Origin of the sequence: Streptomyces sp. NPDC101181 (assembly GCF_044767975.1) — a bacterium.
In the GTDB taxonomy this organism is placed as follows: Bacteria; Actinomycetota; Actinomycetes; order Streptomycetales; family Streptomycetaceae; genus Streptomyces.
This window is the reverse complement of sequence record NZ_JBIWOX010000009.1, coordinates 169,747-285,089: the sequence shown is the minus strand read 5'-3', so window position 1 is coordinate 285,089 and position 115,343 is coordinate 169,747. Positions and strand designations below refer to the sequence as shown.

Genomic DNA, 115,343 nt, shown 5'->3' with positions numbered 1-115,343 from the left:
GGTGCTCGCCGGGTACCTGTTCGCCGATCCCGGCTTCAGCGTCATCGGGGCCGATGTACCTCAGGCAGCCCCGCAGTGGGGGCTGTTCGAGACCGCCCCCGCCGCGGCACGGAACAAGGCCCTGGCCTGGCAGCGGCACGTACGGGAGGTCGACTGCGGCCTTCCCGGCGGGCCCAGCAGTGCTGGAGCGGTGCGGGAGCAGTACGACCCAGAGCGGCACACGCTGGCCGAGCGAGAGCAGGCCAAGGCCGAGGAGCTGACCGCGCTCGGGTTCGGCCGGGTGTCGCGCACCACGGTGCAGCGCATGCGGCTCGCTTATCGCAAGCAGGGCCTGTGGGGACTCCTGGACCACCGCACCACCCGCTCCTCCAGCCCTACCGGGCGGTCCGACGAACGGGTCGTCGCCGCCGTCCGTGAAGCGCTGCGCCGCCGGCGCGGGCGCTCCAAAGGCACCATCAACGGCCTGTTCCCGCTCATCAACCAGATCCTTCAGGAACAGCACGGCCCTGGTACGGTGCCCATGCCGTCCCGGGCCACGCTCTACCGGCTCGTCACCTCCCTCGCCCGCCCCGGCGAACTGCCCAGCGGTCCGGTCCGCCAGGTGCCCGCGAGTGTCGAGGGGCGGGCCTTCACCCCCGCCATGGCGCTACGGCCGGGCGAGCAGGTCCAGATCGACACCACCCGCCTCGATGTCCTCGCCCTCTTCGACGACGGGCGCCTGGCCCGGCCCGAGCTGACCATCGCCGTCGACGTCGCCACCCGCGCCATCCTGGCCGCCGTGCTGTGCCCCAGCGCGACCAAAGCCGTCGACGCGGCCCTGCTGCTCGCGGAGATGGCGGTCCCGCACCCGGCCAGACCGACCTGGCCGGACATCCTGCGCATGAACCACGCCCGCGCACTCCCCCACCAGCGGCTGGCCACGCTGGACGAGCGTCTGGCAGGTGCGGCGGCCCGGCCGGTCGTCCTGCCCGAGACGATCGTCGTCGACCGCGGGAAAGTCTTCGTCTCCGCCGCGTTCACCGCCGCCTGCGAGAGCCTCGGCATCAGCGTCCAGCCCGCCCCGCCCCGCGCCCCCACCGCGAAGGGCATCGTCGAGCGGACCTTCGGCTCCATCAACGCCCTGTTCTGCCAGCACCTGCCCGGCTACACCGGATCCGACGTCACCCGCCGCGGCCCCGACACCGAGAAGGACGCCTGCTACAGCGTCGCCCAGATGCAGGACCTGCTCGATGAGTGGCTGGTGCACTACCACCACCGGCCCCACGAAGGGCTGCGCCACCCGATGATGCCCAGGAAGGCACTCACCCCGAACCAGATGTGGGCCGCACTCGTCGCCGTCACCGGACACATCCCCGTCCCGCTGACCGGGCGCGACTACCTCGAACTGCTCCCCGTGCGCTGGCAGGCCATCACCCCCGGCGGCATCACCATCCACCACCGCACCTACGACGCCGACCTCCTCGCCCCGCACCGCGGCCAGGCATCCCCCGTCGCCGGACGCGGCGGGAAATGGGAAATCCACTACACCCCCCACGACGTGCGCCAGATCTGGGTCCGCCTCCCCGACGGCGAACTCACCGAAATCCCGTGGATCCACCGCGACCACGTCCACCGGCCCTTCGACGAACGCACCTGGCAGCACATCCGCACCCAGGCCGTTGACGGCAACCACAGTGACACCCAGCAGCACGAAGCCGCCCTCGCCGACGCCCTCGACCAGCTCATGCGCCGCGTGACCAGCGGCCACGCCACCACAACGGAACGGGCACTCCTGGCCCGCACCGCCCACCGCCCACTCCCCCCAGCCCGCGACGTGGACCACGACACCGAAGCCCCCGCCGGCAGCCCAGCGCAGCAAAGCGACGAAGGCAACGACGACAGCATCGACGACCTCGACAACCTGCCCGACGACGACAGCCCCGCCCCGGCCACCGGATTCGGGCTCTACAACGCGCACGAGGAAGCCGCCACATGGTGAACCCCAGCCAGACAAGCGCGAGCAGCACACAAGGCGGTCCCGGCGGCAGTGGCGGAGCCGAGCTGTCGTGGACGCTGACCACCTGGCAGGGCTGGCACCGCTTCGCCACCACCGCCCCCGTCGCCCCTCCCCGGCCCGGCGACCCGCCCCGCAGCACCGAGGAACGCCTGGCCTACCACTCCAGCTTCGTCACCATCCGCACCCCCGCCATCCACACCCTGGCCACCCAGGTCCGCACCCTGATGATCCTCGGCCGCCACCAGCAGACCACCGCACGGCCCTCACTGATCGTCACCGGACCCGCCGCCGCGGGGAAGACGACCGCGCTCCTGAACGTCGGGCGTACCTGCCACCTCGCCCACACCCGCAAAAACCCGCCGCCACCGGGATCAGCGCACGCCGCGGTACCCGTCGCGTATGTTCTGGTCCCGCCCGGCGCCACCGCGAAAACCCTCATCACCGAATTCGCCCGCTACCTCGGCATCCCCGTCACCACCCGCATGACCCAGACCCAGATCACCGAAGCCGTCTGCCACACCTACACCCAGGCCGGCGTCCAGCTCGTGATGATCGACGAGATCCACCGCCTCAACCCCCGCACCACCACCGGCGCCCAAACCGCCGACCTCATCAAAGACCTCACCGAACGCCTGCCCGCGACATTCGTCTACGCCGGCATCAACGTCACCGACACCCCCCTCTTCACCGGCGTCAGAGGCGCCCAACTCGCCGGACGCGCCACCCTCATCGACTGCGGCCCCCTCCCCGCCCGCTACGGCACACGCCACCCATTCCGCGACGTCATCACCGACATCGAAAACCACCTCGACCTCCAACAGCACAAACCCGGCACCCTCCCCCGCCACACCCAATACCTCCACCAGCGCACCGCAGGCCGCATCGGATCCCTCACAAGGCTCATCCGCCAAGCCGCCATCACCGCCATCCACGACGGCACCGAACGCATCACCAAACGATCACTCGACGCGGTACAGCTCGACCACCTCGCCGAAACCCACCACCGCCCCCGCCGAAGCCGATAGACCCACCCACCAGACAGCCGAAACAGCCCTGACCAGCACGAAAACCAACCGGGCCTTTACACGCCAGAACTACCCACACAACACCCAGCCGCCCTCAGCGCAGAACACATAACCCCAGCTCAGAAACGCCGACCCAGCTACCAAGACCACCAATTCCACCTCTCAACGAACCCACAACACCCCAGACCAGCCGCCTCACCGAACACCAACAAACCCCCCACCCAGCGTTACCAGCCCGGGACCCGCGGCGGGGCGGGGCGGGCAGCCGCAACCGGCCAGGTGTGCCACGCGGCCGACCGGAGTTCCTCAGCGCCGGTCGATGGCGACTTCACGGTTCGCGAGTTCCACCAGCACAGGATCACGTCGGCCCATCAGGATCTCCGCGTTCATCTGCGGAGACTTGTTCAGCCGCCGCAGCGACGGGATGTCCAGCAAGGGGCCAAGCTCAGTAAAGGAATGCAGGTGTCCAAGGAGCAGTTCGGACAGCTCGGGCAGCCCGGTCAGCGTACTGATGTCCGTCAGGTCGTCGAAGTTCTCCAGCCGCAGGTGCTGGAGCCCTCCGAGACCGGCGAGAGGCGAAAGGTCCCTCCAGTGCAGCCGCGAGAGGGAGAGCTCACGCAGGGAAGGGAGGGCGGAGAAGGTCATGAGCCGGGGCATGTCCCGTACGCTCAGGACCCGAAGGCCACCGCACTCCTCCAGGATGTGGAGCGTTTCCAGGGCCGTCGCTCCGTGCAGCGAGAGCCCGGTGAGCGGTGAGCGGGCCAAAGTGCCGTCCGTGAGCCCTTGGACTGGGCACTGCTTCCCATGCTGCTGGCGATCGCCCTGCCCAAGGGGTGGGGGCGGTGCGCTCCGCGCGCCGGGACTACCTCTCCCGGCTGAACTGGGTCGACCACCGCAGGGCGATCGCCTCCCTGCTGGCCTACCTCACCCGGCCGCACGCCGCAGGTGAGCTCCGAGTGCACGCCGCCGGTACGAAGCTGCTGTCCAGCTACGAGGAGATGTCGAGGCAGACGGAGGCCGAGCAGCGTCGCCTGGCCCGAGCGCAGGCGTCCACGGACCTGGTCGCGGGCGCGTTCGCCGGGGTGGCGTCGCTGGCCTGCTACGGGGTGCTGTGGTGGCTGCTGGCGACCGGCGGTCTGCCGCTCGCCGTCGGCGGGACCGCAGTGATCGCCATCCGCACGTCGACGGCGCGGCTCACGTCGCTGGTGCAGCAGGTCAACCGGCTGTACGAGGAACTGCTGTTCCTCACCGACACCGAGGACGCGATCAAGGTGGCGGGCGAGAACGCGATCCCACTCACCGGTGCTCCGCTGCCCGCCCCGGTGCGGGAGGTGCGCACGCATGCGGTCTCCTTCACCTACCCAGGAGCCGACGGCCCCTCGCTGAAGGGGGTGAGCGTGCGCGTGCCGCGGGGGAAGGTGACGGCGTTGGTGGGGGCGAACGGGTCGGGGAAAACCACCCTGACGAAGGTGCTGGCCGGACTGCTGCTCCCCGCCGAGGGGGACGTGTGGTGGGTGGGCGAGGCGGGCGAGCAGGTCGAGCTGCGTGAGGCGGACCGCACCCGGGTCTTCGCCGAAGTGGGGGTGCTGGCGCAGGATTTTCCGCGCTGGGAGATGACGGCGGCCGCGAACGTGGCCATCGGCGTCGGCGACCGCCCCCGGGACATGGACCATGTCCGCGCAGCCGCCGGTGAGGCGGACGTGCTCGACCTGGTCGAGGGTCTGCCGCACGGCTGGGACTCGATCGTCTTCAAGGGCTACGAGCGCGGTGTCCAGCTCTCGGGAGGCCAGTGGCAGAAGCTGGGGACCGCGCGGACCAGGTACCGGCAGGCGCCATTCCTGCTGGTCGACGAGCCGACCAGTGCCCTCGATCCGCATGCGGAGATCGCCGCGTTCGCTGGGTTGTGGTCCCTGGCCGAGGAGGGGCACGCCGTCGTGCTCGTCACGCACCGGCTCGCCGCGACCATGCACGCCGACCACATCTACGTCCTCGACCGGGGACGTGTCGTCGAGGACGGCACCCACGAGGACCTGATGGCCATCACGGACGGCCTGTACCAGGGGATGTTCGCCGCCCAGGCCGCGCAGTACGGGATCACGCCGGCCCCCGGCGGCGTTCCCGGCCCCCGCGGCGCCCCGCCGACCGACCACGAGGCGTCGAGCTGAACCCCCGCGCGATCTCTCCCCTCTCCCCTGCCTGCCCACCGCCCGTGCCCCACGACATCGAAGGTGAGACGATGCCCATGTCACCCACCTCCACCGCGATCCGCAAGACCGTCGAGGCGTACCTCGACCGGCACCCCGGCGAGTGTGACGCCCTGGCCGGACTCCTTGCCGCGCTGGACCGGCCCGTCGACGCGGCGGCCCGGACGACGCTACCCGGGCACATCACGTGCAGCGCCGTAGTCATCGACCGGCAGGGCCGAATCCTGCACCTCCGGCACCCGGCGACCGGCGACTTCGTACGCCCGCCTAGCGTCCGGATCGCGGCCAGGGACCGCACCCTGCTTGCTGCGGCGCTGCGCGCGACGGTGGAGGAGGCCGGGATCGCACCGGGCGCCCTGTGCCTGACCCGGCAACTGCTCGGCTCCCCCATCGATATCGACGTCGACGACGAGCCCGCCGCCCCGTCCACCGGGGAACCAGCCCGCCGCCACTACGACCTCCGCTACGCCTTCTACCTCGCCGACGAGGAGCCGATGTCGATCGCGCCGCACGCCCACGAGGCGTCCAGCGGCCGGTGGCTCCCGCAGGCGGACGTCGCTTCGCCGGCACTGCGCGCGAAGCTCCGCGCGGCGCGGCTCGACGGCCGGCCCGAGCCGGTGAACGCCTCCGCGTTGATCCACGACGGATCCGGCCGGTACTTGCTCCATCTGCGCGACCACAAGCCCGGCCTCATCTGGGCGCCGGGGGAATTCGCCCTTCTCGGCGGCGGCCGCACACACGACGACCGGAGCCTTGAGGACACCCTGAAGCGGGAGCTGTCCGAGGAGGTGCCCGACCTCCTGCTCGAGGACGTGACGCCCTACGCCGTGGAGGCCGCCAGCAGCATCGACGGCCTTAGCGTCCCCGTCCAGGTCTTCGCCGGCCGGTGGCGCGGCACCGACCGGCTCCGGCTGCTCGAGGGCGTGCTGCTGCGCTGGTTCACCCCCAGGGACCTGGACCGGCTACGCCTGGACGCCGCCACCCGGGATCTGATCCACCGGCACGCGGCCGACAACCCCCCGGGCGACGCACCTGACGCGGTTCCTGCCGTGTGGGACGGCGGCAACAAGGCGGTCTTGAACGGCATCGGCGTACACCTCCACCTCGAAGACGCTGAGGGGCGGGTGCTTCTCGGGTTGCGTCACCCCGACTCGAAGTACGCCGGTGACACGTGGCACTACCCCGCCGGTCGGTGCGAGCGAGAACCTGCCCTCTCCTGCCTGGTCCGGGAGGTGATGGAGGAGACGGGTCTGGTCATCGAACCCGCGGACGCGGAACTCGCGCACGTCGCCCACGTCGTCGACGCCGCAGGCGTGCTGCCGTTGATGCAGCTGGTCTTCAAGGCCTCCCGGTGGGAGGGGGTACCGGAGGTCCTCGAGCCCGACAAGTGCCTGACCTGGAAGTGGTGGCCGCAACACGATTTGCCCGAGCGGCTCGTCCCCTACACCAGGACCGCCATCGCCGCGATCTCCGAAGGCCGCCACTACTCCCAACTGGGCTGGTGAACACGTGAACACACACCGCAGTAAGGTCGCCCCGACACCACACCGAGTCCACGCCCGCAGTGCCGGACTATCCGGAGGAGGAGGTGGGCTGTGACGCCCCGCGATGAGACCTCCCGTGCCGACGGCACCGCGCTGTGGCGTCACCGGGACTTCCGCCGGTATCTGACCGCGCAGGCCGCGAACGTGACCGGCAACTCCCTCTCCCTGATGGCGCTACCGGTGCTGGTCGTGCTCCACCTGGACGCGACCACCGCCGAGGTCGCCTGGCTGGCGTTCCTCGGACAGCTCCCGACCGCGCTGCTCGCCCTGCACGCCGGTGCGCTCGCCGACCGGCACTCCAAGCGCCGCCAGATGATCACCGGTGACCTCGTGAGCGCGACGGCACTCGCCACGGTGCCGGTCTCGGCCGCCCAACCCTGACGCAGCTCATGATCGTCGCGGTAATGCAGGGGGCGGCGGGCGTGCTCCATGACGCGGTGGCCATCAGCCTGCTGCCCAGCCTCGTCGAGGGGGCCTTGATCCAGCGGAGCAACAGCCGAACCGGCGCCCTGTTCTCGGTCGCCTCAACCGTCGGAAGCCACCTCGGCGCCGCGCTGACCGCGCTGCTGGGGCCCGCCCGGGCCCTGCTCGACGACGTCGCCTCCTACCTGGTCAGCGCCGTGTGCACCTTCCGTATCCAGACCGCCGAACCCGCCCCCGAACGGCCGGAGAGCCGCCGACTGCGCGAGGAGATCGTCGAGGGCCTGCGGTTCGTGCGCGGCGATGACCGGCTGTGGACCCTGACCTTGGTCAACGCGACGACTTCGTTCGCCCTCAGCCTCCTCAACGCCCTCTGGGCGCTGTACCTGCTGCGGTCCCTGGCGATGAGCGCGACCGTCTTCGGGGTGGTGCTGGGCCTCGGCACGCTGGGCGCGGCCGCCGGAGCACTCATCGCACCGGCACTGGCCAGCCGGTACGGGCCGGGGCCGATGATGCTGACCGCGCTCGCGATCACCCCGCTGACCCAGCTCCCACTGCTGCTCGCCTTCCCCGGCCCTGCCTGAGAGATCAGCATCGGAGCGGCGCTCTTCGTGCAGCTCGCCTGCGCCGGTGCGGCGGGCACCACCCAGCGGTCCATCCGCCAGATTGTCACCACGACCACCTCGACCGGGATGCAGGCGGTGAGCACCTGGCTGACATCCGGCGCCCGCCCCGTGGCCCCGCTCCTCGCTGGCGGCCTGGGCACGTGGATCGGCGTCCGGCCCGCCCTGACCGCCGGAACCCTCCTGCTGCTCGTCCCCGCTCGTCGTCCTCGCCCGCTCCCCCCCTCCGCGCTCTGCGGCAGATGCCGGAACTCCCCGCCGCTCAGCCGTCGCCGCCCGCAGCCCGAAACGCCCCTCCCGTCATGCCCTCTCCGGCGCGCACGGACTGCGTGCGGCACGACAGCCTCCTCGGAGGCGATGCAACGTGAACGAGGTACCGAACTCGGCGGCGATGCCCGCCGCTCCCCACCCGCCCCCTGGAGCGCACCGTGCTGAGCGAACCCACTGCGCCCGCCGCACCCCTCCTTCCGGCGCAGCCCGGCGACACCTTCGAGGCCGCGGTGGTCCGGGCGGCCATGGTCGCCCGGCTCGAGGAAAGCGGAGGGCTCGGCCCGGGACCCGTGCGCGAGGCCCTGCTGACGCTGCCGCGCCAACTCCTGATGCCCCAGGCGTACGCGCGGCGCAGCGCCCCCGACGAGACGCCGCCGCGCTGGGATCTGCTGGACTTCTCCCGCCCGGCCGACCTGGCCGAGCTGCTGGAGCGCCTGCACTGCGTGGGCAGCGTCGCGATCCAGCACGACGGCGAGCCGATCCTCGGCCGCGTTCCCGGGCCACGCCGCAGGGGCGCGATCACCGCCATGTCGAGCACGATGAGCGTGACCGTCGGCCTGCTGCAGCAGCTGGACCTGCGGCCCGGCCAGCGGGTGCTGGACGTGGGGACCGGCCCCGGGGTGACTGCGGCGGCCTGCTTCATGTGCGGCGGCGAAGGCGTCGTCACCCTCGACATCGACCGGCACGTCACCGCGGCCGCCCACGAGCGGCTGTCCGACCTTGGCTACCGGCCGGCCACGGTGACCGGGGACGGCACCACCGGCTGGGCGGACGCGGGCCCGTTGACCGGATCTTCGTCTCCCTCAACGTCCGCCACGTGCCGCAGGCCCGCATCACCGAACTGGAACAGCAGAACCTCGGCCTACGCCTGCAACTCAAGGAGAAGGACGACGGACTGTCCGCCGCACGGGCCGCGACCCGCGAGCTGACCAAGACCATCAACCGGGGCTGTTCTTGAATGATCTTGATCAGGGAGTTCGGGAGAGGGGGCAGGTCCTTGCCCGAGAAGTGCTCATTTCACGTGGCGCGGCGGTCGTCGATTTCCACGGAAAGGTGTGGCCATGGCTCAGTGAGCCGTGCCAGGTCGTCGGCGGTGGTGCTGCTTGCCATCAATGACCTGTCGGGCATGAAGTGGACGGTGGTTCCGGTCGTGTGGTCGTCGGCGATCGGTTGCAGCTCCGTGGTGGGCACGCCGTGTTCGTACCGCTGGGTCCAGGATCCGTTGCGGCGGCGGTTGGTGTGGACGAGCCACGTGCTGAGTGCGGCGACGACGGACATGCCCCGACGAGGGTGCGTGTCGGGCAGGGATGGTGCATCGGGGTGATCGAAGAATCGGAGGTCCTTCGTCGCCATGACCGGCTTCTTCACGATGCGCCCGTGCTCGTCGAGGCGCGTGTCGGTGCCCCGGCCGTTGTCTGCGATGGCCACGGAGCCGTCGGGGTAAAGGGTGATGCGGCAATGCCCGCCGTTGCCGCATTCGGCCTCGTCGGCCGCATAGGCGACGACTTCGAAGATCAGGTGCAGGATGCCGCTGGCGGCGAAGGCAGCCGGGTCCTGGCGGATGTGCTCGAGATGGTCGAGGTCGACGGTGCTTGCCCAGTCGTGCGTGGTGTTGCGCCAGGCCGCCCTTGGGGTGCTCATTCAGGAAGTATGAAGGGCGCTCCCAGAGGCCGCGAAACCACCGATCAGCCCTGGCCAACCCTCGAGACGTCCCCGAAACCTGCAAGGTCCCGCAGATGGACTCGATCGGGCGGGAGCTCGTGACCCAAAACTGAGACAACTCAAGATCAGTCCTCAATCAGGCACCTGGGGGAATCTGATGACCAGCCGCTACCGCAGCATCGTCGATGTCTACGTGCTTCTACGCAGAGCCGACGGACGCATCTTGCTCATGGAACGCGTTCGATCCGCGAGGCCGCTGAGGAAGTCGGCGTCGAGCTCAGCGAAGCCGCTCTCGACTTCGTGCACGTCGTCCACCACCGCAACGGCAACGAAGAAGCACGCATCGGCTTTTCTTCCTCTCAGACAACTGGTGGGGCCAGCCGCTCAACCGTGAGCCGCACAAGTGCGCACAGCTTCTGTGGGCCGACCCGACGATCCACCCGCGAACACCGTGCCTTACACGGCCGCCGCTAAAGCGCGGATCACCAAGCAGCAGCCGTTCTCCCTCGACGGTTGAGGGCTCCGATCCCTTCCACCACACCTGTTGCAGAAAGAGATCGGCAGATGGACCGACTTGAACTGGGGAAACAGCTCTCGTCGGCGAGCGAACAGGCAGATCAACCCCAGAGAATCTGGGTCAACCCCAAGGACCTGCCGGACGACACCGTGCCGTACACGCGGCTTGTCATCGAAGCGATCCTCGCGGGCCGCCCCTACTCCGGTATGGGGTGGGCACGATGATCCACACGCCCACGAGTCCCCTCACCGAGACGGGGCCGGACCGGGTGCCCGGAGCGCCGGGCCCAGCCGCGGCGCGGGAGGCGATGGTCGCTCGCCTGGAGGCAGCCGGGCAGCTGCAACCTGGTCCCCTTTGCGCGGCGCTGCTGGCCGCGCGCCGCGAGGTCCTGCTTCCGCAGGCCTATGTCCGGCGCAGCACCCCGGGGGTGGAACCGCCGCAGTGGGACTTGCTGGACTGGGCATCCACGGGGGACCGGGTCGCCCGCACATGGACACCCCCGGGCATCCTCGGGCATCTGGGCACGACCTCGTTCGAGAACGCAGGCCTGTTCCCCGACACCGTCCGGCACGACGTCTTCGAGCGGACGGGCCGAAGAGGATGGACCGCTGCTGGAGCAGGCGGAGTTCCAAGGTGATGCTCGCCCGGCGCCCGGGAGGCGCCCGGTGAGCGGAGGCAAGCGTCATGCCGAAGCGGTGGATGTCCACCTAGTCCCGCGGCGGAATACCGGTGAGGGCCCCGAGGTCCTGCTGTCGCGGCGGGCCGGGAACGTGTACGCGGCAGGACTCTGGCCGACGGCCTGGCCGCCCCGCTAGCCCCGTGCCGCTGCCGGCGGCGAACCCCCATGAAGCACGATCCCGGAAGAGCAGGAGCAGAGCGATGGTCGCGGTACCGAAGAAGCAGGCGTGGCAGGACCACTACGCCGACGGAAAAGGGTTTCGGCAGGTGGGCGAGGTCGAGTGCACTCTGCTGGCCGCGCATACACCCGTGCCCGACGGCGAGGGTCGGGCGCTCGACATTGGCTGCGGGACGGGCGAGTTGGCGGTCACGCTGGCCAGCATGGGCTACACCGTTGACGCCGTCGACTACGCCGAATCAGCCCTGCCGCGGGCGCGGGCCGAGCACGCCGAGGTGAAGGGGGTGCGGTGGTGGTGTCGCGACGTCGAACGGGAAGCGCTTCCCGAAGCCGCCCCTGACGGAGAACCCGGGTTCGACCTGATCACGCTCCGGCTGTGCATCGCGTTCATCTCCAACAGGACGGCCCTACTACGCACGCTCGGCGCCGAGTTGCGTCCGGGCGGCGCGATCGTCGTCATCACCCCGCTCACGGAGACCACCCCTGCCGAGCGGCAGAACGTCGCCCTGGACGAGGACGAGATCGAGCTACTGTCGGAGGGGTTCGATTCAGTGGCGCGATTCGACGCCGAGGGCCTGGCGGTGCTCGTGCTGCGGGGGACCGCCGATGAGGTGTCCGTAGTCGAGCGGGGACGGCCGGTCTCGCAGGCGGTTTTCGGCGCCTCGGCCGTCGTCACCGACGGGGAAGGGCGGGTGCTGCTGGACGCCGCCTACGTCATGCCGCGGCTGACCGGCCCCGATGACGCGACCACACTGCGCCCCTGGGACCCCAGCTCCGCGCCGGGCAGCCGGACTGCCCCGGGACCGTGACCACCATGACCGAAGGCGTGGTCCTCGTCCGCCGAGACGTCTTCGACGCCATCGGCCAGTTGGGGGCCCATGTTCCTGTACCACGAGGGCCTCGACCTGGCCGGGCGGTGCTGAGCCGCGGGCTGGAGCGGCTGGTACGCGGCGTCAATCCGCATGCACCACCCGCTCACCCAACCCGCCCGTCACGCCCTATACTACCGGCTCGCCGCCCGCAACCGGATCTGGATCGCCTACCGCGGCCTCCCCGCCCCGCTCCTCCCCCTCTACCTGAGCGCCTGGACCACGATCACCCTCGCCCGGGCCGTACGCGGCGGCAAGCTGGGCCGGACGCTGCGCGGCATGCGCGAAGGATGGACGACCCGGCGCACGCAGCGGCGGGATCCGATGAGCTGGCGCACCGTCTACCGACTCACCGCCGCCGGGCGGCCGCCGACCATCTGACCCCATTCCCCGGTCCCCACGTTCAGGAAGGCTCCTTCGCCATGAACCAGCCGTCGCTGCCCTCTCTGATGGGGGTGTTCGCCCATCCCGACGATGAAAGCCTGCTGGCAGGCGGTGTACTCGCGCAGCACCACGCCGCCGGCGCCCGCACCTGCGTCGTCACCGCGACCTGGACACCGACAACCCACCGCGCCCCCGAACTCGCCGACGCCCTCGCCGTCCTCGGCGGCGGGAGCCCGCGGCTGCTCGGCTACGCCGATGCCCGCAACCCCGCCTCCGCCCCCGACGGAACCGTCCGCCTCGTCGACGCACCCCTCGACGAAGCAGTTGGCCGCCTGGTGGCCCATATCCGCGAGTTCCGGCCCGACATCGTCGTCGGCCACGACGCCCTGGGCCAGCTCACCGGACACCCCGATCACCGGCGCGCCCACCAGATCACCCTCCTCGCCGTCGAGGCCGCCGCCCTGCCACACCTGTATCCCGACGCCGGGAACCCCTGGCAGCCCGCCGCGCTGTACGCGGCCACGCACCCGGAATCCGGTGTGGGCCCGCTCGGCCCGCTTCTGCAGAGCGTCGGGAAATCGCTCCTCGCGGTGCCGGACGCGTACGCGACCACGACCGTCGACGTCTCCCCATGGGCCGCGGTGAAGATGCGGGCGATCCTCGCCCACCGCAGTGAGGTCGCGCGCGAGCGGCCCCTGCCCGGCCTCCTGGCCCGCCTGCCCGAACCGGAGCGCGACGAGATCATCGGCACCGAGCACTTCACCCGGCTCACCCCCGGCCCCGCGCCGGGTGACCCGCACAGAGTCGTCGCCTGACCGGCACCCATCCCGCACACTCCCGCCCGATCGGAGACGAGATGACCACCACGCCCTCCCCCGACGCACCGCCCGGCACGTCGATGACCGACGAGGAGTACGGGGCCTTTCGCGCCTAGGCCGCCCTGTGGGCCGGAACCTCGGCGCTGATCACCGACGACCGCGGCCGGGTCCTGGTCCAGCACGTCGACTACCGCCCTACCTGCCTCCTGCCCGGCGGCCGCGTCGACGCGAACGAGTCCCCGGCCAGCGGCGCCGCCCGCGAGGTGCGCGAGGAACTCGGCGTCACCACGACCGTCGACCGCGGGCTCGCCGTGGACTGGGCCAGCGCCGACAGCCTCAAGAAGCCCGCCGGCCTGCGCTTCCCCGGCGAGATCCTGCACGTCTACGACGGCGGCACATGGAACGCCCAGCGGATCGCCGCCATCCAGCCGCCCGACCGCGAGATCGACTCGATCGAGTTCGTCGAACCCGCCCGGCTGCCCGACCTGATGTCCCCCGGCGACGCCCGCCGGGCCCTGTCCGCCCTGCGCGCCCGCATCAACTCCGCCGACCCCGCGCTGCTGGAGAACGGCCTCCCGATATCCCCCACCGTCCTGGACCGGGCCGGCGCCCTTCGCATCGCCCGCGCCCAACACCACCTGCCCTTTACGCCGGCCCCGCCCCGAAGCAGCTCCCGGTGGTCCAGGCGTGGGGCTGGCTCCTGAGACCCGACGGCCGCACCCTGGTGCTCCTGGAGCCGGACACCGGCGCGGCCTCCCTGCCCGGCGGCACCCCCGAACTCACCGACTGCGGCGACCCACTCGGCACACTGCGCAGGGAGGCGCTCGAGGAGGCTGCGACCGAGTTCGGCGAACCGCTGTTCCTCGGCCACCTGACTGATCCCGATAAGCCGTCCGCCCGCCTCCCGTCGACCCGGCTACCGGACGCACCCACCAGCGGATCCTGGCCACCCCGGAGCAGGCCATGGAGCTCTTCGACTGGGGATCCCCGGCCGCCGACCAGCTGACCGCCGTCCACCGCGCCCGCGCACGGCTCGGGCTCCCCCGTGCCGTGCGGCAGCCCCTCACCGAACTGCCGGACGCCACCGATCTCACCACCGTGTAGCCCGCCCCTGCCCATCCCCCGAAACGAGGACTCGCATGAGCGACACGTCACCCGCTCTCGGCACCCCGCCCGTGCCCGATGTGCCCCTGCCGTCCACACGAGCCGCATCGGACGCCCCCGCACCGGTTCGCACGGAGCACTGCCAGTGCGGCCGGACTTCCTACCAGGTCACCGGCATCCCGGATGATCCACATCTGTGCTCCTGCGCCCACTGCAACGCGGATCTCCGGCGGGCCCGCGGTGCTGTGGGTCGGCTTCCCTCCTGGACTTCCCGATCTGGACCGGGCCCAGCGGCGAGCCGAAGCGGTACGCCACCTTCCCGACCCTGCGCCGCGGCTTCTGCCCCGACTGAGGCACGCACCTGGTGTCCGTCGCCGACGGCTCCGGCACGGTCATGGTGACCGGGTTCAGCCTCACTGACCAGAGCGGCATCGAGCCGCTCGGGCACTCCTTCCGTGAGGACGCCGTGCCCTGGATGCACCTCACCCTCGCGCCCGGTCCGATCGTCCTGATGTCCGACTCTCGCGTCGCGGCCATCCCCGTCGCCGAGTGCTGCGAGCCGCTCATCGACGTACGCGGGATTTTGCTGGTCGACGACCGCAGGGCCGACACGACCGGCTCGTACGCCCATCTGCGCCGCGGCGTCTTCGACCGGCTCGTCCACGCCCAGTCGCTCCTGCCCGACGGGCTGCGCCTGCTCTTCGTCGAGGGCTACCGCCCGCCCGACCTGCAACGGCGCTACTTCGGGGAGTACACCGGCGAGCTCCGCGACGCCAACCCGGCCTGGTCCGACGAGCAGGTCCACCAGGCCGCCAGCCGGTTCGTTTCCCCGCCGGAGATCGCCCCGCACAGCGCCGGCGCCGCCGTCGACCTCACCCTCGTGGACGCCGACGGCACCGGGCTCGACATGGGCACCCGCGTCGACGCCAGCCCCGAGGAGAGCAAAGGGGCCTGCTACACGGCCGCCGCCTCGATCAGCCCCCAGGCCCGCGCGAACCGGGCGCTGCTCGCCGATGCCCTGTCCGCCGCCGGGCTGATCAATTACGGCACGGAGCGGTGGCACTGGAGCTACGGCGACCGGTATTTAGGCCCTGATGACCAACCAGCCGACGGCCCTGTACGGACCCCGCGACCTTCGCTGAACGGGCCGCCCCTACTGGCGGGGCCGCGGCGTCCGACGGTAGCCGCTCCGCGCCGGAGGCCCCGGGCCAGTCACGGTGAGGTGCTGACGAGGAGCTTGGTCAGGCCCGATTGACCTGATGATCGCGTCCAGCGACGTAGGAGGGGCACGGCAGGTATCCAGCCCCCTGGTTGAGCGCCAGGGCAGCGGTGTTGCGCCGCCCCGTCTCCAGCATGACCCGCGTTGCCCCGCTGTCAGCGGCGTGCCGTTCAAGGTGTTCGAGGAGGGACCGGCCGACTCCGTGGCCGCGGACATCACCACCGACGTACGTTCGTTTGATCTCCGCGGTGTGCTCGTCGAGGCGGCGTACGCCCCCGCACCCGACCGCCTCGCTGCCGATGTGGGCGATGAGGAACAGGCCGTCGCGCGGGTTGAAGTCCGTCTCGGGAGTGGTGTCGGGGTCGTCCGCGAAGCCGTACAACGTGAGCTGTTCGGAGCGCAGGGCCCGGGTGAGGCGGCGGGCTTCCGGGTGGTCGTAGGGCACGGTGGTCAGGGAGGGCGAAGGGCGTATCACCGCCAGGGCATCGGGGGCGGTGGGTACGGAGGTCAGGAAGGCGATAACGCCCTGTCGACGGCGGTGAGCGCGCGGGCACCGTCCGGTGTGCGCATACGGGCACCGGTCGCCGGAACCACCTTGCACCGGCCGAAGTTTTCTCGGAACGACGGCGCCTAGCGGGCGCGGCTCGACGCTCCTGGCAAGGCTCCTTCACTTCAGTTCGCTCACGGCCGACAACGACAAGGGCACCCAGTCGTGCAGACCATTGTCCGGACACACGGGTCTGAAATAGACCCATGCGTCGGCGTGCTGGCGGCTCGGGGCAAACAGGTTCGTCCCGAGCCAGCCTGTTCCCGAGTCTGCGCGGCCTGCTCGGCCGCTGCTCTGCAGCTCGCGTCTGACGTCCCGAGCATTGCTCCGCGCCAGAACGGGGCCGAGCGTTCCTCAGCGGGGCTCGTACGCTCTCGGCAGACGCATGCCGCGGTCGGCCATGACGTCGCGCACACGGTTCGGGTAGTCGGTGATGATGCCGTCAATGCCCATGTCCATGAGTGCCTCGATAGTGGCCGGGTCGTTGCACGTCCATGGGACGACCTTCAGGCCTCGCGCGTGGGCCTTGGTGATCATGGCTTTGTCGGGGTAGAAGCGGAAGCCCGGGTCGCCAATCTTGCCGTTCTGCGGGAACCCGTAGTTGGGCGACAGTGTCTCGACGCCCTTGATGGAAGCGGCCGCAGTCACGAAATCGCCGCCGAAATCGTCGATGTCGATGCCGCCGAGCCACGGGGAAGCGCCCGGCTTGCCCACCTGGAGGAAGTCGTAGTTGGTCAGGGCCACCAGAGGCCAGCGGGGAGCGAGCCGGTGCATCGCCTTCAATGAGCCCCAATCGAACGACTGGATCGTCACCTGCTTCGCGATCCCGGAGCGCTTGATCTCCTCGAACACGCGGCGGACGAACAGTTGACGCGGTGCTGTCTCCTCAGGCGCACCTGCCTCGACCTTGGTCTCCACGTTGAGGGTGACCTTGTGGGCCTTGTAACGCTTCACGAGGTGCAGGACGTCCTTGAGCTCGACCATCCGGAAGCCCTTGACGACCTCTTGGTCGGGGTGGCCGGGGAGCTGCTGGAAACCGCAGTCCATGGTCTTCACCTGCCGCAGTGTGAGGTCCTTGATGAACTTGCCGACATAGGGGTACATCGTGTCGCCCGGCGTGACCGGTGCGGTGTCGCGGCACTTTTGCGCGCTCACCTTGCGGTCGTGGGTGACGACGACCTTGGAGTCCTTGGTTATCTGGGTGTCCAGTTCCAGGGTGCTGACTCCGAGGCGCAGCGCCTTGCTGAAGCCTTCCAGGGATTCCTCCGTCGTCATGCCGAGGCCGCCTCGGTGCGCCTGGAGATCGAAGTGCTTCTTGTAGTGCGATGTCTTCTCGGGGCCGCCGGGCGTCACCGCGTGGGCGGAGACCGGTACGACGAGCAACGCCAACAGCGCCAGGCTCGGCAGGACACGACGCATGAACATCAACAGCCTCTATTCAGTAGTTTGTTAATTGCGTCTGGAATTTAGGCGAGGGGATAAAGACGGCATATATCTGTCTTCTGGCGTAAACGTGAACAGTGGCCTGCCAGCTGTGGCCGGTCGGCGGCAGCCGCCCTGGGCTCATTGTCGACCGTGGCAGTTGGAGCGACGGCCGTACGGCTCGGGTTACTCATTTTGTCTCTGGTTGAGCTGGTTGCCTTTCGCGGGCTGGTGGAGCCTGAGCGTGCGTAGCGGGAGGGTACTTCCGCTGGAGGAACTGAACACGGCATCTGGCTGACGCCCATGTGTCCTCAGGCGCTATGCCGTGGGGGCCCGTCTGGGTGGTCGTTGATCCATGACAGGCCATCGAGGTCGAGCTGGTGACGGCTGCGGGTGACTGCGACGTAGGCGAGCCAGGCTTCGGCTTCGTCGATTGGGTCGGGGAGGGGCCCCCGCTGTCGTCTTTCTGGTCGGTATCGCGTGGTGGGGTGAAGTTCACGGCGATTTTGACGCTGGCCCATTCACGGCCTTTGGCATTGTGGGCGGTCGAGGCAGTGACGTGGGCCGTGCTCTGCTGGTGGAGGCGGTGGACGGCGTTGACGGCTGGGGACCGTGGTCCGCGTGCGGGGGGAGAACGCGTCCGCATCCCGCCTGCCCGCAACGCTCACGTCCACCTGAATCAGCGGCTGGAGACGTTACTGTCGGCTCAGCAGGTCTGCGACGTCGGTTCACCTGGAGCGGCGGTTTCTCCGGAATCTGGGGTGGTGGCGGCCCGCTGGAGTGCATGGCGCAGGTGTCACAGCGTCACGGCCGGAAGGAGCCCGCCAGGGCGGCCCGCAGCCCACAAGTGGGATACCTCGCGCGCCAGTTCGGCCCAGGCATCCCAGGGTGTGGTGCCGTGGAGGGTTGCTGCGACGTCGTCCGAAAGGCTGGTCGGCTCGGCCAACATGGGGTCTTCCGGCACCTGCCCTCCCAGGGGGTCACGGCGCGGCTGAGTTCGACGATGAGGGCGCCGCGAGCGGCGGCCAGCTGGGCTGACGGGTCCCCGATGATCACAGCAGCATCCTCTCGCATGCCCACAACGCGGAAGGCGCGTTCCCCTGAAGACGCTCGTGGGCGGATCGCCGAGGCGGTGAACCCGGCACCCCCTGGGGCCTCGGGGCGGCAGGTCGGGGTGCGGCGTCGCGGACGGCCCGGCACGCATTGCGCGCCCTAAGAGCTGTCCCGTCATCCCTGGTGGATCAGCGTGCGGCGTCAGATGCGGTGCATCGCAAGGCGGAGGGACGTCCGAATACTGGATGTATTCCGGCGTTCCGACAACGCGGCGCGGTGCCGTAGCTGTCGTCGTGCGCCCGCCAGGGATGACGGGACAGCCCTTAGGCTGCGTCACCGCACCGAAGCCCAAATGGTCACGCCCACGCGTACGGCTCCGGCGCCTACGCCGGCGCTGCAACGCGCCAGCGCGGACGACCAGCCAGAAACAGCGGATCGGGTCGGCGCAGGGCATTTTGGGTGGGATCGCGGACCTTGCCGTAGCGCGCGGCTCGCCCACCAGGTTGGTGATGGCGGTCGCTCCGTGATCAGCACCGGAGAGTTCTGGGCAACACCGAACCTGCGCAAGCTCTCGCCGACACTCAAGACTCAAAACTCCCGGGTCGCGACGAGGCCTACTTTCAAAACGAGCCAAGCTGCGCCGGAAGGAGCGCCATTTCCCACCGCTTGCCCCTCCAAATGCGACCTGCGCCAAACCCGTAGCGTCCAGCCGTGGGCGGTGGCCACTGCCGGACCAGGCAGTCCTGGGACTGCGTACTCTCCCGACCAGGAAGTCCCCATGCCCGCCGTACAGATCTTGCACCCGAACCCCGACGCAGCAGCGCGTGGAGCATAGAAAGCTTCGGACAGGAAGCCGTGCCAGTCACGGGCGCCACCCAGCGTGCTGGTCCTCAGGTAATCGTGCCGAGTTGGCTCACCGCCGCGCTGGCTGCCGTGAGCATGTCCTCGACGGGCGGTGGGGACATTCGTCTGGAGCATTACTTGCCGTGCTGCCTGATGGACGAGCATGGGCAGTCCTCCGATCACCCGTCGTCCGGCCGTTGCCGCCGCAAGCGCGAGGGGAGCCAGGGGCGGAAGAGCACGTCCATCAGGGCGCCGGTGGCAGGTTTCCGGAGGGGTGCGAGATTGTCGGCGGCACCGGGCGGCATTACGGAGAGGACCAGTTCGGCACCCAGGTGGGCCGGTGCTTCCGTCCAGAGCGGATGCGGATCTTGATCCCGATGCGTTCGGCCGCTGGCCCAAGGAATTGGCGGGCTCGGCCTGCGTTGCGGGCGATGATCGTTATTCGGTCGCGCCGAGTTCGTGGGCGGCGGCGACTGCGGTGCGGGCGGTCGCCACGGCGCCGAGCACGGTGACACCGGAGGCCGTGGTCACGCCCGCGTCGGACAGTGGCTGCGTCATCCCGTACAGGACCGCGTGGAGTCCAGGATCTCGATCGTGCGAGATGTTCTCCGTGTTCCCATACAAATGCCAGCCCAGCGTTAGCGGTATTGAGTGGGGCCACGGTCGTGAGCGGAGGGTGGAGCCAACGCCTCACCCTCCGCCGCACCCGCGTCAGACCATGCTGTTCCCGCTGGCCGTCTCCTCAGCCGGAGTGAGGTTCTGCACGACATCCCAGTGCTCGACGATGCGCCCGTTCTCCAGGCGGAAGATGTCGACGATCACCGTGGGGCCCGGCCCCCAGCCGTGGACGAGGCTATGAGTGAAGACGAGGTCGCCTTGGCCGGCGACGCGCTGCGGCTCCCAGGAGAATCCCTGCAGTCCGGGCACCGCAGCTCGCAGCGTGTCGAGGCCGTCGGGCATCTGCGGACTGTGCTGCACGTACGGCTCGGCCCAGTAGCGGTCGAGAGCAGTGAGATCCTTCTCGACGAAGAGCTCACGCATCGCGGTGGTTACGGTCTCGATGTTGCGCTGAACCTGGTCGCTGTCAGTCATGATCATGCCTCCTTGATGGTTCCCACGAAGTTGTAGAGGGCGCCGTCGACAGTGACGTTGGAGTAGACCGTGGCGTTGGCGAAGTCCTCCACATGCGTCACTGTGGCGCCGCTGGCCTCGGTCCAGGAGTTCAGGTAGAGACCCTCACGGAGCTCCCGCAGGTCGAGTTTGACCGTCTCGGCGTGACCGTCGGGAGCGAGCCCGGCGCCCTCCTCGACCACGAAACTGCCCTGCGACGGCGAGTCGAAGGTGAATCTCACCTTCAGCTGCCCCAGTTCGAACTTGTAGGTCTTTCCGACCAGTGGGTGGGTCATGGCGCTTCCTTCGCTTGGATGCCAAGGCTCCGGCCGCGACGACCAGGGCACCGAGCACTCTGACGTGCAACGACGACGCCCCCGCACCGCACATCTGTTGATACATCAACAATAGAATGACGGAGTTGATGTGTCAACTTAAATCGGTGGGGCGGCCATGGCGATGGGAGACGCCAGCGGAGGCCTTACTACTGCGGGGCCGATGCGACGGAGGACGTGCTCACGATGGATGTCTCGCAGATCGAGTTCGGTATCGACAGCTTCGGGGACCTGCCCCGCGACGACCGGGGCGAGACGGTCTCCCACGCCCAGGCGATCCCCGCCGCGGTACCCGAAGCGGTGCTCGCAGACCAGGTCGGCATCGCCGTAGTGGACCTGGCGAGCATCACCTGTCTGACTTGGCCATCTCCAGCCCCGAAACGGTGCTCGCGGGCATCGCGACAGTCACGAAGCGCATCCGGCTCGCCTCGGGCGTGACGGTGCTGTCCTCAGATGACCCGGTGCGGGTGTTCCAGAGGTTCGCCACGGTCGACGCGCTCTCCGGGGGTCGCGCCGAGGTGATCCTCGGACGCGGATCGTTCACCGAGTCGTTCCCCCTCTTCGGGTGCGACCTCAAGGATTACGAGGTGCTGTTCGAGGAGAAGATCGGCCTCTTTCATCAGCTGCTCGACGAGAAGCCGGTCACCTGGGTCGGACCCATCCGCGCGCCCCTCCGGAGCGCCGATGTGTACCCGAAGACCGACTCCGGTCGCCTCAGCACCTGGGTGGGTGTCGGAGGCACCCCGAAGTCTGGGTTCCTTACCACTCGGTACGGGTTTCGGCTCACGCTCGCCATCATGGGCGGCGCTCCTGACCGCTTTACCCCCTACGTGGACCTCTACCGAAAGGCGAGCCGCCAGTCCGGGACGACCGCTCAGCCGGTGGGCCTGCACTCACCCGGGCTCGTCGCCGCCACCGACGAGGAAGCCAGGGAGCTCTTCTATCCCGGATACAAGTCGACCCGCGACCGGATCGGGATGCTACGCGGTTGGCCCGCCCTCCGTAGGGAGGAGTTCAAGGCCGAGGTGGAGCGGGGATCGCCGTACGTGCGGCTCGGTCGACACGGTGGCGGCCAAGATCGCTCACGCGGTCCGGCGCTCGACGCGGGCCGGTTCGACATGATCTACTCCGCGGCCGACACAGCCTCCGCCTCGGCGCGGCTCCGCTCGGTCGAGATCTTCGGAACCCAGGTCATTCCCTGGGTCCGTGAACTCCTGGCCGAACAGCCTGCGGCCGCGGCGGGAGAGACACGATGACCACCATCGCGATTCTGAGCGCTGGGAAGGTCGGAACCGTGCTGGCGCGACTGGCGGTCGCCGCCGGTTATCGGGTTCTCATCGCCGAGTCGGGTGACCCGGCGAAAATCGCGCTGACTGTCAAGGTGCTCACTCCCGGAGCGACCGCCGTCCGGTCGGCTCCGACTGCGGCTTCCGCCGACGTGGTGATCCTCGCCCTTCCGCTCGGCAGGCACGCATCGCTCCCCGGGTCGCAGTAGCGGAGAAAGCTGGTCATCGACGCCATGAACCACTAGTGGGAGGTCGATGATCCTGGTGACGCCATCCTCCCGCCCGAGACCGCTTCGAGCGTGTTCGTCCGTCTTCGTCGACAGGCACCGCGGGGCAATTATGGATTTTTGTGATACTCGCTACAGAGGGTGAGTCGTGAAAGCGACAATCACGGCAGTACACCCAGACGTTCCAGGCGATGATCGGCATGAAGCGCATCAGCCTCGTGGAGCCGCCGCCCGCGATCTCGTTACGCTTCAACCATGAACGCGACACCCCACTGGCTCACGCCGGAGCAGCAGGCTGCCTGGGACGGCTTCATCAGGATGCAGGAAAAGCTCATCGGGCGCCTTTCCCGCAACGTCCAGGCCGACTCCCGCATGTCCGCGTCGGACTTCATCGTGCTGGCCAAACTCACCGAAGCCGGTGGGCGGATGCGCTTTGGGGACCTCACCAAGTTGGTCGAGTGGGAGAAGAGCCGCATGTCACACCAGGTCGGTCGGATGGCAAAGCGCGGGCTGGTGGCGAAGGAGGAATGCCTCGATGACGGGCGCGGGGCCTTCATCGTCGCCACCGCGGAGGGCTACCGGGCGATCGAGGACGCCGCGCCCCTTCACGTCGAGCACGTCCGCCGGCTGTTCATGGACGCCCTCAGCCAGGACGAACTCGCGTCGATCACCCGGATCTCGAACCGAGTCCTCGCGCACTTGGAGAAGCAGAACGACTGAGCGAAGGCACAGGGGCGCGGGGTTCCAGCGGTCCGCGCAGTGGCCTGCCGCGAGACCTCTCACAGCCAGCCTCTATCCCGCGCGATGTGCACGGCTGCATGCCTGTTCTCGGCTCCGAATTTGGTGGCCGCCGACGAGAGGTAGTTCCGTACGGTGCCCTGCGACAGTCCGGCCCGCTCGGCGATCACGGAGACGGGTGCACCGTCGCCCGCCAGTCGCAGCACCTCGGTCACCCGGGTGACCAGCGGGGAGTCGTCGGCAGCGATGGCATCGGCCGCCAGCCCGGGGTCCACGTAACGGTTCCCAGCCTGTACGGGACGGATAATCTCGGCCGTGCGCTGGGCGCTGACCGTCTTTGGCACGAACCCGCGGACCACAGCGGACAGCGCCCGCTTGAGATGTCCGGGCGGACAGCGGCTCGTCACGATCAGCGTGACGCACCCCGGCAACCGCCCGCAGCGAGGCGGCCACGCTCACTCCGTCCGCACCGGGCAACTGCAGGTCGAGCACCGCAACATCAGGGTGGTGGGCGAGGGCCATGGCCAGCGCCTTGGAGCCGGTGGCGGCCTCGGCGACGACCGTCAGGTCGTCTTCCAGGGACAGCAGGGCGGCCATCGCGCCGCGGATGAGACGCTCGTCATCGGCGAGAAGTATCCGCAGCGTCGGCGCCCTCTCGGCCCGTTCCCCGAGGGTCTTCCCACCGTCGTCGCTTACACGATCGCCTTTCCCGGTACGGTCGGCTCCGCCGGCTCGAGTGCGTTCGGATCACCGGGCTCCTTCTCAATACCATCCTCGGCGGACAACCGAACGCTGAGGCCGGCGAGGACCCTCAGGTCGTCCTCGAGACCCAACTGGGCTGCCATCGTCGCGATGCCCGCATACCTGAGGGCATCGGCAGGGCGTTGTTGCGAACTCTCATCAGCAGACGCATCGTGCCCCGTTCCGCTTTCGCTGGTCATACCGTCACCTTCTGCAAGGGCACCTCTGCCGTCATCCGGAACGTACTCCGCTCGCCGAACTCCGTGCGCAACGTGCCGTCCAGGGCTTCCAAACGCTCTCTCAGACCCACAAGTCCCGAACCTCCCTCGCTCGGCGGTCCCCAACGGCGCCGTCGTTCGCGATGGTCAGCACCCCTCTCCCCCCGAGCGTCGCGGAGACCTTCAGCGTGATCGCGCACCACTGGGCGTCACCGTGCCCGCAGGACTTTTGTCGTGGCCTCGCGCACCTCGCTCTGCGCGTGCTGCGCGAGCCGCTGAGCCTCCACCATCTGGTCGACCGCCTCCGGTCGGCCGCGCCGCGCCATCTGGACGGCCAACTCGCTCTTGAGCGCTATCACAGCGAGGTTCCTCCTCCAGAGAAGCCGGTCGGACATCGAGCCGACGCAGCTCCAAGCGGGCCTCCTCGGCCCACGCCAGCAATCGGGTCGTCGTCCGCTGCGGCTTACCCGTCTGTAGCCGGACCACGCCGCCCACGGTGCGGACCGACTCGCCGGTGTCGTGCAGCCCCTCGGCGTCGAGACCGGTCGTCGGTTCGTCGGAGAAGAGAACCTCGGGGTTGCCCAGGAGGGCGAGGTCCAGTCGGCGCTTCTCGCCGCCGGACAGCGCCTTGACCCGCACCTTCGCCCGGTGGGAAAGCCCGACCAAGTCCAGCGCCTGGCCCGTGGGCCTGGCGCCCGAGGTGGCACCCGCCCACATCCGCACCGTCTCGGCGACTGTTAGGTCCGAGAGAAAGCCGCCCTCCTGCAGCATCACCCCGATCCGCGGACACACGGCAGCGCGCTCGGTGAACGGGCTCCGTCCCAGTACCCGGATCGAGCCACCGGCCGGCCGGGCCAGCCCTCCGAGGAGCTCGACCGTCGAGGTCTTGCCTGCCCCGTTCGTCCCGAGGAGGGCGAACAACTCAGTGCGGGCAGCCATAAAGAAGATGCTGCGCTTCGCCTCATAGCCGCCGTCATAGACCCGCCGGTTTTCCTTGCTTCGATGACGTCCTGATTCGTGAATACAGTGTCACTCGCAATTCGATCCCACAGCAGTGTGATTTGTCATTGCTTCACGATGACAAATGTCATATTTCACAGAGCATGAGGTACGGGCGCTGTCCGCGCGGGAAAGCGAGTTCACCATCCGGTACGGGATACAATGCTGCGCACAACCTGTTTAGCCGACAGCAGTCCATTTTTCAGGCCGGTGCGGTGGATCCCCCAGCCATGCAAATCACCTGGAGGCCCAGCGCGGTATGGCGGCTCCGCCCCCATCGCAAGGGATCGCCCTCCAGGGCGGATCGGCCTCATTTCCGAGTACGGCGGCGGCTTCGTAGGTCACGTCAAGGAATTCGGCTACCGCTCGGTCGGGTTCAGGCGCGGATCGAACGGTCTCGCGGGGCAGGAGGACTGCCAAAACTGTGGGCTGAAATAGGCGCCTCCGGGTCCGACCTGATAATCGGCGAATCCATCCGGGGCCGGGCACGTCTAGGCGTGAAATGCGCCCTGCTCTCCCCCACCTGGCCAGAGCCCGCAGCTCGACAGCTCTCGGAGGTAGTCCCCGACCGTGACCGAATCCCCGCAGCTGGGAGCGCCACCGGGGTGCGGTGAACCCTCCCGTCCGGAGAAGCGGGTGCAGGCGAGGCCCATCCCCCCTCACGAGAAGATGTCGTATTCCGCACCTGCGGCGTGAATCGACGACATCGCGACGCGGAGATCGGCGATGATCAGCTCCAGGAAGGGGAGCTCCCTCTCTGGATTCACATCAGCATCACAATGTGACAAATTAAGTAGATGTTCGAACCTCGCAAGTCCGCGTGCGACAGCGGCAGGGGCAGCCCTCCCGCGCGAAGATCGTGACCCCGGGGCGACACCGTCCGCTCCGTGAGTCCGGCACCGGTCGTGGGTGTGAGACCGCAGAGTCCAGCAGTCGCGCGCGAAGAAGCCCTGAAGCGGCCGACTCAGGCGGGTGAACCTCATCCTGTGCCAGTCCGCGCTGGCGAACAGCGCGAGACCTGCGAAGAACCGGCCCCACGCACAGCGGCGCCTGCACATTTCGCGCCCCGGCGTCCGGCGGTCGGCGCTGCGGAAAGAAACCTGCTGAGGTATTCGAGGATCCCCCTGCGTCCTCGCGGCGACGGAAAACTCAATACCGATCCGGCGATCTCCGGCCGGAAGAAGGTCTACGCATCGGCAAGTGGCCTGGAGTGACGACAGTCGGAGGAAGGGGTGACCCGCCGCCGGGCGTGTGCGGCCCTCGTCCGGGGCGACAGGCTGTCGCCCGACAGCGGACATCCTGCTCAGGGCATCAGGATCGCGGCGGGTTTCGGCGGGGCGCGAGTGTCGCGTTGGGCAGCTCCGGGGCGGGGAGTCGCTCCCCGGCGTAGCCCTGGACGGTGCCGAAGCGATCGGAGCCCTCCGCCCACTCCTCGCGTGCTCGCGCGATGTCGTCGTGGTTCCGGCCGACGAAGTTCCACCACATGACGATCTCCTCCTCGAACGGCGGTCCGCCCAGCAGGACGACGCGCGCCCGAGTCAACGAGACGTTGCGGAGCTTGAGGGTGGCGATGCCGGGCCGCAGATAACCGAGTTCGCCCGGGTGCAGCACCGTCCCCTCGAACTCGATGTCCCCGTCGTCCACGAGAAGCCCGTGCTCGAAGGCGAGGTCGACGTCGAGCGTGAGGCACGACCCGGCATCGAGGAGCAGCTCGGCACCGAGCAACGGGGTGAGGGTGGCGACCGTCGAGACGGAGTTCACCAGGGATCCGAGGAACACCCTGATCGCGGCGCCGTCCCTCCGGACCGTCGGCGGCACGTACCGCACGAAGTCCCTGGCGGCATCCCGGTGCTCGTCCGGCAGGGCCACCCAGAGCTGCACACCATGCAGGATGGTCGTGCGCGCGGTGGACACCTCGGAATGGCAGATGCCGTGCCCACTCGTCATCAGGTTCAGTTCGCCGGGGCGTACGTAGGCGTGGCTGCCGAGGCTGTCCCTGTGTTCCACCTCTCCCTCGAACAGCCAGGTGACCGTCTGCAGCCCTGTATGCGGGTGGGGCGGGAGGTCCATCCCACCGCGCAGAGTGACGTCATCGGGTCCGTAGTGGTCGACGAAGCACCAGGCACCGACGAAGCTGCGGGCGCGCTGGGGAAGCGTACGACGCACGCGCATGGCCCGCGGACCGCCGAGCGGAACGTCGCGTGGTGTGAGGACCTCGACCTCGTGACGAGCAGGCTCGTGCCCCTCCGGACCGCTCCCGCAGCGCCGGACGGCGGAATCGTGCTCGACATTACTCATGGTTTACCTTTCAGCTACATTAGTTTAATATTGAATCAGATGCGAAACCCTAGGAGCCCGCAGTGACCATCACGACGACGCCCCGTGAGCGCGTATTCATCGACAAGGTGGACCCAGAGGTCTTCCGCGCCCTCTCACGGACAGCTCAACTGGCCGGTGCCGCCGCCCAGCGCGCCGGTCTGACCAAGATGCTGGTGGAGCTGGTGAACGTTCGCATCTCCCAGATCAACGGGTGCGCGTTCTGTCTGCGCGTCCACACGCGCGCGGCGCTCGAGGCCGGGGAGACAGCGCAGCGGCTCGGGCTCCTGCCGGCCTGGCGCGAGACGGACGTATTCACTCCCGCCGAGCGTGCCGCACTGACGCTCGCGGAGATCACGACCGACCTTCCGGAGTCCACCCGAAGCTCTGCGGCGGTCGTCGCGCGCAAAGAACTCACCGAAGAGCAGGTCTCGGCGGTCCTCTGGGTGTCGATCAGCATCAACGCCTTCAACCGAGTGTCGATCATGAGCGGACATCCGGTGCGGGAGGCCTGAGCCTGACCGGCGTGGGCAGCTGCTGGGAGGTCCAGATCGACTTGCCGGTCTCGGTGTAGCGGGTCCCCCATCGCTGCGAGAGCTTGGATACCAGTTGCAGCCCCCTGCCCCCTTCATCGGTCTCAGCCGCGGAGCGGATCCGGGGCATGGTCAAGCTGCCGTCGGACACCTCGCAGATCAGTTCCTCGCCCCACAGCAACCGCAGTCTGACCGGCCCTGTCGCGTAGCGGACGACGTTTCCCACCAGCTCACTGACCAGGAGTTCCGTGGTCATCGTCAGCTCGTCGAGCTGCCAGGCCCTCAGTTGCCGACGGACGAGCCGCCGGGCCTGGCCAGCAGCCTGCGGATCCTCCGGCAACGGCCAGGAGGCGACATGGTCGGCGGCGAGAGCGTGCACGCGCGCCAGGAGGAGCGCGCTGTCGTCCGCGCGAGACTGATCCGAGGGCGTGAGTCCCGTGATGAGGCGCGCACCCAACTCATCCAGATCCGTGGATTCGGCGCCTTGCAACAGATCCCTCAGGTCAGCCATGCCGTGGTTGATGGGGCGCGCCGCCGACTCGACGAGGCCGTCTGTGTAGAAGACGAGCAGACTCTCGGCCGGGAGGGTCAGCTCGGTCGTCTCGAAGGGAGGATCCGCGGCGCCGAGCGGGGGATCCGCGTCGAGGTCGATGAAGTGCACCGAGCCGCCGGGGCGGACGACGGCCGGTGGCGGGTGCCCGGCACTGACGATCGAGCAGCGCCCGTCGGTGGAGTCGTAGAGTGCGTACAGGCAGGTGGCGTAGGAGTCGTTGCCGAGTTCGTCCATGGCGCCGTTGAGGTGGCTCATGATCTCGTCGGGCGGGAGTTCGAGGTCGGCGAGGGTTCGTACGGCGGTGCGCAGGCGCCCCATGGTCGCGGCTTCGGTGAGTCCGTGCCCCATCACGTCGCCGATGACGAAGGCGACCCGGCCGGCGGACAGCGGGATGACGTCGTACCAGTCACCGCCCACTTCCATACCCCGCCCTGCGGGCAGGTAGCGCGCGGCGGTGGTGCACTCCGGCAGCTGTGGCAGGTCCTGCGGGAGGAGGCTCCGTTGCAGCTCATGGGACCGGGTGCTCTCCGCCTCGTAGAGACGCGCCCTCTCCAGGGCGTGCGCGAGAAGGGCGCTCACCGCCGTGAGCAGGGTGCTTTCCTCGCTACTCGGTGGTGCGTCCCACCGCTCGTAGCCGAGGACGCAGACGCCGAAGGTGTGACCGGTTGCGGTCAGCGGCAGGTGGATGAGGGCCTGCGCCCTGCCCGCCGTTGCCAGGGGGGCGAGCTCTGGATACCGGCTGCTGTACTCCTCCATCGAGCGCACGATGACCGGCTCACCGCTGACGAGGGCTTCGTGGACGGGGTCCCTGTCCAGGAGCGGACGCCCGTCGAACTTGGTGAGCAGGTCCTCGCACACTCCCCTCGATCCGAGCGTGCGGACCCGGCCGTCCTCGACGACATGTACCAGCAGGAAGAGACTGCTGCCCGCGGCGGCGGGAAGGACGTTATGGGCAAGCGCGTCGACCACGTGCTGGCAGGTGTAGGCCTTCGCCAGCGCGGTGGTCAGCTCGGTGATTCTGGACGCGCGCTCCTCGGCCCGGAGGCCCTCCTCTTCGACCTCGCCCCTCTCCGGCCCCGAGGGGCAGGCCGGATTCTCTCCGCCCCACCCGTCGTCCGGCGGCATGGCGGCGATGCGCTCCGCGACCCAGGCGGAGACGGCGCCGAGGAAATCCCAGTCCTCGGGAGAGGGGCGCCGGCCCGTTGTCACGACGGTCAGGGCGCCGACCGCCCGGTTTTCGTCCAGGACGGGAACGGACGCCAGCCCCGAGCCCGGCGGCTCCCTCGTTCCCCCGATCGGTCCGCTCGTGCGACCGGCTCCAGGCCGATGCCGCCATACGCGGCCGCCTTTCCGTACGGCCTGCGCCGGCACCTGTTCTCCCCCGTCGCCGAGTGTCTCCCAGGCCCGGCCGTCAACGGTGTTCAGTCCCACGGTGACCACCGGTCGCAAGGTGGACGACGACGAGCGAAGGTGCACCGCAGCGCCGAGGCCGCCCAACTCCGCCACCGCGTGCATCAGAGCGAGCCGAATGATGTCGCTCTCCGAAGCGCTCCGTTCGACCTGTTCCAGCAGGGCCAGCCGGGCTCTCATGCGACGTGTATGCATATCAACCTCTACCCGCACCCCTCCGGAGATTCACTCCCGCAACCATAAAGTAGACGCATCAACTTTGTTCGTGACGGCCATCACTCAACCGTTCACCCGTGTCGTAGAATGGACCAATCGGTCAGTTGAAGTCGACAGGGCAGGCGGGTGGAACGATGACGGAGGGGCGACAGACGCGCAACGCGGAGCGCACGAGACGTGCGGTACTCGACGCGGCGACGCAACTGGTCCTGGAGAAAGGCGCCGCCGTCACGCTCGCCGAGGTCGCCACCGCCGCCGGGGTATCGAAGAGCGGCCTGATCCACCACTTCGGCAGCAGGGACCGGCTGATCGCCGCCCTCGTGGTCGATGCGCACGAGCGCTTCCGGGAGGTGGTTCTCGGCCATATCGACCTCTCCGAGAACCACCCGGGCAAGATGCTGCGCGCGTATGTGCGGGCGCTGTGCGCGGGCAGCGCCGAAGCGACGGCCGAGCGCGACTTCACGTCGGCGCCGATGTGGAGCGGCCTGTACACGATCCCCGCGGTCGCTCCGGTCATGGAGGAGAACGCCGCCTGGTGGAACACTCAGCTCGCCCTCGACGGGCTGAGCGCGGATCGCATCCTCATCGTGCGACGAGCCGCGGAGGGCATCGCCCTGGCCGCCGTCTATGGGGAGCAAGACGAGGAGGGCATCGCGACAGCCCGCGACCTCCTGCTCGAACTTGCCAGCGAGGGCACTTTCCGTACCGCGATCTGAGCTTGACATTTATGGTCCGGCGTCGAACGCGACTCGAACTTGATCGGCCTTTTCGCAGTTCAGTGGACACGTAGGCGGTCTCCGTCTAATCCTGTGCTCCGTCACAGAGGCATTGGATCAGCGCGAAGGCCGTGGTCTTGAGTCTGGTACGTCAGGGCGTCCTACGGGATGCGTTCGCGGAAGTGTCACACTCCCGGTCGGATTTGTACGCCTGTCTGACCGCGCGGGGCGACGCGTTGTTCGAGTTGTGCGACGCGCTGCTGTGCACGGACGGGCCGGTGCGGACACCGGTCGATCTCGCGCTCGCGCCCGAACACCGCCGCGGGCACGGAGCTCTGTACGCCGGGCTCAACCAGGGGCGGATCGATGTCGCCCGGCTGCGTCGAGCCTTGGCCGGGATGCCGCTGCCGAGGGCGGCAGATGACCGGCTCGTGCTGGCGGTGGATGTCTCACCGTGGCTGCGGCCGGATGACAACACGAGTGCTGACCGGGCTTTTTGCCACACGTTCGGCCGTGGCGAGGGCAAGCATCAGATGGTGCCCGGCTGGCCGTACTCGGTGGTGGCCGCGCTGGAGACCGGCCGCACGTCCTGGACGGCGGTGCTGGACGCGGTCCGCCTGGAGCCCGGCACCGACGTCGCCGCAGTCACCACGCTCCAGATCCGCGAGGTCGTCGAGCGGCTCGTCGCCGCCGGCCAGTGGAAGCCGGGCGACCCGAAGAGTCCTGGTCGTGCTGGACGCCGGATACGACGCCCCGCGCATCGCCCACCTGCTGAACGGTCTGCCCGTCGAAATCCTCGGCCGGCTCCGCTCCGATCGCGTCATGCGCCGGCCAACGCCGCCGCGGGTCTACGACCCCAAAGGCGGCCGACTGCCCAAGCACGGCGGCGAGTTCGTCTTCGGAAACTCCAGCACCTGGGGCACCGAACAGGCCGTGACGACCACGGACACCCGGCTCTATGGGGAGGTGACCGCGCAGGCGTGGGACCGACTGCACCCGCGGCTCACCCGCCGGGCCGCCCGGCTCAACCACGACGGCCCTCTGCCCATCATCAAGGGCACCGTCATCGGGCTGATCGTGGAGAAGCTGCCCAGCGGCGGGGTCAACAAGCCGGTCTGGCTGTGGTGGTCGGGCACCGGCGCCACCTCGGACGACGTGAACCGCTACCGGTAGTCCTTCCTCCGCCGCTTCGACATCGAGCACACGTTTCGCCTGTTCAAGCAGACGCTCGGATGGAACAAGCCCCGTCTTCGCAACTCCGAGGCGGCCGACCGGTGGACCTGGCTGGTGATCGCCGCCTACGCCCAGCTCCGGCTCGTCCGTCCACTGGCCATGGAGCTGCGGCGACCCAGGGAGAAGCCGACGGAGCCGAGCAGACTGACGACCGCCCGCGTCCGCAGAGGGTTCAGAAACCTGCACGCGAAGACTGGGTCTCCAGCCGATGCACCGAAACCGTCCCGGCCCGGGCCAGGCGGGCCACCGGGCTCGAAGAATCGCCGCCCAGCCACCCGTCACGACGTGGGCAGAGTCCTTGCCACCGGCGAAGCGTTCAGCCGACCCACCCACCACAAAGTCGGCACGAAACCCTGGCGTGTCACGCCTGTTCCAAGCTGACCGGCGATTGTCACTGCCCAATGAACACGCGGTCAAGCAGGATGGGCAACATGGACGCGAGCGGAAGCCAGCCCCTCGAAGACCTCGTGCAGTGGAACGGTGAGCTCGCTGGACTCATCAGAAATGCCCGGCACGGCGCACCGGGATCGGCTGTCACGTTCCGTCGTGGCCACGCCGTTGCTGCCCCGGAAAGGGTCACCACTGGGCTCGCCAGCCCCGACCAGCTCATCGACTGGGCACAGGCCGTGCACTTTGAGGACCAGGTGCACGTTGATGAAGGACACCAGGACCTGCTGACCCAGTTCCTCGTCGAAATCTCGACCCCCGAGCTGTTCGAACCCGTCACCTATGAAGTCTGCCAGCGATGGCTACGCATCCTCCAGACATCGATGGCCTCCGATGCCGAAGCAGCCGAACGTTAAACGACAAGCTGACACTCGAACCGCTACGCCACGCTCGACTCCGGAACGACTGAGGCGGCTCCCGCATCTGCGCGGGGGCCGCCCTCTGTCATGCCTGGGCACCGTCGCAACCCCATCCACGGCAACCGAGAGGTTACACCGCAGAGCAGTACGCGAAGGTTTGCTTTACAGACCATTTGGTCCGTACGCTTGGGGAGCAACATCCGCTTTCGTACCAGGGATCACCATGAACTCCGCCCCTCCCAAGGCCACGGCGAGAAGCTGGGTCGGTCTCGCCGTGCTCGTTCTGCCGCTGCTGCTCATCACCATCGACGGCACCGTCCTGATCATGGCGCTGCCGGAGATCTCCACCGAGATGAGCCCCTCGGGTACCGAGCAGCTGTGGATGATCGACACCTACTCACTCGTGCTCGCCGGACTGCTCGTAGCGATGAGTTCGATCGGCGAACGGTTCGGCCGGCGGCGCAATCTGCTGGCCGGAGCCTTCCTCTTCGCTGTCGCGTCCGTGATCGGGGCCCTGGCCACCGAGCCGTGGATGCTCATCGCCGCCCGCGCCCTGCTCGGTGTGGGGGGAGCGATCATGATGCCCTCTACCCTGTCCCTCGCCCGCAACATGTTCCTGGACCGCCAGGAACGCCGTTACGCGATGGCGGTGTGGGCTGCGATGGCTTCCGTCGGTGCCGCCGCCGGGCCGATCGTCGGCGGCTGGATCATCGAGACGTTCAACTGGCAGGCCGCGTTCCTGATGAACATCCCGGTCATGCTGCTCCTGCTCGTGCTTGGTCCCCTCCTGCTGCCCGAGAGCAAAAACCCCGATCTGGACAGGATCGACCTCCCCAGCGTCGCGCTCTCCCTCGTCGGACTCGTCGGTGTGGCGTTCAGCATCAAGACGCTCACCGGAGGCAAGGACCCCCTCATCGGGCTGCTGGCGGCCGCCGTCGGAGTGCTCGCGATCGCCCTGTTCGTCCGAAGGCAGCTGCGACTCACCACCCCGCTGATGGAGGTCCGGCTCTTCAAGGTGCCGTACTTCCGCGGCGCTGTGGTGACTGACCTCCTGGCCATTCTCGCGATGGCCGGAGCGCTGCTCGCGCTCACCCAGCACCTACAGCTGGTGCTCGGTCTCAGCCCGCTGCAGACCGCCCTCTGGCTGATGCCTCAGGCGGTACTCGCCGCCGCCGCCGCGTTTGTCGCGGCCGCTCTGGTCAAGCGTTTTCTCCCTGCTTACGTCATCACCGGTGGGCTTCTGATCACTGCGGCCGGGTTCGGGCTGACCTTCCTGCTGTCACCGACCTCGCCCCCCGTGCAGATCGCCGCCACGCTTGCCCTGGTCTCGCTGGGCGCCGGTATGGCGCTGGCCCTGAGCAACGACATCATCATGAGTTCCGTCAAGCCGGAGCGCGCGGGGCAGGCGGCCGCGATCTCCGAGACCGCCTACGAGCTCGGGGCGACGCTGGGCACGGCGACGCTGGGTGGGCTGCTCGTCTCCTGGTACTCAAGGTCGGTCGAGTCCGGCATCGACGGTGTCGCTCTCGATCCGGGCCTCGCCGAGCGGGCCTCGTCCACGATCGCAGAGGCCCTGCTCGTGGCAGCGGAAGTCGGCGGCGGCACCGGGGCAGCCATCGCGGCCGCCGCCAGGGACGCGTTCAGCCAGGCGGTCACCGTCACCGGTGCGGCCGGTGCCGGGGTGATGGTCATGGTCGCCGTGTGGGCCCTGTCGACGCTCCGCGGTGCGGCCGCCAACCTGGACCTCGCCGAGGACCACGAGCACGAGCTGCGGTGACGCAGCGGACACCCTCCGCCGGGGTCCGCCCTCGGCCCGCAGCGGACGCCTCCGTCGCGGTCCGGGTTCGCCCCGGGCGGAGGCGTCCTCGGTGCCGCTCAGGTGCGCGGGGAGTCGTCCTTGTGCGCCCGCGCCCACTGGTCGAGGGTCTGCGGGGCGGCTCACCGCCAGGGCGGCCGGGACCTCGTCCGGGGAGTAGGCACCCTCGATGGGAACCCGCAGCTCTCCGGCCTCGATTAGAGCGAGGATGCCCCTCAGCGCCTCGGGTTCCCCGTCCCGGGCGTGGTCGTGTGGATCCGGAACTCGGTGTCTACGTCCCCGAACGCGACGAGGGAGAGCACCCCGGGCCGGACCGGGCCGCCGGCCAGAGCGATTGGTGCCCGAGTCATCGGCACTGCCGGCCAGGGTGGCGGCGACCTCCAACGGAACCGAAAGCGAGCCTGGCGACCAGGGCCGCGGGGTCGGCGAGCGCCGACTGCGCGTAGGCGGAGGTGAGGGAGGCTCCGAGCACCTGGTCACCGACCCGGAAGCCGGTCATCCCCCGCACTGGCCTGATCGACCACGCAGATCACGCCCGCCACGTCGGAGCCGAGGCCGGACGGCAGGTCGAGAGGCATCATCTGGCGCGTGAAACCGTTGAGGATCTTCCAGTCGATCGGGTTGACACCGGCGGCCCGTACCGCGAGCCGAACCTGCTCCGGTCCTGCCGTGGGCGGCGGCACATCGACGACTCCTACTGGGTGAACTGAACTTCAAGAGACACCGCCTCGCATCCGGTGGTCGCATGCGAGGCGGCGGGCTGGGCCCGTCATCGACCACAGGGCCCCGCGTGATCGCAGTAGGGCAGGCTCCGACTCTGCGCGCATCCGCACAGAACCGCGCGGGTTTCCTCGCTCGGGCCCTGCTCCGTGTCCACGCGCAACTCGCCACGCAGCGTCAGCTGCCCGGTGGGACCGCGGGTGATCGTGGTAGGCCGGTCGGGGTCCTCACGCCGGCCGTCCTCGAACGCGTACTTCAGCGCACCGGAAGGGCAGCGCCGCACCACCTCGGCCAGATCGTCCGCCGACGCCTGGTCCGGCCGGATCCACGGGCGCTTCTCCGGGTCGAACACCTCGGGCAGACCCCGGACGCACTCGGCGGCATGGAGGCATCGCCCGGCCTCGAACGTCACCGTGATGGTTTCCGTGTGGTACGCCTTCCGGCGGGATTCGCCGCTCATGTCGGCCTCCGTCACTGCCGTGTTCGGCTGCTCAGTCGCTGACTTTGCTGCGGGACTGATACAGCAGGTCCTGGTAGTCGGGGTGCCGCGCGATCCAGCCCGCGAAGAACGGACAGGTGGCCAGGACCCGCAGTTTCGCCGCACGCGCCTCGTCCAGCGCGGTCCGGGCCAGCGCGGACCCGACGCCCCGGCCCTCGTACGCGGGCCCGACCTCGGTGTGCACGAACGCGATGAGCTCCGGGGTACGGATGTACTGAGCGATGCCCGCGTTTTCGGACTCCCCGTCGACCCGCGCCTCGTAGCGCTTCGCCTCGGGCGCGTCGCTCACTTCGATCGCCATGTCTTCTCCTCGAGAACCTGCTCCGTGCGGCACGACGAGTTCCCGCCAGCCTCACCTTCACCCTATCCCCACACGGTTGATGCATCAACTGAAGAGGAAGCGGCGCAGAGGCCCGTAAGGCCGGCGGGGACGATGCGCAGCCGCCGGGAGATGTCGGCCACTGCCTGCGGATCGGCGCGTCCGAGGCGGTCGAGAACAAGTTCCCGCGCAGCCCGCAGTCGCGCCGGGGCCGCCTGGCGCACCGCGTCGAATCCTTCGCCGGTGAACGCGGCGAGCATGTAGCGACCTTTGGCCGGATCCGGGGTCCGTACCACCCGGCCTCGGCGCTCGAAGCGCTTGACGACGCCGGACAGCCGGGAGAGACCCGTTGGCGAGGAAGGCGAGCTCGCCCATCCGCGGTTTCCGCTGCGGAGCCTCGGACATGCGGCTGAGCGCGAGGACTCGAACAGCGTCAGGCCGCGCTCCGACCGGAGCGGCGACTCCAGCCTGCCGGGAAGCAGGAGCAGCAGGGAGCCCAGCTCCACCGTCGCCCCCTCCCCCGCCCGCCCAGCCATCGGAGACCCTCCTACTCCGACCCGAATCCTCATCTCCCACTCCCCCCCTGCGACCAACTGTCTTCGGCCGTCACCCCCGGTGACGGGGAGAAGCAGGTCGATCTGCTCGGACACAGCCAGGCCGTGCGGGTCGGCGACCGGGTGGAGATCCGCGTCAGCGCGATCGTCGCGACGGCCGACTGACGGCGGTCCGCCCGCCGGGATCGCCCACCCCTCCGCGGGTCACCGCCAGGTCATCCAGAGGTCTTCCGGATGGCGCCCTTGGGACATGTCGCACCTGCGCCACGGGATTCGCATGACACCACCCGGGGCGTCTGCCCATTCTGGCCACCGCATGCATCGACATCGATGGCACGGAAGGGCAATGCACTGATGAGACGGTTGCGCCTGTGGGCGGCCATATCTACGGGTCTCGCGCTGACCGTCGGCGCCGTGGCGCCGCTGCCGGCGACAGCCGACGCTCCCGGCGGGGGCGCCGACGCACGTCCGCCAGTCAATGAGACGGCGACGGTCAGGTTGATCACGGGTGACCGGGTCACCCTCGCCCGGGGCCCGGACGGACGCCAGCAGGCGTCCGTCACACCGGGCCCCGGAAGGAAGGGGCTGCTCTTCCGAACGCTGGAACAGGACGGTCACGTGAGCGTCCTGCCGTCGGACGCCGAGGCGCTGGTGGCGTCCGGGCGCCTGGACCGCGATCTGTTCGACGTGACGGCGCTCGTCGCGCAGCGGTACGACACAGCGCACACGGACGCGCTGCCCGTGATCGTGGAGGACGCGAAAGGGCGGGATGCCGACTCCGCGAAGCGGTTGACGGCACTGGCCCAGGAGCCGTCCCCGCGCAGGCTCGACAGCATCGACGCCAGCGCTCTGCGGGTCGGCAACGAGGATCTCGGCCGGTTCTGGAAGGCGATGGTCTCCGACGGCGGCCAGCGGAGGAAGGCCGTCGAGACGCCGCGGGTGTGGCTGGATGGCCGGGTCGGCGTGTCCCTCGACCGCAGCACGGCGCAGATCGGCGCCCAGAAGGTGTGGTCGGCGGGCTACCGCGGTGACGGGGTCAAGGTGGCCGTCCTGGACACCGGCGTCGACCGGAGCCATCCCGATCTCGCGGACCGGGTGGCGGTGGCCGAGGACTTCTCCGGCAGCTCGGGCACGGGTGACGTGTTCGGGCACGGCACCCACGTGGCGTCCATCGTCGGCGGCAGTGGCGCCGCTTCCGGCGGCTCCCGCCGCGGTGTGGCGCCCGGCGCGCAGCTCTTGGTCGGCAAGGTGCTCGGGGACGACGGCTATGGCAGCGAGTCGCAGGTCGTGGCCGGCATGGAGTGGGCGGTCGAGGAGGGGGCCGATGTCGTCAACATGAGCCTCGGCTCCTCGGCGGCCACCGACGGGACCGACCCGATGAGCGCGGCCCTGAACGACCTCAGTCGGCGCTCCGGCACCCTGTTCGTCGTGTCGGCCGGGAACGACGGTGAGAACGGCCCCCGCACCATCGGATCCCCCGGTGCCGCGGACGCCGCCCTGACGGTCGGAGCGGTGGACCGGAACGACGCGCTCGCCCCGTTCTCCAGCCGCGGTCCGCGCCTGGGCGACGACGCTGTCAAACCGGACGTCACGGCTCCTGGTGTGGCCATCGAGGCAGCGCGCGCGTCGGGGACCTCCATGGGCGCACCGGTGGACGAGCACTACACCGCCGCCTCGGGCACCTCCATGGCCTCGCCGCACGTGGCGGGCCTGGCCGCGCTGCTCGCCCAGCGCCACCCGGACTGGACCGGCGCCCAGCTGAAGGACGCCCTGATCAGCTCGGCGGTGCCCGGGGACGGGCAGAAGGTGACGGAACAGGGCGCTGGGCGGATCGACGCCCGCGCCGCTGTTCTCGGCGCGGTGAGTGCCACCGGGACTCTGGCCCTGGGCCCCTACACCTCGCAGGCGACCGAGCCTGTCGTGTCCCGGCTGCGCTGGACCAACTCCTCCGACCGGGACGTCACGCTGCGCCTGAAGGCCGATCTGGCCACTGAGGCAGGCCGGAAACCCGGCGAGGGATCGGTGCGGCTCGGCGCCGCGTCCGTGCGGGTGCCGGCCCGGGCGTCCGCCGAAATTCCCCTGACCGTCGATCCCGCGCGCGTGGGGCGTGGGAAGTACTACGGGTACGTCACCGCTACGTCCACCGACGGTGACGTGACCGTGCGCACCACGGTGAGTGCGGTCGTCCGGGGTCCCCAGCACCGCATCACGGTGCGGAGCATCGGTAAGGACGGCCTGCCGGGCGACCAACTGCCCACGCTGTGGGGCGCGGAGGGGTTCGTCGGCTACACCGATCTTGAAGCGGGAGTCGCCGAGGTCGAGGAGGGGGTGTACCAGGTCAACGCCAGCTGGCTGGACACGGCGCGGGACGGCCAGGAGCTGCGGCATGTGGTGCTGCCCGAGGTGAGGGTGACGAAGGACATGACCGTCACGCTGGACGCCCGGACCGCCGTGCCGGTGGAGATCCGCACACCGCGGCCGGCGGAGCAGCGCGGCATCCTGAGCTACCAGACGTACCGCGAGATCGAAGGGCGCAGCCTGACACAGGGCACGATGTTCTTCGACAGCGCCAAGCGGTTGTACATCAGTCCGACCGCCCGGGTCACCGAGGGCGCCTTCGAGTTCGCTTCCCGTTGGCAGCTCGTCGCGCCGCTCCTGAGGGCGAAGGTCACCAAGAGCGGCGGGGACCTCGACGCCTACTACATGACGCGCTCGCCACTCCTGCCGGAGTCGGGGGTGAGCATGTCCGCGGTCGATGCCGGGTCCGCGGAGAACCCCGTCTTCACGAAGGCCCGCGGCCGACTGGCCGTGGTGGATAACCCGTCGGGGGCCAACGAGGCGGTGCTGGTCGAAGAGGCTGCCCGTGCCGGTGCCCGAGGGGTGCTGGTCATCCATTTCGATGACAACAACTGGACCCGCTGGGAGCCCCAGGGGGAACGCTTGGCCCTTCCGACGATACGGATCGGCAGATCCCAGGGGGCCGCGCTGCTGGCCCGTATCACCCGCGGCTCCACTTCGGTGAGCTTCTCCGGCACCGCGCGCAGCCCCTACCTCTACGACGTCATGCAGGTGTCGAAGCAGCGGGTTCCGCCGCGGGTGGTGCACACCGTTTCCGCGGCGAACAGCGCGGTGATTCCGAGCACCTACGCCGACAACGGCGTCGGCGGCTGGGCGAGCGAGCAGCGGTTCGGCTGGCGGCCCTACCAGCAGGCCTCCTGGAACCAGTACTCCCGGTTCGTGCCGCTCGGATTCAGTCGCACCGAGTACGTGAGCGCCGACGACACCAGGTGGCAGCACCGGGTGCACTACACGACGGCCCCCTACGCGGACGAGCCACTCGCCCTCGGGATGCAGGACACGCCCCGCACCTACCGGGCCGGCGCTCACCAGCGGGAGACGTGGCAGGGTGCGGTGATCCGGCCCTCGATCCCCCTGGGCACCTCCACCCCGACCGTGCGGGAGGGTGACCGGATGCGTCTGAGGATCCCGGAGTTCACGGACTCGCAGGCCGGTCACTGGTCGCGGGCCGTCCCCGGCGACCCCGACGTCGGCGGAGACGCCGCGAGCGCGGTCCTGTACCGCGAGGGCGAGCAGGTCGCGGGGGTGACGAGCAGCTGGCAGGACGTCGACGTTCCGTCCGGACCCGCGCGGTACCGGCTCGATCTGTCGACATCGCGGGATTCGGCGGACTGGAAGGCTGGAGTATCGACCCGGACGTCTTGGTCGTTCGATTCGGCCCGGACCCGGGAGGGTGCCCCGCTCCCGTTGCTGCAGTTGGACTACGACGTGCCGGTCGACGCGCGCAACATGGTCGTCGGAGCGCGGTCGCACCGCATCGGCGTCACGGTACGCGCCCAGGAAGGCCTCGACCGTCCACGCGGCGTGAGGCTCCGTGTCGAGGCGTCCTACGACGACGGGCGGACCTGGACCACCGCGCGGACGACCGAGGACGGCCGGAATGCGTTCCGGGTATCCCTCAAGGTCCCCGAACGGCAGAGGACATGGGTGGGGCTGCGCGTCACGGCGAGCGACGGTGCCGGCAACACCGTGCGGCAGATGGTGGAGCGCGCCTACGCGGTGCGCAGCTGAGCACGGCGGGGGCGCGCGGAGCCGTGCGCCCCCGCACGCACACCCATGTAGTACGTTCTTCAACAATGTGGCCTGCTCGTGGGAGGGCGTTCACCATGCTGGAGATCGCGGGCGTGTCCCCCGACGAGGAATCCGTCTACGGACTGCTCGTAGCATCCGGCAGGGCGGGCGCTCCCGACCTCGCGGAGCGCGCCGGACTGACGGTTCCCGAGGTCCTGCGCGTACTGGGACGCCTCTCGGCGAAGGGCCTCGCCAACCCGAGCGACGGCACCCCGGACCTCTACCAGGCAGTGCCACCGGACGCGGCCCTGCTGCCGCCACTCAGGCGCAGTGCCGACGCCCTGGACGCCGCCCGGCGCGAGGCGGCGCGGCTCATGGACACCTACCGGAAGACCATGCGGGGCCGTGACGCGGCGCAATTGCTGGAGATCATCACCGGTACCGAAGCGCTTCGCCAGTGCCTGCGGCACGTGCAGCACGAGGCACGGCACGAGATGCTGTGGTTCTGCAAGGCCCAGTACGTGGCCATGCCGTCGGGTAGTAACGCGGACGAGTTCTCCGCGCTGGCCCGCGGCGTCCGCTACCGGGTGCTGTACGAGAAGGCGTTCTTCGACGACGACGGCGCGGTGGACAACGTGGCGGCGGGGGTCCGCGCCGGCGAACTGGCCCGCGTGGCGCCCAGCCTCCCGTTGCGCCTGGCGATCGCGGACGGCGCCGTCGCCGTGTTTCCCCTGGTCGACGGCGGCCCGAAGGGAAGTCCGGGGGAACCCACCACGGCGCTGGTGAGGGACAGCAACCTGCTGGCCGCCCTCAGCGCACTCTTCGAACGGTACTGGGAGGACGCGGTCCCCTTCGGGGGCGACTCCGGGGATGGGGCGTCCGGCAACGAGCCCGCCGCCGAGGCCCTCTCCCCCACCGACCGCCGCCTGCTGTCCCTGCTCGTAGCAGGGGTGAGCGACAAGATGATCGCCTCGCAGATGAAGCTGAGCCGTCGCACCGTGCAGCGCAGGATCCAGAGCATGATGGAGCGCTCCGAGTCGGCGACCCGCATGCATCTCGCCTGGCACGCGGCGCGCCGCGGCTGGCTGTGAACGCTCCGCGCCGCCGCCGCACACCGGCATGAGGAAGGGGCCGTGTGCGGCGTGGACGACGGTCGGCTGACACCTGGTCGGTCCGCTCGTCCCCCGGGCCATCGCCAGTGCCGCGCAGACCCGGGCGGTCGCGGACGGGGCAGCGCGGCCGCCGCCCGACCGGCGTGGCGGCTGACTTCAACTCATGCAGGCGGCCAGCGCCGACCACGTCTGCGGGGCCGCACCGAGGCCGTCGCCCGTCTCCGGGTTCCAGTACTCCGCCCAGTTGTTGCCCTGGACCGCGGTGGCCGTCCGCTCGGCGAGGGAGGTGGCCTCGCCGTCAAGGCCCCAGCGGCGCAGCGCGATCCAGAGCAGGTAGTTGACCTGCGGCCAGGCGGCGCCGCGCCAGTACATGTCCGGGTCGTAGGCCGGGTGGGCACGGGCGACGTTCGCCGGGCCGAACGGCGCGGCGAAGCGCGTGGGGTCGGTCAGCTGGCCGAGCGCGGCGAGGGCCCGGTCGCGGTCGGGGGTGATCAGGGCGCCCATGAGCCCGTCGCTGAGCGGGGCGGAAACGCTGGGGCCGCCGCCGGTCAGCGGGAGGTCGTCCCACAGGCGCTGCTCGGGGTTCCACAGGTGGGCGTCCATCGCCTCGGCGAGCTGCCCGGAGCGGGCCCGGAGCTCCGCGTCGCCGGTGACGGCGGCCAGCTCGGCCATGTTGAAGGCCGTGTAGGCATTGAACGCGGCCGTACAGCTCACGAACGTGCCGGACGCGATCGCCGCCCCGTCGGCGTCGAAGGTGACGTTCTCCATCTGCTGCTTGTTCCAGGCGGTGCGGGCCGCCCGGTCGTAGTCGGCGGGGGTGCGGCCGGGGGCGCCCCAGTCGTCGAACCGGGGGGCGTGGTCGTTGCCCGCCTCCCAGGGGTGGACGATGAAGACCAGGCCGTCGTCGCTGCGGCGCTTGTCCCACAGCCAGTCCAGGCCGGCCCGGGCGCGCTTGAGGACATCGCTGCCGGGGGTGCGTCCCAGATCGGCGAGGGCGCGCGCGGCGTGGCCGAACATGGGGGGCTGGGTGAGGGACGACGTCCCGGGCAGCGGACCGAGGAAGGTATCGGGTCCGGCGGGCCCGTACCGCATGTGCGGGACCATGCCGCCGGGCAGTTGCCCCTCCAGAACGGCGCGGAGCTCGGTCTCGGCCCTGGCGTCGCCGAGCCGGGCCCAGGCGATGGCGTGGAAGCAGGAATCCCACAGCCACAGGTGGGGGTAGGTGGCGGGGTTGGGGACGCAGTACCCGCGTTCGCCGTCCCAGTGGTTCTCAAGGAGTGTGCGCGCGGCGGCGCGGAGTTGATCGGTCATGTCTCGCTCACATGGTCGGGTTCGGTACGGCACCGGGTGGGTGGTGCGGTGGTTTCGGCGAGGTCCCGGCCCTGGCCGGGGTGGTACGCCGCCCCCGCCCGCTCCGGGACGGCTGTCAGCACAACCAGTCGAGCGTCACCGCCGCCGTCCACGACTGGTCCAGGCTCCCGAGAGGCTCCCCGGTGAACGGCTCGTAGTACTCGGCGAAGGTGCCGTCACCGACCAGCCGCAGGCCCTCCCGGCGGATCGCCTCGCTCCGCTCCGGCCAGCCTCTCCGGGCGAACGCCCACCCGAACAGCCAGGCCATGACCGGCCACTGCGGCCCGCGCCAGTACGCGCGCGAGCGGAACGCGTCGCTGCCGGGCGCGGTCGACGGCGGAACGGCCGCGAACAGTCCCGGGTTCCCCAACCAGCGCTCGGAGTCCAGCACGTCGCGCAGCCGGCGTTCGGCCGCCGGGTCCAGTCCGCCGCACAGCAGCGGGGCGAAGCCGGCGAGGGTCTCGGTGGCCAGCCACCGCCCGGCCCGCAGGTCGCGGTCGCGGGCGAGCCCCGTCTCCGGGGCGACGGAAGCGACGACCCCCGCCCGGAAGCGGGCGGCCCAGGCGCGGAGCTGTGCGACGTCCTCGCTGCGGTGCGGCAGCTCCTCCCCGAGGTCGGCGAGCGCATCGCAGGCCAGCGCGAGCAGGGCGCTGGTGAGCACGTCCTCGACGGCGAAGCTGGAGGTGCGGCGTACCGCCGCGTCGTCGTAGTCGGCCCGGCGCATCTCCTCGACCAGCCACAGGTAGCGGTCGTACTCGCCGTCGCTCGGCCGGTGTGAGGGGTCGGCGACGAACTCGCGGTCGCGCCGGCGGTAGGCCGGCAGCGAGGCACCCGGGTGGACGCGGCTGTACGGGCCGTCCCAGCGGGGCGAGTTGTCCGTGCCGGACTCCCAGCCGTGGTGCAGGGTGATCCGCCCGGTGCCTTCCGGGTCGCGCTGCTCGACCAGCCAGCGGTGCCACCGCATCAGCGGCGTCCATGCCCGATCGGTGAACTTCTCAGCGGCCCGCAACCCCTCACCTCCTGTACGGCGGGCGACCTCGACGATCCGCATCAACGCGATCGCGTGCACCGGCGGTTGGCAGATGCCCGACGTGTCGGTACCGGCCGGGGCCGCGGCGGCCAGCTCCGCGCAGCCCCAGCGCTCCGGACCGGGAAAGTAGCCCGTGGACCTGGGCGAGAAGACGATGTGGGGCAGCATTCCGGTCCTCCACTGCGCCCCGAGCAGCGTCTCCAGCTCGGTCAGCGCCCGCTCGACGCTGAGCTGGGCGATCCCGACGGAGATGAAGGCCGCGTCCCAGCTCCACATGTGCGGGTACAGACGTGGGGCGGCGGCCGTCATCGAGCCCAGGTCGTTGCCGCGCAGCACGTACGCGGCGCGGGCCGCGAGCCCGGTGTCGCCGAGCGCGGGACGGGTCCGCGGGACGGTGATACGGGCGGGGGCGGTCGACAGCGGGGCGGCCGTGGTCATGCGGTCTCCAGGGCCGGGCCGGTCTCCAGGGCGAGCTCGGTCTCGGCGTCGTACCAGCGCAGCTCCGACGCGGGGAAGGTGAGCCAGACCGTGTCGTCGGAGGCGGCGCGAAAGGTGTTCGGGGCCTGCGCCTTGATCAGCTGGCCGTCGACGTCCACGGTGACGAGGACGGCGGAGCCCATCGGTTCGAAAACCTTCACCTGGCCCCGCACCGCGTCGCCCTCCCGGGTCGTGGAGACCCGGACGGCCTCCGGCCGGATGCCGAGCAGCACCGGCCTGCCGTGGTGCGGGCGCAGCGCGGCGGGCGCGCGCACGGTCTGCGTACCGAGGTCGGCGGTCGCTTCCGCCCCTTCTCCGGCGTCGAGGGTGGTGGCGAGGAAGTTCATCGGCGGGCTGCCGAGGAATCCGCCGACGAAGCGGTTCGCGGGCCGGGAGTAGACGTCGAGCGGCGGCGCGAGCTGGGCGATCTCGCCGTTCCTGAGCACGGCGACGCGGTCGCCGAGCGACAGTGCCTCGGACTGGTCGTGCGTGACGTAGACGGTGGTGGTTCCGATGGACTCCACCAGCTTCTTCAGATCGGCGCGGAAGGAGAGCCGCAGGAGGGAGTCGAGGTTGGACAGCGGCTCGTCCATGAGCAGCACGTCGGCGTCGACGACGATCGCCCGGGCGACGGCGACCCGCTGGCGCTGACCGCCCGAGAGCTGGGCCGGGTAGCGGTCCAGGTAGGGCTCCAGCTGGAGCAGCTCCGCGGCCCAGGCGACCTTGCGCTCGGTCTCGCGGCGGTCGGTACGGCGCATGGTGAGCCCGAAAGCGATGTTGTCGCGGACCTTGCGGTGCGGGAAGACGGCGTAGGACTGGAAGACCATCGACAGGTTCCGGTCCTTGGGCGGCAGGTAGGTGACGTCCCGGCCACCGACGACGATCTGCCCGGAGTCGGGCATCTCGAGCCCGGCGAGCATCCGCAGCAGCGTGGTCTTGCCGCAGCCGGAGGGGCCCAGCAGCACCACGAACTCGCCGTCGGCGATGTCGAGGGACACGTCCTTGGTGGCGGGTGTTTTGGCGCCGGGATAGGTCTTGAAGAGGTTGCGAAGGTGTACGTCGGTCATGAGGTCCTCACCGGGATTCGGGTGGTGGGGTGCGGGGTTCGGGGGGTGGAGCGGACGGTCGGCGACCGTCCGGATCGTCAGCGCGGCCCGTTGCCCCACATGTTGAGGAGGTAGCGGCGCATGAGGGCGATGAAGACGAGCGCCGGGACGACGAGCAGGAAGCCGCCCGCGAAGCGGTAGGCCAGCGGTGACTGCTGAAGCGAGGTCAGCACCTGGGCCGGCAGGGTGCGGTGGTCGAGCGTGGTGATGGCGGCGCCGAGCACCTCGTTCCACGACAGGACGAAGGTGAAGACGCTGGAAGCTGCGAGCCCCGGCACGGCGAGGGGCATCACCACCTGGCGGAACGCGCCGAACCGGGTGCACCCGAAGATCAGCGCGGCCTCCTCGACGTCCCGCGGGACCGACACGAAGATGCTCGACGTGATCAGGACCGTCGTGGGCAGTGCCAGCGCCGTGTGGATGAGGACGACGGCGGTGACCGTGTCGTACATGCCCGTGCTCAGGAACAGCTGGGCCAAGGGGATGGAGAGCACGACGATCGGCAGTGCGCGGGTGAGCAGCAGCACGAGCTGGTAGGCGTCCCGGCCGCGGAAGGCGAAGCGGGCGAGCGCGTATCCGGCCGGTGCGCCGATGACCAGCGAGAGCACCACGGTGAGCAGCCCGGTCATCAGGGAGTTGACGGCGGCGGGGCCGATGCCTGTGGACGACAGGAACGAGTCGATGGTCCCGGTGGACACGTCCACGGGCAGGAATGACTTCGGGAACGCGTTGAGCGCGTCCTTGGTGGAGAACGCCGCGAGCCCGATCAGGTAGACGGGCACACCCATGAACAGGCTGATCGCCACGGCGGCCGCCTGCTTGAGGATCCGCACCCGTCGGCGGCGACGCAGCGGACTCCGGTCGACGGGGGGCAGCCCGGTGGCCGCGGCGGGCGGATTCGTGGTTTCGAGGGCGTTCAACGGAGCCCCACTTCCGCCTGCGGCTGCCGTAGCAGTCGCAGACTGGCGGTCGACGCGAACAGGGAGACGCCGAGGACGACCAGCGCGACGGCGCTCGCCACGGCCGGGTTCTGCAGCGCGGTGAACCACTCGTACGTCTCGCCGACGAGCAGCGGGAAGTTGCGGCCGGTCAGCGCCTGGGCGACGGCGAAGGACTGCATCGCCATGATCAGCCGCAGCACCAGCGCCACCTGGAGGTTCGGCTTCAGCATCGGCAGGACGACGTGGCGCACCCGCTGCCAGGCGTTGCCTCCGAACACCTGGGCGGCCTCGTCGAACTCGCGCGGGATCATCTGCATCCCGGCCACCACGATGATCAGCACCAGCGAGGTGGAGCGCCAGATCTCCGCGAGCACCACGGCGAGCAGCATCGTGGAGACGTTCTGGTACGACAGCCAGGAGAACCCGTCGCCGAACCCGAGATGGGAGAGGGCGGAGTTGAGGTAGCCGCGGTCGGTGAAGACCGACAGCCAGACCAGACCGGCCGCCAGGTCGCTGACGGCCAGGGGAACGGCCCAGAGGTAGAAGTAGAAGCGCGAGCCGCGCAGCTTGCTCTGGAGCAGCATCGCCATGCCGAAGGCCAGCGCGAACTGGACCGGCACGACGACGACGATCAGCAGCAGGGTGTTGCGCACCGCCTGCCAGAAGCGGGGCTCGGCCGCCATGCGCTGCCAGTTGTCCAGTGTGAACCCGCCGCCGGACCCGGTGAACGCCTCGCGCACGCCGACCAGGGTGGGCCAGCCGAGCAGCAGCACCATGAAGACGAACGACGGCAGCACGAGGAGGTAGGGCAGCCGGTTGCGGCGCACCAGGCGCCGAGGCTTCGCGCGGGCCTCCGGGGGCGTGGCGTCCGATGTCACGGAGCCGGGCGTCGTGCCCTCGTGGTTCGTGGCCTTGGGTGTCGTGGTTTCCGGCATCATCCCACCTCGCAGCGGCGGCCGTCGCCGACCGGGTCGGGGGCCCAGCAGGGCACTTTCGTCTCGTCCAGGATTCGCTGCATGTTCCTCGCCTGGGTGTCCAGCGTCCGGCGGATGTTCGCGCCGTCCAGGACGATCGCGGTGAACGCGTCGCGGTAGATCTTCGACATCTCACCGTCGCGCTGCCCGAGGCCGACCGACGGCAGCGAGAGGATCGCGTCGGGGGCGGCGGCCTGCCTCCCGACGGCGGCGGACTCCATCCGGATGGCCGGTGGGAGGTCGCCGGGCAGCTTCGCGTCGACGACGGGGAAGAAGGAATTCCGGCGGAGCAGCTCGACCTGTACACCGGGCTCCGACATCGCCCGGATGACGTCCCTGGCCGCCGAGGCACGGGACGCGCCCTTGGGGATGCCGAGACCGAGCAGCACCACCATGTAGCCGCGGCCCCTCGGACCCGCCGGGCAGGGGACCATCGCCCAGCTTTCGGGATCGTCCTTCGGGGCCTGCACCAGCCGGGAGACGTGGTCCCAGGCGACGGACACCTCTCCGGCCGCCAGCGGCTCCTGCATGAAGTCGTAACTGGTGCTGCTGGGAACGGTGTTGGCCCACAGGTCCTTGAGGTACTCCCACATGTCCACCGCGTCGTCGCTGCGGAAGCGAGTGACTCCGGCCCCGGTGAACGAGGGGTAGAGATGTCCCTGGACGAACCGGTTGATCAGGCCCTCCGGCCCGACCGGGAGGCCGAAGACGGGCTTCCCGCGGTTGGCACGACGGGCGGCGACGGCCCAGTCGAGGTACTGCTCGTAGGTCAGAGCCTGCACATCGGCCCCGGACGGCAGATGCTCCAGGGCGGACTTCTTCGCCGCGATCACGTAAGCCGCCTGGCACCAGGGAACGTACCAGCTGCGGCGGGTGCCGAGGTTGGCCAGCTGCCGGAACGCCGGGTCGATACCCGCGCCGTCCAGGGAGCGGGTGACGTCACTGACGTCGGTGAGGAATTCGGGGCCCAACTGGGCGAAGTCGCCGTGAAGCCCGGCGATCAGGTCGAGTTTCACGGCGCCGCTGGCGGCCTGGGAGCGGATCTGCGTGCCGAGCTGGGAGGCGTCGCCGGTCACCAGGCTGACGCCGCCCTCGTATGCCTCGCCGAGGATCGCGCGGAGGTTGCGCGCCTCCTCGACAGGGGTGAACTGGGTGGTCACCATCCGGGGGCCGTCACCACTCACCCCCGAGGTCGACATACCGGTGCAGGCGGCCAGACCGGGAGCGGTGGCGGCCAGCGCCGCCCCCCAGCGCAGCACGTTCCTGCGGGGGATGGACGGGGTGTGCGATGTAGCCATGCGACTCCCTTGTGCGTTCCGAGACGGACACGGCCGGGCGATGCGCACGACCTCGACCGCTTCGGCGGCTCGACGCGCCTCACGCTACGAACGGGGCGCTGCGAGGGTCAACGTGTTAACGATAACGTTATCGTTAACACTCCCGTTACCGGAAGACCCTCCTGGAGAATCCATGCGTTACGCCCTCGACCCCGAGCTGCTCCTGGCGCTCGCCGACCACCCCACCGCCGACCTGCGGGACATCCCGGCGGCTCGCGCACGCGCGGCCGCGCGGATCGCCGCGGAGAGGGCCCCCGACACCCGCGGCGTCACCTGGCGCGACGTCGACGCCCCCCGGGCCGACGGCGGTGCGGCGCTGCGGTTGCGGCTGTACACGCCGAGCACGCCCGGTGCGCGAGGCGCCGAGGGCGCACCGGGCGTCCCGCGGGCGCCGGGCGGACCGCGGTCCGCTCCGCTGCCCGCGGTCTACGACATCCACGGCGGCGGATTCGTCCTGGGCTCGGTGGCGGCGACACACGCCCGGAGCGTGCGGCTGTGCCGGGAGACCGGGGCTGTCGTCGCCGCCGTCGACTACCGGCTGGCACCCGAGCATCCCTACCCCGCGCCCGCCGAGGACTGCTACGCCGGGCTCGTATGGCTCGCCGCCCACGCGGGCGAACTCGGGTTGGACCCCGGCCGGATCGCCGTGCACGGTCAGTCCGCCGGCGGCGGACTCGCGGCCGCGGTGGCGCTGATGGCGCGCGACCGGGGCGGGCCCGCCCTCTGCTTCCAGTACCTGGGCACGCCCGCGGTCGACGACCGGCTGACCACCGCGAGTATGCGCGCGTTCACCGACACGCCCGCCTGGGACCGGCCGAGCTCCCTGCTCAGCTGGTCCGCGTACCTCGGCGCGGGAGTCCCGGGCAGCCCGCACGTACCCGCCTACGCGGCTCCCGCCCGCGCCGCCGACCTCCGCGGGCTGCCGCCCGCGTACGTCACCGCCATGCAGTTCGACCCGCTGCGCGACGAATCCGTCGCCTATGCGCTCGCCCTCCAGGCGGCGGACGTGCCCGTCGAGCTGCATCTCTTTCCCGGCACGTTCCACGGCTCGGTCGGGGTCACGACGGCTGAGGTCTCACAGCGCGAACTCGCCGAGGAGGTGGCCGTGCTGCGCAGAGCGCTGCACGGCACGCGGACCTGACGGCGAGTACCGCAGCACCCGATGGAGCCGCCGCGGCCGCTACACCGGGTGGTGCACGACCGTCGTCGGGACGACCATGCGCCGCGCGGGCCCGCCCGGGGCACCGGCGCCTTGGGCGATGCGATCCATCAGGAGGCGGGCGGCCTGGCGGCCGACCTCGTCGGCGTCGTAGGAGACGACGGTGACCGGGACGTCGAGGAGGTCGGCCATCTCGAAGTCGTCGAAGCCGGCGAGCGCGGTGCCGGAGGCCATACGGCGCACGGCCCGGTAGGCGCCCAGCGTGAGGCGGTTGTTGGTGCAGAAGAGAGCGCTGGGCGGGTCGTCGCCCGAGAGCACGTCCAGGGCGGCGGACTCGGCGGTGGCGATGTCCTGCGGGCCGCGGCGCGCCCAGGCATCACGCGGGGTGAGACCCGCCTCCTCGTGCGCGGCCCAGTAACCCCGGTAGCGTTCGGCGCCGGTGAACAGCGTCGGCGGGTTGCCGAGGAAGCCGATGGACGTGTGCCCGTCGGCGATCAGCCGGGCGGTGGCGGCGCGCGCACCGCCGAAGTCGTCCACGAGGACGCAGTCCGCGTCGATTCCCGACGGCGGGCGGCCGGCGAGCACGACGGGGGTGGTTCCGATGCGGTCGGGCCCCAGGTGGGTATGGATGGCGCCGGCCGGTACCACGATCACTCCGTCGGCGCGGCGGGAGACCAGGTCGTCCACCAAGTCCCTTTCCCGGTCGGCCCGTTCAGCCGTGTTGCCGACGACGAGCCGCAGGCCGTGCTCGTCCGCGACCTGCTCGGCACCGAGGGCCAGACGCGAGTAGAAGGGGTTGGCGAGGTTGGTGACGACGAGACCGACCAGGCCGCTCGTCCGGCCGAGCCGCAGGTTGCGGGCGGCCTCGTTGCGCCGGTAGCCGAGTTCGCGCACGGCGGCCAGGACCCGGTCGCGGGTCGCCTCGCTGACCCGGCCGTCGTCCTTGAGCACGCGGGAGACGGTCATGGCGCTGACGCCGGCCCGCGCCGCGACGTCCCTCAGCGTGGGGGTGGCGGCGGCCGGGCGGGCGGGACGGTCGGACGCAGGCACGGTGGGCGGGCTCATCTCAGGGGGCGGGTGCATAGGAGGTGCCCGTCATGGTAGGCGGGACGGCGCCGCCCGGGGCCGGTTCCCGGCAGGTTCGCAGCGCCCACCGGCCCGCGCCGAGCAGCGGTGCGTGCTCGGGATGGCGGGCGGTGCGGACGGCTGGGCCGGGGGCGGGACTCTCCCCGAGGCCGATCTGCAGGGGTGCCTCGATGAGGTCCCAGGAGGCGGCGATCGACCCGCCGACGACCAGCACCGTCGCGCCGAACCGGTGCAGCCACGGCGCGAGGGTCTCGCCGAGCGCCCGGAACGCGTGGTCGAGGACGTCACCCGCGCTCCGGTCACCCTCGCGCGCCCTCTCGGCGATCGCCCGCACGTCGGGGACGACATCGGTGTCGTCGAGCGCCGCCCGCGCGTAGGCGGCGCGGATACCGCGGCGGGACACGGTGTCCTCCAGCGGGCGGCCGTCGTAGGTGAGCAGGTGGGCGTAGCCCTCGGGCGGCACGGCGGGGCCCGCGGTGACGGGCGTCCCGTCGGCGAGGAACGCGGATCCCACGCCGCTGCCGAGGGTGACGAAGACGGCGCGGTCGTGCCCCCGCCCCGCCCCCGCGGCGTGCTCGCCGACGCCGAAGGCGACGGCGTCGTTCAGGAACGCCAGTCCCCCGGGCGCCTGCGGGAGACCGGCCCGCAGGGCGGCGCCCACGTCCACTCCGTACAGCGCCTCGAACTTGCCGACGCCCTCGAAACAGGCGATCCCGCGCTCGTGGTCGAACGGTCCGGGCACGGCGACTCCCCAGGTCGCGCCGGGGTCCGCGGGCAGTCCGGCGGCGGCTTCGAGGACGCCGCCGAGGATCGCGTCCGCGCTGCCCTGCGCGGGCAGCGGGGCGCGCAGCGGCGGCCCGGCGAGCGTGCCCGTGTCGGGATCGACGAGGGCGGCGCTCACGTGGGTGCCGCCGATCTCCAGGACGGGTGTGAACATGTGGTCAGCCCCTGTCGGAACGGCTCGGCGCCGGGTCCCGCCCGCCGCGCGGACGGTGACCCGCTGGACATCCTAGGAATTGGGACCGTGCGTCAGCTGACCAGGGCCTTGACCACGTGCACCTGCTCGTCGCCGAGCGGACGCAGCGTGTACGCGCCGACCGAGGCGGGCACGGTGAGCGTCTCCGCGAAGGCCAGATCGTGACGGCGGCCGTCCGCGGTCTCGACGGCCACACCGAGGCCGGCGGACACGTTCAGCAGGTGGAACCGGCCGCCGGTGTCGTCCGGAGCGGGCTCCCCGCCGACCGCCGGGTCCAGGACCGTGCGCCGCACCTCGTAGAACATCTCGTCCAGCCGCCCCACGACCTCCTCGCGCCACCCCTCGCCCTCGCGCAAAGTACGGGGCGCCTGGATCAGGTCGCGGAGGACGTCCTCTCCGTCCCGTCCGGTGTCGAGGTTGGCGAAGCCGTGCTCGTACGGCAGCGGGCGGGACTTACCCTCGGCGTCCGCCCGCAGCCAGTCGTAGAACCGCAGCGAGTAGAGATACGGGGTGGCGCTGACCTCCAGGACCAGGTTGCCCGCGCCGGAGGCGTGCGGGGTGCCCGCGGGGATCATGTAGAGCTGGCCCTCCCGGGAGGGATGGCTCTGCACGAAGTCCTCCACGGCCATCTCCTCGCCGCGCCCGATCGCCGCCTCGACCTGCTTGCGCATCAGGCCCACGTCGGCGTCCGCCCGCAGCCCCAAATAGATCCGCGCCCCGGGGTCCGGCGCGGCGGTGACGTAGTACGTCTCGTGCTGCGGGTAGGACCAGCCGAACCGCTCGCGCATGTAGCGCTCGCGCGGGTGGAGGTGGAGGGAGAGGTTGCCGCCGCCGACGGTGTCCAGGTAGTCGAAGCGGATCGGGAACGACGTACCGAAGCGCGCGTGGACCCGCTCGCCCAGGAACTCCGCGGGGTGCAGGACGCACAGGAGCTGGAAGGGTATCTCGACCTGCGCGTCGGGGCCGTCGCCGACGAGCACCCCCGCTTCGGGGGCGATGAGCTCGTAGCCGAGCGCGGTGTTGCCGTTCGCCGGTTCGAATCCGAGCTCATCCACGCCCCACCGGCCTCCCCACGGGGTGGAGTTGAAGTACGGGCGGGTGCGCACCGGGCCATGAGCGAGCCGGGCGATCGTCGCGCGCAGAGCCGTGCCGTCGAGGGAGGCGGGCGCTGCGGGGTCCTGGAGGTCGAGCCAGCGGTCGACGCGGCCGGCCAGGGCGTCCCGGTGGGCGTCGAGCAGCGGCCAGTCCGCGTAGAACAGGCGTCGCAGGTCTCCCGGCTCCCGGTGCCGGCCCAGGTTGACGCCGTGCCGCGCGCCGGTGGCGACGGCGGCCTCCGCGTGACGCTTGGGCAGGTCGGCGTACCAGAGAACGTCGTGGCCGACGAGGGCCGCGCCCGGTCCGAATACGACGGTGACCCCACTCACGGGCCGCTCCACGTCCGGGAGGCGGCCGTACACGGCTTCGATGCCGCCGGTCGCGAGCGGCTGGAAGTACGCGTCCGCCGCCGGATCCGCGCCGCCGGTACGCTCCAGGATCAGCGCCCAGTCCGCCTCGTGCTCCCGCAGATCCACCAACCGCACGTCCGCCACGCCGGCGTCGTCGAGCGCCGCGGACAGCTTCCGCGCGACGTCGCTCCAGTCGAGTGCCGCGGGTCCCTCGACAGCCAGCCTCATCGGCCCGCGCGGCAGTGCCCGCACGGCCTCCCCCCAGCCACTCACGACGGCGGCGCCCTCGGCGGGGTAACGGGGATTGCGGTCGTAGGCGCGGATCACGTGGGACTCCCTGTGACGGCGTGCGGGTGAACAAGCGGAGTTAACGATAACATCGGTGGCCGCCCCATGACGAGGTCACACCCCGACGCCCTGGCGCTCACTTGGGGGTGGGTATTCATCGCCGATACGCGCCGAACGGACCCGGTCAGCGGTTTACGTCACCGGCGGACGGGGCGAGCAGACCGTCAGCGTCACAGCCGCGGTGATCGAGCCCAAGCCCACGTCAGTCGACAGGAAGCGCGGGCGCGGCGATCACCATGATCGCCATGTCGTCGTGCGACGCAGCGCCGACCCACTCCGACGCGAGCATCTGAACGTGCTCGACGACTGCTTCGGCGGGCATCCCGGCACACTGTGACAGCGCTCGCCGGAGGCGTTCCTCACCGAACAGCTCGTTCCCCAGAGGCCCGCCCTTGGCTTCGGTGAAACCATCGGTGAACAGAACGCAGAAGTCCTTCGGCGCCAATGTCTCGTCGACTGTCGTGGCAGTCGCATCAGGCATCACACCCAGCAGGGTGCCACGAGAGGTTCCCTCTTCCACAGAGCCGCCGGCTCGCACGATCAGGGCGGGAGGGTGCCCGGCACTGGTGATCCGCAGCTTCACCGAGGACGCTTCACGCACAGCGGACGCCATCACGAGAGTCGCGAAACGCGAGTGATGCGAATTCAGCAGCGCCGAATTCAGCAAGCCGATGACCCGCTGGTGATTCTCGGCCATAGGGAGCAACGCGTGCAGGATGTTTCGTATCCTCCCCGTCAGCGCGGCCGCTTCCAGTCCCTTTCCGCACACGTCGCCCAGCACCGCGAATGTCGGCTCGCCCACTGTGCTCGCGGGATGCACGTCATAGAAATCTCCGCCGATTCGAGCAACAGGTTGCGACGGCCGATATCCGCCGGCGAATTCCACCCCGGCAATGCGGTGCAGTACGGGCGGCAGCAGTTCCCTGGTCAGCATCTGCGACACCGACGCCTGCTCCGTATACAGGCGGGCCGCGGACACAGCCGCCCCCGACCGGGCGGCGAACAGCCGCGCGAACACTTCCTCGTCATCGCTGAACGCCGGCGCCTCCAGGCTGCGCAGCAGGATCAGGGCACCGGCCGATGCCCCGTACCCTGGCAAAGGTGTCACGACGATCGACCCGACCTCACCGAAATCGTCGGGGATCAGCCACGACGGCGTCGATCTCGGGTCGATCCAACGCGAGGGCACCGGCGCAAAGCCTTTCAACGCCTCTGCCAGTCCCGGCATTTCGCGCGGGTCAGCATTCCACTCCTCACGCCGCGGAACCTCTCCTCGCAGGCAACTGACGGCCGGCAGCCGAGGTCCGCTGCTCGGCGCGATCACGACGGCCGCGTCGGCGAAATGCTCTGCGGCTAGTTGCGCGGTCACCCTCATACACAGCTCCGGCTCCAGAGAGGAGAGCAAAGCGCTGGAAGCCTTCGCAAGCAAAGCGGTCCGCTTTCGTTCGAGCGTGAGGGCATCGACGGCTCGCCGGTGATCGGTGTCATCCACCAGCCACCAGACGGTACTTCCGTCCGGCTGTCTGGTGAGATACGCCTTGTAGGACTGCTCATCGACCGTCCCTGCCACGGACGTGCCGCCTTGCGGTACCCCCTCGGAGGCGAAGAGGAAGTGGGCGTCGTGCAGCCAACCAGGTACGCACTTTTGCAGCAGCACACCAGGAGCCGCCTCGGGGAGGATCGCGGAGGCGCGCGCGTTCACGTGCAGCACTGTCCCGGCTCGGTCGACCAGCAGTACGGGGTGAGGCACGAACGTCCAGGGCGCCGAAGAAGCGTCTTCGCTTTCCGATGGTTCCTGCCGTGCGGCAATCCCAAGATCTGTGGAAATTCCAGGGCCTGTGGAAATTCCAGGACCGCAGAGCCAGAGGCGCGAACTTCTCATATTTATGTACCAGCCCGTCCGCCGTCGGCAGGGTGCGCACAGAAGGTCATCTGAAGGCTCAAGATGGTTCGGGAGTTGTGATCAGCGAAAACGGGAAGCCGTGCGGTACGGCTCCTTCGTTCTCGGAACACAACAGCCGCCCTGTTGCGTCTGCGCGGCAATCGACGGTCCTCGGCCGCCTTGCGCCTTCCAGGTTGGTGAGTGGCGCGACAGCGTCTGTCGAGGTGCACCGGTGAATGCGTCTCTCTGGTCGGTTCGATAGGGAGGTCTCGGGCGAGTGCACGCAACCGCCCTTCCGGCGGTGTCGCAGCGATGTGCGCCGTGCCCCTCCTCAGCAGGGCGGACGGCCTGGCATGTCCATCGCGTTGCACTCCACCCCATGGACATGGCCGCGGCCCGGACCCTCGTCCGGGAATGCGCAAGAGGACAGCACAGGTCGCGATCGTCGATGACAGGAAAGCTGCTACCCGCGCGGCACTGGCCGGTCGGGCCGGAGCCTCGGCGTCAACCGACAACCCCTGGAACGGGACTTCGCATCCTCCTTCTTTCACCGTATGGCTTTTTTGTAACGATGCTCACCAGAACGTACCCCGCCGCTGGTGACACATCAACTACCCGGGTGAGGCTGTGGCGGCACTCACGCACGGGAGGGCCTCGACCGATGGGTCGAGTGGGCGCCGACCTGATGGATGGATCGAGCGGGCGGTGACTCGATACGCCACACGGCGATCGAGCGGGTCACGCCAGGCGGCACCGGCGAGGATCAGAGATACACCGGAAGGGGCCGGGGTGCCGTCACACCTAACGGTTTAGTTGACACATCTACCACAACATCGTACTTTTGGGTGAGCAAGTCCTTTTCCGAGACGGGAATCGCTGACGGAGGCCGCAGGCGAATCGTCCAGCGGACAAACCTTCCTCGACACCGGCCAGCCCGGTGGGCAGTTCATCACTGTGCGACACGTCGTGACGGACAGTGGAGGAGCATCGGTCTCGGCAGGCGCAACCCCTTTGACATCGCGCGCTACGCCGCCTCTACCCGGAGCGCTCTCAGCAGCGCCGGACACCTGAGCAACACACGTAGTGTGCATCCGTTGGAACGAGAGAGCAGTGGGCATTGTCAGTAGGTTGCGCATGACCGGGTCTGTAAGTGCAGGCAGTCGCGTACGCGAGCAGCGGCCGCATCAAACGATGAGATCTCCCGGGGGCTGGATTCCCTTCCTCGTCCTGACCGCGGTCGCCTGCGGGATCGCCTGGCTCAACCGATCACCGTGGTGGGGTTGGTTGCTCGTCGCTGCCGTCCTCGCGGCACTCGGTCTCACCGTGCGCTGGTGGGTTCGCGGCTCCGTTCTGCTCAAGGTCGGGGTGTGGCTGCTCGCCGGAGTCGTCGTGGGCGGAGTCGCCGTACTCGCCTACCCTCCGGCCCAGAACCGGGCGGCCGGGGGCGGCGAACGTATGCCGTCCAGGACCGTTCCCACGCAAGAGGGGCCCGTCAGGGGTGTCCTCAACGACGAGCGCGACGTCGAGATCTTCGCCGGGGTTCCGTACGCGCGTCCTCCGGTCGGAGACCGGCGCTGGCGTCCGCCGCAGCCCCCCGAGCAACGCTCGGAGCTGCTGGTCGCCGACGAGTTCTCCGATGTTCCTGTGCAAGGAACGTCCACCTTCCTCACCCGGGCCCTGTCGCAGGTGGTGAAGGCGCCGCTGGAGAACACGCTCCTCAATCCGTATCCGGTGAGCGAGGACAGCCTGTACCTCAACATCTGGCGCAGTCGGCAGCCCAGCGCGGCGAAGCTTCCGGTGATCGTCTACATCCCCGGCGGAGGCTTCGCCACCGGTTCCGGCGCCCTTCCGCTCTATGACGGCGAATCACTGGCTTCCCGCGGTGAGGCGATCATCGTCACGATCAACTACCGGCTCGGGGTGCTGGGCTTCTTGTCGCACCCGGCCCTCGCGGAGGAGTCGACGACCGGTTCCTCGGGCAACTACGGCATCCTCGATCAGATCGCCGCCCTCAAGTGGGTTCGCCAGAACGTCGCGGCCTTCGGCGGGGACCCCGATCGCGTGACGATCGCGGGTGAGTCCGCGGGCGGTGAGAGCGTGTGCGTCCTCGGCGCAACGCAGCGCGCAGCGGGCCTCGTGAACGGCGTCATCGGCGGAAGCGGGGCCTGCATGGGAACTCGGGGCAACACTGAGCGAGACGATCAGTACGACACCAGGTCAGTGGCCGAAGAAGCAGGACAGCGTCTGAGCAAGAAGCTGGGAGGCGCTTCCGTCGAGGAAATGCGCCGCATGCCCGCGGATCGTGTCGTGGACGAGGCTGAATCGCTGAAGGGTCACTGGCGCCCTTCTCTCGACGGTCACGTACTGAATCGGCTTCCCGCCGAGATCTATGCGGCCGGCGACCAGTTGGACGTACCCATGCTCGTCGGAAGCAACGCGGATGAAGCGTCTCTCGGCCTGCTGAGCCCGCCGGACTCCGATGTGGACGACTACCGGCAATCGGTGCGGGAAGAGCACGATGCTGACGCGGAGGAGTTCCTTCGTCTCTACCCCGGCGAAACCGAGGATCAGGTTCTCGACTCCCTCCTCCAGGCCGAGACCGACAAGGTCATGACCCGGGCCATGCGACGCTGGGCCACCCTGCACGCACGCACAGGACAAGCGGACACCTATACCTACTTCTTCGCACACACCCCTCCGGAGGATGGTCTCCGTAAGTTCGGCGCCTACCACGGCGCGGAGGTGATGTACGCGTACGACAACCTCGGTAAGGACGGCAACGGCGCCTACACCGAGCGGGACTACGCGCTACGGGACGAGATGAGCGGCTACTGGATGAACTTCGCCCGTACAGGTGATCCGAACGGGCCAGGGCTTCCTGACTGGCCCACCGTGCGGCAGTCGCCCGAGACTGTCATGAAGTTCGATGCAGAGCGCAGTTCCCAGGCACCCCGGCCGCGACCGGATGCCATCGACTTCTGGATGCGTTACGACGGACCCCTGCCGTAGTGATTCCCCCGCTCGGCCCCACCGAGCGGGGGAACCGCTCAGGGAAGCCGGTGCCCGAGCCATTGCAGGATGTCGGGCGTGACGGGGTCCGTAGCGGCAGTGTATTCATCGGTCTGCTTGAGGAATTTGGCGACGTAGGGGCACACCGCCACGATCCGCTTGTGGTGCGCGCGGGTGTCGCTCAGGGCCTCTGCCACCAGCTGCTTGGCGAGACCGAGGCGGGCAAACTGGTCGCCGATCTCGGTGTGGTAGAAGACTCGCTGGTCTCCTCGGTCCGCGAAGGCGGTCAGGCCGGCCTGCTCACCGCCGACAAGGATCGCGTAGTGGCCGCGGTCATCCCTGCGATCGACGACGGGGGCGAGGGGCTGATCGTTCATGAGTTTCCTCCGTGCTGTGAATCAGTACGAGTCGACCGTGGTCGACATTCTTCTCTCGGCGAGGCGCCCCCTGCTCGACGAAGCTGGTCCTCGCCTCCACAAAGTAGATGCATCAACTATATTGGCAGGTGCTGCATCGAGCGAGACGAACGTGGTGACCGACATCTGCCCCGGAGCCCCCGTGCCGACCTCCCGCTCTGCAGGAAGGCGTTCCAGCACTCGCCTGGTCGGCCAGGAGTCCGATCGGCACCACCTCGATCACGAAAGGTTCCACCGTGGAAGAGACCTCAGAACACATGCACGGAGCAGTCACGGAAACCCGCCTGAGTCACGGGATGCACCGCGTGGCGACGGGTCTTCTCGTCGACGCCGCCGTCCGTGAGTCGGTACCCACGGAGAGCATCGCGCTCTTCCGGGATTTCGTGGTGGCGAACCTGCGTCATCACCACGAGACCGAGGACGCCTGGCTGTGGCCGCAGATCCTGATGGCCGCTCCGGAAACGGCTGGACCACTGAAGGAGCTCAGCAGGGAGCATGAGCGCCTGGAGGCGGCCCTCGACCGGCTGGCAGCGGTGGAGATCGACACACCGGCCGGCCGCAGCGCTCTTCGCGAGGCCGCGCTCGACGTACGGGACAGCGTCACCGTCCACCTGGAACACGAAGAGCCCGTGCTGTTTCCCGCGCTGCGTGACCACGTTACTTCCGAGGAGTGGGACGCCTTCTCCCGGCGCGTCATCGAGTCCTCCCCCACCGTGGCCGCGCATCTCACCATCGGCCTCTTCGAAGAGGTGGGCACGCCGGAGGAAGTGCGGTCGGCTCTGGCGAACCTGCCGGAAGGCCTGCACCCGTTGATTCCGGCGATGAGCAGCCAGGCCGCCGCCGACCTGCGTGTCCTGCGGGGGCTCGCCTCCTGACTCCCCCTCCCCCAGTCTGCGCGGGCCAGACGCACGAGGTGTTCTCTGCGCGAGCACTGGCGGAAACGGGTCTTCGTCGACGTTGACGCCCGACGGATCGCTCCGCGGCCGGACCTGAGCGCATCGGAAACACAGCAGGTCGCCGGGATCGCCTGAGCAGGCGATCCCGGCAAGCGGAAAGAGCCCAGGAACGGGACCGCGTCGCGGGTCGATCTCAGCAGCTGGCGCGCAGAATCAACCCCCTCACGCACCGACCGCTCGCCTACCGGGGTGCCGTCGGATACCCCTTCGCGGCACCCGCCGAATCAACAGCCACGACACGACGGGCTTCCGACCAACGAACGCGGGTACGACGACCGCGCAAGACGCGCCAAGCAGTCCGGCCGAACGGTCCCGGTCGGCCGGGTCACGTGCAAGTCATGATCATGTGTCAGAGGTCGCGGACAGCAGGGCCCACGTCGGCCTCGCCTCCGTCGAGGGTCGGCCTCGGCAGCACCCACCGCCCCCGCTCCGGGTCCGGCGTCGGAACGAGGCGGGCCTGTCGCGCCGGCCGAGCGGCGCGACCGGTCAGTCGTCCACGAAGGGCAGCTTCCTGAGATCGGCGAGGCTGTCACTCAGCGTCTTGTCCCCCAGCATCGCGACGACTGCATCCTCGATCTCGTCGGTGAGCGTCTCGAAGTAGCGGCACGCCTTCGTGGTGACCTCGCAGACGTGCGGCATCTCATCACGCTGGTCCCAGATTCGCTTGTCCGCGATCGCGGAGCGGTAGATCTCGCGGAGCGTGATGTCCGACGCCGACCGCGCCAGGCCGAGCCCCCCGCTGCGGCCACGCACCGACGTCAGCAGCCCGTCGCGTACGAGAGGTGCGGCCAGCGAGCGCACGAAGCTCGGATTGTTGTCGAGCTTCGCGGCCAGCTCGGTCGAGCTCACGGTGGACCTGCCCGACTCCGCGGCATCGGCGACGAGCTGCATCGTGAACAGCGTCGTGGGGAATCTCAAATCGATCATGCGGCGTCCCTGTGTGACCGAAGATACGCAAGAGTGTTTCTTGCATTTCTTTCGACGATACGTATCTTGTACTCATGCATATTAACGCAGCGGACAACGGCTCCGCCACCAGCGACCACCTGTTCACTCCCGTGAAGCTCGGCGCGCTCGAACTCCCCAACCGCATCGTCATGGCGCCCATGACGCGCATGCGTGCCGACGAGAACAACGTCCCTCTGCCAGCTGTGGCGGAGTACTACGCGCAGCGCTCGACCGCCGGGCTGATCGTCACCGAGGCCGCGGCGGCCATCCCATTCGGCGCCGGCTACGGCCCCATGGTCGGGTTCTTCGACGAGAGCCACGCACCGGCGTGGCGCAAGGTCGTGGAGTCCGTCCATGCCGAGGGTGGACGCATCGCGTTGCAACTGTGGCACGTCGTACGGGCGCGCAGCGAAGAGGACGGTGCCGGTAAGGGCAGGAACTGGGTGATCAGGCACGAACTGCGTCCGGAGCAGCTCACCGCGGAGGAGATCAGGGCGGTCGCGAGCGACTTCGGCACCGCGGCCCGTCGCGCCCGCGAACTCGGATTCGACGCCGTAGAGGTGCACGCGGGCACCGGCAACCTGATGGACCGCTTCCTGCGCACGTCGACCAACCGCCGCACCGACGAGTTCGGCGGCTCGGCTTCCGCACGGGTCCGCGTGCTGCTCGACTCGGTCGCGGCGGTGGCCGCTGAGATCGGCGGCGACCGCACCGGCCTGAAGATCTCGCCCGTCTGGCCGGTGGACGGGCGCCCCGACCCGACCGGCCGCGAGGACTTCGCGTACCTCCTCGGACGCCTCGCCGACGTCGACCTCGCCTACCTGCAGGTCAACCGGGTCACAGAAGAGGACCGCGCAGCCGGCGCGGACGAGAGCATCACGCTCGAGTGGGTGCGTGAACGCTATGCGGGAACCCTCCTCGCGGCAGGCGGCTTCACCCGCGAGGAAGGGGAGCAGGCCGTGGCCGACGGGCTGGTCGACGCGGTCGCCTACGGTCGGCCCTTCATCGCCAACCCCGATCTGCCCGCGCGCTTCGCCGCCAGGGCCCCACTCGGCGCACCCAGGCGAGAGACGTTCTACACCAACGGGCCCGAGGGCCTCGTCGACTACCCGACGCTGTGACCCGGCCGACCCCTCCGGCGGCCACGACCCACGCACCTCCGGCGCTCACGGCCGGTCCACGACATGAGGAGAAACCTGTGAACCGTCTGAACGGCAGAACCGTCCTCGTCACCGGCGCCGCCCGCGGTCAGGGAGAGGCGCACGCGAGGCGCCTGATCCAGGAGGGCGCCAACGTCGTCCTCACCGACATCCTGGACCGGGAGGGCGCCCGGCTCGCCGGGGAACTCGGAGGGCGCGCCCTCTACACCTCGCTGGACGTCACGTCCGAGGAGTCGTGGGATGCCGCTGTAGCACTGACCGTCAAAACGTTCGGGGCCCTGAACGGGCTGGTCAACAACGCCGGCGTGACAGAGGTCGCCCCACTGGACCAGATCACGTACGAGTCCTACCGGCGCCAGATAGCCATCAACCAGGACGGCGTCTTTCTGGGGATGCGCGCCGCAGCCCCGCACATGGGCCAGGGCGACTCGATCGTCAACATCTCCTCCGTCGACGGTTTGATCGGGCAGCCCGGAGTCTTGCCGTACGTCGCGGCGAAATGGGCTGTGCGCGGGATGACGAAGTCAGCAGCGCTCGAACTGGCGCCGCGGGGCATCCGCGTCAACTCCGTTCACCCCGGGGTGATCTTCACGGCGATGCTCGAGTCACCCGACGCCGCGGCGGCGCTTCCGGCCGTCCTGGACAGCGTGCCGCTGGGACGGGGCGCCGCCCCGGCGGAGGTCTCGGCTCTGATCGCGTTCCTGCTCAGCGACGATGCCTCCTACAGCACCGGCGCGGAGTTCGTGGTCGACGGTGGTCTGACCGCCGGAAAGCATGCCCCTGTCTGACGGGGCCCCTGAGCGTCGCCCTGCTCAGCAGCACCCGAACGCGGGCGTATCACCGGCACGGCCGGGAGTGACGCCGAAGCCGAGCGGTCGGCAGCGGCTGCCGTCGGCGAGATGCATAGTGGTGGCTGTCCCGCCGCGGGATCATCCAAGGTCATGCCGCCCGGCTCGCCGCCGGGACCCCTGTATAGGGCCCCGGCGGCGAGCCGGTGGGCGCGGACGGTGCCGCGACTACCAAGCGTGTCGGTCACACCGTCCGGTGGCGTCGGCTGTCGTCAGACGGTGACGATCAGCTTTCCCTGAGTGTGACCGCCCTCGGCCTCGCGGTGGGCCACGACTATCTTGTCCAGCGGGTATGTCGCCTGGACGTAGGGGGTGTACGTACCCAGGCCGCCCAGCGCGGCGCCTTCGGCCAACAGCCTCGGATCGTTCTCCGCGAAGACGTGCCGGACCCCCAGCCCCTCCGCGCGGACCGCGTCGGCGACCGTCACGACACGCGCGGGGTCGCCGGCTATGGCGACCAGATCGGCGAGGGATCCGGATGCCGCCAGGTCGATCACCGCATCCACTCCTGCGGGTGCGAGGTCGCGGACCCGACCGGCCAGTCCGGCGCCGTAGACAGTGGGCACGGCTCCGAGCGTGCGCAGATAGGCGTGCTTGCCGGGACTGGACGTGCCGATGACGGTCGCACCACGAGCCCCCGCCATCGCGACGGCTGCGCCACCTACTCCACCAGCGGCTCCCTCGATCAGCACCGTGCGGCCGGCCAGATCGCCGAGCGCGTCGAGCGCCCGGCCCGCGGTGGCGACGGCGAGGCCGGCTCCGGCAGCCTGCTCAAGCGTCCACTGCTCCGGCACCGGCGCCCAGGCGCTCAGTACGGCGTACTCCGCACTCGCTCCGAAGATTCCGCCGAGGCCGAAGACCCTATCGCCTACGGCGGCTCCCGCAGCGCCCTCGCCGACCTCGTCGACCACGCCGGCGGCGTCACGGCCGGGGATCGCCGGGAACTCGACGGGGAAGAACTCGCGGACCTCCCCCGAGCGCAGCTTCCAGTCGATGGGATTGACGCTGGCCGCAGCCACCCGGATACGGACCTCACCGGGACCGGCGTGCGGCTCAGGGACGTCCTCGATGACGATCACATCTGCGGGTCCGTAGTCGTGGTAGCGGGCAGCGCGCATGGGAACTCCTCGGTCAGGATTTTTACTTGCAGCAGAAACTAACGTACAGCCACATAGTTTCCGACGCAAGTAACTCTAAGTTTGTTTCCGCAGAAAGCTTTGGCTGCTATGATCGCTCCCATGACAGCGGACGACGCACTCCCCACCGCCCACTCGGCGACATGGGACTCCACGCTGTCCGTACTCCTCTGGCTCCCGGCAGCCCTGGAGACACGGCTCAAGCGGGACGGTCTCTGCCACTACGAGTTCCTGATCCTGTGGTGCCTCACGCAGCACAGCGACCGCACGCACACCATGGGCTCGCTCGCGGAACTGTCCCGGGTCACCCCGTCGCATCTCTCCCGCCTCGCGTCCCGACTGGAGAGACAGGGGTGGCTCCTGCGCGAACGGGACCCCGCGGACGCCCGTGTCACCATCGCCTCGGTAACCGAGGCCGGGGCGCGGAAGTACGCGGATACGGCCCCCGGCTACTACGCGACTTTGCGCGAGCACCTCTTTGACCGGCTGACCGAGGACCAGATCGCCCAACTCGGCGGGATCAACGCGATCATCGCCGGGTCCCTCACGCGCTAGGCGCTCGACCCGACGTGTCCGTCCGGGGGATCGGTGCTGAACGCAGCGACCCAGGACCGGCGTTCATGGACGCGGGACCGGCGTTCATGAACAGAGACCGATACGAACGGGCGGAAAGACAAGATTGCAGCACGTCTGTCGCTTCAGTAAGGGGACCAGACGATTCCCTCGGAGTCCCGTGCGGCCTGGTCGACGAAGTCCATGAAGGACATGTTGTCGATGAACCGCTGCGCGTGGAAATCCTGGACCGCCGAAGGCTCCACGCGGACCGTGTCCTGTCCCGGCACGATGTCCTCCGCGGAACCGAGGTCCACCGCCAGCATGGCGAAATGGGAGTGCGCCACAGCGATAGCGTCGACAAGGAAGACCGTGCCATCGCCCGCCTGTGCCGCCGCTCGCACTTGCTGCACCGTCGCACCGGACCACAGGGGATCCTCGACGATGTGCACAAGCGCGTCACGCTCCTCGTCCTCACCCCACGGCTGACGAAGTTCCGCGACTATGGCAAGCCAGGCTGGTTCGTTGTCGAAGTCGGTTCTCACGATCAGCGCCGCATCCAGATCGCGGGCACCGATCGTGTGCATGTTCCTCACGTCTCTTCCTCCATCATCGCCGCGTGAGCGGTGCACAGGTGCCGCGCGTGCATCAGGCTGCCGCATCGCCGGGCCTTGAGTTAGCCGGGCCTTGAGTTACCGGTGTGCCGGAGGTTTGCCTCGGCAGCAGTCGGTGACTGACGCGACGCACACCGACGGCATGGGGCGAGGTGGCCTGCACGCCAGGTGCGGAGCTCGGCGAGGGAGTCACCAGGGTTATGCGCGTGAGTTCCTTCGCCCCGGCCCCTCATAGGGTTTTACCTGCTTCAAGCGAAACAGATCCTGCCCCGCAAACGTCGTGCAGCTCACGCCATCGGGAGTAGAGGTCAGCGTAGCGCCGCGCTCGGGTCTCGTCAGGAGAAACCGGGCGGAGGGTGCCAACCAGCCGCTCGCGGAGGGTGTCCGCGTCGGGTGCGAGACCCGCGGCTGTGAGGGCGAGTGCTGCCGCCCCCAGCAGGGTCACGTCGGGCTCCGGTGATACCAGCAGTGGTCGGGACAGTACGTCGGCGCGCAGCCGGACCAGATTCTCGTTGCGGACGGTACCTCCGGCCAGCACCACCGGGAGCCGTCCGTCCGGGTCCAGCAGATCCAGTCCCTCCCGCACCGTGAACGCAGCCGCTTCGCGCGCCGCCATCAGCACGTGCGAGGCCGTGTGGTCGGGGCGCTGGCCGAGCACGGCGCCCCGGCTGCCGGGGGTCCAGCGCGGGAAGCGCGCTCCGGTCATGGCGGGCAGCACCGTCAGGCCCTGGGCCCCGGGGGGAAGAGCGCCGATCTCGTCCTCGGTCACCTTCCCCAGGAGGGAACGCCAGTGGGACACCGCTCCCCCGGTCAGACCGGTGGCTCCCCCCGCGGTGAAACACCCGGGCAGGACGGAAGGGTTGAGCACGGCACCCGGCGGGGCCTCCATGTCCGGAGGCAGCACACGCGCCAGCACATCGGTCGTTCCCGCGATATCGGCGAGAGCGTCGAGCCTCGTGCCCAGGAGGAGACCGATGGCCACCGAACCGTCAGGTCCCCCGGCGACCACGGGCAGACCGCTCGGGAGCCCCGTCATCGCGGCCGCGGGGCCGGTGAGCCCGCCGACGACCGCCCCGGGCTCGTACTGGCGCGGGAACAGACCTGCCGTCAGGCCGAGTTCGCGCAGTCCTCGCAGATTCCACTCCCGCCGACGTACGTCGGAAGCCAGGGTGTAGGCGGCACTGACGGTATCCGTCGCCAGATTCCCCGTCAGCCGCGCCACCAGGAAGTCCTTCGGCGCGAGAACCGCCGCGATCCGGCCACGCTCCGCGACCCCGAGACCCAGCAGGCACGCCACAGCGCCCGCGGTGGCTGTGGGACGTCCGGCGGTGCGCAGGAGGCGCCTCACGACCTCCTGGGGTTGGGCCGAGAGTTCAGCGACACCCCGGGAGTCGGCCCAGCCGCCACCCGGGCCCACCGGTCTGAGCCTCTCGTCGACCACCACCGTGCCGATGTGCGCGGCGATACACAGCGCCTGGCAGTCCGGCGGTGCCGGGAGAGCCGCGATGGTTTCGAGGACTTCTTGGTGCAGGGTGTCGCAGTCGAAGAGGTCGCCTCCCACGCCGGAGCCGCGAGGGAGGTGGCGGGACGCGAGGATCTGACCGCCGGATGTGATGACGGCGGCTCGGATGCCGGAGGTGCCGACGTCGACGGCGATGACGGACCCGCTCATTCGGCGTCTATCCGGAGCAGGAACGGGAATGCGGGCAGGGTCCAGCTGCAGGTCAGCTCCACGATCCCGCCGTCCGAGTCGTAGGTCGTCCGCCGCGTCTCCAGCGCGGGAGAACCCGGGGGCGCCGCGAGATGGGCGGCCTGCTCCTCGGTGAGCAGGGACGCGGTCATGGTCTGGTCGGCGTATCGGATGCGGACGCCGAACCGGTCGGTGAGGGTCCGGTAGAGAGATCCGTCGAGCAGGGGTTCCCGGCACAGCGAGGGCGCGACGGCGTAGGGAATCCAGGCGTCCTGGTAGGCGGCGGGTGCGTCTCCGACGAGCCGGACACGGGTGAGCCGGTTGGCGTGGTCCCCGGGGGTGATACCGAAGGCGGTGGCGATGTCGGGGGGAGCCGGGGCTGTCTCCTCCCGTACGGTGCGGGAGGTCACCTCGCCTCCGGCGTCGGCGATCTCCTCCGCGAAGGAGCGGAGCCTGTTGAGGCGGCGGGCGGGGTGTGCTCCGTCGGCTACGTGGGTTCCCACTCCCTGCCGCCGTATGACGTGGCCCTGCGTGCCGAGCAGGTCGAGCGCCTGGCGGACGGTCATCCGGCTGACGCCGTACTGCCGGGCGACATCGGCCTCGCTGGGGAGCTGGGCGCCTTTGGGCAGCTCACCGGAGGTGATCCGGCTCAGCAGATCGTTGTAGATCATCTGGTAGCGGGGAGCGCGGGCCATGATCAGATCGCACCCGCGTCGCGCAGCCGGGCGATCTCCTCGGTGGAGAGCCCGAGGACGTGCCCGTAGACGTGGGAGTTGTCCTCTCCGACGGACGGCGGCGCTTTGCGGACCATGGGCGGCGTCTTCTCCATCTTGATCGGGTTTCCCGGCATTCGGATGGTACCCAGCCGCGGGTGGACCGACTCGACGATCATCTCCCGGGCCGCGATCTGCGGCGAGCGGACCACCTCGGCCACGGAGGCGACCTTGGCGTAGGGGATGCCCGCCTCGTCGAGTTCGCGTCCGATCTCCTCGGTGGTGCGGGTGGCGGCCCAGGCTCCGATCGCCTCCTCAAGGAGCGCCTGGTGTTCCATGCGGCCCTCGACCGTGGCGTACCGGGGGTCGGCCGCGAGGTCGGGCCGCCTCATCACGGCGCACATCCTGGCGAAGAGGGAGGCGGTTCCGGCCTGGATGTAGATGGGGCTGTCGGCCGCCTCGTAGACGTTGACCGGAGCGGTCAGCAGGTCGCGGGATCCGCTGCGCGGCATCTGCCGGCCGAGCATCAGTTCTGCCATGAGGCGGATTCCCAGTGCGGAGAACATCGTGTCGAAGGACGCGACGTCGACGAGTTGGCCCTCACCGGAGCGCTCCCGGTGCATCAGTGCCATCAGTGCGCCGATGGCACCTTGGTAGCCGGTGGTGTAGTCCGCGATGTAGGTACCGCTCAGGGTCGGTTTTCCGTCTTCCTCGCCCGTCATGCTCATCAGTCCGGACGAGGCCTGGGAGATGGCATCGAACAGTGCGCGGCGGGAGTCCGGGCCGGTCTGGCCGAAGCCGGAGATCGAGACGAGGATGATCCGGGGGTTGAGTTCCTTCATCCTCTCGTAGCCGATGCCCATCTTCTCGATGGTGCCGGGCCGGTAGTTCTCCACCACCACGTCGGCCCACTCGATCAGCCGCTCCAGCAGGGCCAGAGCCTCGGGGTGGCGGGTGTCGAGCGAGGCGTCGTACTTGTTCCGGTGGTAGAGGAACATGTAGATGCTCTCGTCCTCGAAGTACGGGCCGTGGTGCCGGGAGTCCTCCCCCGCGGGACGTTCGATCTTGATGACCTCCGCCCCGAAGTCGCCGAGGATCTGGGCGCAGAGCGGGCCCGCGATGAAGCGGGAGAGGTCGAGGACCTTCACACCGTGCAGGGGTGCCTGCGTCGTGTTCACCATCGTTGTCGGTCCTTTTCTGAAGCCGGGAGCGGGAGGGAGGGGAAGCGGTGGCCGGGTGGTCCGGCCCGCCGAGGAAGCGGAGGAGGACCGGACCACCCGGCAGTCCGGGGTTGGTCAGGGGCGCGGTCCGGTGAAGGCGGGGTAGGTCCAGGCGTTGACGTCGCGGTCGATCGTCACGTCCAGGACGGTCGGGCGTCCCGCCGCGAAGCTGTCGGCGACTCGCTGCCGGAGCTCGGAGAGGTCGTTGACCTGCCGGCCCGCCACCCCCATGGCCTGTGCCACCGCGCCGAAGTCGACCGGGCCGAAGTCGACGCCGATGGTACGTCCGTCGAAGTGGAGTTCCTGTTCCTGTCGGATGTTTCCGTAACTGGAGTCGTTGAGCACGACCACGCAGACGTTGCCGCCCACGCGGGCCAGTGTCTCCAGTTCGCCCAGGCTCATGGCGAGTGATCCGTCCCCGATCAGGGCGAGGACCGGGCGGGTGGGGTCGATGAGCGAGGCGGCGATGGCGGAGGGCAGCGCGAAGCCCATGTTGCCGAAGCCGACCGGTTTGATGTAGGAGCCGGGCCGCCTGACGTCCCAGAGGAACGACCAGACACCCGGGTTGCCCGCGTCGGGAATCAGGAGGGTCTCGTCGGGAGCCGGTTCCCGCAGGGCGCGGACGATGTCCGCCGGTGAGAGCGGGCCCTGTGCGTCGAGGTCGGTCACCTCCGACTCCTGCCACCAGGCGGTGCGCTGCTTGTCGAGGGACGCGAGCCACTCTTCGCGGCTCTCACGGGCACCGGCCGCCCGGTCGCCGACGGCGGTCACCAGGTCGCGGGCGAAGGCCGCGAGGTCACCGACGATGCCGTCCGTCACCTCGGAGTAGTACCGGCCGATCATCGCCGGGTCCACGTCGACCTGGACGATCTCGGGGAGCTCCCGCCGCCAGCGCGTCGTCGAGACGGCGTTGAGGCTGTTGCCGAGCGCGAGGACGACGTCCGCCTCGCCCAGGACGCGGCCGGCCAGGGCGGTTCCCATGCGGGTGACCGGTCCGTACACGAGGGGGTGGGTCGTGGGTACCGAGCCGATGCCGTTGAACGTGGTGACGACGGGAACGCCGAGGGCTTCGGCCAGTGCCAGGACCTCCTGGTCGGCGCGGGCGCGGTTGCCGCCGTTGCCGAGCCAGATGACGGGCCGCTCGGCGCGCAGCAGCCGCTCGGCCACCCGGGCGACGGCCACCGGGTTGGGTGAGGGCCGCTCCCCGGCCCAGCGCAGGCTGGGGTGCGTCGCGGGAACGGTGGGAGGGTCGTTCACCAGGCCTTCGATGGTGTCGCGGGCGAAGTCCAGGTGCACCGGCCCGGGGTTGCCGGTGACCGCGTTGACGTACGCCTCCTCCATCGCCTGCTTGATCGAGGAGGCGTGGGCGACCAGGCGCGAGTACTTCACCAGTGGCTTGATGAGCTCCACGTGGTCGGCGTTCTGCGCGTCGTCCTTGTGGATGTTCTCGCCGTTGTTGTTGCAGGTGAGGACGAAGCCTGGGCTGGAGTCCCGGTAGGCGCCGCCGATTCCGGTGATGAGGTTGGTCGCTCCGGGGCCGGTGGTGGAGATGCAGGCGGCGGGCTTGCCGGTGAGGCGTCCGTAGGCGTCCATCATCACGGCTGCGGCGTTCTCGTGCCGGGTGTGGACGAGTTCGATACCGGGGGTGTCGATGATGGCGTCGGTGATGGCCAGGGTCTGGCCTCCGACGACGCCGAAGACGTACTTCACTCCCAGGGAGCGCAGGAGTTCCACGACGAGTCGGCCGCCGGTGATGGGAGAGGTGTTCATCGTTGTCACTTTCGTCTGTGGGGACTATGCGTTGCCGGGCAGGACCACGTCCGCCCAGCCGGCGGTCATCAGGCGGCCGTCGCGGGCCCGCCGTACCCAGACCTCCAGGTCGATCCGGCGCCCGGCTCCGTCCGGGGTGATCGCGGTGACGACGCCGGTGGCGGTGAACGGCTCGAACACGTCGAGCGGTGCGAGGAACTTGACCCGGATGTGCCCGGAGGTGAGCACGGGGGCGCCGAAGCGCAGCGTCAGCAGCTCCGCGAGGACACCGAACTGCTGCTGGCCCTGCACGATCGGTGCGCGCAGTCCGCCTTCCCGGGCGGCGCGGATGTCGTTGTGGATGTTGCGTACGTACTCGCCCACGCGGCTGAACACAGCGGCCTGTTCGGCGGTGATGGTCTTCTCCAGCGGCGCGAGGACGTCTCCCACCCTCAGGTCCCCGTCCGCGTGGTCCACCGTTCGCGCGTCCTCGGGGACGATCCCGGTGACCCGTCGCTCCGGTGTGGCGGAGCCGCGGCCCGCGATGGCTCCGGGCGTGGTCCGCAGGATCTCGACCCCCCGGTGCCGGACGATGCTGCGGCCATCGGATCCGGTGGCCTGAGCCTCCATCACGACGTAGCCCTCACCCCGGCGCTCGAAGGCCTCGGTGTACGTGCCGCTGAGGGTCACCGGTTCGTCGAGCACCGCGGGGCTGTCGAACCACATCTGCTCCTCGGTGTGGTAGCCCACGACCTTGCTGGCGGCGTAGACGCGGGTGAAGAGCTGCACCAGGTCGTTGCCCAGGAGGGCGGCGTGCCCGATCCGCTGCCCGCCGAAGGGGCTGCGCTCCAGGTACCACGGCCCGTGGTCGTCCTGGGTGAACGCGAACCTTTTGATCTTGTGGTCGTCCACGACCACCTGGGCGCTGCCGAGGTCTTCCGGGATCTCCAGGTTCTCGAACTCGGGCTCCTTGAGGCCCTTTTCCAGTTCCTCGCCCGCGGCGGCGGCGCGGGGGTCGGTGAGGTCCCTCCAGGGTTGCTGCTGTGGGTTCGTCATGGTGTCTGCCTCACTTGTGTCCGATGCGGTTCATGTCGGCCGTACGGGTCTCCGGTGCGAGTACGGCGCAGACCAGGCCGATCAGAAGGGCGCCCACGGTGATGAGTGCGATGGGCCAGGGGTCACCGTCGGTGGCGGCCAGCAGGGCGGTGGAGGCCAGCGGCCACAGCCCGATGGGGATGCTGGGGATCTGGGCTGCGAGCGAGATGCCCGTGTAGCGGACCTTGGTGCCGAACAGTTCGGAGAAGAAGGCGGGCTCCACTCCGTAGAGGGCGCCGACGCCGAGCGCGTAGCCGACGAAGTAGACGACGTAGGTGAGCACCACGGAGTTCGCGTCCAGCACCCAGAAGAAGGGGAAGGTGACGACGGCGCCGATGACGGAGCCCATGATGAAGACGGTTCGGCGGCCTATCCGGTCCGAGAGGCGTCCGAAGAAGTAGTACGTGTAAATCGCGGCGGCCGCCGCGACCGTGCCGGCGACAAGTACGTGGGTGCGGGAGATGTCGGTGTAGTTGGTCGCGAAGGTCAGGCCGATGGTGAGGATGATGTAGCCGAAGACGGCTTCGCCCAGACGCATTCCCATCGCGAGCAGCAGCGGGCGGCGGAAGTTGCGGAAGACCTCCGCGATCGGCACACGCTCCTTGCCGCCCTTCTGCTCCGCCTCGGCCTCCAGCTGGTTCTGTGCGGCCTGGAAGGTCGGCGTCTCGGTCAGCTTGAAGCGGATGAAGAGGCCGACGGCGATGAGGATGCCGCTGAGCAGGAAGGGGATACGCCACCCCCAGCTGAACAGCTTGTCGTCGGGGAGCAGCGAGACGAGCGTGAAGATGCTGGTGGAGAGCACCAGGCCGACGGCGTTGCCGATCTGGGGGAAGCTGCCGTAGGCACCGCGCTTGTCGGCGGGGGCGTACTCCACGGCCACGAGGGCGGCACCGCCCCACTCGCCTCCGACGCCGAAGCCCTGGACGAGGCGGAGCACGACGAGCAGGACCGGGGCCCAGACTCCGATCTGCTCGGTGGTGGGGAGCAGGCCGATGAGGAAGGTGGAGATGCCCATCAGGAGCAGGGTCGTCACCAGGGCGGCCTTGCGGCCGAACCGGTCGCCGAAGTGGCCGAAGACGACGCCGCCGACCGGGCGGGCGAAGAAGCCGACGCCGAAGACGGCGAAGGCGGACAGGGTGCCGATGATCGGGTCTTCCTCGTTGGGGAAGAAGAGCTTTCCGAACACCAGGGCCGAGGCCGTACCGAAGATGAAGTAGTCGTACCACTCGACGGCCGTGCCGACGAGACTGGCCACGGCAGCGCGTCTGGCCAGGGCTGCGCGTTCTTGGTCACCGGTGGGAGCGGTGGCAGCGGTTTGTGCCATGGGGGACTCCGTTGTCGCGCGGATAAGGCGGGATGGCGTGGGGACGTCACACCAGCGGGGTGGGGCGGGAGGGGTCGTTGTCGACCGTGGCGGAGGCCCAGCCGAGAGCCGTCCGGGTGCCGTCGGCCTTGTCCATCCAGACCTCGAGTTCGAGCCGGTCGCCGTCGGTTCCGCGGACCGCGCCGCCGGCGGTCAGCCGCTCTCCGACGAAGGCCGGGGAGACGAACCGGAGGTCGAGTTCGCCGGAGGTGAAAAAGCTCTTTCCGAAGACGTCCACGAGGTTCGCGACGATGAGGCCGGTCTGCTGCTGCGCCTGCACGATGGTGCGGTCCAGGCCGGAGGCCGCCGCCTTCTCGGCGTGGGTGTGCACGTTGGCGTACCCGCGGCCGGCCCAGGAGAAGACGGACATCTGGTCCTGTGTGAAGACGGTTGAGCGTGTGCGGATGGCCGAGCGGGGTACGGCGTCCAGCCGGGCGAACTCGGTGGCGGGCACGGTGCTGTCGACGGTGCCGAGGACCGTACGCTCACGGCGTGCGGCGTCGGACCGGCTCCGCCCGACGATCTCCCCGGCGACGGTGCGCATGATCTCCTTGCCGACGTGTCGCACGAGCAGCCGCCCGTCGGCGCCGCGTGCCTCGGCTTCCAGGACGACGTACCCCTGTCCGCGACGCTCGTACTTGTCGGTGTAGCCGCCTTCCACGGTCACTGTCTCGCCGACGCTCACGGGTGAGTGGAAGGTCAGGTGCTCGTGGGTGTGCAGCCCTTGGGCGGTGTTGCCGTCGTAGTTCTCGTAGAACAGGAACAGCAGGTCGTTGGCGAGGACCAGCGGGTGGCCGACCGGCCCGCCGAAGGGCGAGGCGCCGAAGTACCAGGAGCCGTAGTCGTCCTCGCTGAAGGCGTAGTCGAGGACCTTGCGCCGGTCCACGACGATCTCCACGGGACCCATGGGTTCGGGCACCTCGACGAGTTCGAAGCGCGCTTCCTTCAACGCAGGGCTCTGTGACGACATTGTCAACTCCTCATGTCGAGCCGATGAAATGAAACGTCTAGACGACTAGACCTTGAAGGTAGGAGCAGGCGTGGCGAAAAGTCAACGCCCGCGACCGAAAAGAGGGCCCGGCATCCCCCTGCCCCTGAGGGGCGACAGACCATTTCCGCAGGTGAGGGTCGCACCCAGGGCGGCAATGAGGCGGGCGTGCGGACGGCCGGACCCACGGTCGGTGTCCGGCGGATCAGGTCGGGGACGCGTCTCGCCGTGCCCAGACAGCCGCCCTCCCCGTCCACGCGTCGCATACGGACGACGACTCAGGGCGGCGTGACCGAGCCGCTGCCCGGGGGCCGGAGATGGGGGTGACGGGACCGCTCGGCCCCCGGACACGGGGTGCCGAACGGGCGGGTGCGGGGTGGGTGGCGTACCCAGCAGGGTCATCCCGTCGCGAGGAGGCCAAGGATCGGATCGGCCTGGCGTGATGTGCCGGGTGCCGCGCCCAGCGTGCCGGAGCCGTGCGCGCGCCGCATGCCGGAGCCGTACGCGTCGGCGGGCCATGCATACGCCCGGGTATGCGGAGCTCGGCCGCCGACGGCCTCCCCGGCCTTCACCGCGGGGTGCGCGCCCGGGCGGCGCTGGTGCGATCCCGGTGGGGCACCCAGCGGGAACGGGTGAGGGCCCGCACCGTGATGGTGCGGGCCCTCACCCGTTTCCTGGGCCGTGCGGTGGCGGGCGCGTGCGCCCGGCCGCCCCGGTCAGCGGAAGATGTAGCCGCGCTCGGCGTCGAAGTAGGCCTGCTGACCCTTGACGGTGGTGATCCCGTAGGGGCCGCCCAGGTTCTGGTACTCGCCGCTGGCCCAGCCGCCCTCGATCTCCGCGTGCCCGCCACCGGCGTGGCCGTCCCAGCCGTCCATCCCGCTCGCGGAAGCCGGACCGGCGGCGACGAAACCGGCCGCGGCGACAGCCGCGAGGGTGATCGCGATACGACGGATCATGACCGTTCTCCTTCATGTCATCGGTACATGCGTGCGGAACCACCCTGCCCATCGCAACAGCTGACGGCATATGCACCACACCGCCGTCCGGCAAAGACAACCTGTTCAGCCCCCACCCCGATGAAAGCTGCGGTGCGGGTGCCGCCCGCCGGATCGATGGCAGTTGTGTGACCTTCCGGCAGAGGCCGGGTGAAGCATGACGTCACGCGTGTGCAGAAGTAGGGGTTCCCGTCACAAGGGTTGACATGGCCATTGGTATGAACCAATCTCCTGCACCAGGTCGGTGGCCACCGATACCCCATACGCGAACTCCCCCCACTCGCACCTGGAGATCCCCCGTGGACCGGACGCATCGCAAGAAGCGCAGCAGCAAACTCCTGGGTGGCGGCGTCGTCCTCGCCCTCGCCGCAGGCGGGCTCATGACAGCCACCACCCTGGCCACCAGCGCAGGCGCGGCCGACGGCGAGCAGGCCGCCCGCGCGGCGGTTCCCGCGCACGCCGTCACCGGGTACTGGCAGAACTTCGACAACGGCGCGACCGTGCAGAAGCTGGGCGACGTCCAGGACGGCTACGACATCATCGCGGTCGCCTTCGCCGACGCCACCGGCACCGACGGCCAGATCGAGTTCAACCTCGCTCCGGAGACCGGCTACGCGTCCGAGGACGAGTTCAAGGCCGACATCGCCGCCAAGCAGGAGGCCGGAAAGTCCGTCGTCATCTCCGTCGGCGGCGAACTCGGGAACGTCACGGTCAACGACTCCGAGTCGGCCCAGCAGTTCGCCGACAGCACGTACGCCCTCATGGAGGAGTACGGCTTCGACGGCGTCGACATCGACCTGGAGCACGGCATCAACGCCCAGTACATGGGCGAGGCCCTGAAGTCGCTTTCCGGGAAGGCCGGTGACGGCCTGGTCCTTACCATGGCTCCGCAGACGCTGGACATGCAGAGCCCCGACACCGAGTACTTCAAGCTCGCGCTCGACGTGAAGGACATCCTCACCGTCGTCAACATGCAGTACTACAACAGCGGTTCGATGGCCGGATGCGACGGCAACGTCTACGCCCAGGGCAGCGTCGACTTCCTGACCGCCCTGGCCTGCATCCAGTTGGAGAACGGTCTCGACCCCGACCAGGTCGGTATCGGCACCCCCGCCTCCTCCAAGGGGGCCGGCTCGGGCTACGTCGACCCGGCGATCGTGAACGCCGCGCTGGACTGCCTCACCAAGGGTGAGAACTGCGGCGAGTTCAAGCCCGAGAAGACCTATCCGGGACTGCGTGGCGCCATGGCCTGGTCGACTAACTGGGACGCGTCGAACGGCGACAACTGGGTCAACAGCGTGGCCCCGCACGTCCACGAACTCCCCTGACCCACCGCCCGTATCCCCGACGTAGGACCACGTGAGCCTGGCCGCGCACTCCCGCGGCCAGGCTCACCGCACTTCCAGGGCCTCCCGGGGTCTCCCGGGGTCTCCTGGGGTCTCCCGGGGAGGACCGCAGGCTGGACCCTGATCCCGGCACCTCGCCCTTCGCGTGCGGGCACCCGGACCATCGGAGCGTCCCCCGCCCCGGCCTCCGGGCAGCCGTCGCTCCCTTTGACGACGTCGGAACGGCGATCACTCGCGCGCGGAAAGCGCTGGACGCACTCGCCGCCGTCGTCTTCAGGCGCAGGACGGGCATACACCGCGGTACGTGATGTCCACCGCACCCACCGCGTACCCGTAACGCTCGGCCACCGGCAGGTCGCCCAGGGCGTCACCGGCCGGATGGACGTCCCGGACCGTGCCGCAGACCGAGCACACCAGGTGGTGATGCGGACGGTGCGCGTTGGGGTCGTAACGCTTGGCCCGGCCGACCGAGGAGACCTCCACCACCTCCCCGAGCGTCACGAGCTCGCCCAGGGTGTTGTAGACCGTCGCGCGGGAGATCTCGGGCAGCCGGGCGGCGGCCCGTAGATGCACCTCGTCCGCCGTCAGGTGGACGTGGTCGCCGTCGAGGACCTCCGCGACGACACGCCGCTGCGAGGTCAACCGCCAGCCCCGGTCCCGCAGCCGCTGTAGGAGGTCGCTCATCTCGTTTCACCTGCTCCGGTTCACGGGGTGGGGTGGGGGGACACGTCATCCTGCGAGAGGTCCGGCGGTGCCGGACCTCTGGCCGTTATGGTTTTAGCGCTCTTCTTGACTTGGACGAAGTCCATCGTAGGATCGAACCCGACGACATTCCAAGAGACAGGAAGAATCCGGTTCGGCAGCAGAGACACGTGCCGGGGCACCGCCGGTCCACCGCGAGCCACCCGTTCGCCGGGCGTCGCCGCCCTCGCAGCACCGTCCGGGACCGTAGCGGTCCGGTGATGCGCGGGGCGGCCCCCCGGGCGCGGTGGGGCGCCGGTTCACAGCCCGCGCCGTCCTCTTCTGTCCCACCCGGAACCTCCTCCCCCGTTCAGCGCACCACGACCCGCCGGGTCCGGAAGGATTACCGATGACCGAGAACAACGAGTCGCACGTCTTCGATCCCGTCACCCCGGACTCGCCCGAGACGGCTGTCCCCGAGGTGCCCGAGGCGCAGGCCGCCGGCTGCCCTGTCGCGCACGGCCGCGCACCGCACCCCACGCAGGGCGGCGGGAACCGTCAGTGGTGGCCGGACCGCCTCAACCTGAAGATCCTCGCCAAGAACCCCGCCGTCGCCAACCCGCTCGGTGAGGACTTCGACTACGCCGCCGCGTTCCGGACGCTCGACCTGCCCGCCGTGAAACGCGACATCGCCGACGTTCTCACCACCTCGCAGGACTGGTGGCCCGCCGACTTCGGCAACTACGGGCCGCTGATGATCCGGATGGCGTGGCACAGCGCCGGTACCTACCGCATCAGCGACGGCCGCGGTGGCGCGGGCGCCGGGCAGCAGCGCTTCGCCCCGCTGAACAGCTGGCCGGACAACGGCAACCTGGACAAGGCGCGCCGCCTGCTGTGGCCGGTCAAGCGGAAGTACGGCCAGGCGCTGTCCTGGGCCGACCTGCTGATCCTCACCGGCAACGTCGCCCTGGAGACCATGGGCCTGAAGACCTTCGGCTTCGCCGGCGGCCGCGAGGACGTCTGGGAGTCGGAGGAGGACGTCTACTGGGGCCCGGAGACCACCTGGCTGGACGACGAGCGCTACACCGGCGACCGTGAGCTGGAGAGCCCGCTCGGCGCGGTCCAGATGGGCCTGATCTACGTCAACCCCGAGGGCCCCAACGGCAACCCGGACCCGATCGCCGCCGCCCGCGACATCCGTGAGACCTTCCGCCGGATGGCGATGAACGACGAGGAGACCGTCGCCCTCATCGCCGGTGGCCACACCTTCGGCAAGACGCACGGCGCGGGCCCCGCCGAGAGCGTCGGAGCGGACCCCGAGGGCGCACCGCTGGAGGAGCAGGGTCTCGGCTGGCGCAACTCGTACAAGTCGGGCAAGGGCGGGGACGCCATCACCAGCGGTCTGGAGGTGACCTGGACCAGCACGCCGACGCAGTGGGGCAACGAGTTCTTCCACAACCTCTTCGCCTACGACTACGAGCTGACCAAGTCCCCGGCCGGGGCCAGCCAGTGGGTCGCCAAGGACGCCGAGGCGACCATTCCGCACGCGCACGACGCGTCGAAGAAGCAGAAGCCGCAGATGCTCACCACCGACCTGTCGCTGCGCTTCGACCCGGCGTACGAGCAGATCTCGCGCCGCTTCCACGAGAACCCGGACCAGTTCGCGGACGCCTTCGCGCGCGCCTGGTACAAGCTCACCCACCGCGACATGGGCCCCATCCAGCGCTACCTCGGCCCTGAGGTCCCCTCCGAGGTGCTGCTGTGGCAGGACCCGCTGCCCGCACGGACCGGAGAGGCGCTGGACGCCGCCGAGGCGGCCGCGCTCAAGGAGCAGGTGCTGGCGACGGATCTGTCGGTGGCGCAGCTGGTCTCGGCGGCCTGGGCCTCGGCGTCCTCCTTCCGCGGCAGCGACAAGCGCGGCGGGGCCAACGGCGCCCGCATCCGGCTGGAGCCCCAGCGCGGCTGGGAGGCCAACGACCCGGACGAGCTGGCCCAGGTCCTGCGGACGCTGGAAGGCATCCGGTCCTCCTTCAACGCGGGCGGCGGCAAGCAGGTCTCGCTGGCCGACCTGATCGTCCTGGCGGGCAACGCGGCGGTCGAGCAGGCCGCCCGCGACGCGGGGACCGAGGTGGAGGTCCCGTTCACCGGGGGGCGGGTCGACGCCACCCAGGAGCAGACCGACATCGAGTCGTTCGCCGCTCTGGAGCCCGCCCACGACGGTTTCCGCAACTACGTCGGCAAGGGCACCCGCCTGCCCGCGGAGTACCTCCTCCTCGACCGGGCCAACCTGCTGACGCTCAGCGCCCCGGAGGCCACCGTGCTGGTGGGCGGTCTGCGGGTGCTGGGCGCCAACACCGGCGGCTCCCAGCACGGTGTTCTCACCGACCGTCCGGGCACGCTGACCAACGACTTCTTCGTGAACCTGCTCGACCTGGGCATCACCTGGAAGTCGACGTCGTCGGCGCAGGACGAGTTCGAGGCGCGCGACGCCGGCGGCCAGGTCAAGTGGACCGGTACCCGCGCCGACCTCGTGTTCGGCTCCAACTCCGAACTGCGCGCCCTCGCCGAGGTCTACGCCGGTGACGACGCGCGGCAGAAGTTCGTGACGGACTTCGTCGCCGCCTGGGCCAAGGTCATGGACCTCGACCGCTACGACGTCGGCTGACCTCTGGCACCGTCGAGGACACCCCCGGGGGCCGGTACGCACTGTGCGTACCGGCCCCCGGGCTGTGGGCGGACACCTGCCCCGGGTCCGGTCGTCGGCCGAGGGACGGGATCAGCCTCACCGCTCCGGTCATCCGCCGCGCGTGAGGAGAAGCACCTGGTCAGGGCCGGTCCCGCCACTCCTTCCGAGTAGGGGAGACTGTGCCCATGACAGACATCGTCTTCTCGCGCGCGAGTGGTTGGACGCCGAAGGTGATCCGTGAGGACGGTGGGCTCAAGCTCACGCTCGGTGCGGGCGCCGACGCCAACCACGGGCCCCGCACCTTCACCTTCCCCATCCAGGACGCCCATCTCGCGGTGATCCGTGACGATGTGGCACGGCATCTGCTGCTGTGGAGTGCGATCCTGCCGCTCTGCGACGCCGCCGGGACCTCGGGACCGCTCGACGAGGAGGCCGCCGTCGCACTCCTGGATCCGGTCCTCCTCTCCGCCCCCGAGGCCGTCGACGCGCTGTTCCGGCGCATCGGATGGGACAGGGACCGGCTCATCGCCCACGGAGCCGACATCGGTCTGCTGGAGCGCGGCCAGGTCTGGGCGGCGATGCGCTCGGCGACCGGGACGTCGGACCAGAAGCGAGTCCACGAGCACCGCGCGAACGCCGGGCGCGCCGCGCGCGGCGTCGTACTGGGGCCGCTCGACGCGGCGGTCCTGAAGTACACGGGCCAGTATCTGCACGGGTCGACCGTCCCGCAGCGGCTGCCCGACGCCGTCGCCCCGGCCCTCCTGCCCGAGGTCCTGCGCGTGATCGGCACGGCCGAGCAGGCGTGCGCGGGCATGCGGATCAGCCTCGACCCGCGACGGGGACCGCATGCCACGGACAGACGCGGCTGGGACCGGACAGCGGCGGCGGTCGACACGGCCGTACGCCGCGCCTTCCCCGAACTCGTCGATGACGCGGTACGCACCGTGAGCTTCCTCCTGTGTTCCGAGGCCGCCGCACGCGCCCGGAGCGGGGCGGAGGAGGACGACGAGGCCGAGGAGACCCCGGGCGGCGACGGTCCCGGCAGGTCCGCGCGAAAGCGGATCTTGCTGTTCACCGACGACCAGGGCGTGGAGAGGCGGTGGCTCCCGGACGGGCCCACCACCGCAACCAAGGATTTCTGGGAGTTCCTCGGCACCCGCTTCGCCGGGGACAACGAGGTCTTCACCATCGAGGACCCGGAGTCGGGCGAAGGGCTGCAACTCCACCTCTACGCGGACTCCGCCGCCCGGATCACCACGGTGCGCGCGGGGAGCGGCGGGTCGGAGCCGGAGTACCGGGTCGAGTACAGCCTGGTCGACGGGATCGACGGCTTCCGGAGCCTCGTGAGGGTCTTCGTCCGCGGTGGATGGGCCGCGCTCCAACCGCACGGGGCGTGGACGCAGGATCCCGCTGAGCTGGAACGGGCGCGACGGCGCCGCGACGCCACGCAATCCTGACGGGGCGCGGGGACACGATGGGGCCGCAGGGCCAGGGCCGCGGGGCCGCGGTGAGGCCGGGTCGTCACGGCGGGGCCGCTTGGTCGGCGGGGGGGCGTAGTAGCGGTACGCGGTCCCGCGCCGGGTCGTGGCACCGGTGCCGTACGGGCCCCTCGCCCGGCTGGGACGGGCGCGAGACCGGTGGTGTCGGCTCTCCTCTCCGTACCCTGGGAGCATGCGTATGCGACCCACTCTGAGCTGGACGCCCGCCGAAGCGCCTCCGCCGGGCTCGACAGACCTGCGCCCCGTGGTGGAGGCCCTGGGCGCGGGTGGGGTGCTGGTCCTGAGCGGTGCCGGGATCTCCACGGAGTCGGGTATCCCCGACTACCGGGGTGAGGGCGGGAGCCTGAGCCGGCACACCCCGATGACCTACCAGGACTTCACCGCCGACGCCGCAGCGCGGCGCCGGTACTGGGCGCGCAGCCATCTGGGCTGGCGCACCTTCGGTGGGGCCCGCCCCAACGCCGGACACCGGGCCGTGGCCGCTTTCGGGCGGCACGGGCTGCTCTCCGGGGTGATCACCCAGAACGTCGACGGTCTGCACCAGGCCGCGGGCAGCGAGGGCGTCGTCGACCTCCACGGGCGGCTGGACCGGGTCGTCTGCCTCGCCTGCGGAGCCTTCAGCCCGCGCCGGGAGCTGGCACGACGGCTGGAGGAGGCCAATGAGGGGTTCGCCCCGGTGGCCGCCGCGATCAATCCGGACGGAGACGCCGATCTCACGGACGAGCAGGTCGGGGACTTCCGGGTGGTGCCCTGCACCGTCTGCGGGGGCGTCCTCAAACCGGACGTGGTGTTCTTCGGCGAGGCGGTGCCCGCGAAGCGGGTCGCGCACTGCCGCGAACTGGTCCGCGAGGCGAAGACCCTGCTCGTGCTGGGCTCGTCCCTGACGGTGATGTCGGGGCTCCGGTTCGTCCGGCAGGCCGCCCAGGCCGGCCTGCCGGTGCTGATCGTCAACCGGGACACCACCCGGGGCGACGGCCTCGCCCTCACCCGGGTCGCCCTGCCCCTGGGAGAGGCCCTGGCCGACGCCGCGGACCGGTTGGGCGTTCCGCTGGATGTCCTGGACGGCGACGAGGACCCCGCCGGGCCGGGAGCGGACGAACGGAGTCCGTAAGTCCCCCCGACCCTGGCCCGCCGACGGAACAGCCGTCTCCTCGCGCCCGGGGGGCGCCGCTGCCCGGGACGCCGGTGCCCGGCCCGCCGACGTGCCGACGGACCGGGGCGGTCCTATGCCGGTACGTCGCACGACGTGTCCGACGCTGAAGAGCTCATCCGGTGGGCCTTCCCGGCCGCCGGGTTAGGACAGCGAGTCGACGACGACGGAGGCCGCTTCGGCGACCAGCTTGTCCTCCGGCGCGGCGTCCTTCGTGCCACGGTGCGACAGGACGGCGATCACGATGGGCGCGGAGTCCGGGGGCCAGACCACGGCGATGTCGTTACGGGCCCCGTAGTAGCTGCCCGTCCCGGTCTTGTCGCCGACGATCCAGTCGCTCGGCACGCCTGCCTTGATCACCTTGTCGCCGGTGGTGTTGGTACGCAGCCACTTCGTCAGCAGCGCCTGCTCGGGGCCCCGCAGGGCGTCTCCCAGGACGAAGGCCCGCAGGTCCTGCGCCATGGCGCGGGGGGTGGAGGTGTCCCTCTTCTCCCCCGCCACCCAGCGGCTCAGTTCCGGCTCCTCCCGGTCCATCCGCGTGGCGTGGTCGCCGAGCTTCCTCAGAGACGCCTGGAGGCCCTTGGGTCCGCCGACGTGGTCGAAGAGGAGGTTGGCGGCGGTGTTGTCGCTGTAGCGCACGGACGCGTCGCAGAGTTCGCCGAGCGTCATTCCGGTGGCGACGTGCCGCTCGGTCACCGGTGAGTTGGCGACGAGATCCTTCTCCGAGTACCTGACCCGTCGGTCGAGCCCGTCCACGGAGTAGGTGCTCAGCACGACGGCGGCCTGGAGGGCCTTGAACGTCGAGTTGTAGGCGAACCGGCCCCGGTCGTTGTGGGTCACCTCGCGCCCGGTGCCGGTGTCGATCGCGTACACGCCCAGCCGGGCGTCGAACGCGCGCTCCAGCTCCTTGAACTCCTTGGTGTAGGGCTTCGCGGCCAGGGCGGACGTCTTCTCCGCGGTGGTCGTCGTCTCCGCGACGGATCGGCCGGACGGGGAAGGCGCGGCGGCCTTGTCGTTCGTACCGCAGGCGACCAGCGGTACGAACGAGAGGGCGGCGAGCGCGGCGGCGACGCGGCGCCGGACACGGATGCGGTGCACGGGCGAAACCTCCAGACGCTCCGCGAGGGAGCGCGTAGGGGACGGGGCCGGCCGGCCCCGTCCCGGGTACGTGGTCGTGAGTGCCGGATCCACCTTCGCCTGCCTGCGGGTATGCGGTCCAATACCCCCGTAGGGGTTTCCATGCCGAAACGGCATAGGATGCCTTCGTGGATCTGGTCGGAGCGTGTCGGGCGTTCACCAGCGTCAGTGCGTGCGGAAGCTTCACCGACGGGGCGGCGGCTGCGGGGATGTCCCAGTCGGTGGCCAGCCGCCGGGTCGCCGCGCTGGAGGAACGCCTCGGCGAGCAGTTGTTCGAGCGCACATCGCGGAGGGCGGTGCTCACCCCCTTCGGGCGCGACGTGCTGCCTTCGGCCCGGCGGCTGGTCCGGGCCGCCGACACGCTGCTGGACGAGGCCGAGGCCGTCAAGCGCAGACCGTGGCGGCTCGCGGTTCCCGAGATCTGTGCCGCCTCAGCGCGTGCCCGCCTGGTCGCGGCGGCCCGCGGCCACGACATCAGGCTCGACCTCCGGGCCGCGGACCCGGCGCGGCGGCAGGAGCTCCTTCAGGCGCAGCAGGTGCGTGCCTCTCTCGTCGCCGTGGCGGCGGACGAGGCGTCCTGGTCCGTGCCGCTCGGACTCGCCACGGCGCGGGACGGTGGGGTACGCCGCGTATACGTCGAGACGCTGCGGCTCGGGCGGACGTCGCCGGGTCCGGCGCGCCGTGTCTGGATCCAGCCGGAGGACGATGTGCCGCACATCCGCGACCCGTTGACGCGGCTGCGGGACGCGGTCGGGCTGCGGCCGACGCAGGTGGCCGTCGCGTCCGACCTGGCGGCGGCCGCGGCCGAGGTGCTCTGCTCGGGGGACCTGCTGCTGTGCTCCCGGGCTCAGGCCGGGGAACTGGCGCTGCACTGGCGGCCGATGGGTGAGATGACGCTCCGTCGGGGCTTCGCGCTACGGGTCGCGGCGGACGGCGACGCGCTGCCCATGGAGACACGGCTGGGCGGTGCCATCGCCCGCTGCCTGGGCGCGGACGACGAGACGGGCGACGAAGCGGACGGCGAGGGAGGGACGACCGGATGAACACCGAGGCGCTGCTGCGCGATGTGCGTACCCGGCTCCGCGACGGCGGCCTGCGCGGGTGCCTGCTGGTGCGGGACCTGGACTCCGGGGAGGAGCTGGGCATCGAACCGGACACTCCCCTGCCGTCGGCGTCCCTGGTCAAGGTGCCTCTCGCACTCGCCACGCTGGAACGCGTCCGGTCCGGTGAGCTCGACGGGGCGACGCAGCTGGAGGTGGCGCCCGGCCGCGTGACCACGCCGGGCCCGACCGGCCTGAGCCGCTTCCGTCACCCCTCCCGTATCGCGATCGACGACCTGATCTACCTGAGCACCTGTCTGAGCGACGGGACGGCCGCCGACGCGCTGTTCGACCTCACTCCCCCGGACCGGGTCGCCGACATGCTCCAGCGGGCCGGTGTCCACGGCATCACGGTGCGGCACAGGACGGAGGAGCTGTTCGACACGCCTGTGGAGCGCTTCGACACCCGCCAGGCGCACCTGGCCCACGCTCTGGCCATCGGTGCGGGAACCGACGGGCGCGGTCACCGCGTGCCTCAGCTGGACGGGTCCCTCGCCAACACCGGCAGCGCCCGCGCTTTCGTCGACCTCCTCCAGGCCGTGTGGAGACCGGCCGGCATCCAGCAGGAGGTGGCCGGGCGACTGCGCGACCTCATGGCGCACAACGTGCTGCGCCACCGGCTCGCCCCGGACTTCAGTTCCGACGCGAGCAGATGGTCCTCCAAGACCGGGACGCTGCTGAACCTGAGGCACGAGATCGGCGTCGTGGAGCACGCCGACGGCCGGTCCTTCGCGATCGCCGTGCTCACCGAGTCGCTGGTTCCCGCGGGCGTACAGCCGGGCGCCGACGCCCTCATAGCCGAGGCCGCCCGCACACTGCGCGACCACCTGCGGCAGCAGCTCTAGGTCCCTCGGTGGACGGCCGTCCTCCCCCGGAGGGCGGCCGCGCGGCAGTGCGACCAGCGGCCTCCGGCCTCCGGCCTCCGGGGAACGGCGAATCCCTTCCCATGGGCCGCTGCGCACGGGGCATACGGCTCGTACCACAACCAGGGGGGCAAAGATGAACGCAGGACAGGACATCTCGCTGTGGCGCGACAACAACGACCCGTCCAGCTGGGGGTGGGCCGCGCTGATCTTCGCGCTCTATCTGCTGGTGGGCTACGGACTGGAGTACCGGTCGAAGAAGCGCCGGGGCGCCGCACGCCCGGCCAGGGCCGCGGTGAACGGGCTCTTCTCGGAGCGGGAAGGGCTGTCCGGCGCACCGGAACACCACTTCGTCAGCCGGATGGTCATGATGGGCGGCGCGCTGGTCGTGGGGTGCGTGGGTTTCCTCACCCGTGACCTGCACACGGTGGTCCACGTCGTCGCGATGGGGGTTGCGGGGCTGCTCGGGATCTTCGCGTGTGCCTACTTCGACCACCGGAACGAGCCCCGCCGCGAGACCCAGCCGTAAGCGCGTGCCTGACGCCGATCCGGCCTCGGGCATCTCACGCGTTCCTACTCACCGGTCACATTGGTCTAGACCTTGACGGGGCACGGGGGTGGCGCTTCAATGTGGCCACGTCCCCCACCTAGCCCCGTCGCCAGTCAACTCGACTGTACGACCGGGCTGTTGTACTCAGAGGAGTGTCCGAGTGCAGAAGCTGAGATCGAGACTCATGGGGTTGCTGACGGTGTTCCTGGTGGCGACCGGCCTCGCCGTCACCCAGGCCCCGTCCGCGACAGCCGCGGCCGCCGACGCGTGTACCAGCGCCCCCAACTGGCAGCAGGGCGTCTGGTACAACGCCGGCCAGATCGTCCGCTACAACGGCGCCTACTACATCGCCGAGCACGGCAACCCGGGCTACAGCCCGACGATCAGTACCTGGTACTGGGACCCGTACACCTGCGGTGGCACCAACCCGCCCAGTCCGTCCGGCTTCGTGGTGAGCGAGGCCCAGTTCAACCAGATGTTCCCGGGCCGGAACTCCTTCTACACCTACAGCGGACTGGTCCAGGCGCTCAGCTCCTACCCCGGCTTCGCGAAGACCGGCAGTGACGAGGTGCGCAAGCGGGAGGCCGCCGCCTTCCTCGCCAACGTCAGCCACGAGACCGGCGGGCTCGTCCACATCGTCGAGCAGAACCAGGCCAACTACCCGCACTACTGCGACTGGAACCAGCCCTACGGCTGCCCGGCCGGGCAGGCCGCCTACTACGGGCGCGGCCCGATCCAGCTGAGCTGGAACTTCAACTACAAGGCCGCCGGTGACGCGCTCGGCATCGACCTGCTCAACAACCCCTGGCGCGTCCAGAACGAGGCGGCCGTCGCGTGGCGGACCGGGCTCTGGTACTGGAACACCCAGACCGGCCCCGGCTCGATGACCGGCCACAACGCCATCGTCAACGGTCATGGCTTCGGCCACACCATCCGCTCCATCAACGGCTCCCTGGAGTGCGACGGCCGCAACCCGGCGACGGTGCAGAGCCGCGTCACCAAGTTCCAGCAGTTCACCGGAATCCTCGGGGTCTCCCCGGGCGGCAACCTGTACTGCTGACGCCCCCCCGGCCGGGGTGACGCCCCCGGCCGGACGGGGAGGCAAGAGGTCCGCGGGCCCGGGGCGCTGAACGCTCCGGGCCCGCTGCGCTACCGGGGACCGCGCGGCGCCGCGTGCGAGCGGAGCAAGGCATGATGACCACGCCGTGCCGTCCACCCTCCCGACCGAAACCGCACAGGAGACCGCGTGATCCGGGTCCTCATCGCCGACGACGAACCGCTCATCCGCGCGGGCATCAGGGCGGTCCTCACCTCGGCCGACGACATCTCCGTGGTCGCGGAGGCCGCCGACGGCGGGGAGGCGACGCGGATTGCCCGGGACACCGGCGTCGACGTCGCGCTGCTGGACATCCAGATGCCGCTGATGGACGGGCTGACCGCTCTCGCCGAACTGCGCCGGTCCGCGCCTGGGGTGCGGGTGCTGATGCTCACGACGTTCGGGGAGCGCGACAACGTCCTGCGGGCGCTCGGGCACGGCAGCGCCGGGTTCCTGCTCAAGGACTCCGCCCCCGGCGAACTGATCGGGGCCATCCGCGCGGTGGCCGGCGGCAACGCCTACCTCTCGCCGACGGCGACCCGGCACGTCGTCGACACCATCTCCGCCCCGGAGGCCACCGCCCGCGCGGAGGCGGCCCTTTCACGGATCGCGAAGCTGACCGTACGGGAACGGGACGTGCTCGCCCTGCTCGGCGAGGGCCTGTCCAACGCGGACACCGGCAGACGGCTGCACGCCAGCGAGGCCACTGTGAAGACCTATGTCAGCCGCATCCTGGCCAAGCTCGGCTGCGACAACCGGGTGCAGGCGGCACTGCTCGCCCGGGACGCCGGACTGCGGCCCGACGCCGGCTGACCCGCCCCGCACCGGGCTCGCGGTCGGACAAAGCCGCAGTGGTCCCGCGCCGCGGACGTCGTGGCCGGTCCAAGGTGCCGTTGCGCCCAGCTCACGCAAGGGCGTCCAGTGCGACCGCCTGGGCTATCGCCAGGCGCCGGTCGAGGTGCGCGCCCGTGATCCTCACCCGGTAGCGGTCGCGTAGACCGAACGTCCTCTCGACCGCCATCCACCGCTCCTCCCCCGCGGCGAAATCGAAGTGACGGGGCCAGGCGAACGGCACGAGGTCCGTTCCGGGCAGGAAGTCCCAGACCCGGCGCAGCAGCGCCAGCGCCGCGTTGCGCTCGCGGCCGGTGAGCCGCGCCTGCTCCGGCTGGTCCAGGACCCAGGTCGAGCGGAGCAGCGAGGTCAGGATCTTCTCGTGGAACGACCCGATGGGCCGACCGTCCTCGTCGCGCACCGTGTAGACCTCGCCCACGTCCGCCGCCTGGTCGGCCTCGAAGGTGCACAGGACCCACCTCCTGGTCTCGTCGGTGTAGAGGGTCACCTCCTCCGCGAGGGCGAGCGGGGTCTGCCGGGCGAACGCGACGACCTCGCCGGTGGTGCCGTCCGCGTCTGCGGACCTCACGACGTACTCGTTGGTCAGCAGCGTCGTCTTCTGGCTCACGACGAACCGGTCGGTCTCCTGAAGGTGCGTACTCCGCACGGGGTGTCTCCCTCTGTCCGCGTCTCGCGTGCCGCCCGGCCGCCACCCGCCCGGGGCCGGCTTCCGCCTGCCGCACCATCGTTTCGAGCGCACCCCCCGCCAGGCAGCCCCGAAAGGTCGCGTCCAGGCGCGACGAAAGGTGGCGGTACGCGCCCCTCCACGGCCGCACCGGGCCGGTTCTGTTCACTTTCGTCGCGGGCGCTTCCCGCTCAGGGATGACGCGGTCCCGCGGGGCGGCTGGCTATCTTCAGCCTGTGAAACTGGACGAAGCGCTGGTCGACCGCATCGCACGACCCCTCCGCAACCGGCTCTCGGGGACCCCTCGGTGGAGCCTCGGCAGGATCGCCGGGGAGAGCCTGCTGGCCGTCGTCATCGCCGGTGGCCAGGGACTGCTGGACGCCGTGGGGCCCGGGGCCGGTGCGCGCACCGTTCTGATCACCCTGGGCCTGGCCGTGCTCTCGCTGACCAGACGCGCCTTCCCGGCGACGGTGCTGGTCCTCGCCGCCGGTGCGTCGGTAGACATACCCATGGCGTCGTTGCTGCTCGTCTGCGCGAGCTGGTCGGCCGGGGGGCGTGTGACACGGCCCGGACGTCTGCCGGCCGCCTTCGGTACGGCTCTCGCCCTCTACATCGGGCTGTCCACCTACGAGGAGTTCCGCGCGGACGCGGAACTGCCGCTGGTGACCGGCGCGTTCAGCACGGCGGCGTTCATCGTCCTGGCCGTCGTCCCGGGACTGACGGCCCGCTACCGGGCCCAGCGGCGTTCGCTGCTGGAGGCGCTGGGGCGTACCAACCAGCAGCTGGTACGCGAGCAGGCGCTGGTGGCCCGGCAGGCGCGCCTGCTGGAGCGGAGCCGTATCGCCCAGGACATGCACGACAGCCTCGGCCACCAGCTCGTCCTGATCTCCGTGCACGCGGGCGCGCTCCAGGTGGATCCGGATGTCACCGACCGCCAGCGGGAGGGTCTGCGTGTGCTGCGGGACGCCTCGGTGGCCGCGATGGAGGAGCTGCGCGAGGCGGTCGGCATCCTCCGGGAGGCCGGGGAGGCGCGGGTCCTGGCGTCGGTCGACGACCTGGTCGCCTCCTCCCGGGCCGCGGGCGCCACGGTCACGCTGCACCGGTCGGGCTCCGTACGGCCGTTGGCACCGGCCGCCGACCACGCCGCCTACCGCGTGGCTCAGGAAGCTCTGACCAACGCGCACAAGCACGCGCCGGGCGCCCCGATCGCCCTGACCCTCCAGTACGAGTCGGACACCCTCATCGTCGAGGTCACGAACGGGCCTCCGGAGAGCGGGAACCCGGCCGCTCCCGCGGCGGTCAGCGGCGGTCAGGGACTGACCGGGATGGCGGAGCGGGTCCGGCTCGTCGGGGGGATGCTGCACTCCGGCCCCACGGCGGACGGGGGGTTCCGCGTCGCGGGCATGCTGCCCTACGGCCCCGCGCCCGGCGACTCCCAGCCCCGGCCGGAGACCCAGGCCCCGGACGCCGCCCCGCCCCGCACCCCCGTCCTCGACCCCGCAGAGCCGAGGACGGCGGCGACTGGGACGGCGGCGGCGACGACCGGGACCGGAGCCGTCCTCGACCCGGGTGCTCCCCGCGGCGACTTCGCCGCGCTCATGAGCCGCAGGGGAAAACTGACCCTGGGCTGCGCCGGAACCGCTCTCGTCCTCGGGGTGGGCGTGATCGCTCTCGGGATCTGGGGGGTGAGCGCGCTCATGGACGAGGTGGACCAGGCCACCATCCCGCCGGGTGTCTACGAGCGCGTACGCCCGGGGGACCCGGAGGAGGATGTGCAGGATCAGCTGCCGGACGAGGACTCCTTCCTCACCGAGGACCTCCGCGACGCGGGCCCGCCGCGCCCCGAAGGGGCGACGTGCCGCAACTTCGGCTCCGACGACGTCGACGACACCTCGACCATCTTCCGGTTCTGCTTCCGCGACGGAAAGCTGGTCGAGAAGCTGACGTTCGACGGGACCCTTCCGGGCTGACGGCCGCGGGGGACCTCTGCCCCGCCCGGACGACGGAGCGGTGGGCAGAGGTCCTGGGTGCCGGTCAGGAGCAGAACGCGGTGTCCGTGCTCTCCATGACCGCCATCGCCGCCTTCTCCGCGTCGCCGAACGTGCCCGGGAGCGCTGTCACCGCGACGCCCACGGAACGGCCGTCGTCGGTGGCGCCGCCGCGGGTCTCGAACCCGTCGATGTCTCCGCCGTGCCCCCAGTACACGCCGCCGCAGCTCAACGGGATGCTGAACACACCCAGCCCGTACTTCCACCCGGGCATCAGCGGCGCGTCCACGGTCTTGCGCATCTCGGCGAGTTCCCGGGCCGGGAGCAATTCGCCGTCCAGGAGGGCCCGAGCGAACGCGGCGAGGTCGCTCGGCGTCGAGATCATCTGTCCGGCCGCGCCGCCCCACGACGGGTCCATCCGCGTCGCCTCGATGACCTTGTCGCCGTCCGTCCGGGCGAGCGCGTAACCGTGCGGGTGCGGCTCACGGATGGTGCGGTCGCCCGGCTGGGGCCAGTAGGTGTCGCGCAGGCCCGCCTTCTTGACGACGCGCCGGGTTATCTCCTCCTGGACCGGGCGCTCGGTCACCTTCTCGATGAGCAGCCCGGCCAGGAGGTAGTTGGTGTTGCTGTAGCCCCACTTGGTGCCGGGAGCGAACTCCGCCGGGTGGGCCAGGGCGGCGTCGAGGAGGTCGTGCGGGTGGAAGAACGTGTTCTGGATCTTCTCGAAGTCCTCCAGGCCGATGTGCTCGGTGTAGTTGGGCAGGCCGCTGGTGTGCTGGAGCAGTTGGCGTACGGTGATCCGGCGGCCGTCGATGCCCTCGCCCCGCACCAGGCCGGGCAGATAGGTCTCCACCGGCTCGTCGAGTGCCACGCGGCCCTCGGCCACGAGTTGCAGGACGACGACCGCCGTGAAGGTCTTGGTGTTGCTTCCGGCCCGGACCTGTCCGTCGCGCGGCACCGGCACCTGCCTGCCCAGCCGGGACGAGCCGGCGACCAGGGAGACCGAGCGGCCGTTCTTGTTCACCTGGGCGAGCGCGGCCGGGAACTTCTGCTCCGTCACCAGGGAGTCCAGGCTCTTCTGGACGGCGGTCTTCTTCGGCGCGGGGGCGGTGTCCTTCGGCGACTCCGCCAGCGCGACGTTGGTCATCATCACGCCCACGAGGCTCCCTGCCGCCACGGTCAGCAGACCCCCGCGCAGCTTCGACGACATCTTCCGGTCCATGGTGCGGCTCCTTCTCCTTGCGGATCGACACCCCAACGATCTCGGGAACCGGTACGAAGATCACTGGGGCGGACCGCCGGATCCGGGGTGTGCCTGGCACCACCATCGGTGTGGGGGCAGCGCCCTGGACCGCGGCCCGTCCGGCCGCATCGGACCGTACGGGCGCGCGGCACCGGACCGGACGAACGGGGCGGCCGGGTGGACCGGGTGCTCAGGTCGCGCGGATCGACGTCACGTCGTAGACGACGGCCGAACTGTCGGCGGGTCCCCGGCAGGTCAGGCGTCGCGGCGGCGTGCGCCGGGCCCGTACCTCGACGTCGAACACCCTCGGGTCCGGTGCCCGGCCGCTGACGCGGACGCGCCAGCCCCCTTCGTGACGGACTGTTCCGGTCACGTCGTAGGCGTGCCTGCCCGCGGGGCCGAAGCGGCCGAGCACCGCGGCCACGGCCGTCTGCTGCGGCGGGTAGAGGGTGGTGTAACCCCGCAGGTGGTCGGCGTGGATACGGTCGGCCAGGTGCTCCTGGACGACGGTGAGGGCCGATCGGGCGTCCAGGTTGCCGTAGTAGACGCCGTCGGGCACGACGACGACGTTGGCCGCGAATCTGTCGCCGCCCACATGCGTGCACTCCCACACCAGGTCGGGCCAGCGGGTGCTGAGGGCCCCGACCACGGGCCGCCCGCGCACCGCGCAGCAGGTGTCGTGCACACCGTGGGCGCAGACGAGGACGACCGGTGGCAGCCCCGGTTCGCCCGAGGAGCCCAGGGCGGTCACGATCTGCGCGAGGTCCTGGTCGCGGTGCCAGCGGCCCCACTGCTGGCGCGGCGTGCCGGTGCCGTCGTGGCGCAGCACCGCCCACCGGCCGCCGCTGCCGGGGCGGCGGCGTCCGTGCCGCCGGACCAGGAGAATCCGGGCCCGGCTCGCCCTGGCGGCGGCGAGGACCTGGGCCTTCGTGTCCGGGTCGAGCGCGAGGCCCTCGAACCCGTCGGCGGGCCAGCCGCGCCCGTATTCGATGAGAACCCACACCACGCCGTAGGGGGCGGTGCCGACGAAGGCGTCGTCGCGCGCCCGCGCGGCGTCGGCGCAGAGGAACCGGTCCGCTGGAGTCACCGGGCCGCGGGCACCAGGACGCCCGCCCGCAGCAGCCGCCCGGCGAGATCCAGCCCGAGGTCGGCGGCGGTGCGGACCCGGCCGTCGAGCAGCCGGGCGACGGCGGCGAGGTCGGCGGCGGGGAAGTCGAGATAGCCCACGCGCGTGATGAGCCGCGTCCCCTCCAGCCGTGGTTCCAGCGCCTCGCGCAGCCGTAGGGGCGATGCCGGTCCGAGGTTGTCCAAAGCGGTGAGCTGGGCCATCGGCCCCAGCGGTGCCGGGCGGCCCTGGGACCGCTGGGCACGCTGGAACCGCGGGGCGGCGTCGGCCTCCGCGACGGCGGCGAGCAGCCGCTCCCGGACCGCCTCCATCACACCGTCGAGGGCGCGCGGGCCGTCCAGGCCGCTCGCGCCGCGCACGTCGCTCGACCCGTCCACGTGACTCTGCCCGTCGATGCGGCTTGCGCCCTCCAGGTCGCTCGCGGAGTCCGGGCCGGGTGTTCTCAGGGGGAGTGCGCGGCGCATCGACGGGTCGTCCGCCAGCGCCGCGAGGGCGGCCCGGGTCAGCTGCTCGGCCAGGGCGTACCGGGTCCAGGTGTGGACCCCGAGGGTCAGATGGACCGAGACCTCGCCCTGAGCCCGCGCGGAGTGCAGCCAGCCGCGCGGCAGGTAGAGGACGTCGCCGGGACGGAGCATCGTGTCCAGGTGCGGCGTGCCGTGCTCGGCGCGTTCGGCGACGGCCTCGCGGTGATCGGTCCAGGGCTGGTCGCGCAGTGGATCAGGCAGGACGGGCTCGTGGACCACCCATCGCTTGGTCCCCTGGATCTGGAGGACGAAGACGTCGTGCACGTCGTAGTGCGCGTCGAACCCGCGGTTCTGCGGCGGAGTGACGTAGGCGTTCGCCTGCACGGGGTGCCCCAGCTCGGCGCTCAGCCCGGAGACCAGCTCCGCCACGGGCTCCCACGTACGGTGCAGCGCCTGGAGCACGAGCGTCGCGCCGTCGGCGAAGGCACGCCACAGCGCGGTGTCGTCGAGTTGGTCGGAGACGGTGGCTCCCACTCCGGCAGGGGCGGTGAAGGACGACTCGGGGAGCGTGGCGCCGTCCTTGGCGACTCGCAGGAAGGGCGTGCGCAGTCCGCGCCGGGAGATCAGCTCGTCCACGGCGGACGGAGAGAAGACGTCCGAGAAATCGTCGGCTCCGCGGGTCAGCGCCGCCGTACGCGCCCACACGTCACGGGCGAAGGCCTCGCGGCCGAGCCTGGTCAGGCGCGACTCCAGGATTCCGGTTCCGCTGAGGACGCCGGAATCCTGGATCGCTTCACCGGAGACGCTCAAGAGCGATTGCCCGATCCGCCGGCTCCTCCGTCAGCACCGCCGTCGGCTCCCCCGTCGTGAACGCCCGGAGTACCGGCCGCCCCACCGTCCGCAGGACCTTCCGCACCGCCGTCGGCGCCACCGTCCGCTCCCCCGTCGTGAACGCCCGGAGTACCGGCCGCCCCACCGTCCGCAGGTCCCTCCGCACCGCCGTCGGCGCCACCGTCCGCTCCCCCGTCGTGAACGCCCGGAGTACCGGCCGCCCCACCGTCCGCGGGACCCTCCGCACCGCCGTCAGCACCGCCGTCAGCTCCCCCGTCGTGAACGCCCGGGGTACCGGCCGCTCCGCCGTCCGCAGGTCCCTCGTGTCCGCTCGCCTCGTGGTCGGGATGGGTCATCGTTCCTCCTCGGATCGCACCATGGGGACGGTGGCTTTCCGTGTCCGGAACACCAGCCGTCAAGGGTGTTGACGCATGACCGAAATAGGCCGTATTCACCGTATCCCCGCACCTGCAAAAGATCGATTCGGGCGAGCCGAACGTGCGCACACCATCTCGCGTGGCGACGGCGGCACGCCGGTGACCGTCCCACCGGCCACGGCCGACCACCACCGGTCCGCCCGGTCCGCGGCCTACCGGTCCGCGGCGAGCTTCCGGGCGATCCGGTCCAGCGTCGCCAGCTCTTCGGGGTCGAGGCGGTCGACGAAGTGGCGGCGTACGGACGCGACGTGGAGAGGGGCCGCTTCGCGCAGGGTGTTCCAGCCCGTCGGAGTGAGGACGAGGAGGCAGCCACGGCCGTCGGCGGGATCGGGGGCCCGGCGAATGAGCCCGCGCGCCTCCATACGAGAGGCGTGCCGGGACAGACGGCTTCGGGACCAGGTCATCTTGGTCGCCTGTTCGTGGAGCGTGCTGGTGCCCTCCGGGTGTTCGGACAGCGTGCTCAGCACCTCGTAGTCCGGCTCGGACAGCCCCTGGGCGGCGAGGTCGCGCGCGGTGCGGTCCTGCACGGCGGTCACCATGCGCAGGTAGGCACGCCAGGCCCGCTCCTCGTCGGGTGCGAGCCAGTGGGCTGGGGAGTCCGCCTCATTTATTGACATGTAACCAATCTATCGGTAATTTCGTTTCCATGGCAACGAAAAAGCTCCGCGTTCTTGTCCTGGTGTGCAGCACCCGCCCCAACGCACTCGGTCCCGGCATCGGGCAGTGGCTGACCGACGCGCTCGCGCCGACCGCCGAGCAGCTCGGCGTCGACCTCGTGTCCCAGACCATCGGCGACCTGGACCTGCCGTTCCTGGACGAGGAGGAGCACCCGTCGACCGGCGTCCACCACCACGAGCACACCCGCCGCTGGAGCCGGATCGTCGACGGCGCGGACGGATTCGTGATCGTGACGCCGGAGTACAACTACGGCATGCCCGCCACCCTCAAGAACGCCCTGGACTACCTGGGCCCGGAGTGGGCCTGGAAGCCGGTGGGGTTCGTCAGCTACGGCCACACCTCGGCCGGTACCCGCGCCGTCCAGCACGCCAAGCAGGTGGTGACCACCTTGCGCCTGGTGCCCCTGGGGTCGACCGTCGCCCTGCGCATCGCGGACGCGGTGCACGGCGACCGGGTGGACCCCGGCACGCGCCACGCGGAGACCGCGGAAGGTCTCCTGGCGGAACTGGTGCGGGTCGCGCGGGCTCTGGCCCCGATGCGGGAGCGCGAGGACACGGCAGCCGTGGCGGGGCCGCTCCCCGGCTCGTACGCGCGGCAGCTCGGTCCGGACGACGCGGCCGAGGTGACCGTGTTGCAGCGCTGCTGCTGGATGGAGGAAGCGCTCGCCAACGGCACGCTGGACATTCCGGCGCTCCACGAGTCCCCGGACGACGTGGGCGCGTGGCTGGCCGAATGGGACGCGACCGGGCTGTGGCTGGACGGCCGGCTGCTCGGCATGGTGCGTACCCGCCGGGACGGCACCGACCTGCACGTGGGGCGGCTCGCCGTCGCCCCCGACCTGCAGGGCCTGGGCGTGGGGCGCTGGCTGCTGGGGCGGGCCGAGGCGGCCGGGGCGGGCTGCGCCCGCGTCGTGCTGTCCACCGGGGCCGCCAGCCACCGCAACATCGCCCTCTACCAGCGGCAGGGGTACGCCTCGCTGCCCGACGGCCAGGACGATGGTGTGGTGAGCCTGGCCAAGCCGCTCGCGGCCTGAGGTACGACCGGGACGCGACCGGTGCGCCCGGCCTCCGCGGCCGCTGCCGGGGACCGGTGGGGGGAGGCGCCGGGCGGTGAGGGAGTGACCGACCGTCAGCGTCCGTACGGGCGCCGGGCCGTCACTTCGGCGGGCCGCCTTCCTCCGTCGCTTCCGGGGTGTCCCGCCCCTCCTCCCGCTCCGCCGCCAGCGCGAACACGTCCGCCAGGCCGTCCGTGGTCAGCACCATGCTGACCGGGCCCGAGCTGTTGAGGCAGAGGCTGTGGTCGGCCGGGATGCGGGTGAGCAGCTCCACCACCGGGAGGGTCACGGAGGCGAGTTGCCCGAGGCCCTGGAGGTAGCGGGGAGAGGTGTAGACCGGGACCACGGCCGTACCGTCGGGGGCGGACGCGCTCACCGGATCCCCACTCGCCGTGACCGGGACCGCGACCTCGGCGCGGGCCAGGGCGGCGGTGACGTCCTCGGCCGGACCGTAGCCGGTGGTGGCGAGCTGGACGGCCCGGTCCACGTCGTCGGCGGGTTCGGGCCACCCCATCGCTTCCGGCGAGGGGCGGTACTCCTCGTTGTCCTCCCACGCGACGATCTCGCCCGCCGCGTCGGAGCGCCACTGGCCGACCACCGCCCAGTCCGGCGGTGCCCCCTCCCCGTTCCAGGCGGGGTCGGTCAGGTAGAGCCAGTGGTCGGGAGCGAGGCGGGCGGCCTGGACGAACTCCTCGGGCGGTGCGGGGTCCAGAGCGGAGGCGGGGGTGTCCACGCCGGGGTCGGTCATCGTGTCCTCGTTCGCTGATCGCTGTTCGCTGTTCGCTGTTCGCTGGGGATTCGTCGGGGATCGTCGGAGCTCGCTGGGGGCCTTCACCGGGGATCGTCAGATTCCGGATGCCGGTGTTCCGGTCGGTCGGTGAGGGGGCCCGAAGCCGGTCCGTCCGCTGTCTCCTGGCGGCCTGCCGTCTCCCGCCAGCGGGCCCGCAGCTCGTCCGCGCGGACGAGCTGGGACGCCGGGGCGGACGCGCTGAGGAACACCACGTCCCCGCCGGGCGGCAGCCGTTGGAGAAGCTCGGGAAGCGTCATCACGACATGCGCGGGCAGCCGGTCCGCGGCCGCCCGCGGGGACTCCGGGAAGACCGGGAGGGCCCGGACTCCCCCGGGAAGCCGTGTCCACGCCGGGTCGCCGTCACCGGTCACGCAGACGGCCAGCGCCGGGGCTTCGGCGAGGGCCAGGGCCACGTCCTCCTCGGGGCCGTAGCCGGTGGCCGCCAGCTGTACGGCGGCGTCGGCGTCGCTCACCGGAGGGGCCCAGCCGCGTGCGGCGGGTGACGGCCGGTAGTCCGGGTTGGGCTCCCACGCCACGATCTCGCCGTGCGCGTCGCTGCGCCAGCGGCCCAGGACCGCCCAGGGCGGCGGCGACGCGTCGTCGCTCTCCCCCAGCCAGTGCCGGTCGGTCACCGAGAGCCAGTGGTTCGGCGCCTCGCGCCCGGCCGTGACGATGTCGCCGGGCGGCACCGGGAAGTCGGGGTGCCCGACCGAGATCGCTCCGGCCCTGACCGCGCCGGGCGCTGACCCAGGCGCCGATCCGGGCCGTCCCCCGGAGTCGTCACCGTCGGCCGCGGGCACGCCGGGTCCTTCTGCTCTCATCGCTCTCCCTCAGCTGCGCGATCGGTGTCCGCGCGGCGCCCCTGCTGCCGCTCCTGCTCCTGGAGCGCGGCCAGCAGCAGTCTGGCGTGCTCGTCGGGGAACCGCCCCTCGCGGGCGACGTAAGTCCGGAGCTCCTCCTCGGTCAGCGGGAGAACGTCCCAGTAGCGGCCCCAGTTGTTGCTGTAGACCGTGGTCGCCGCGGGGTCGATCTCGTCCAGGGCGTGCTGCGCCCCGGTCATCACCTCGTGGAAGCTGTGGTGACCGACGCCGACCAGGATGCTCACCAGCCCGGAGCGGATCAGGCCCAGGTCCACGGGCACCCCGGCGAGCCGGTTCAGCCTGGCCACGTGGGTGATGATGCGGTAGGCGCTGCCGGACGTGCCCGTCAGCACGAGTCCGCCGGAGTCCTCGGAGCGGGCCTGGAAGTCGGCGGCCATCGGCAGCGTGTGCATCTGACCCGCGGGCGACCAGAGCAGCACACCGTCGCGCACCGCGAGTCGGCGTTCGGCGGGACTGAGCGCGGGCCACACCTCGTGCGGCCGCAGCGGCGTGCGGAGCAGCGCCTCCAGCTCCTCCATCTCCTGGGCCTCGTCCTCGGGGTCGAGCTCCGCCTCCTTGAGTTCGTCCACTTCACGCTCGTACCGCTTCAGCTGCTCGCTGGGGTGCCGGTCGCGGCGCTCGATCCCGATCACCGGGTGCTGCGGTTCGACGCCGCCCATCAGGTAGGGCACGAGGTTGGTGGCGACGCCGTTGAACAGGAACGTGACCCGTTCGCGGAGGTTGCCCGACTCCACCACCCGTACGAGGGTGTCGTACCCCGTGCCGACCGCGCCGCCGTTCACACCGCTGTCATGGCCGAACAGCCGGTAGTCGACTCCGTTGTGCAGCGCGATCGCCCAGAACGCCCGGACCACCTTGGCGAACTCCTGGTTGATCTGGGGGTTCTCCCCCAGGTGGGCTGCCAGCCGCTGTTCGAAGTACAGCGCTTCCTGCGCGTAGCGGACGCGGGCCAGGGCCCAGGCGGGCGCGGGCCGGCTCTCGACCGCGTCGTCGGGCTCCGCGGACGCGTCGGTGCCGGATGCGGCGGGCTGCCGGTGCCCGGCCGGGGTCGGCGTGTCCGTCCGGCCGGCCGGCCGCTCCGGGCCGCTCGGCGGGATGTCGTCGTCGGAGTCGTCGTCCCGGGACAGCAGCGGACGCGGATCGTCATCGTCCGAATCGTCGTCCCGCGACAGCAACGGGCGCGGATCGTCATCGTCGGAGTCGTCGTCCCGCGACAGCAGCGGACGCGGATCGTCATCGTCCGAATCGTCGTCCCGCGACAGCAACGGGCGCGGGTCGTCGTCCGGTTCGGACTCCCCGTCCGTGTCCAGGGACAGGCTGGGGAAGGACTCCAGGACCGGGTCCGCCGCCGGGTCCGTCGGTCCGGCGAAGTCCGCGTCCTCGGTCGGCGCGGGCGGAGCGAAGTGCGGGTTCGGGACGTACGGTCCGACCGGGATGCCGTACGCCATCGGCTGGGCGCCGCGGATGTAGCGGCGTGCCACACCGCCCGGGAAGAGGACTTCCTCCTGGTCCGGGAAGGGCGAGGCCAGCCCCAGGGTGGCGTTGACGTCGATCCCGCCGGGCGCCGCGACGTCGTAGCGCCAGCGGTAGCGGCGGTGCAGCGCGTCGGCTCCCAGCGGGTTGGCGCGTGCGCTGTCGCGGACGTAGTGCCGGTTGGCGGTGGCACTGGCGAAGACGGTGTCGGGGACGAGGCTGCTGCCGCCGTAGACGTGGTCGATGAGATGCACCATCTCGGGGCCGTAGGGCTTGAGCCCCTCGCTGAAGACCCGCTCGGGGCCGTCCGGGCTGAAGCGGTACAGCGGGCCGTCGTGGTCGCGCCACAGGGCGTCGGGCAGCGCCGCCCCCGCCAGGGCCGCGGGGTCGGCCGCGACGGTGGCCGGGTCGACGGGCGGCCTCGGGCTGACCGGCCCGGTGGTGGGCCAGCCGACCGGTACGGGCGGGGGACCGTCCGGGCCCGGCCTCTCGGGCACCGTCAGCAGGCGGGAGGAGGCGACCAGACCGCGGCCGGGGAGGTACCAGTCCCAGGCGGGCCCCTCGCGGTGGACGCGCCCGGACATGTCGGTGACGCCTCCGGCGGACGGCCCGTCCGCGGTGTACTCGCCGCGCAGCCCCAGTGAGGGGATCTCCGCCGCGAAGACGTGGAACTCCGCGTCCTCCTGGCCGAACCCCCAGACGGTGTGCCGGTCGGTGGCCTCGACCACCGGGAAGGCTTCCAGCGTCTCGGCGAACCGCTGGTCGAACCCGCCGTCCGCCGAGTAGGGCAGGGGGTCGTCGGCGGGCGGCGCGGGGGCGGGCTGGTCCGCCATCCAGGCGGCGGGCTCCGCCGGTTCGGGTGTCGACGTCTCCGGTCCTGCCGTGGACGCCTCCGGACCGGGCGTGGGTTCCGCCGGTTCGGCCGTGGACGCTTCCGGCCCGAGCGGGGCCGGGGGCGTGACGAACGGCAGGCGCGGGCGGGTGCGGTGCCAGGCGGTGGGCTCGGAGGCGTCCCGGTCGGGGGACGCCGGGTGCGTCCGCGTGGTGAGCGTGGCGGGGCCGGTCGTCTCGCCCTCGGTGACCCGCAACGGTCCGGCGTGGCTCCAGACGGTCCGGTCGTTCCGCAGCGCGAACTCCTCCAGTTCGGTGTCCGGTCCGGCGCCGGGACCGGACACCGCCAGCACCAGCGGTCGTCGGCCCAGGGCCGTCAGCTCCGGGTCGGCCTCCAGCAGCGCGAAGAACTCCTGGCGGGAGACGTGGACGGTGCCCTCGGGGAGGTGCAGGACGACCGCGCCGGACTCGTCCGTCCCCGCGTGGACGAACCAGGGCGCGGGGTCGCCGTTCTCCACCCAGGGGGCGAACCGGCTGCTGGTCACGTCCGCGTCCTGACCGGTCGGCTCCGGGGGGTCGGCGCTGTCGGTGGGCTCCGTGGTTCCGGCGGGGCCGGAGGTCCGCGCGGGCTCGGCAGGGCCGGTCTCCGCGAGCCGCAGCGGGTCCAGTCCGCGCGTCAGCGCCGCGGCGCCCCAGTTGCGGCCCTGGAGCCTTCCGTCCGGCGTCGTCAGGTGGCTCGCGCCGGTGAACGCGCCCAGCGTCTCCAGGTGGAGGACGGCCAGCGCCCCCGGGTCCCCGGGCCGGTGCCCGGCGGCGGTCGCCCGCTCGGCCAGGGCGTGCAGCCGGGCGTCGGCCGCATCGTCCCAGGGTGCGGAGTCCGGCAGGTGCAGCGACGTGCGCCCCAACTCCTCGCGGTCCGCGGGGGAAAGGGCCGCCAGGTGGGCGGACGCCCCGGCCATCGCCCACAGGGCGCGGGCGCGGTCGCGCGGTCCGATGGCCTCGGCGGGGTCGATGGCCTCGGCGGGGCGTCCCAGTACGGTGCGTACGGCCGCGTCACCGCCCTTGTCGAGCCGATCCAGCGCGGTGCGCAGCGCGGGGGCGTCCCACACCTCGGTCAGGGTGGCGTCGTCCGGTGCGGCCAGGGCGCGGTCGAGGACGGCCTCGTAGGCGGCGGTGGTGGGCGGGGAGCCGTCCGGCGGGGTGGCGAGCAGGTCCCACAGCTCGCGCCGCAGCGGGGTGCGCGGGGCGAGGGCCGGGTCGGCGGCGCGCAGGTTCTCCAGGGCGCCGATGCCCCGGAGCAGCCGCTCGTGGCGGCCGCCGGGCACGTCGCGGTCCGCCTCCACGTCGGGGCCGAAGACCTGGCGCAGCGCACGGACCAGGCGCAGCGCGCGGGGCTCCGGTCCGTCCCAGGCGGCCACGCCCGAGGGGTGGGTGAGGGGGCGTAGGCCCGCCGCCTCGGCGACCTGCTCCGTGGTGTGCACCGGTTCGGGGTGGAACGTCTCCATCCGGGCGAGGGTGCCGTCCGGGGTCGCGGCGAGCAGGCGGACGGTGTCGTTGTAGCCGGTGCGGCCGGTGGCGGCGGTCGTGGTGCGGCCGCTGTGGTTGGCGGCGTGCTGAGCGGTGGGGACCTGTTCCCAAGGGTCCTCGACGGGCGGGGCGGGGCGGGTCAGCGGCTGCTGACGGAGGGGGTCGCCCGCGACGCCCCCGTAGCAGCTGGCGAGGTGCAGTCCGTCCCCGGCCGCGCGGGAGACCACCTCGGGCAGTCCGCCGACGTAGCGTCCGCCGTCTTCCGCGCCGAGCAGCAGCACCCGCCCGTCCCGGTGGACCAGCTTGAGGCCGCCGGGCACCCCGTGGGCGTGGAAGGTGTAGACCGACGCCTCGGGGTCGGGGGCGACCTCCTCGGAGCCGACCTCCTGGTAGGTGTCGTCGACACGGAGCACGTGGGTGCGCTCGCGCATCTCGCGCCAGCGGCGCAGCCTGCGCTCCCGCAGCCGTCCCCGGCCGTCGTCCGGCATCGACTCGCGGCCCTCGAAGCGGTGGTCCGAGCCGACCAGCGGGCGGGTCTCCACATCGCTGTCGCGGAAGCGGATGCCGTCCACGGTGGTCCATTCGCGGTCCTCGGTGGGCGGCTCCGCCCCCTCGGCCGGCGGGTCGAAGGGCACCCAGTCGCCGTAGGGGGCGTTCGGGTCGGCGTCGAGGAGGGTCGGTACGCGCGGCTCCGTGCCCGTGGCGTCGGTCGCGTCGTCGGACTCGTGGTCGGCGGCGGGCTCGCCGGACGGGCTCTCCAGGTAGCCCTCGCCGCTGGGGGCCCAGACCCGGCGGCCCAGTCGGCGGGCCACGGCGTGCGCCAGGCGGCCGTCCTGCGCACCCGCGTAGGGGGCGGCCAGGACCACCGGGACGTCCGGCGGGAGCAGGGCCAGCTCGGGGTCGTCGGCGAGCACGTCGGCGAGCCGGTCCGGGTCGAGCTCGGCTCCGGCGGCGAACAGCTCCTCCTGGCCGCCCTCCGCGGCGATGACGTAGGCCTCGCTCCCCCAGGGTGCCGTCTGTTCGGAGACCTGCGGCAGGTCACCGTGCCGACGACGCAGCCGTACCCGCGTCAGGTCCACGGTCCCCGGTCCGGCCCCGGTCCAGTCGCGGCCCCGGGCCGCGCCCGAGGGATCGGTCAGCCGAGTGGCGTCGGAGAGCAGGAAGGGGGTGATGTCCGACGGGATTGAGGGGCTGTCCGAGGCGGCCTCCGACGTCTCGGAGGACGTGTCCGCGTCCGTGTCCGAGTCGAACTCGGAGTCGGAGTCGGCGGCCGTGTCACGGTCGGGTGCGGGGGCGGGGTCCGTGCCCCGGTTCGTGCCGGGGTCGGCCGGGGACGGCGCGAACGCCCAGACGGGGTCGGGCTCTTCCTGCCGGTCGTCGTGCCCGGCGGTCCGCGGCAGCGGCACCGGGAGCGTGCGCGGGGCGTCCTGGGCGGTGGCGGGGTGCGTGGGGCGGGCCCGCTCCCAGGGCGCGGGTCCGGGGGTGTCGCCGTCGGCGGTGGAGTGCAGGGTGAGGACGGGCTCGCCGGAGTCGTCCGAGGCGGAGAGGTCGGCGGGGAAGCCGGTCCACCACACGGTCCGGCCGAGGCGCTGGGCGAGGCGGTCGGCGGTGCCCTCGGGGTCGGCCGCCGGGCCGGGGAAGGCGAGGACGACCGGCTTGGAGAGGCCGCGGCCGAGCAACAGCGGATCGTGTGCGACGAGTTCGGTGAACTCGCCGAGCGTCACCCGGTACGTCTCGCCCCGCCACGCCACCCGCAGCAGATCCGGGTCGTCCGGGTCCGCGGCGACCTGCACCAGGTAGGGGACGGGGTCCTTGCCGCGGGTCTCGCGGACCCAGGGTGCGTCGTGCGCCCCGGCCGGGGTGCGGAACCGGTTCAGTTCCGCTTCCTGGGGCCGGCTGTCGGTGTAGTCCCGTCCGGTGCCTTCGGCGGAGCCCTGCTTCAGCGTCGTCATGGTCGCGCGGTAGGCGTCCCGCTCCACCAGGCTGTACGCCGCCGCGACGTCCAGGTCCGAGGCGTCGCGGCCGACCGCGAAGGCCCGGGTGAGCACGTCCAGCGCCTCGTCCCGCCGGTCCTCCCCCAGCGGCGACCGCTCGTCGGCGGGCAGGTGGAGCAGCCGGGCGATGAACCGGTCGGGGTCCGCCTCGTGCCGGGAGAGCGTCTCCTCCGCCTTGACCCGGGACCAGAACATCCGCGACATCTCGGCCTCGCCGATCCGGTCGGCGTCCAGGCGCAGGACGGCGGCGGCCTCCTCCTCGACGCCGCCTTCCTGGAGCCAGTCGGCGGCGATCCTGATGTCGGGCAGGGAGACGAAGCCCTCAAGTCCGCTGTCGGGGTCCTGTGCCCAGTGCCGCGCGGCGGCGGCGAGCACCGCGCGGGTGGTCTGCCGGGTCGTGCCGGAGGCGGCCGCCGGGTGGGCGGCGACGACGCGCTGGAGCAGGTCCAGGGTGAAGGGGCCCGCCTCCTCCAGCTCGGGGTCGCCGCGCCACATGTGGTCCAGCGCGGCCACTCCGCGCAGCAGGTCGTCGAAGTCCGGTTCGTCGTCGGCGTACGGGCCGAAGGAGGTACGCAGCGCCCGCACCAGGCGGAGGGTGGCGTCGCGCATCTCCTGCGACACCTCGCCGTCACCGGGGCTCACCCCCGCGGTCACGGCCAGCTCGTCCAGCTCGTCGTCGTCCGGTTCGGGGCGGGCCAGGCCCCAGGCCCGCTGCCGTCCCTGGGCGTCGGCGAACAGGGTCCGGCGGTAGCGGCCGCCGCTTTCCCCGGTGCTCTGGGAGCTGTGGGCGAGGCGGACCCAGCGTCCGGTCTCGTTGGCCACGTGCTGCGCCATGGAGACCGTGCGCAGCGGGTCGGGGACGAACGGGCCGGGGTACGCGTCGGTGCCGTGCCCCGTCGCGGGCAGCGCGCTGCCCCTGGGGGAGCCGCTCCAGCAGACGACCAGGTCGACCCAGTGGTCCTTCGGCAGGGTCGTCAGGCTCTTGCGGCGGCGCAGCCAGGGGCCCGCCTCCCGCTCGTCGACGCTGCGGGTGGAGCCGTCACGCAGGGCGAACACCAGGCGGCCCGGGGAGCCGTGCATGTCCAGCCGGTAGGCCCGGTCCTCGGGGCCCGGGCGGGGCAGGTCGAACTCCGCCGAGTCCTGGTCGGTGGCCGGGTAGTGGTGGACGTAGGCCGTCATGCGGTCCAGGTGCCGGTCGTCCGCCTCGAAGTCCCGGGCGAACTCGGCCGGGTGGTGGGAGGCGCGTCCGATCTGGCGGCCGGTCCGGGCGCTGATGATGGGGCGGCTGACCACGTCGCGGTGCCAGTCCGGTATGTCGCCGTCCGGGTCGGGCGCCAGGCCGGGAACGGTCGGGACCCAGTCCCCGAAGGGCTGGCGGAGGCCGGGGCGGCGGACGACGTTGACGGTGGCGGTCCGGCCGGAGACGGGTGACAGGACGACGTCGCCGCTGCGGGCCCAGACCGTCAGTCCGGTGCGGTCGGCGAGCACCCGCAGGGCCTCCAGGGTGCCGTCCCCGGCGAACGGCACGGCCAGCACGATGGGGGTGCCCGGGGGCAGCGCCTGGCGGGCCACGTCCGCGGCGACCAGCTCCACGAACTCGTCCATGGCCAGCTCGCGTGTCGTGTCGTCCGGCAGCACCGCCTCCACCCGGTCCTGCCCGCCGCGTGCGGCCACCAGGTAGGGGACGGGCCCGTTCGCCCACGGGACGGGGACGGTGGGCACCGTCATCCGGTTCGCGGTCAGCGGCAGGACGTGGCCGCGGGTGGGGTCGATCTCGACGGCGTCCTCGTCGCTCCAGTTCAGTCCGGGCGTGCGCTGTCCTCCCACGGTGAAGTGGTGGTCGCGGTCCGGCGCGGTGACTCCCAGTTCGACGAGGTGGAACGCCGCCAGCGCGGCCACGCCGGTCGCCCGGCCTGCCGCCGTGGCACGGGCGACCAGGGCGAACAGTTCGGCCCTGTCGTCTTGGTCGACGGCGGTGTCCTGGTCCAGGTGCAGCACGCGGCGCGCGATGGCGTCCACGTCGAAGGGACGGTCGCGCAGGGCGCGGTCCCGGCGGCGCAGGGTGTCCAGCTTCTGGACCGCCCGCGCGTCGGGGTTCTCGGTGAGGCCGACGGTGGCCTGGCGGCCCAGCTGGGCGCGGGTGACCTGCTGGAGACCGCCGGAGGCGACCCAGTCGGCGGGGACCTTCGCCAGGGCCTTCACAGCGATCCGGTAGTCCTTGGCGGTCAGCCGGGGTTCGCCGTCGGGGACACCGCGCTGGAGCCGTTCGAGTTCCCGCGTCAGCATCCGGACGAAGCGGGTGCGCGCGGAGGTGGCCCGCCGCATCGCGGGCGGGCCCGAGGCTCCGCCGGCGAGCTGGGCGTCGGCGCCGTAACCCGTGATGTCCACGCGGGGCGGGGTGGCGCCCGCACGCCAGTTGCGCAGTCCGGTGGCGGCGGCCTGGGCGGCGAGCCGGGCGAGGGTCTGCTCGCCCTGCGCGGACGGGGTCGTCTCGTCCCGTCCGTACGCGACGAGGGTCCGGCCGGGCAGCGGCGGCAGCGGCCGGACCGGCGCTTCGGGGGCCGGGGCGGTGACGATCGGGGCAGTGGGCACCGGGGCGGCGGGCTGCGGGGCCGAGGTGAACTCGACGCCCTCCATCGCGTCTCCGGCCGAGGAGCGCGCCGCTCCTCGCGTACGGCTCCGCCCGGACTCCGGCGCGGGGACGGTCTCCTCCGCGGCAGGCTGCTCGGTGGCGGGCTGCTCGGCGGCGGGGGCCTGGTCCGGTACGGGGGCGGGCTCCGGCGGCCGTACGGCTTCGGGGGCCCGGGAGGTCCCGGCCCGGGGGGTCTCCGACGGCTTCGCCGTCTCCGGGGTCGCCGACACCTGGGAGGCCGGTGCCGTCGGGGTGTTCCCGAGAGTCGCGGGGATCGGCGGGGCGACGGGGCGCGTGCCCTCCTCGTCGCGGGCCGGGGCGGCGGGGCGGGCCTCCTGCCAGTCGGCGGCCGTCGGGCTGACCAGCCGGGGCAGGGAGTCCAGCAGGGTCGGCATCTGGATGCCTCCCCCGTCCGGGGTGGCCAGCGTCACCGGGAAGGGGCTCCACCACACGCTGCGCCCGAGCCGCTGGGCGGCGGCCTCGGCGACGGCGGCGGCCGGTCCGTCCGTACCCTCCAGGGCCAGCAGGACCGGAGTGGTGAGCGCCTTGCGCCGCAGCACCGGGTCGGCGGCCAGCAGTTCGGCGAATTCGGCGGGCGTGACGCGGTGCGGGGTTCCGCCGAGGTCGACGTCCAGGACGTCGCCGTCGTCGGGGTTGACCGAGGCGCGGACGATGTAAGGGGTGGGCCGGTTCTTGCCGTCGGCGTCCTGGCCCGCCCAGGGCGCGGTCAGCTCGGTGTCCGTCGTCCCGGTCCGCAGCCGGAACCGCTCCAGTTCGGGGAGGAAGGACGAGCGGTCGAGCCAGTCGCGGCCGCCGCCTGCGTCACCGGACAGGTCGACCATCACGCCGGTGGTGGTGAAGGCGCCTTCCGCCTCCAGGGCGTAGGCCCCGGCGACATCGGGGTCGGTCATGTCGCGGCCCGCCGCGAAGCCCCGGGTGAGGAGGGTGCGGGCGCGGTCGCGCAGGGTGTCGTCGATGTCGACGGCGGGGTCCAGCCGCAGGGCGCGGGTGGTGAGCGCGTCCCCGTCCGGTCCGGCCAGCGTCTCCTCGGCCCGGACCCGCGCCCAGAACATTCGGGGCCGGTGGGGGGCGGCGGCGTCGGGGCCGGAGAGGCCGAGCGCGGTGACCGCCGCCGCGTCCACGGCCGCGGTGTCGGCGAGCCACGCGGCGGCCGAGAGCGGCACCGGCAGGTTCACGAACCCGCTGACCGGGGTCTTCGTGCCGCTCCAGGCGCGGGCGGCGTCGGCGAGCACCGCGGCGGTGGTCCTCCGGTCCACCCCGGAGGCGGCGAGCGGGTGGGCGGCGATCACGCGGCGCAGCAGGTCCGGCGAGAAGGGGCCGGTGGGCTGGAGGGCGGGGTCGGCGAACCACATGTTGACGACGGCGGCGGCGCCGCGCAGCAGAGCCGGGAAGTCGTCGGCGTCCTGGACGTCCGGGCCCACGACGAGCTTCAGGGCCCGTACCAGGCGCAGCAGTTCGGACCGGACGGCGGGGGTGGGCGCGCCTTCGAAACCGGCCAGGCCGGCCAGCCGGTCCAGCTCCGCCTCGTCGGGCTCGGGACGGGCGGTCTCCCACCACCAGCGGCGTCCCCGCGGGTCGGTGAAGAGCACGCGCAGCGACTCGTCCTGGTAGCGGCCCGTTCCCTGGAGGGAGTAGGAGGTGCGCACCGTGCGGCCGGTGACGTTCGCCAGGTGCTGGCCCAGGGACAGCGCGTCGTCGGCGAGCGGGTCGGCGGCGAACGGCACCGGGAAGGAGTCGCCGACCTGGGACATGTCCTGGAGGGTGTCGTCGGTCGGGGCTGCCGAGTAGCAGACGACCAGGTCGACCCAGTGGTCCTTGGGCAGCGTGGAGAGGCTCTTGCGCCTGCGCAGCCACTCCCCCGCCTCCTTCCGGTCGGCGGAGCGGGAGCCGCCCGCGACGAGCGGCAGGTCCAGTCGTCCGGGGATCCCGTGCCCGGCGAGGAAGTACGCCTTGTCCTTCGGGCCCGGGTCCGTCATGGGCAGCTTGGCGCTGTAGGTGCCGGTGGCCACGTTGTAGTGGACGTACACCTTCATCTGGTCGAGGTCGGCGAAGGTCTCGCGGGAGCCGACCAGTTCGGCGGGGGCGTGCAGGGTCCGGCCGATCTGGCGTCCGGTGGTGGAGCTGACGATGGGCTGGGTCAGCACGTCCCGGTGCCAGTCGGGGCCGTCGTGCTCCGGGGCGAGCCCGGGGCGCTGCGGGAGCCATGACCCGTCGGGCAGCCCGTCGCGGTGCAGGACGGCGATGGCGTTCGGCGAGGCCGCATCGGGGTGGCGCTGGGCGATGCCGCTGTGGGTCCACACGGTGCGGCCGGTCCGGTCGGCGAGGGCGCGCGGCAGGTCGAGGTAGCGGTCGCCCGACATCGGTACCGCCAGCACGATCGCGGCGTCTTGGGGCAGCGGGTTGCGGGCCAGGTCGGCCGCGACCAGCTCGGCGAACTCCGCCTCGTCCAGCTGCCAGGTGCTGCCGTCCGGCAGCAGGGCGTCCACCCGGTCGTGGCTGCCGTCGGCCAGCACCGGGTAGACCGTGTCGAACATCCAGGGCGCCAGGTCGGACGGGCCCTGGGCGCCGGGCTGTCCGGCGTCGACCCGGTCCACGAAGAAGGTGGTGGCGTCCACGACGTCGGGGCCGGTCCAGTTGAGTCCCGGCACCCGGTTGCCCTGTTCGGCGAGGTGCCGGGCGCGGTCGGGGGCCAGGACGCCCTGTTCCTCCAGGTGGAAGGCGGTGAGGGCGGCGAGGCTGGTGGCGCGGCCCGCGGTGCGGGCCCGCTCGGTCAGGGTGTAGAGGTCCCGGCGCATCTCGGGGTCGACGAGCACCGCCGGGGACAGGTGGAGCACCCGGCGCAGCACCGCGTCCACGTCGAGCGGTCCCCGGCGCAGGGTGGCGGAGGCGGGCCTGCGGTCCGTCCGGCGCAGGGCGTCCAGGGTCTCCACGGCGGCCGCGTGTCCGGGCGAGGCGACGGCGATGGTCGCCTGGTGGCCGAGGTCCGGGTGGCTGATCCGCCGGTCGGGGCCGACGGTGACGCCCTGCGCCGGGACCCGGATGCGGCCCCGGGCGGTGACGGTGATGTCCCCGGCCCGCACGGGCGGCCGCCCGGCGGGCAGGTGGGCCTGGAGGGTGGCGAGCGCGTGGGTCAGTTTCGCGACGAACAGCTCGCGCACGGCCTGCGCCCGCTGGTCGCCGCGTTGCCGGGCGGCGTCGTCGCGGTCGCGGGCGGTGCCCGCGCCGCGTGCGTCGGCGCCGTACCCGGCGATGTCGACGCGCGGCAGCGGTACCCGGTTGCGGCGGTTGCGCAGCGCGGCCGATGCCACCTTGTGGGCCAGCCGCTCCAGTTCGCGTTCGGCTGCGTCGCCGGGGGTGGTGTGCCCGGGGGCGAACGGGACGAGGCTGAGCGGCGGCAGGCTGGTGAGCGGGCGGGCGGGGCTGCCGGTGGGCGCCGCGTACACCGGTGCTCCGGTTCCGGTGTCCACGGCGACGGGGGTCGGCGGGGCCGGGTCCGCGTCGGTCATCTCCTGGTCGCCCGGGTTCTCGTCGGGCAGCCCCGCGTCGAGGGCGGAGAAGTCGAACTCCTCCAGGTCGCCGAGGGCGTCGAAGTCGATGGTGTCCAGGGCGCTGAAGTCCATGCCGTCCAGCGCGTCGAGGTCGACGCCGTCGAGGATCGAGGCGTCGGCGTCCGGCATGTCCAGGTCGGGAAGACCTCCGCCGGGCTCCGACTGGCGGCCGGGGGGCGGCCCGTCGGCGTGTTCCGGGGTCGCCGGGACCGGGGTGGCCGCGGCAGGGCGCGGCGGCAGTCCGAGCCCGGCGCGCAGGGTGTCGGCGAGCTCCGTGGCGGAGCGGGCGGCTTCCGCGGGGCCGGAGTCCGCGGTGAGGAGGAGCGTGGCGACCCGGCGTACCGCGTCCCGGTGGCCGTCGGTGGCGTACCGGGCGTCGGCGAGCACCGGGTGCGGCTGGTGGGGCAGCACGAGGCCGACGGCCGAGGCCCAGGCGCGGGCGGTCTGTTCGTCGTCGGTGCGCTCCGGGGCGGCGGTGGTGACGTCGGCGCGGGCCTGGGCCCACAGCCGTCGCGCCGCTGCGGCGGCCACCGCGTCGAGGGAAGGTGTCGAGGGGCCGGGGCGGTTGAGCAGGACCCGGGTGCGGTCGAGCGGGGTGAGGTCGGCGGCGGGCAGCCGGTTGTCGCCGCGCAGCATCGCCTCGGTGCGCTGTCCCTGGGTGGGGGTGATGCCCGCTTCGCTCAACTCGCCGAGGCTCACGGTCTCCTCGGGGCCCGGTGTGTCGGGGATCGGCGGCAGGTCGGCCTCGGTGATCCGGCCGGCGAGCCACCGGTTGAGTACGGCGTCCCGGGGCACCGCGGGGGGCGGGGCGTCGGGACCGGGGTCGTCGACCGGGTCGGATCGGCGGTCCGCGCCGAGCGGGTCCGCCGGGCTTCCCGTTTCGCGGGCCGTCGTGGCCGGGGCGGCGGACCGGTCGGTGTCCGGGGAGTCGGACGGGCTCGGCGTGTCGCGGTGGCCGGGGGACTGTGCGGCGGGCCGGGGCGTGTTCGTGCTGCCGCCGGGAGTGGTGCGGGTGGTGTTCTGGGGCTCGGTGAGCACGTCCTGGGCGTGTTCGTCGGGGAACCGCCCGTCGCGGGCGACGTGGTCGCGCAGTTCCTGCTCGCTGAGGGGGTGGATGTTCCAGTACCGGCCCCAGTTGTCCCGGTAGTCGAGGGCCGGGTCGTGGCCGGGCACGGTGTCCAGGGCCAGTTGGGCTCCGCGCATCACCTCGTGGAAGGAGTGGTGGCCCGCCGACAGCGACATGGCGATCATCCCGGCCCGGATCAGACCGAGGTCGAGGTCGAGGCCCCACTGGTCGCGCATCCGGGCGGCGTGCACCAGGAAGCGGTAGGTCGAGCCCGCCGTGCCGGTCAGGACGAGGCCGCCCGTGTCCTCGGACGTCCCCTGGAAGCCGGAGTTCATCGCGAGGTCGTAGACGGAGGAGGCGGGCATCCAGGTCAGCCCGAACTCGTTCACGGCGAACGGCCGTTCGGCGCGGCTCAGCGGCGGGTGCACGGCGTCCGGGTCCGTGGGGAGCGCGTGCTGCGCGGTGGCGCGGGCGAGCGCGGCCTGCTTCTCGGCGGTGGAGAGGGTGTCGTCCAGCCTCAGCCGTTCCGCCAGCCGCTCCAGTTCGGAACGTCCCTCGGCCTGGCGGCGGCTCGGCCGCTCCGCCTCGATCTGCGGGTCGGGGGCCTCCCGGCCGCCGAGCATCTCCGGCACCAGGTCGCTGGAGATGCCCTGGAACATGAAGGTCACCAGCTCCCGCAGGTTCCCGGTCCGCAGCACCTGCTGGAGGGCCGGCCTGCTGGTGCCGACCGCTCCGGCCATGCTCGGGTTCTCGCTGCCGAAGGTCGCGAGGGCGCGCGGGTACTGCTGCCGCGCCCGCTCCCAGGCGGCGCGCGCCATCTTCCGGAACTCCTCGGTCACCGCCTCGTGTTCGGCGAGGTGTGCGGCCAGCCGGCGTTCGAAGGCGACGGACTCCTCGGCGTACCGGATGCGCGATCGCACCCAGGCGGGCACCGGCGCTCCCCGGTCGGAGCTGGGCGTCCGGGACCGGCGGCCCTCGCGCGGGGTGGCGCGGCCCGGGGAGGCGGTGCTCCCGGTACGGGAGAGGGGGGCGGGCGAGGTCTCGGCGGCCGGGTCCGTGCCGAAGGGCGGCGGCCCGTCCGCCGCGGGGTCGCCGGACGGGCGGGGCAGGGCCAGGGGTTCGGCGGTGGGCGGCTCCGGCACGGGGGCAGGGCGGGCGGGCGCGGCGGGGACCGGGGCGCGGTGGTCGTCGATGCCGACGTTCACCACCCGCCCGAGGTCCGGGTCGGTGGCGCGGCGGACCCGCTGGGCCTCCACGGTGAGGGTGAAGTCGGAGAGGGTGACGTGCGGGCCGGGCGTCCCCTCCTGGAACGTCCGCAGCAGCCGTACCAGCCGGTCACCGAGGGCCTTGCCCACCGCCGCGGCCCGCTTCTGGCCGCTGGTGCGGGAGCGGTTGCCGTGGCCCGTGACGGTGACGTCGGGCAGGGGCAGGTTGTTGGCCCTGTTCCACAGGCCGGTGCGGGCCAGGTGCAGGGCCAGCGCGTCCAGGCGCTCCCCGGCGTCGTCCGGGAGGGTGTGCTGCTGTTCGGCGAAGCGTACGGTCCGCTGGTCCGGGCGCAGCGCGTGGCCGTGCAGGGCGACCGTGGTCAGCGGGTTGGACACGGCGGGCGAACGCCCCGTCAGCAGAGCCGCGTTGACGGCGTGGGCCGACTCTCCGGGGCGTTGGCTGTAGGCCCGGAGGAACCACTGGTCCTGGGCGGGCGGGACGGCCGCGGCGGACCGGACGGCGTCCCGGGCGCGGCTGCGGGCCAGGTCCACCTCGCGCTGGGCCAGGGCGTGTTCGGGGCGGTCCTCGCCGAAGTACCAGCGGACGTGCTCGGCCTCGTGGACGGCCGCCAGGGCCCGGGCCGCGCGCGCGAAGTCCTCCAGCCGGGCGATCGCGGCCGGGTCCGTGCCCTCGCGCCGGGCGGCACCGGCGCGCTCGCCGGTCTCCCGGGCCAGCTGGAGCAGCTGGTCCTCGTCGTAGCGGTCGAGGTTGTCGTCGACGACCGCGTCGAGCTCCTCCGGGGTCAACTCGGTGTGGCTGTGGGTCTCGTTCTCCAGGGTGATCTGGTGGGTGCCGTCCTCGCTGGCCAGCACCACCTGGGCGAAGTGGTAGGGGGCGTGCGGGCCGACCGGGTCGCCGGGCTTGGCGTGGTTGTGGGTGAAGAGCTGGGCGCCGCCGTCCTCGGTGGTGGTGCTGACCGACTGGATCAGATAGCCCTCGCCGACCTGGGCCCAGGCGTACTCGTTGACCCCGGCACGCGCGGCGGCCCGGGTGAGCGGGTCCCGCAGCGTGTTGTCCTGGGTGTGCCGCTGGGCCTGGCCGTACGCCTCTCCCGGGGTGGGCGCGCCGACGACTCCCCCGGTGAAGCGCGGGTCCCGGCCCGCCTGCCGGGCCGCCCAGTCCGGGGTGACGTCGGTGGCGGGGTGGCTGCCCCGGGCGGTGTCCGCGAGCGCCTGGGCCAGGTGGTGGGTGCCGGTGACCTCGCGGCCGTGCAGTCCGTTGGCGGGGGCCGTGGCGACGGTGCCGTCCGGGGTGCGGAAGGCGAGGTGCGAGAGGGGCGCGGCGTCCGTTCCCGCGACCATCCGGGCGAAGTCGCGGGTGAAGGCGTGCTCGGAGGTGCCCGAGGGGGTCAGGAAGCGGGGCGTCACCCGGTACAGCGGTTCGCCGGGGGTGCCGTCCTCCCCGTTCAGGATCACGTGCACCGAGGGGTCCGTCTCCAGGCTCACCCCGGCGCCGGCGGCGGCCAGGCGCGCCGAGGAGCGTTCGACGGCCCCCCGGGTGGCGAACATCTGCCGCCCCCGGCCGGTGGTGTCGCTCCCGGGTGCGAACAGGGCGACCGTGCGGTCAGCGGAGATGTGCAGCGGCGGCCGGTCGGTGGCGGGGACGGTGACCGGGGGCCGGCTCGGGAGGATCAGGGCGGGTCCCTCGGCCCCCGCCGCCGGGCGGACCTCCTCGACCGTCCGGGTGCCGGGCTCGGTGAGCAGCACTCCGGTGCCGCTGTCGTCGACGACCTGGTAGTCGCGGGTGATGAGCGGCCGGGGGCGCAGGGCGTCGATCCGGTGCTCGAACTGGGCCGCGTCGGCGAGCCGGTCGAACTCGGCGTCGCCGTCGCTGGTGGAGCTGCTGTCGCTGTCGGATTCGCTGTCGCTGCTGAGGTCGCGCGCGCCGGTCAGGCCGGGTTCCCGCGGTGGCGGGGGCGTGGTCCAGCCCGCGTCCGGGTCGCCGTCCGGCTGGTGCAGAACCAGGTAGCGGACCTGGGTCTGCGGGTCCGTGGCGATCTCGACGGGGCCCTGCGGGTACCAGACGGGCCGGGCCGTCGTCCCGGCGACCAGGTCGGCCACCATGGGGGCGTACGCGGCGGGGAGCGCGAGGACGATGTCCGCGCCGCGCGGGCGGCGGGAGTCGTAGGAGATGATCCGGGCCATCTCGTCCGCGCCGCGCACCACGAAGGTGCGCGTGGGCGTGACGATCTCGATGCCGCCCCCCTGGGCCTGCTCGGCGACGACGAGGTACGGGTTGCGCCAGGGCGCCTGCTGCCGCGTGAGCTGTCCGGACCGTTCGGTGAAGGTCGCGTCCAGGGCCGGCGTCGGCTCGTCGGCGTCCGTGAGGTCGCGTCCGGTCGGCTCCCCCGCGGCGGTGCGCAGCAGGGTGTCGTCGGCCAGGGC

87 protein-coding genes and 4 pseudogenes (2 of these 91 only partly in view) are annotated in these 115,343 nt (G+C 71.1%); 41 read left to right on the top strand and 50 right to left on the bottom strand.

What is annotated here, in order from left to right; genetic code table 11:
- A protein-coding gene (locus ACIRRU_RS16420) for a Mu transposase C-terminal domain-containing protein (protein ID WP_403680730.1) crosses the window boundary here: on the top strand, positions 1 to 1,978 show its 3' portion. It extends 134 nt beyond the left edge of the window; 1,978 of the gene's 2,112 nt are visible here — the last part of the coding sequence; its start codon lies off the left edge, out of view; it ends in the stop codon at positions 1,976 to 1,978.
- Between the two features lie 74 nt (positions 1,979 to 2,052).
- Positions 2,053 to 3,021 carry a TniB family NTP-binding protein gene (locus ACIRRU_RS16415; RefSeq protein ID WP_403680772.1) on the top strand — a complete coding sequence of 323 codons (969 nt, stop codon included), beginning with the start codon at positions 2,053 to 2,055 and terminating at the stop codon, positions 3,019 to 3,021.
- Positions 3,022 to 3,327: 306 nt separating this feature from the next.
- Here ACIRRU_RS16415 and ACIRRU_RS16410 read toward each other — a convergent pair whose 3' ends face one another.
- Positions 3,328 to 3,666 carry a hypothetical protein gene (locus tag ACIRRU_RS16410; RefSeq protein WP_403680727.1) on the bottom strand — a complete coding sequence of 113 codons (339 nt, stop codon included), beginning with the start codon at positions 3,664 to 3,666 and terminating at the stop codon, positions 3,328 to 3,330.
- A 197-nt stretch (positions 3,667 to 3,863) separates the two neighbouring features.
- Here ACIRRU_RS16410 and ACIRRU_RS16405 point away from each other — a divergent pair, with 197 nt between their 5' ends.
- The 5 genes from ACIRRU_RS16405 to ACIRRU_RS16385 all read left to right on the top strand — a co-directional run bounded on the left by ACIRRU_RS16405 (position 3,864) and on the right by ACIRRU_RS16385 (position 9,011).
- A complete protein-coding gene (locus tag ACIRRU_RS16405) occupies positions 3,864 to 5,186 on the top strand; it encodes an ATP-binding cassette domain-containing protein (RefSeq protein ID WP_403680725.1) in 1,323 nt (440 codons plus the stop codon).
- A gap of 71 nt (positions 5,187 to 5,257) precedes the next feature.
- Positions 5,258 to 6,730, top strand: coding sequence for an NUDIX domain-containing protein (locus ACIRRU_RS16400; protein ID WP_403680722.1), 1,473 nt, complete (start codon positions 5,258 to 5,260; stop codon positions 6,728 to 6,730).
- 90 nt (positions 6,731 to 6,820) lie between these two features.
- Positions 6,821 to 7,150 (top strand): MFS transporter, encoded by a 330-nt coding sequence (locus ACIRRU_RS16395; protein WP_403680719.1) that lies wholly within the window; start codon positions 6,821 to 6,823, stop codon positions 7,148 to 7,150.
- An 8-nt stretch (positions 7,151 to 7,158) separates the two neighbouring features.
- Positions 7,159 to 7,773, top strand: coding sequence for an MFS transporter (locus tag ACIRRU_RS16390; RefSeq protein WP_403680717.1), 615 nt, complete (start codon positions 7,159 to 7,161; stop codon positions 7,771 to 7,773).
- A 467-nt stretch (positions 7,774 to 8,240) separates the two neighbouring features.
- On the top strand, positions 8,241 to 9,011 hold the full coding sequence (locus tag ACIRRU_RS16385; protein ID WP_403680714.1) for a protein-L-isoaspartate O-methyltransferase: 771 nt from the start codon (positions 8,241 to 8,243) through the stop codon (positions 9,009 to 9,011).
- Positions 9,012 to 9,099: 88 nt separating this feature from the next.
- Here the strand turns inward: ACIRRU_RS16385 and ACIRRU_RS16380 are convergent, their stop codons facing one another.
- On the bottom strand, positions 9,100 to 9,723 hold the full coding sequence (locus ACIRRU_RS16380) for an ATP-binding protein (protein WP_403680712.1): 624 nt from the start codon (positions 9,721 to 9,723) through the stop codon (positions 9,100 to 9,102).
- 585 nt (positions 9,724 to 10,308) lie between these two features.
- Between ACIRRU_RS16380 and ACIRRU_RS16375 the strand changes: the two genes are divergently transcribed.
- From ACIRRU_RS16375 to ACIRRU_RS16345, 7 genes and pseudogenes are all read left to right on the top strand, one after another.
- Positions 10,309 to 10,485 carry a hypothetical protein gene (locus ACIRRU_RS16375; RefSeq protein WP_403680709.1) on the top strand — a complete coding sequence of 59 codons (177 nt, stop codon included), beginning with the start codon at positions 10,309 to 10,311 and terminating at the stop codon, positions 10,483 to 10,485.
- Positions 10,486 to 11,140: 655 nt separating this feature from the next.
- On the top strand, positions 11,141 to 11,926 hold the full coding sequence (locus tag ACIRRU_RS16370; protein WP_403680706.1) for a class I SAM-dependent methyltransferase: 786 nt from the start codon (positions 11,141 to 11,143) through the stop codon (positions 11,924 to 11,926).
- Between the two features lie 153 nt (positions 11,927 to 12,079).
- A complete protein-coding gene (locus ACIRRU_RS16365; protein WP_403680703.1) occupies positions 12,080 to 12,367 on the top strand; it encodes a hypothetical protein in 288 nt (95 codons plus the stop codon).
- A gap of 41 nt (positions 12,368 to 12,408) precedes the next feature.
- Entirely contained in the window at positions 12,409 to 13,185 is a 777-nt protein-coding gene (locus ACIRRU_RS16360) for a PIG-L deacetylase family protein (protein ID WP_403680700.1), read from the top strand.
- A gap of 125 nt (positions 13,186 to 13,310) precedes the next feature.
- The gene (locus ACIRRU_RS16355; protein WP_403680769.1) at positions 13,311 to 13,892 is read left to right on the top strand and encodes an NUDIX domain-containing protein; all 582 of its coding nucleotides are present in this window, start codon (positions 13,311 to 13,313) and stop codon (positions 13,890 to 13,892) included.
- A 259-nt stretch (positions 13,893 to 14,151) separates the two neighbouring features.
- A complete protein-coding gene (locus ACIRRU_RS16350) occupies positions 14,152 to 14,292 on the top strand; it encodes a hypothetical protein (protein WP_403680698.1) in 141 nt (46 codons plus the stop codon).
- 511 nt (positions 14,293 to 14,803) lie between these two features.
- Positions 14,804 to 15,434, top strand: a pseudogene (locus tag ACIRRU_RS16345) (M15 family metallopeptidase).
- Positions 15,435 to 15,533: 99 nt separating this feature from the next.
- On the opposite strand, the gene ACIRRU_RS16340 reads toward ACIRRU_RS16345, so the two are convergent.
- From ACIRRU_RS16340 to ACIRRU_RS16320, 5 genes and pseudogenes are all read right to left on the bottom strand, one after another.
- Positions 15,534 to 15,986 (bottom strand): GNAT family N-acetyltransferase, encoded by a 453-nt coding sequence (locus ACIRRU_RS16340; protein WP_403680696.1) that lies wholly within the window; start codon positions 15,984 to 15,986, stop codon positions 15,534 to 15,536.
- 426 nt (positions 15,987 to 16,412) lie between these two features.
- The gene (locus ACIRRU_RS16335) at positions 16,413 to 17,483 is read right to left on the bottom strand and encodes a glycerophosphodiester phosphodiesterase family protein (RefSeq protein WP_403680694.1); all 1,071 of its coding nucleotides are present in this window, start codon (positions 17,481 to 17,483) and stop codon (positions 16,413 to 16,415) included.
- Positions 17,484 to 17,791: 308 nt separating this feature from the next.
- Positions 17,792 to 18,045 (bottom strand): annotated as a pseudogene (locus ACIRRU_RS16330) (DNA helicase); the annotation flags it as partial.
- 2,042 nt (positions 18,046 to 20,087) lie between these two features.
- Positions 20,088 to 20,468: a nuclear transport factor 2 family protein gene (locus ACIRRU_RS16325; RefSeq protein WP_403680693.1), complete on the bottom strand. Its 381-nt coding sequence runs from the start codon at positions 20,466 to 20,468 to the stop codon at positions 20,088 to 20,090.
- 2 nt (positions 20,469 to 20,470) lie between these two features.
- Positions 20,471 to 20,782: a MoaF-related domain-containing protein gene (locus ACIRRU_RS16320; RefSeq protein WP_403680692.1), complete on the bottom strand. Its 312-nt coding sequence runs from the start codon at positions 20,780 to 20,782 to the stop codon at positions 20,471 to 20,473.
- A 398-nt stretch (positions 20,783 to 21,180) separates the two neighbouring features.
- On the opposite strand from ACIRRU_RS16320, the gene ACIRRU_RS16315 reads away from it, so the two are divergent.
- The 3 genes from ACIRRU_RS16315 to ACIRRU_RS16305 all read left to right on the top strand — a co-directional run bounded on the left by ACIRRU_RS16315 (position 21,181) and on the right by ACIRRU_RS16305 (position 23,054).
- Positions 21,181 to 22,077, top strand: coding sequence for an LLM class flavin-dependent oxidoreductase (locus ACIRRU_RS16315; RefSeq protein ID WP_403680691.1), 897 nt, complete (start codon positions 21,181 to 21,183; stop codon positions 22,075 to 22,077).
- Positions 22,074 to 22,316 (top strand): NAD(P)-binding domain-containing protein, encoded by a 243-nt coding sequence (locus ACIRRU_RS16310; RefSeq protein ID WP_403680688.1) that lies wholly within the window; start codon positions 22,074 to 22,076, stop codon positions 22,314 to 22,316. The genes ACIRRU_RS16315 and ACIRRU_RS16310 overlap by 4 nt, the downstream gene beginning before the upstream one ends.
- A 273-nt stretch (positions 22,317 to 22,589) precedes the next feature.
- Positions 22,590 to 23,054, top strand: a complete 465-nt coding sequence (locus ACIRRU_RS16305) for a MarR family winged helix-turn-helix transcriptional regulator (protein ID WP_403680686.1) — start codon at positions 22,590 to 22,592, stop codon at positions 23,052 to 23,054.
- 59 nt (positions 23,055 to 23,113) lie between these two features.
- Here the strand turns inward: ACIRRU_RS16305 and ACIRRU_RS16300 are convergent.
- From ACIRRU_RS16300 to ACIRRU_RS16280, 5 genes and pseudogenes are all read right to left on the bottom strand, one after another.
- A pseudogene (locus ACIRRU_RS16300) lies at positions 23,114 to 23,669 on the bottom strand (DNA-binding response regulator).
- 95 nt (positions 23,670 to 23,764) lie between these two features.
- Entirely contained in the window at positions 23,765 to 24,013 is a 249-nt protein-coding gene (locus ACIRRU_RS16295; RefSeq protein WP_403680684.1) for a hypothetical protein, read from the bottom strand.
- 201 nt (positions 24,014 to 24,214) lie between these two features.
- Entirely contained in the window at positions 24,215 to 25,054 is an 840-nt protein-coding gene (locus ACIRRU_RS16290; protein WP_403680766.1) for an ATP-binding cassette domain-containing protein, read from the bottom strand.
- Between the two features lie 467 nt (positions 25,055 to 25,521).
- Positions 25,522 to 25,683 (bottom strand): DUF5996 family protein, encoded by a 162-nt coding sequence (locus ACIRRU_RS16285; RefSeq protein WP_403680682.1) that lies wholly within the window; start codon positions 25,681 to 25,683, stop codon positions 25,522 to 25,524.
- A 658-nt stretch (positions 25,684 to 26,341) separates the two neighbouring features.
- Entirely contained in the window at positions 26,342 to 27,328 is a 987-nt protein-coding gene (locus tag ACIRRU_RS16280; protein WP_403680680.1) for a pirin family protein, read from the bottom strand.
- Positions 27,329 to 27,390: 62 nt separating this feature from the next.
- Here ACIRRU_RS16280 and ACIRRU_RS16275 point away from each other — a divergent pair, with 62 nt between their 5' ends.
- Positions 27,391 to 27,861 (top strand): carboxymuconolactone decarboxylase family protein, encoded by a 471-nt coding sequence (locus ACIRRU_RS16275; protein WP_403680677.1) that lies wholly within the window; start codon positions 27,391 to 27,393, stop codon positions 27,859 to 27,861.
- Here the strand turns inward: ACIRRU_RS16275 and ACIRRU_RS16270 are convergent.
- Positions 27,830 to 29,947 (bottom strand): SpoIIE family protein phosphatase, encoded by a 2,118-nt coding sequence (locus ACIRRU_RS16270; protein ID WP_403680763.1) that lies wholly within the window; start codon positions 29,945 to 29,947, stop codon positions 27,830 to 27,832. The genes ACIRRU_RS16275 and ACIRRU_RS16270 overlap by 32 nt on opposite strands.
- A gap of 245 nt (positions 29,948 to 30,192) precedes the next feature.
- Between ACIRRU_RS16270 and ACIRRU_RS16265 the strand changes: the two genes are divergently transcribed.
- From ACIRRU_RS16265 to ACIRRU_RS16250, 4 genes and pseudogenes are all read left to right on the top strand, one after another.
- A complete protein-coding gene (locus ACIRRU_RS16265) occupies positions 30,193 to 30,774 on the top strand; it encodes a TetR/AcrR family transcriptional regulator (RefSeq protein WP_403680674.1) in 582 nt (193 codons plus the stop codon).
- A gap of 137 nt (positions 30,775 to 30,911) precedes the next feature.
- Positions 30,912 to 32,388, top strand: a pseudogene (locus tag ACIRRU_RS16260) (NF041680 family putative transposase).
- A 50-nt stretch (positions 32,389 to 32,438) separates the two neighbouring features.
- On the top strand, positions 32,439 to 32,810 hold the full coding sequence (locus ACIRRU_RS16255; RefSeq protein ID WP_403680672.1) for a hypothetical protein: 372 nt from the start codon (positions 32,439 to 32,441) through the stop codon (positions 32,808 to 32,810).
- Between the two features lie 226 nt (positions 32,811 to 33,036).
- Positions 33,037 to 34,590 (top strand): MFS transporter, encoded by a 1,554-nt coding sequence (locus ACIRRU_RS16250; RefSeq protein WP_403680670.1) that lies wholly within the window; start codon positions 33,037 to 33,039, stop codon positions 34,588 to 34,590.
- 515 nt (positions 34,591 to 35,105) lie between these two features.
- On the opposite strand, the gene ACIRRU_RS16245 is transcribed toward ACIRRU_RS16250, so the two are convergent.
- From ACIRRU_RS16245 to ACIRRU_RS16230, 4 genes are all read right to left on the bottom strand, one after another.
- A complete protein-coding gene (locus ACIRRU_RS16245; protein WP_403680667.1) occupies positions 35,106 to 35,312 on the bottom strand; it encodes an alcohol dehydrogenase catalytic domain-containing protein in 207 nt (68 codons plus the stop codon).
- Between the two features lie 86 nt (positions 35,313 to 35,398).
- Positions 35,399 to 35,809, bottom strand: a complete 411-nt coding sequence (locus tag ACIRRU_RS16240; RefSeq protein WP_403680665.1) for a (4Fe-4S)-binding protein — start codon at positions 35,807 to 35,809, stop codon at positions 35,399 to 35,401.
- 31 nt (positions 35,810 to 35,840) lie between these two features.
- Entirely contained in the window at positions 35,841 to 36,149 is a 309-nt protein-coding gene (locus ACIRRU_RS16235) for a GNAT family N-acetyltransferase (RefSeq protein ID WP_403680663.1), read from the bottom strand.
- A 62-nt stretch (positions 36,150 to 36,211) separates the two neighbouring features.
- Positions 36,212 to 36,427, bottom strand: coding sequence for a hypothetical protein (locus tag ACIRRU_RS16230; RefSeq protein ID WP_403680661.1), 216 nt, complete (start codon positions 36,425 to 36,427; stop codon positions 36,212 to 36,214).
- A 648-nt stretch (positions 36,428 to 37,075) separates the two neighbouring features.
- On the opposite strand from ACIRRU_RS16230, the gene ACIRRU_RS16225 reads away from it, so the two are divergent.
- Positions 37,076 to 40,810: a S8 family serine peptidase gene (locus ACIRRU_RS16225; RefSeq protein WP_403680658.1), complete on the top strand. Its 3,735-nt coding sequence runs from the start codon at positions 37,076 to 37,078 to the stop codon at positions 40,808 to 40,810.
- A gap of 95 nt (positions 40,811 to 40,905) precedes the next feature.
- Positions 40,906 to 41,901, top strand: coding sequence for a helix-turn-helix domain-containing protein (locus tag ACIRRU_RS16220; protein ID WP_403680655.1), 996 nt, complete (start codon positions 40,906 to 40,908; stop codon positions 41,899 to 41,901).
- Between the two features lie 177 nt (positions 41,902 to 42,078).
- On the opposite strand, the gene ACIRRU_RS16215 is transcribed toward ACIRRU_RS16220, so the two are convergent.
- The 6 genes from ACIRRU_RS16215 to ACIRRU_RS16190 form a co-directional block, all read right to left on the bottom strand.
- A complete protein-coding gene (locus ACIRRU_RS16215; RefSeq protein ID WP_403680652.1) occupies positions 42,079 to 43,233 on the bottom strand; it encodes an MGH1-like glycoside hydrolase domain-containing protein in 1,155 nt (384 codons plus the stop codon).
- 115 nt (positions 43,234 to 43,348) lie between these two features.
- Positions 43,349 to 44,740, bottom strand: coding sequence for an MGH1-like glycoside hydrolase domain-containing protein (locus tag ACIRRU_RS16210; protein ID WP_403680649.1), 1,392 nt, complete (start codon positions 44,738 to 44,740; stop codon positions 43,349 to 43,351).
- Positions 44,737 to 45,846, bottom strand: coding sequence for an ABC transporter ATP-binding protein (locus ACIRRU_RS16205; RefSeq protein WP_403680646.1), 1,110 nt, complete (start codon positions 45,844 to 45,846; stop codon positions 44,737 to 44,739). The genes ACIRRU_RS16210 and ACIRRU_RS16205 overlap by 4 nt, the downstream gene beginning before the upstream one ends.
- Before the next feature lie 77 nt (positions 45,847 to 45,923).
- A complete protein-coding gene (locus ACIRRU_RS16200) occupies positions 45,924 to 46,805 on the bottom strand; it encodes a carbohydrate ABC transporter permease (RefSeq protein WP_403680643.1) in 882 nt (293 codons plus the stop codon).
- The gene (locus ACIRRU_RS16195) at positions 46,802 to 47,761 is read right to left on the bottom strand and encodes a carbohydrate ABC transporter permease (protein WP_403680640.1); all 960 of its coding nucleotides are present in this window, start codon (positions 47,759 to 47,761) and stop codon (positions 46,802 to 46,804) included. The genes ACIRRU_RS16200 and ACIRRU_RS16195 overlap by 4 nt, the downstream gene beginning before the upstream one ends.
- A complete protein-coding gene (locus tag ACIRRU_RS16190) occupies positions 47,761 to 49,098 on the bottom strand; it encodes an ABC transporter substrate-binding protein (protein WP_403680638.1) in 1,338 nt (445 codons plus the stop codon). The genes ACIRRU_RS16195 and ACIRRU_RS16190 overlap by 1 nt, the downstream gene beginning before the upstream one ends.
- Positions 49,099 to 49,270: 172 nt before the next feature.
- Between ACIRRU_RS16190 and ACIRRU_RS16185 the strand changes: the two genes are divergently transcribed.
- Positions 49,271 to 50,278 (top strand): alpha/beta hydrolase, encoded by a 1,008-nt coding sequence (locus ACIRRU_RS16185; protein ID WP_403680635.1) that lies wholly within the window; start codon positions 49,271 to 49,273, stop codon positions 50,276 to 50,278.
- Positions 50,279 to 50,317: 39 nt separating this feature from the next.
- Here the strand turns inward: ACIRRU_RS16185 and ACIRRU_RS16180 are convergent, their stop codons facing one another.
- The 4 genes from ACIRRU_RS16180 to ACIRRU_RS16165 form a co-directional block, all read right to left on the bottom strand.
- Entirely contained in the window at positions 50,318 to 51,361 is a 1,044-nt protein-coding gene (locus tag ACIRRU_RS16180) for a LacI family DNA-binding transcriptional regulator (RefSeq protein ID WP_403680632.1), read from the bottom strand.
- Between the two features lies 1 nt (position 51,362).
- The gene (locus ACIRRU_RS16175; protein ID WP_403680630.1) at positions 51,363 to 52,319 is read right to left on the bottom strand and encodes an ROK family protein; all 957 of its coding nucleotides are present in this window, start codon (positions 52,317 to 52,319) and stop codon (positions 51,363 to 51,365) included.
- A gap of 92 nt (positions 52,320 to 52,411) precedes the next feature.
- Positions 52,412 to 54,076 (bottom strand): class I mannose-6-phosphate isomerase, encoded by a 1,665-nt coding sequence (locus ACIRRU_RS16170; protein ID WP_403680760.1) that lies wholly within the window; start codon positions 54,074 to 54,076, stop codon positions 52,412 to 52,414.
- Between the two features lie 277 nt (positions 54,077 to 54,353).
- Positions 54,354 to 55,901: a PP2C family protein-serine/threonine phosphatase gene (locus ACIRRU_RS16165; RefSeq protein WP_403680627.1), complete on the bottom strand. Its 1,548-nt coding sequence runs from the start codon at positions 55,899 to 55,901 to the stop codon at positions 54,354 to 54,356.
- A 1,323-nt stretch (positions 55,902 to 57,224) separates the two neighbouring features.
- Between ACIRRU_RS16165 and ACIRRU_RS16160 the strand changes: the two genes are divergently transcribed.
- Positions 57,225 to 59,042 (top strand): carboxylesterase/lipase family protein, encoded by a 1,818-nt coding sequence (locus ACIRRU_RS16160; RefSeq protein WP_403680624.1) that lies wholly within the window; start codon positions 57,225 to 57,227, stop codon positions 59,040 to 59,042.
- 38 nt (positions 59,043 to 59,080) lie between these two features.
- Here the strand turns inward: ACIRRU_RS16160 and ACIRRU_RS16155 are convergent, their stop codons facing one another.
- Positions 59,081 to 59,419, bottom strand: coding sequence for a GNAT family N-acetyltransferase (locus ACIRRU_RS16155; protein ID WP_403680622.1), 339 nt, complete (start codon positions 59,417 to 59,419; stop codon positions 59,081 to 59,083).
- Between the two features lie 335 nt (positions 59,420 to 59,754).
- Here ACIRRU_RS16155 and ACIRRU_RS16150 point away from each other — a divergent pair, with 335 nt between their 5' ends.
- On the top strand, positions 59,755 to 60,333 hold the full coding sequence (locus ACIRRU_RS16150) for a hemerythrin domain-containing protein (RefSeq protein WP_403680619.1): 579 nt from the start codon (positions 59,755 to 59,757) through the stop codon (positions 60,331 to 60,333).
- A 567-nt stretch (positions 60,334 to 60,900) separates the two neighbouring features.
- On the opposite strand, the gene ACIRRU_RS16145 is transcribed toward ACIRRU_RS16150, so the two are convergent.
- Entirely contained in the window at positions 60,901 to 61,341 is a 441-nt protein-coding gene (locus ACIRRU_RS16145) for an RrF2 family transcriptional regulator (protein WP_403680616.1), read from the bottom strand.
- A 74-nt stretch (positions 61,342 to 61,415) separates the two neighbouring features.
- Between ACIRRU_RS16145 and ACIRRU_RS16140 the strand changes: the two genes are divergently transcribed.
- On the top strand, positions 61,416 to 62,483 hold the full coding sequence (locus ACIRRU_RS16140) for an alkene reductase (protein ID WP_403680613.1): 1,068 nt from the start codon (positions 61,416 to 61,418) through the stop codon (positions 62,481 to 62,483).
- Between the two features lie 77 nt (positions 62,484 to 62,560).
- Positions 62,561 to 63,310 carry an SDR family NAD(P)-dependent oxidoreductase gene (locus tag ACIRRU_RS16135; RefSeq protein WP_403680611.1) on the top strand — a complete coding sequence of 250 codons (750 nt, stop codon included), beginning with the start codon at positions 62,561 to 62,563 and terminating at the stop codon, positions 63,308 to 63,310.
- 272 nt (positions 63,311 to 63,582) lie between these two features.
- Here ACIRRU_RS16135 and ACIRRU_RS16130 read toward each other — a convergent pair whose 3' ends face one another.
- A complete protein-coding gene (locus tag ACIRRU_RS16130; protein WP_403680608.1) occupies positions 63,583 to 64,488 on the bottom strand; it encodes an NADP-dependent oxidoreductase in 906 nt (301 codons plus the stop codon).
- Positions 64,489 to 64,608: 120 nt separating this feature from the next.
- Here ACIRRU_RS16130 and ACIRRU_RS16125 point away from each other — a divergent pair, with 120 nt between their 5' ends.
- A complete protein-coding gene (locus ACIRRU_RS16125) occupies positions 64,609 to 65,061 on the top strand; it encodes a MarR family winged helix-turn-helix transcriptional regulator (protein WP_403680605.1) in 453 nt (150 codons plus the stop codon).
- A 143-nt stretch (positions 65,062 to 65,204) separates the two neighbouring features.
- Here the strand turns inward: ACIRRU_RS16125 and ACIRRU_RS16120 are convergent, their stop codons facing one another.
- The 9 genes from ACIRRU_RS16120 to ACIRRU_RS16080 all read right to left on the bottom strand — a co-directional run bounded on the left by ACIRRU_RS16120 (position 65,205) and on the right by ACIRRU_RS16080 (position 75,446).
- Positions 65,205 to 65,645 carry a DUF6924 domain-containing protein gene (locus ACIRRU_RS16120; protein ID WP_403680757.1) on the bottom strand — a complete coding sequence of 147 codons (441 nt, stop codon included), beginning with the start codon at positions 65,643 to 65,645 and terminating at the stop codon, positions 65,205 to 65,207.
- A 256-nt stretch (positions 65,646 to 65,901) separates the two neighbouring features.
- A complete protein-coding gene (locus ACIRRU_RS16115) occupies positions 65,902 to 67,344 on the bottom strand; it encodes an FGGY-family carbohydrate kinase (RefSeq protein WP_403680602.1) in 1,443 nt (480 codons plus the stop codon).
- The gene (locus ACIRRU_RS16110) at positions 67,341 to 68,057 is read right to left on the bottom strand and encodes a GntR family transcriptional regulator (RefSeq protein WP_403680599.1); all 717 of its coding nucleotides are present in this window, start codon (positions 68,055 to 68,057) and stop codon (positions 67,341 to 67,343) included. Before ACIRRU_RS16110 ends, ACIRRU_RS16115 begins: the two co-directional genes overlap by 4 nt.
- Positions 68,058 to 68,059: 2 nt before the next feature.
- A complete protein-coding gene (locus ACIRRU_RS16105; protein WP_403680596.1) occupies positions 68,060 to 69,256 on the bottom strand; it encodes a CaiB/BaiF CoA transferase family protein in 1,197 nt (398 codons plus the stop codon).
- 114 nt (positions 69,257 to 69,370) lie between these two features.
- Positions 69,371 to 71,065 (bottom strand): thiamine pyrophosphate-binding protein, encoded by a 1,695-nt coding sequence (locus ACIRRU_RS16100; protein ID WP_403680593.1) that lies wholly within the window; start codon positions 71,063 to 71,065, stop codon positions 69,371 to 69,373.
- A gap of 24 nt (positions 71,066 to 71,089) precedes the next feature.
- Positions 71,090 to 72,100, bottom strand: coding sequence for a hypothetical protein (locus ACIRRU_RS16095; protein ID WP_403680591.1), 1,011 nt, complete (start codon positions 72,098 to 72,100; stop codon positions 71,090 to 71,092).
- A gap of 10 nt (positions 72,101 to 72,110) precedes the next feature.
- Positions 72,111 to 73,463: an MFS transporter gene (locus ACIRRU_RS16090; protein ID WP_403680589.1), complete on the bottom strand. Its 1,353-nt coding sequence runs from the start codon at positions 73,461 to 73,463 to the stop codon at positions 72,111 to 72,113.
- Positions 73,464 to 73,509: 46 nt separating this feature from the next.
- Positions 73,510 to 74,472, bottom strand: coding sequence for a hypothetical protein (locus tag ACIRRU_RS16085; RefSeq protein ID WP_403680587.1), 963 nt, complete (start codon positions 74,470 to 74,472; stop codon positions 73,510 to 73,512).
- A 734-nt stretch (positions 74,473 to 75,206) separates the two neighbouring features.
- Positions 75,207 to 75,446 (bottom strand): hypothetical protein, encoded by a 240-nt coding sequence (locus tag ACIRRU_RS16080; RefSeq protein WP_363204906.1) that lies wholly within the window; start codon positions 75,444 to 75,446, stop codon positions 75,207 to 75,209.
- 338 nt (positions 75,447 to 75,784) lie between these two features.
- Here ACIRRU_RS16080 and ACIRRU_RS16075 point away from each other — a divergent pair, with 338 nt between their 5' ends.
- A complete protein-coding gene (locus ACIRRU_RS16075; protein ID WP_403680584.1) occupies positions 75,785 to 76,813 on the top strand; it encodes a chitinase in 1,029 nt (342 codons plus the stop codon).
- 291 nt (positions 76,814 to 77,104) lie between these two features.
- Here the strand turns inward: ACIRRU_RS16075 and ACIRRU_RS16070 are convergent, their stop codons facing one another.
- A complete protein-coding gene (locus ACIRRU_RS16070; protein ID WP_403680581.1) occupies positions 77,105 to 77,515 on the bottom strand; it encodes a Fur family transcriptional regulator in 411 nt (136 codons plus the stop codon).
- Positions 77,516 to 77,921: 406 nt separating this feature from the next.
- Here ACIRRU_RS16070 and katG point away from each other — a divergent pair, with 406 nt between their 5' ends.
- From katG to ACIRRU_RS16055, 3 genes are all read left to right on the top strand, one after another.
- A complete protein-coding gene (gene katG, locus ACIRRU_RS16065) occupies positions 77,922 to 80,177 on the top strand; it encodes a catalase/peroxidase HPI (protein ID WP_403680580.1) in 2,256 nt (751 codons plus the stop codon).
- A gap of 206 nt (positions 80,178 to 80,383) precedes the next feature.
- Positions 80,384 to 81,655, top strand: a complete 1,272-nt coding sequence (locus ACIRRU_RS16060) for a DUF6357 family protein (protein WP_403680577.1) — start codon at positions 80,384 to 80,386, stop codon at positions 81,653 to 81,655.
- A gap of 214 nt (positions 81,656 to 81,869) precedes the next feature.
- Positions 81,870 to 82,808: an NAD-dependent protein deacetylase gene (locus tag ACIRRU_RS16055; RefSeq protein ID WP_403680575.1), complete on the top strand. Its 939-nt coding sequence runs from the start codon at positions 81,870 to 81,872 to the stop codon at positions 82,806 to 82,808.
- A gap of 183 nt (positions 82,809 to 82,991) precedes the next feature.
- On the opposite strand, the gene bla is transcribed toward ACIRRU_RS16055, so the two are convergent.
- Positions 82,992 to 83,945, bottom strand: a complete 954-nt coding sequence (gene bla / locus ACIRRU_RS16050; protein WP_403680572.1) for a class A beta-lactamase — start codon at positions 83,943 to 83,945, stop codon at positions 82,992 to 82,994.
- A gap of 167 nt (positions 83,946 to 84,112) precedes the next feature.
- Between bla and ACIRRU_RS16045 the strand changes: the two genes are divergently transcribed.
- The 5 genes from ACIRRU_RS16045 to ACIRRU_RS16025 all read left to right on the top strand — a co-directional run bounded on the left by ACIRRU_RS16045 (position 84,113) and on the right by ACIRRU_RS16025 (position 88,406).
- Entirely contained in the window at positions 84,113 to 85,027 is a 915-nt protein-coding gene (locus ACIRRU_RS16045; protein WP_403680570.1) for a LysR family transcriptional regulator, read from the top strand.
- On the top strand, positions 85,024 to 85,929 hold the full coding sequence (locus ACIRRU_RS16040) for a serine hydrolase (RefSeq protein ID WP_403680568.1): 906 nt from the start codon (positions 85,024 to 85,026) through the stop codon (positions 85,927 to 85,929). The genes ACIRRU_RS16045 and ACIRRU_RS16040 overlap by 4 nt, the downstream gene beginning before the upstream one ends.
- 154 nt (positions 85,930 to 86,083) lie before the next feature.
- The gene (locus ACIRRU_RS16035; protein ID WP_403680566.1) at positions 86,084 to 86,476 is read left to right on the top strand and encodes a hypothetical protein; all 393 of its coding nucleotides are present in this window, start codon (positions 86,084 to 86,086) and stop codon (positions 86,474 to 86,476) included.
- A 205-nt stretch (positions 86,477 to 86,681) separates the two neighbouring features.
- Positions 86,682 to 87,557, top strand: coding sequence for a glycoside hydrolase family 19 protein (locus tag ACIRRU_RS16030; RefSeq protein WP_403680754.1), 876 nt, complete (start codon positions 86,682 to 86,684; stop codon positions 87,555 to 87,557).
- A 186-nt stretch (positions 87,558 to 87,743) separates the two neighbouring features.
- Positions 87,744 to 88,406, top strand: a complete 663-nt coding sequence (locus ACIRRU_RS16025; protein ID WP_403680564.1) for a response regulator — start codon at positions 87,744 to 87,746, stop codon at positions 88,404 to 88,406.
- A 91-nt stretch (positions 88,407 to 88,497) separates the two neighbouring features.
- Here the strand turns inward: ACIRRU_RS16025 and ACIRRU_RS16020 are convergent, their stop codons facing one another.
- On the bottom strand, positions 88,498 to 89,091 hold the full coding sequence (locus ACIRRU_RS16020) for a hypothetical protein (RefSeq protein ID WP_403680561.1): 594 nt from the start codon (positions 89,089 to 89,091) through the stop codon (positions 88,498 to 88,500).
- A 254-nt stretch (positions 89,092 to 89,345) separates the two neighbouring features.
- On the opposite strand from ACIRRU_RS16020, the gene ACIRRU_RS16015 reads away from it, so the two are divergent.
- On the top strand, positions 89,346 to 91,079 hold the full coding sequence (locus ACIRRU_RS16015; protein WP_403680558.1) for a sensor histidine kinase: 1,734 nt from the start codon (positions 89,346 to 89,348) through the stop codon (positions 91,077 to 91,079).
- 64 nt (positions 91,080 to 91,143) lie between these two features.
- Here the strand turns inward: ACIRRU_RS16015 and ACIRRU_RS16010 are convergent, their stop codons facing one another.
- The 5 genes from ACIRRU_RS16010 to ACIRRU_RS15990 form a co-directional block, all read right to left on the bottom strand.
- Entirely contained in the window at positions 91,144 to 92,319 is a 1,176-nt protein-coding gene (locus tag ACIRRU_RS16010) for a serine hydrolase domain-containing protein (protein WP_403680556.1), read from the bottom strand.
- A gap of 211 nt (positions 92,320 to 92,530) precedes the next feature.
- Complete coding sequence (locus tag ACIRRU_RS16005; RefSeq protein WP_403680553.1) at positions 92,531 to 93,427, bottom strand: sucrase ferredoxin; 897 nt, start codon at positions 93,425 to 93,427, stop codon at positions 92,531 to 92,533.
- Positions 93,424 to 94,740 (bottom strand): cupin domain-containing protein, encoded by a 1,317-nt coding sequence (locus ACIRRU_RS16000; RefSeq protein ID WP_403680550.1) that lies wholly within the window; start codon positions 94,738 to 94,740, stop codon positions 93,424 to 93,426. Before ACIRRU_RS16000 ends, ACIRRU_RS16005 begins: the two co-directional genes overlap by 4 nt.
- Complete coding sequence (locus ACIRRU_RS15995; RefSeq protein WP_403680547.1) at positions 94,737 to 95,117, bottom strand: BatC protein; 381 nt, start codon at positions 95,115 to 95,117, stop codon at positions 94,737 to 94,739. Before ACIRRU_RS15995 ends, ACIRRU_RS16000 begins: the two co-directional genes overlap by 4 nt.
- Before the next feature lie 233 nt (positions 95,118 to 95,350).
- Complete coding sequence (locus ACIRRU_RS15990) at positions 95,351 to 95,815, bottom strand: MarR family winged helix-turn-helix transcriptional regulator (RefSeq protein WP_403680545.1); 465 nt, start codon at positions 95,813 to 95,815, stop codon at positions 95,351 to 95,353.
- Positions 95,816 to 95,844: 29 nt separating this feature from the next.
- Between ACIRRU_RS15990 and ACIRRU_RS15985 the strand changes: the two genes are divergently transcribed.
- Positions 95,845 to 96,909 carry a GNAT family N-acetyltransferase gene (locus ACIRRU_RS15985; RefSeq protein ID WP_403680542.1) on the top strand — a complete coding sequence of 355 codons (1,065 nt, stop codon included), beginning with the start codon at positions 95,845 to 95,847 and terminating at the stop codon, positions 96,907 to 96,909.
- Between the two features lie 121 nt (positions 96,910 to 97,030).
- Here ACIRRU_RS15985 and ACIRRU_RS15980 read toward each other — a convergent pair whose 3' ends face one another.
- The 3 genes from ACIRRU_RS15980 to ACIRRU_RS15970 all read right to left on the bottom strand — a co-directional run.
- Positions 97,031 to 97,678, bottom strand: a complete 648-nt coding sequence (locus tag ACIRRU_RS15980) for a type VII secretion system-associated protein (protein WP_403680540.1) — start codon at positions 97,676 to 97,678, stop codon at positions 97,031 to 97,033.
- Between the two features lie 83 nt (positions 97,679 to 97,761).
- Positions 97,762 to 98,541 (bottom strand): type VII secretion system-associated protein, encoded by a 780-nt coding sequence (locus tag ACIRRU_RS15975; protein ID WP_403680538.1) that lies wholly within the window; start codon positions 98,539 to 98,541, stop codon positions 97,762 to 97,764.
- Positions 98,538 to 115,343, bottom strand: the 3' portion of a protein-coding gene (locus ACIRRU_RS15970) for a lonely Cys domain-containing protein (protein WP_403680536.1). 18,570 nt of this gene lie beyond the right edge of the window; the window shows 16,806 of its 35,376 coding nt (coding positions 18,571-35,376); its start codon lies off the right edge, out of view; its stop codon occupies positions 98,538 to 98,540. The genes ACIRRU_RS15975 and ACIRRU_RS15970 overlap by 4 nt, the downstream gene beginning before the upstream one ends.

What these genes read in the sequence shown, in the direction of transcription:
- ACIRRU_RS16410 (WP_403680727.1), bottom strand. Translation starts at nt 3,666, where the DNA reads ATGACCTTCTCCGCCCTCCCTTCCCTGCGTGAGCTCTCCCTCTCGCGG.
- ACIRRU_RS16400 (WP_403680722.1), top strand. Translation starts at nt 5,258, where the DNA reads ATGCCCATGTCACCCACCTCCACCGCGATCCGCAAGACCGTCGAGGCG.
- ACIRRU_RS16390 (WP_403680717.1), top strand. Translation starts at nt 7,159, where the DNA reads ATGATCGTCGCGGTAATGCAGGGGGCGGCGGGCGTGCTCCATGACGCG.
- ACIRRU_RS16380 (WP_403680712.1), bottom strand. Translation starts at nt 9,723, where the DNA reads ATGAGCACCCCAAGGGCGGCCTGGCGCAACACCACGCACGACTGGGCA.
- ACIRRU_RS16375 (WP_403680709.1), top strand. Translation starts at nt 10,309, where the DNA reads ATGGACCGACTTGAACTGGGGAAACAGCTCTCGTCGGCGAGCGAACAG.
- ACIRRU_RS16370 (WP_403680706.1), top strand. Translation starts at nt 11,141, where the DNA reads ATGGTCGCGGTACCGAAGAAGCAGGCGTGGCAGGACCACTACGCCGAC.
- ACIRRU_RS16365 (WP_403680703.1), top strand. Translation starts at nt 12,080, where the DNA reads ATGCACCACCCGCTCACCCAACCCGCCCGTCACGCCCTATACTACCGG.
- ACIRRU_RS16360 (WP_403680700.1), top strand. Translation starts at nt 12,409, where the DNA reads ATGAACCAGCCGTCGCTGCCCTCTCTGATGGGGGTGTTCGCCCATCCC.
- ACIRRU_RS16350 (WP_403680698.1), top strand. Translation starts at nt 14,152, where the DNA reads ATGGAGCTCTTCGACTGGGGATCCCCGGCCGCCGACCAGCTGACCGCC.
- ACIRRU_RS16335 (WP_403680694.1), bottom strand. Translation starts at nt 17,483, where the DNA reads ATGTTCATGCGTCGTGTCCTGCCGAGCCTGGCGCTGTTGGCGTTGCTC.
- ACIRRU_RS16325 (WP_403680693.1), bottom strand. Translation starts at nt 20,468, where the DNA reads ATGACTGACAGCGACCAGGTTCAGCGCAACATCGAGACCGTAACCACC.
- ACIRRU_RS16320 (WP_403680692.1), bottom strand. Translation starts at nt 20,782, where the DNA reads ATGACCCACCCACTGGTCGGAAAGACCTACAAGTTCGAACTGGGGCAG.
- ACIRRU_RS16310 (WP_403680688.1), top strand. Translation starts at nt 22,074, where the DNA reads ATGACCACCATCGCGATTCTGAGCGCTGGGAAGGTCGGAACCGTGCTG.
- ACIRRU_RS16305 (WP_403680686.1), top strand. Translation starts at nt 22,590, where the DNA reads ATGAACGCGACACCCCACTGGCTCACGCCGGAGCAGCAGGCTGCCTGG.
- ACIRRU_RS16295 (WP_403680684.1), bottom strand. Translation starts at nt 24,013, where the DNA reads ATGACCAGCGAAAGCGGAACGGGGCACGATGCGTCTGCTGATGAGAGT.
- ACIRRU_RS16285 (WP_403680682.1), bottom strand. Translation starts at nt 25,683, where the DNA reads ATGGGCCTCGCCTGCACCCGCTTCTCCGGACGGGAGGGTTCACCGCAC.
- ACIRRU_RS16280 (WP_403680680.1), bottom strand. Translation starts at nt 27,328, where the DNA reads ATGAGTAATGTCGAGCACGATTCCGCCGTCCGGCGCTGCGGGAGCGGT.
- ACIRRU_RS16270 (WP_403680763.1), bottom strand. Translation starts at nt 29,947, where the DNA reads ATGCACGCGGTGGCGGAGTTGGGCGGCCTCGGCGCTGCGGTGCACCTT.
- ACIRRU_RS16265 (WP_403680674.1), top strand. Translation starts at nt 30,193, where the DNA reads ATGACGGAGGGGCGACAGACGCGCAACGCGGAGCGCACGAGACGTGCG.
- ACIRRU_RS16255 (WP_403680672.1), top strand. Translation starts at nt 32,439, where the DNA reads ATGGACGCGAGCGGAAGCCAGCCCCTCGAAGACCTCGTGCAGTGGAAC.
- ACIRRU_RS16250 (WP_403680670.1), top strand. Translation starts at nt 33,037, where the DNA reads ATGAACTCCGCCCCTCCCAAGGCCACGGCGAGAAGCTGGGTCGGTCTC.
- ACIRRU_RS16240 (WP_403680665.1), bottom strand. Translation starts at nt 35,809, where the DNA reads ATGAGCGGCGAATCCCGCCGGAAGGCGTACCACACGGAAACCATCACG.
- ACIRRU_RS16235 (WP_403680663.1), bottom strand. Translation starts at nt 36,149, where the DNA reads ATGGCGATCGAAGTGAGCGACGCGCCCGAGGCGAAGCGCTACGAGGCG.
- ACIRRU_RS16230 (WP_403680661.1), bottom strand. Translation starts at nt 36,427, where the DNA reads ATGCTCGCCGCGTTCACCGGCGAAGGATTCGACGCGGTGCGCCAGGCG.
- ACIRRU_RS16225 (WP_403680658.1), top strand. Translation starts at nt 37,076, where the DNA reads ATGAGACGGTTGCGCCTGTGGGCGGCCATATCTACGGGTCTCGCGCTG.
- ACIRRU_RS16220 (WP_403680655.1), top strand. Translation starts at nt 40,906, where the DNA reads ATGCTGGAGATCGCGGGCGTGTCCCCCGACGAGGAATCCGTCTACGGA.
- ACIRRU_RS16215 (WP_403680652.1), bottom strand. Translation starts at nt 43,233, where the DNA reads ATGACCGATCAACTCCGCGCCGCCGCGCGCACACTCCTTGAGAACCAC.
- ACIRRU_RS16210 (WP_403680649.1), bottom strand. Translation starts at nt 44,740, where the DNA reads ATGACCACGGCCGCCCCGCTGTCGACCGCCCCCGCCCGTATCACCGTC.
- ACIRRU_RS16205 (WP_403680646.1), bottom strand. Translation starts at nt 45,846, where the DNA reads ATGACCGACGTACACCTTCGCAACCTCTTCAAGACCTATCCCGGCGCC.
- ACIRRU_RS16195 (WP_403680640.1), bottom strand. Translation starts at nt 47,761, where the DNA reads ATGCCGGAAACCACGACACCCAAGGCCACGAACCACGAGGGCACGACG.
- ACIRRU_RS16190 (WP_403680638.1), bottom strand. Translation starts at nt 49,098, where the DNA reads ATGGCTACATCGCACACCCCGTCCATCCCCCGCAGGAACGTGCTGCGC.
- ACIRRU_RS16185 (WP_403680635.1), top strand. Translation starts at nt 49,271, where the DNA reads ATGCGTTACGCCCTCGACCCCGAGCTGCTCCTGGCGCTCGCCGACCAC.
- ACIRRU_RS16180 (WP_403680632.1), bottom strand. Translation starts at nt 51,361, where the DNA reads ATGAGCCCGCCCACCGTGCCTGCGTCCGACCGTCCCGCCCGCCCGGCC.
- ACIRRU_RS16175 (WP_403680630.1), bottom strand. Translation starts at nt 52,319, where the DNA reads ATGTTCACACCCGTCCTGGAGATCGGCGGCACCCACGTGAGCGCCGCC.
- ACIRRU_RS16160 (WP_403680624.1), top strand. Translation starts at nt 57,225, where the DNA reads ATGAGATCTCCCGGGGGCTGGATTCCCTTCCTCGTCCTGACCGCGGTC.
- ACIRRU_RS16155 (WP_403680622.1), bottom strand. Translation starts at nt 59,419, where the DNA reads ATGAACGATCAGCCCCTCGCCCCCGTCGTCGATCGCAGGGATGACCGC.
- ACIRRU_RS16150 (WP_403680619.1), top strand. Translation starts at nt 59,755, where the DNA reads ATGCACCGCGTGGCGACGGGTCTTCTCGTCGACGCCGCCGTCCGTGAG.
- ACIRRU_RS16145 (WP_403680616.1), bottom strand. Translation starts at nt 61,341, where the DNA reads ATGATCGATTTGAGATTCCCCACGACGCTGTTCACGATGCAGCTCGTC.
- ACIRRU_RS16140 (WP_403680613.1), top strand. Translation starts at nt 61,416, where the DNA reads ATGCATATTAACGCAGCGGACAACGGCTCCGCCACCAGCGACCACCTG.
- ACIRRU_RS16130 (WP_403680608.1), bottom strand. Translation starts at nt 64,488, where the DNA reads ATGCGCGCTGCCCGCTACCACGACTACGGACCCGCAGATGTGATCGTC.
- ACIRRU_RS16125 (WP_403680605.1), top strand. Translation starts at nt 64,609, where the DNA reads ATGACAGCGGACGACGCACTCCCCACCGCCCACTCGGCGACATGGGAC.
- ACIRRU_RS16120 (WP_403680757.1), bottom strand. Translation starts at nt 65,645, where the DNA reads ATGCACACGATCGGTGCCCGCGATCTGGATGCGGCGCTGATCGTGAGA.
- ACIRRU_RS16115 (WP_403680602.1), bottom strand. Translation starts at nt 67,344, where the DNA reads ATGAGCGGGTCCGTCATCGCCGTCGACGTCGGCACCTCCGGCATCCGA.
- ACIRRU_RS16110 (WP_403680599.1), bottom strand. Translation starts at nt 68,057, where the DNA reads ATGGCCCGCGCTCCCCGCTACCAGATGATCTACAACGATCTGCTGAGC.
- ACIRRU_RS16105 (WP_403680596.1), bottom strand. Translation starts at nt 69,256, where the DNA reads ATGGTGAACACGACGCAGGCACCCCTGCACGGTGTGAAGGTCCTCGAC.
- ACIRRU_RS16100 (WP_403680593.1), bottom strand. Translation starts at nt 71,065, where the DNA reads ATGAACACCTCTCCCATCACCGGCGGCCGACTCGTCGTGGAACTCCTG.
- ACIRRU_RS16095 (WP_403680591.1), bottom strand. Translation starts at nt 72,100, where the DNA reads ATGACGAACCCACAGCAGCAACCCTGGAGGGACCTCACCGACCCCCGC.
- ACIRRU_RS16090 (WP_403680589.1), bottom strand. Translation starts at nt 73,463, where the DNA reads ATGGCACAAACCGCTGCCACCGCTCCCACCGGTGACCAAGAACGCGCA.
- ACIRRU_RS16085 (WP_403680587.1), bottom strand. Translation starts at nt 74,472, where the DNA reads ATGTCGTCACAGAGCCCTGCGTTGAAGGAAGCGCGCTTCGAACTCGTC.
- ACIRRU_RS16080 (WP_363204906.1), bottom strand. Translation starts at nt 75,446, where the DNA reads ATGATCCGTCGTATCGCGATCACCCTCGCGGCTGTCGCCGCGGCCGGT.
- ACIRRU_RS16070 (WP_403680581.1), bottom strand. Translation starts at nt 77,515, where the DNA reads ATGAGCGACCTCCTACAGCGGCTGCGGGACCGGGGCTGGCGGTTGACC.
- katG (WP_403680580.1), top strand. Translation starts at nt 77,922, where the DNA reads ATGACCGAGAACAACGAGTCGCACGTCTTCGATCCCGTCACCCCGGAC.
- ACIRRU_RS16060 (WP_403680577.1), top strand. Translation starts at nt 80,384, where the DNA reads ATGACAGACATCGTCTTCTCGCGCGCGAGTGGTTGGACGCCGAAGGTG.
- ACIRRU_RS16055 (WP_403680575.1), top strand. Translation starts at nt 81,870, where the DNA reads ATGCGTATGCGACCCACTCTGAGCTGGACGCCCGCCGAAGCGCCTCCG.
- ACIRRU_RS16040 (WP_403680568.1), top strand. Translation starts at nt 85,024, where the DNA reads ATGAACACCGAGGCGCTGCTGCGCGATGTGCGTACCCGGCTCCGCGAC.
- ACIRRU_RS16035 (WP_403680566.1), top strand. Translation starts at nt 86,084, where the DNA reads ATGAACGCAGGACAGGACATCTCGCTGTGGCGCGACAACAACGACCCG.
- ACIRRU_RS16030 (WP_403680754.1), top strand. Translation starts at nt 86,682, where the DNA reads ATGGGGTTGCTGACGGTGTTCCTGGTGGCGACCGGCCTCGCCGTCACC.
- ACIRRU_RS16010 (WP_403680556.1), bottom strand. Translation starts at nt 92,319, where the DNA reads ATGGACCGGAAGATGTCGTCGAAGCTGCGCGGGGGTCTGCTGACCGTG.
- ACIRRU_RS15995 (WP_403680547.1), bottom strand. Translation starts at nt 95,117, where the DNA reads ATGACCCATCCCGACCACGAGGCGAGCGGACACGAGGGACCTGCGGAC.
- ACIRRU_RS15990 (WP_403680545.1), bottom strand. Translation starts at nt 95,815, where the DNA reads ATGTCAATAAATGAGGCGGACTCCCCAGCCCACTGGCTCGCACCCGAC.
- ACIRRU_RS15985 (WP_403680542.1), top strand. Translation starts at nt 95,845, where the DNA reads ATGGCAACGAAAAAGCTCCGCGTTCTTGTCCTGGTGTGCAGCACCCGC.
- ACIRRU_RS15980 (WP_403680540.1), bottom strand. Translation starts at nt 97,678, where the DNA reads ATGACCGACCCCGGCGTGGACACCCCCGCCTCCGCTCTGGACCCCGCA.
- ACIRRU_RS15975 (WP_403680538.1), bottom strand. Translation starts at nt 98,541, where the DNA reads ATGAGAGCAGAAGGACCCGGCGTGCCCGCGGCCGACGGTGACGACTCC.